Source organism: Bartonella sp. HY761, assembly GCF_026743145.1.
Lineage (GTDB): Bacteria > Pseudomonadota > Alphaproteobacteria > Rhizobiales > Rhizobiaceae > HY038.
Map to the genome: position 1 here is coordinate 115,343 of NZ_CP104888.1, position 85,264 is coordinate 200,606.

Sequence of the window (85,264 nt, forward strand, 5' to 3'; positions counted from 1 at the left end):
ATTGTTTATTTTGTCATGGAAGAGTTTCCCAAGATCAAAATCATCTGCCATGACCAATTTGATCTTGGAATTATCGCGACCTAAAATTTTAACGCAATAATTGCGCATAAAACAATATATTCTTTCAAAGTTAAAAGTTGTTTTTTAAAAAATAATAGCTGCTTTAATTCAAACCAAAATCATTGATATGTTCGCGTTTTACCCTAGCAAAAGCTAAACTATTCACCCAATTGCTTTAAGGCTCGATATGCATCCTCATCACCTTGTTGAGCCGCAAGCTTGAATAATTTAATCGCTTCTATTTTATCACTGGCGTACAAAATAACACCAAGATTATATTGCGCTGCAGCATAGCCTTGACTGGCGGCACGCTTGTACCATTTGATGGCTTCCGCTTTATCTTGTTCAACGCCTTGACCATTTTCATAGGCAACGCCAAGGATATATTGAGATGCAGCATAATTTTGTTCGGCTGAACGTGTAAACCACTTTATTGCTTCTGCATTATTTTGATTAACTCCATCTCCATCAAGATAAGCGCGAGCCAGATTATATTGAGCTCTTGCATGGCCTTGTTCGGCAGATAAACCCAACCATTTTACTGCTTCAAACGGATCACGCTCAACGCCAAAACCAGTTAAATAGGCAAGTCCTAAATTATTTTGGGCCGTTGCAGATCCTTGTTCTGCTGCAAGGCGCAACCATTTTATCCCCTCAGCCTTATCTTGTGCAACACCTTCGCCCTTAAGATACATCGTGCCCAAACTGTGTTGGGCATCAACATCACCTTGCTCGGCTTTTTTATGAAGATCTATAATAGTTTCATTGCTGTAACCAAAATTGACAAGCAACATACTTGCCATTGCTATTAATAAAATTTTGATTATGTGCGTTTTCAATGACAACTCCTATAGCGGTTTAATAACCATAATGGCTTTAGATTTATACCTTATTTACCCAATTGTTTTAACGTATCTTGGGCAAATCCATGGCCTTGAGCCGCCGCAAGCTGAAACCATTTAACAGCTTCATCCATATTTTTTTCAACCCCTTCGCCATGCATATAATTACAACCAAGGTTAAATTGCGCATCAGCATATCCTTGATCGGCAGACCGCCTATACCACTTTGCCGCCTCAACCTTATCCATGGTGACGCCCATTCCATTATAATAGATAATTCCTAGATTATATTGAGATTTAGCATCGCCTTGCTCGGCAGCAAGTTTAAATAGCTTAATCCCCTGCTCTCTATCCTTATCAATTCCTTCGCCAAAGAAATATATGTTTGCTAAAGCAAATTGCGCATCGACATAGCCCTGATCTACGGCAAGTTTAAACCACTTTATGGCTTCCAGCGTATTTTTAACTTCCCCCTCACCCGTTAAATAGGCGGTAGCAACATTATATTGAGATCGAACTTCGCCTTGTTCTGCTGCTCGTTTAAACCATTTTACAGCTTCCAGCTTATTCATTTCAACGCCATCACCAAGCAAATATTTAACCGCTAAATTAAATTGAGCTTTTGAAAACCCTTGATCGGCTGAAAGGCGATACCATTTAACAGCTTGCACCTTATCTTGTGCAATGGCTTTGCCGATATCATAGGCTGCCCCCATTTCAAATTGAGCAATTGCATCGCCCTGCTCGGCTTTTTGGCGAAAATCTGCAATAAGGTCGTTACTGTGAGCAAAATTGACGAAAAACATACTGGCTATTGCAATAAAAAAAAGTTTTATAATCGGCGTTTTCAATAACCGCTCCTATAGATGTTTAGGGGCAGCCCCCAAATAGATGATCTGTTTTTAGCTACTGCAATAGCACTAATTATTTAAATACTATGCCAGCTTATCGAGCAAATCGGCGTAAAGCAAGTTTTGCATCAGTATCGCCCTGTTCAGCCGCTAGCTTAAACCATTTGATAGCTTCGGCTCTGTTTCTTTTTACGCCCTCACCATTTATATAGCTAACACCAAGAGTATATTGAGCGTCAGCATCGCCTTGTTCAGCCGCAAGCATAAACCATTTAATCGCTTCCACCTTATCTTGTTTAACGCCCTCACCATCTCTTAGACAAATACCATAATTATATTGACCATCTGAATCGCCCTGCTCTGCAGCAAGCTTAAACCATTTTGCTGCTTCTACTTTATTCTTTTCAACGCCTTCGCCATTGTCATAAGCAATACCCAAATTATACTGTGCTTCGGCATCGCCTTGTTCTGCAGAAAGCCTAAACCACTTGACGGCCTCGGTTTTATCCTCTTCAACCCCCTCACCTTGGTAATAGGCAATACCTAAATTATATTGGGCTTCGGGTGAATCTTGCTCAGCTGCAAGTTTAAACCATTTTACCGCTTCTGCTTTATCCTCTTCAACACCCGTACCTTCATAAAATGCAACGCCAAGGTTGTATTGAGCGTCCATATCGCCTTGTTCTGCAGAAAGCCTATACCATTTTACCGCTTCTTCCTTATTTTCTTCAACACCTTGACCATTATCATAAGCAATACCTAAATTATATTGGGCTGCGGCATCACCTTGATCGGCAGCAAGCCGAAACCATTTTACTGCCTCGACCTTGTCTTCTGTCACGCCATCGCCATCATATAAAGCATTGCCTAGATCAAATTGCGCTTTAACATCGCCTTGCTCAGCTTTTTGACGAAGATCAGTAATTGAGTCACCGCTATAGCCAAAATTAACAAGAAAAATACTTGTCATTGCAATTAAAATAAATCGAATAATCGTCATTTTCAAATGATAGCTCCCGCTTTAGTGTTTAAGAGATAGGAATGTCTTATTTATATGTGATGTTTTTAACTATCGTAATAATTTAACTAATCGCTAAACTATTACCTTAAAAAATATACATATGGCAAGTTGATAAATTGATATGAAGCTGTGGTAAATCTATGAGTAAATCAAATATATATCGCTTTTTTGCTATATTATAATCATAAGGAGGTAATTGACTATTGCAGCTTTTGGGTAGGGGCTATTGCTGCTTGTAAATATAGCACGTGACCATAGATGCTGTTTTATTTATACTTGGCAATAAATTGAAAAAACCAGTATTGCCCCGTCATGCAACATACTTTTATAGGCGCATGGTTTGAATTAAACATTGTCTATAAAATGATTTTATATTTTGTTATTTAGAGTGGTAAGAAAAAAATAAACAAGGTTGATTGGGGGGGCGTTTTGATCTTTAGAGTTTTAGCACTTTTATTCGCTACTGGTTTTGTTCATTTGGCGACGATCTCCTTTGCACCTGCAAATCAACAAAACAAAATTGAACAGACGGATCATCATGAAGAGCCAGATGCTGCGGCTATGCAAAAACTTGCCGAGTTGGAGGAAGAAGCCAAGAAAGGCGATGTTGTGGCACAATTTGCCCTTGCCGATTTTTATGCAGATGGCATGGTCATTAAGCAAGATTTTGTAAAAGCTTTTTTTTGGTTTCAAAAGGCTGCCGAGCAAGGCAATGCTTATGCACAAAACCGTTTGGCGCTATTATATGTTTCAGGACAAGGCACTAACCAAGACGATCAAATGGCTTTGCGTTGGTTTTTAAAGTCGGCCAATAATGGTTTTCCCGCGAGTAAAAATAATCTTGGCCGCATGTATGAAGAAGGAATTGGTGTTGCACAAAATTTTAAACGCGCAGCAAAATGGTATGAAGAAGCCGCCAAAGCGGGTTCGCCGCTCGGACAAGCTAATCTTGCTTATATGTATCAACAAGGTTATGGCGTAGAAAAAAATTTACAATTGGCCTATATGTGGGCACGTATTGCTGGCCAAAATGACCAAAATTTTGTCGGGCGCGCGCAGGAAATAGAAAATTCTTTAAACGACTTGCAAAAGCAACAAGTTGAAAAGGCAATACAGCGTTGTTTACAATCCAATTATAAAAGTTGTGACCTTTAATCATTATTTTAAAAGACACTGTTTTTGGTGTTAAATTAGCCGTAATTCTATTCAATAAGCAAAAATCATCTAGCCTAATAAAATATTGGAAAATCCATGAAAACAATCCATGAAATGGGAAAATATCAACAAAAGCGCCGCTATGTTATTGGCATTATCATTGCGCTTTTAATCTTTGCCTTATTATTTATACGCTCTTCATGGTACGGCCATATGCATGAATATATTGAAGCTTTTGGTCTTAGCTTCATTGTTTTTGCAATTATTGGTCGTTTGTGGTGCACACTTTATATTGGAGGTCGCAAAAGTGCTGAAATTGTTGCCATTGGCCCTTACTCAATGAGCCGCAATCCGCTTTATGTCTTTAGTACTATTGGTGCTATCGGCATTGGTGCGCAAACCGGTAGCTTAATATTAGCTTTGGTCATGGGGCTATTATGTTATTTGGCTTTTTTACGGGTTATTCTAGTAGAAGAAAAATTTTTACAAGGTAATTTTGGTGCACCTTATCAACAATATTGCCAAAAAGTACCGCGTTTTTTTCCTAAGTTTTCGCTTTTTCAAGATGCAATAGAATTAACCGTCAAACCAGACCGACTTTATCGAACTTTTGGTGATGGTCTCGTTTTCTTCATTGCTTATCCTGTGTTTGAATTTATTGAATATTTGCAAGACAGCCAAATTTTACCAGTATTATTCTATATGTACTAAACACATAATTCTTATTTGCAAAATTTGGTATAAAGTTGCCTAACATGGCACTTAAGTAAAATAAGTAAAAATGTAGGGACTACGGTTCCTACTTATGCCTTTTGTTTATCTTGCTTAACCTCTTTGTCATAACAATAATGGATGCTTAGCATGAATTTCTTGGGTTTAATCCCTTTCCATCGCTTTACGAATTAATACTTTTTCTTGAAAATCAAGCCAATATGCTTTGTCATAATTATCAAGCAGGTTATAAAGTGCCATACTACCTTTTTAAAAACCACAATGGTTTCTAAATTTTCAAAAATGTCATCCTGTTGCTCAGTTTTATTTTGCATAATACCCTGCAATTTGAACGGTGTTTGGCTAACTATTTTCCGTGTTATCAGATAATAGAAAAAAATAAGAGCACGTTTGCAAGCTCGATGCAACGTGCTCTATTTTTATACAAGACTAGACTGTTTATAACCGACCATAGTCAAATTTGCTATTCAGCCGGCCATTTACGTTCGCCTTTAATGACCTCAGCACTCATTTCTAATGATGTTTTGCCTTCAAAATTAGGATAGCGCTTTTCCATAGCAGCAATAAGCTCCTTGCTATCTTTGGCTTTTGCCGCCTCCTCATCAAACGCTTTCAAATAATCACGGGTAAATTGTACAGATGCAATGGTAAATGGCTTGCTACCATCCTTATTGTCAACAAAATGCCCCGGAACTACCATTTGTGGTTTTAATGCTTCAATCTCATCAAGCATTTTAATCCAATTAGCTCTTGCTTCTTGGCTTTGAGTATCTGCCATCCAAACATGCTCATTTGCCATAACAATGACACCGCCAACAACCGCCTTATTATCAGCAATCCACAGTGCTGTACGCTCTGGTGCTGGGCCATCAAGTCCAATCACTTTAATCTCATGACCATCCAAGTTAAGTGTGTCGCCGTTCAAAGCTTCTGGCACTATAGTCGTTTTAGGTGCGTTTTGCGCTAAAATATCTTTCCAAAAAGCCAATTTTCCATCTTTACTAGCTTCAATCAATGCAACGGTTTGCGGTGTTGCAAGGATTTTTACATCAGGAAAAGCCGCTTTGATGGTTTCTAAACCAAAATAGTAATCTGGATCGCTATGGCTAATGAACACTGTTTTTAATGGCTTGCCGGTTGCTTTGATCTGCTCGACCAGATTTGCTGCATCAGCGGTTGAAAACTGGGCATCAATCAGCATAACTTCGCTTGGTCCAGTAAGTATTTCTGACGATACAGCAAAAACACCCTTATCGCCAGGATTATAAACGGAAATATCAAGTTTGCCCTTATCACTAGCATTTGCGGTAAAAACGCTAAAAATGGTAAAAAACATGGCAATTAAGCCACAAAAAATTCGGGTGATCATGCTCATGCAGTTTTCCTTTAAAAAAATAACTATCAGTTTAAAGGATTTTTAAAAAGCTGTGAAGCTATTACCGTTTTTAAAAGCCATAAAACAAAGATTTGCACATTTCAAAGCTTATGATCAATTGAAAGTTCGCAAGTAAATTAAGTTCTCTATTTATAATTAAGGGTAAAATCAGTCATTTAAATGTGAATAGAAAGCAAAAAAATAATAGCTTATTATCTTTCAAAATACATTTATAATGATAGAGTATTTTCATTGTTAATTTTATTAACTTTCAATCAGCGTTTTTTTATGACGCATTATTGACTTAAGCTTTGATGAAAAGGCAAATAAAATGGATAGAGCTCAGGTTTTTGCATATGTGCAAAAAAAATATCAAACGATTGAGGAATATCCCTGGCAAAAATACCCAGAATATGCAGTTTTACGGCATAAGGATAACAGCAAATGGTATGGCATTATATTGAATGTACCGCGCGAAAAAATCGGTCTTGAAGGCGCAGGAGATATAGATGTTCTCGATGTCAAATGTGATCCTGCATTGATAGAGCACTTGAGCCATGCGCCAGGCTTTATCCCAGCTTATCATATGAATAAAGATCATTGGATTGGCATTTTACTTAATGGTATTTTGTCGGCTGAAGATGTAAGCAATTATATTGATAAAAGCTTTGAGCTTACGCAATAGTTAGATCACTATATAATAAATATTGTTAGATCATCGGGCATTGTTCCTCCTAGTTCGGCTTGCTTCCATGTTTGTGCATAGTGCTTAAAAAAGCCAAGATTGACTAAGTTATTGCCCTGTATGAATTGAAGGCGTTGTTTTGCTTCAATTATATTTTGGGCAGCGGCTTTTTCATAATATTTAATCGCTTTTTTCATGTTAAGCGTAAAGAATGGACCATTTTCATGAAGTGGTCCTAATTGATACAACGCCTTAGCATGACCTTTTGCCGCCGCTTTGCGATAAAGTTCTACCCCTTCAATTAAAGGTAAATCACCTGCCGATACCCGATGAAAAGGAGAAATAGATGCGTCTAACTGTACTAAACCATATTGAATGACCAAGCCAAAATTAAATTCTACCAATGTCGATTGTTGGTTTAACGCCCTTCGATAATAGCGGGCAGCAAGTACGGTGTTTGCTTCCACCCCTTGGCCTGTATAATAAAGCCAACCAAGAACCGCCTCCCCCATTGGATCATCTTGTTTTGCAGTTTTTTGAACCATTTTGCAGCAATTTTTTTCATCTCGCTGAAATCGCCAAAGCCATGAAGATAATATAACCAATAATATTTTGATGATGAATATGGCCTTGATTGGCTAATTTTAAAAACCACGCAAAAGCTAGGTTCTTATTTTGCTTTACACCAATCCCATCGATATATGCACGGCTAAGCCAATTATAGGCTTTTAAATTTTGGTGGTTGGCGCCCCGTTGAAAAAGGTTCAGCGCCTTTTTAAGATCTTCTTTAACCACGATACCTTGATAATAAACCCACCAAGTTCAACCTGCGCAGCAATATTACCAAAAGCATCCCCCAATTTTGCTTTTAAAAAATGATAATAAGGCAATTTTCCAACATATTTAATGATATGAATGAAACAATAAAGCAATATAAATGCTATAATTGAATATTTTAAAGCAGGTATATAATAAAATGTCATTTCAAACTCTTAAATATTGCCTTTACTATTCTATGATTTATCGTTCCTCACAACTGGATTGCCGAGCTATTTTATCCAATTATGTAAAACATTTTCATCTTTTTGGCTTCCCACACGCTTAACATTCTAATCTTTACAAATTAATTGTTTTACGGCAAATTTGATTACTATATTTTTTTAATACTATATTTAAAGTGTGTGAGAAAAATATGAAATATTTTGCACAACCTATGGTTAAAAATAGCGCATATATTTCTAATCGACGTGATATGTTTTGAGGGGTTTTATGAAAAAAATTTGTATTACTATCGGACTTTTTTGGCTTGCATGCCTTCATTTGTCCACTGCTTTTGCGCAAGATAGTATATTGATCTTTGAGGATGATATAGTCAAATGGCAAGCACAGGATGGAGCAAAAATTTATCGCTTTAATGATATCACAATTAAAGTTACCCCCTCATCAAGTGATGATGATTTTAAAGTGCGTTTTGATATTAGTAAGCCCAATGCAAAAGCCCTTACCTTTGAGGATTATGGCCGCATCGGCAATATAAGTTTAGCGCGCTTTAGCGAAGGTGCTGATTATAATATTGTTCTATCAATCTTTAGTGGTGGCGCCCATTGTTGCAGTGAAGTTTATGTCGTAGATTATAGTAATGGTGCAAAGCTAATTAATGTTGGTTCGTTTGATGGGGACATTATGCTGCCAAAAGATATTGATGGTGATGGTTTAATGGAATTTATCACCTATGACAGCAGATTTTTTATGTTTTCAGCCTATGCAGGGGCTATGCCACCAATGCAAATATTAACCATTGATAATGGTGCTGTACGCAATGTTACCAAAGATGAGCGTTTTATTCCTGCCCATGAAAATTATTTCAAAATTCAATCTACTGCTTGCAACAGCATGGTAAAGGAAAATACCGGTGCATGCGCCGGCTTGCTTGGAACCGCGGCCTTGCTTGGTGTTTTTGATTCAACTCTGCAAATGTTAGACTTTGATAGCCCGGGGCAAGAACCTGTAAATTCGATGGCGCCCTATTCTGTTTGCAATGATGCGCAATGCAAGCAACCAAAGACATTTAATGATGAAAAATCAGCTTTTATTCATGCTATGAGTGTTTGGGGCTATCAACCTAGCCAATATAGCGAAAATAAGGATTTGACCGCCTTTGTCAAGCGCTTAAAGGGTAAACAATTTGGCGAGAATAGTGACGCCTGCATGGACGGCCCAGCATCACTTAAAACAATTACCACCAATAACCGCCATATTGTTTATGAGCTTTCGCGTTATGAAGCTGGTTGTGCCTTTGAAAATGGTGCCATTATTGGCAATAGCCTTATGGCAAAGGCTGTTTGTATGGGAGAAGGGGAACCTGCTTGGCTTGAAAACCATATTTATAATTATGATGGTAATATTTTGGCACTTTCGTCTTTCACCTCGACCCGATTTGAAGATATTTATGTGCAAAATATGAAGCCGTGCGGCAATTAAGCCGGTGAAAGAAAAATTGGGTTTTAATCCTAGATCGAACAATCTTGCTGGCTGGTGAATCAAAGCAAGCATATTTTCAATATTTACAAAAATAAAAAAGGTAAGATCAAAGTTGATCGCAAACTAGTGGTTTTACCGTTTAGGATTAAAAGAAGTAGGTAAAGTTTAGAAAATTTAAATTATTACATAACGACCAGAGGTTTTGGGAGGACCATATGGAAACAGATAAGCGGAACCGAAAAAATTTAATGCTGCTCACCATAGCGCAAGCTCTTGGTGCATCAAGTCCGCCAATTATCATTTCCCTTGGTGGTTTGGTGGGGCGTAATTTAAGCGAAAATCCTGCTATCGCCACCCTACCCGTTTCCATCTATCAAGCCGGCGTTGCTTTAAGTGTTGTACCGGCAGCACTGCTTATGCGGCAATTGGGCCGGCGCCATGCCTATTTTTTAGGGGCTTTATTTGGTGTATTATCAGGTGTTGTTGCTGCTTTTGGTATTATTCATGGTTCGTTTTTTACATTTTGCATAGGCACTTTATTGGCCGGCGTTTATGGCGCCCATGTGCAAAGCTATCGATTTGCAGCAACTGATGATGTAGCGATTAATATGCGTAACCGCGCCATTTCATGGATTATGGTTGGCGGCCTTATTGCCGCAATTATTGGCCCGCAATTAGTCATTTGGACAAGAAATAGTTATGAAGGCATTGAGTTTGCAGGTTCATTCTTTAGTCAAACCTTTCTGGCCTTGCTTGCCTTGCCCGTTTTATTCTTTTACCGCCCAAAAACTAAACGCGAAAGCACCACTCGCAGCGACGAGGTTACCTCGTCTAAAACTGCGCCTAAAATTATTGAAATCTTGCGCATTCGGGGCTTTTTATTGGCTGTCATAGCAGGTGCCATTTCTTATGCCTTGATGAGCTTTTTAATGACGGCTACCCCCATGGCCATGCATGACCATAACCATTCAATTAACCATGCCGCTCTTGGTATTCAATGGCATATTTTAGCCATGTTTCTTCCAAGTTTTATAACTGGCCGTTTGATTAATAAATTTGGCGCGGAGCGTATTTCTGCCATTGGTCTTAGCCTTATCATGCTATCGGCTTTGGCGGCGTTAACTGGCTATAGCTTACTTAGTTTTTTCAGCGCTTTGATTTTACTTGGCCTTGGCTGGAACTTTGGTTTTATTGGCGCAACATCAATGATAGCAGCTCTATCAACGCCGGAAAACAAGACAAAAATGCAAGGCATAAATGATTTTATTGTTTTTGGCAGCGTTGCACTATCATCGTTTTTATCTGGTACATTATTGCAAAGCGCCGGCTGGGTTTTCATCAATTTGATGGTTTTTCCCATTGTACTTGCTATTCTTATACCGCTTCTTTGGCGGCAAAAAACGATAAAAAAACATGATCGAAAATAATAAAATAGGGTGTAAATAGTCAAGCTATAAAAAGCAAAAAACTAACCTAGAGCGCATTTCGATCTGATTGGATCAGATCAGCGCTCTAATCCGTTGTTTACACCGCATTTCTTGTCCGAAAAACGCATCCCACTTTTCAAAAAACGCTCTAATAGGCTGCATGTCCTTCGCCATAAAAATCAATATAAAGCCATTTAAAAATCGCTCCAAATAATAAACCTAGCATAATCGACGAGGTAATAAATGAAAAACCTAATAGTCCAGCCTCGCTATCATGCAAGTAATCACCCCATATAAAAGTTAACAGAAACGATAGTGCAGTTATAACTTGCGTATAAATAAAAATAACCAATGTTTGTTGGTATTTTACTTTTTTAAAAAATTTATAAAGTGGCAAAGCAACGCAAATTAATATTATTAAATTTATAATTGGCAAGTAAACATCAACTATTAAAAAAAACGGATAAACCGCCTCTATAAATAGGTTTTTTGAATAATAATCATTTATGTCAATCAAATATATTAAGCTAGCAAGCGGCAAAACCATGATGCTAATAAAAAAGCTTAAACAATAGATTTTTATAAATTTTATCATAAGCCACCCACATAATGTCACAAGAATAATGTGGTATAGTATTTGATAAGATTTAAAAATGTAAAGACCTTTTATTATATTCTATCTTAAAAAATGTGAATGGAAATTTAGTAACCGATCTTCCGATAAAGCAAAAATCCTTTGATAATATTTAAGGTTACCCTCCCTTAACTAAGTAAGACCCAAATTAAAAATATCGATTAACCTCTTTTAATAATGCAAGTTACTTACAAGAATTACTCATCATTCCTTAGAATAGCGAATTATTTATGCAGAGCCCCTTAATCGAGCTAGATGAGTTTGACCGTAAAATATTGGATATTTTGCAAGCCAATAATAAAATGCCACAACGGGAAATTGCTAAGGCCGTGCATTTATCTGCACCAGCCATACAAAGACGTATCAAAAAAATGGAGGATTTTGGCATTATCCAATGCAATATTGCTCTATTGGACCCAACAAAATTTGATCAACGCATAACAATCATTACGCAGGTATCTATGGAAAGCGAAAGGCTTGACCTTTATGAAAGTGCAAAAACTTCGTTTCATGCCGCACCAGAAGTGCAACAATGCTATTATGTGACAGGGGATGCTGATTTTATCTTAATTATTACGGTTAAAACCATGCGCGATTATGAGCGATTAACCCGCGAATTATTTTTTGAAAATAATAATGTTAAAAGCTTTCGGACCTTTGTAGCTATGGAGCCGATTAAAACCGGACTTGCAATACCTACCAGCTAAGAGCAATATCTACAAACTTGAATAAAACAGTAACAGCGCATTGATGTTAAAACCAACGCGCTGTTATTATCTCTATTTAACCATTTAATGGAGCGAAACTATATGCTATTCGCCGCGGCGCTCCCGGCCAATGGCGTCAGCTGCACGAAGCGCATTAAATACCATTTGTGCGGTAATTGTGCCTAGCTCATTATGGATGGTTTCACCGGCCACCGTTGCAGCTTCGGCTGCTTTCATCAAATCGGCGTCGCTAACATCACCAAGACCAATATCGCCAAGGGTGGTTGGCAAATTGACCAATTCGCAGAAATCAAAAATATGATCAATCAGTTCTGCGTCCTTATCGGTTAGGATAAGGGATGCTAACACACCAATCGTTACTTTTTCACCATGCCAATAATGATGGGTTTCTGGCAATACCGTCAAGCCATTATGGATCGCATGGCAGGCAGCCAAACCGCCGCTTTCAAAACCAAGACCGGAAAGCAAAGTATTGGCTTCAATGATTTTTTCAAGGGCGGGAGTTGGTACACCAGCTTCGCATGATTGGTATGCAAGTGGGCCATATTCAAGCAAAGTATCAAAACAAAGCCGTGCTAAACCATAGGCAGTGGTTGAGCCGGGGCGGCCAGTCATATTATTGGCTTTTGACAAGCGGCAAGATTCAGCTTCAAACCAAGTGGCAAGCGCGTCACCAATGCCGGCAGCCAAAAAGCGTACTGGCGCTTTTGCAATAATGGCACTATCTACCAAAACAAGATCAGGATTTTTTGGCAAAAACAAATAACGAGCAAACTCGCCTTTTGGGGTGTAAATAACCGATAAGGCACTGCAAGGCGCATCGGTTGAAGCCAAGGTTGGCACAATAACGACAGGTACTTTTAACGCATAAGCAACTGCTTTTGCGGTGTCTAGGGTTTTGCCGCCGCCAATACCTGCAACCACATCAATTCCTGCAGTCTTTGCCAAACGGTCAATTTCTTCATCACAACATTCACCCGTAAAGACTTCAATCACCGATTGAACCTTATCGCCTAGTCCTTGATTAATTACATCATTATAGTCTTTAGCAACAAAAGGGTCTTCAAGCAGAAGAACTTTTTTTCCCAAACGCGCCAATTCTTCACCAAGCAGCGATAAAGCATTAGGGCCTTGAATATAGCGTGATGGGAAAATTGTGGTGGTGATCATTTTATGTCCTTTCATTTTGACTATAAAATTTATCGACTAAAACTGGTCGACAATACAAAAGGCTTGCTTTTATGAAATGGGGTAAAAGCACCCTCAATCACATATTGGCAGAGCAATATTGCACCACTGTGATGAACATCGTTTTACAATTGTCATCTTGATGTGTAACTTGTAGCTTAACTCTACGCCTAATTTAAAAAATTCATAGCTTTAAATTGGGTTATAGGAAATAAATTATGGGGAAAATGCGCTAATATTTAATCAAGTCACAACAAGCTGATTTTTGGAGGGAAATATGTCAAGAACCTTAGCATTCATATGTAAAAATTCTCGTGAGGAATTGATAAAAAAGGTTACACCTATCGCTTATAAATATAGTCTTTTGACGGATAGCGACGAGGACTATTTCGACTTTTTAGATGAACAAAATGAGTTAAGGCCAATTGCTATTAGCGAAGAAAAATTTCCCAACCTTGATGATGGGCAATTGGATATAACCCTTCATGGTGAATTTTATTTTGCCGAACAAGTTTATAAGAAAAAAATATTAAAAGATAACATAAAAAATTACTTTGGTTATATTATGCGTATTCATAGTGATTTAAGCAATGTTGATAAAATTTTATGCCAGCTGGATGATGTCTATACAATGGATAATCAACCGCGCATTATTGTATATGATGATATTAAGCAACAGGTTATTGACGGTAATTATCAATTAGAGTGGTTTTGGAATGATGACAAATTTTGCGTAAAATTACCTGACGATTGGGAAGAATATTACGATGATGTTTATGATGCCTATGATATTAGCGGATTTTTTAAGGAATGAAATTTATAGCATGATTTTTATTTATTTAAAAAAATAAGAGCGTTTTTTAGCAAATCGCTCTTATTAATGCAATCACTTCATATTTACGCAATTGCACGGCATTGTAAGATTAATAAATAAAATGCCTTAACTATCCATGCCAGTTCCGCCACTTGCACCAAACACTTGTCCGGAGCAATAACTTGCTTCAGCACTTGCTAGTAAAACATAAAGTGGCGCTATTTCAGCTGGTTGGCCAGCTCTTCCAAGCGGAGTTTGACCGCCAAATTGCGGGATTGAATCCATAGGTGTGCCGCCAGAAGGCTGTAACGGTGTCCAGAAAGGACCCGGTGCCACAGCATTGACGCGAATACCTTTGGGGCCAAGCTGTTTGGCCAATGATTTGGCAAAAGCAACATTAGCAGCTTTAGTTTGTGCATAATCAAACAAGCTCCCAGATGGATCAAAAGCTTGTACAGATGCAGTTATAATAATAGAACCACCTGCTGGAATATATTTTAATGCCGCTTTTGTAACACGATAGGGAGCATAGATATTTGTTTTCATAGTTGCATCAAATGCTTCATCGGTTAAATCAGCAAGAGAGGCAGTGGCTTGTTGGCGACCTGCATTGTTAACAAGAATATCTAAACCACCGAGTTCTTTGGCAGCGTGTTCAACTAACTCGTTACAAAAAGCAAGATCAGTTAAATCGCCTGGAATGGCAACGGCCTTACGTCCAGCTTTTTGAATTAATGCAACAACTTCTTTAGCGTCGCTTTCTTCTGCAGGAAGGTAATTAATTGCAACATCTGCACCCTCGCGTGCAAATGCTATTGCGACAGCACGACCAATTCCACTATCACCACCGGTAATTAAAGCTTTGCGGCCTAATAAACGTTCAGAACCTTTATAAGATTCTTCACCGTGGTCAGGTAACGGGTTCATTTTAGAAGCTAATCCCGGCGGATCCTGTTTTTCAGTAGGATAGCTTGGTTGCGGATAGGCATCTACTGGATTTTTTGGCATTGTCTGTTCAGTTAGGCTATTTTCACCATTAGCCTTTTTTTCGCTAGATGGTGTCTTGGTAATTTCCTCAGTCATAACAATTCCTTTTAAAAGCATTTTGCTGTCTTAGCTAAAAATTTCAATTTTTGATCAAACCTTATCCGGTCGATCCTTTATAAAAATTTTTACCTAAGTTAATCCAACCCGTGAAACGCTTAAAAGTTCCTTTTAATTTTCAAAAACTTATCTTACTATGTCAAAAAAGTTCGAAATCGTTGTTTAGTTCAACTGTCATAAAAATGGAAAACCCAAATGTTAACCGGCAATCTATTTATTATAAATGTTAAAAATCATACGGAGACATTGGCTATATTGGAACTTTTGACCAAGAAACTCAATATCGCTAATATTGATGAGCATGATAGCAGTTATTATCTAAACGACACTTATTGGAACTTGAATCAAGGTTTTTGGTCGGTCCAATTATTTTATACTGGCTGCTTTGATTGTGAAAACCCAGAAATTAATGGTAAAATCCATTTAGCTGTGGTGGTGACAAGTCATATATTAACCGATGCCGAATTATCGGCCATTAGCGATTATCTAATTAAAATACTTGAAAAAAAGCATAAAGTTATAATTGAAAATGAAATATTTCCCGGTCTTTGTGACGAAGAACACGCCTTACTTGCAAAATTTTACATGCAATAATATTAGCATTAGCCACTGCTTTTAAAAGCTAAGTAAAAACACGATGAATATAACGAGGCATAACAGCTAGAAAGACTGCATTATTAGCCCAATAGGACGTAAAATAGAGTTAGACACTTATTTTGAAAAAATAAATTATGGCTATGATGGCATCATTAGGGATATTAATTTTTGCGATAAGTTAGAAAATGTTAAAATTATCGCAACGGTGCAGAACGAAAAAAATGACTGGATTATATTAGAAATTTTCATCAAAAAATTACAAGAGGGAAGATTTAATATATTTAAAAATAGATGTTATAATGTCATATATGATGGTATAAAATATTATAAAATGAACGGGTTACATTATATCAATTTGGACAGTCCCAACACAATTGAAGAGCTTAAAAATATAGAAACATTTAAAGAAAGTGATTTGTATTTTATAAGTACCAATATAGATTTTTCTATTCAGCCATATGATCAAAATGTAAAAGCGGCAGATACAAGCAATTAAATTATGACTGACAAGCAGAACAGCCAAGCTTTGAATGAATTTTTGCAACTTATTGATAATATCTATAAGCGCCCCGGTATGTATTTACCCACCTACCCCACTTTAGATCATCTTTGTTGCTTTATTACAGGATATAACATTGGTAAGGATTTGTCGTTTTTTGATAATTATGATTTTATCACATGGCTTGCAACCAAGCATGGCCTATCCAATAGCCACCATTGGGTAGGGCTTATGAATTATATTTATTTCACCCAAGAAGAAGCTTTCTTACAATTTCCCAAAGTCCTTAAAGAATATTTGTACGAAAAAGACTTGATTGATGAAACTGTAATGGTTTGATTGGTAATATTTTACTTAGTGTTTGCTAAAATACTGCAAAAAAAGACCAAGCTGAAACTTGGCCTTTAAATATATCAATGCGCTTAAACTTGCTTACATCGTTATAGATAAGAAAAGACCGGCAATGGTTGCACTCATCAAATTGGAGAGCGTTGCGGCAAAAAGTGCTCTTAAACCTAACTGTGCAATGAGCGAGATACGTTCTGGTGCAACGGCAGAAAATGCACCAATAATAACACCAATTGAACCAAAATTAGCAAAGCCGCATAGGGCAAAAGATACAATGGCAATAGAACGTGGATCGGTTAAAACCGCTGTAGCCTGCATGGTTTGCAATTCCGTATAGGCGACAAATTCATTAATAACCAATTTTTGGCCAATTAAGCTGCCAACACTACTAGCATCTGGCCAGCTAACACCCATAATATAAGCAAGCGGTGAAAAAATATAGCCGAGCAGGCCTTGAATGGTGATATCTGTATAACCAACTAGGTTTGCAAGGCCGCCAACAATGCCATTTAATAAAGCAATCATCGCAACAAAAGTCATCACAACCGTTGCAACGCCTGCTGCAATTTTTAAACCAGTTAATGCACCATTTGCCAAAGCTTCAATAATGGTTTTGGCAGGCGTTTCAGAAAATTGAAGATTATCAAATGTGACAACAGATTCTTCTGTTGCAGGGCTTAAAAGTCGTGCAAATAAAATACCGCCGGGGATTGCCATTAAGGATGCTGCTAGCAAATAGTGAATTGGAACGCCAACACCTGCATAAGCAATGAGCATAGCACCAGCAATAGACGCCATACCGCTTACCATAGCGGTAAATAATTCATTGCGATTTAACTGTTTAACAAAAGGCTTAACTGCGGCTGGAATTTCGTTTTGACCTAAAAAAATGGTGGTCACCGCAATAAAAGATTCAATCTTTGAAATTTGAAGGGCTTTTTGGAATAATCCACCCAAAATTTTGATAAGCAATCCCATAATCCGCAGATAATAAAGAATCGAAATCAAGGATGTTACAAAAATGACCGCTGGTAAAACGCGAAATGCAAAAATATAACCATAATTGCCAAAAGCTGCTGTCATTGGCGCATCTTGAACAAGCCCACCAAACATGAAAACAGCACCAACATCGCTATAATCCATGACCGCTTTTACACCGCGTGATGCAAATTCAAGTATTCTTTGGCCGGCCGGTACATAAAGCATGATGCCGCCAAGTATCACTTGCAGAAGAAATGCAGCAATAACCGTTCGGTAGCTAAGTTTTGCTTTATTATTACAAAATAAAAAGCCGATAAACAGCAAGAAAAACATACCGATAAGACTGCGGATAATGTCCATATTATTTCCCTCTTTTCTTTAGCACGGGTGCACCACCATGCTCAAAGCCTGTTTTGCTCCCCCCTTTGAAAACCTTGTCATCAAAGGGGGAATAAAACCCAAAATGAATGACTAAGCGCTAATTATTTGGTATTCTTTAGCAATATTAGAGGCTAAAATTGCATTATTGAAAACCAGTTCAATATTGGATTTCAGGCTATCACCGCCAGTTAGTTCATTAACCCGGGCAAGCAAGAACGGCGTGCTATCTTTTCCAATAACGCCTTGTTCATCAGCTTCTTTTACTGCTTGATCAATAGCCGCAGCAATGCGTTCTTCTGGCATTGCAAATTGCTGCGGAATTGGATTGGCAATCACCGCGCCGCCTTCAAGACCAATTTGCCATTTGACAAAAAGTGCCTTAGCAATGTCTTTTGCGCTGTCTAACTGAACACTGGTTTCAAAGGGGCTCGTACGGGTGAAAAATGCAGGCAAGGATTTGGTTTTATAACCAATTAGCGGCACGCCGAAGGTTTCAAGATATTCAGTGGTTAATCCTAAATCGAGAATGGATTTTGCACCGGCACAGATAACCGCAACATTAGTTTTAGCTAGTTCTTGCAAATCGGCTGAAATATCAAAGCTTAGGCCTGCACCGCGATGAACACCACCAATGCCGCCGGTTGCAAAAACTTTAATGCCCGCCATAGCCGCAATAATCATGGTCGAAGCAACGGTTGTTGCACCGTTTAGACCACCGGCAACGATGAAAGGCAAATCACGGCGGCTGACTTTAGCAACCTTATGGCCTTCACGACCTAAAAGCTCGATTTCTTCGCGCGACAGACCAACTTTCATTTTGCCGGCAATAATTGCAATGGTCGCAGGTACTGCGCCATTGGCACGCACGGTTTCTTCCACCTTTAATGCAGTTTGTGCATTTTGCGGAAAAGGCATGCCGTGAGAAATAATCGTTGATTCTAAAGCAACAATCGGCGCATTGGCAACAAGCGCTGCCTTTACTTCGTCTGAAATGACAAGAAATTCGTCTGAAATAGCAGCCTTAGGCATCATAGACATGGGATAACTCCAAGAGGTTTAAAACATTTTTGAATGAGAGATCTGGATTATTGGTAAATGGGCTCATCAATGCCATAGACGCGCAGCCTTGAGCAAAATGGACAGCTTTTGACAAAGGCATATTTTGCAATTTACAAGCAACAAGCCCCGCCATCATTGCGTCGCCTGCGCCGGTAACATTGACAATATCCGTTTTGATAATCGGCAGCCAGCCATTAGCACCATTTTTTTCGCTGTAAAATACCCCCAATTGGCCTGCACTGAGCACAAGATTTTGTAAACCTTGTTCATGAAACCAATCGGCAATTTTTAATGCGTCATCTGGTTGATGAAACACAATATTGCTCAATGTTTGTGCTTCTAATAAATTGGGTTTTAGCGTGTTAATATTGGCTAAAAGAGTTTGAATTTTAGTGCATTTATGCGCTGAGACCGTATCAACAAAAATAGTTGGCAAATCTTTCTGGTTTAACAGCCAATCAAGGCTTGTTTGTTCCAAATTGCAATCAACCACCACGATATTGGCAGCCTTTATTGCATCCATATGGCTTGCAAGCATGGTTTCATCAATGCGGCGAACAATATCCATATCATTAATGGCAATCACCATTTCGCCATGCTCATCAAGCACCGAGAGATAAGTTGAGGTGTTTTCATCATCAAGACGCATGACGCGCGCCATATCAACGCCAATTTGTGCTGTGGTTTTTAAGATGTTGTCACCATAAACATCATTGCCAACCGCAGAAATAAGAGAAATATCAACCCCTAAAAGCGCTAAATTATGGGCAATATTGCGGCCAACACCGCCCGAGCTATAGCTAATTTTACCCGGATTTGAATCACTTGGCTTTGGCGGCTGATGAGAGCGACCAGCAATATCTATATTTACCGAACCAATAACAATCACATGGTTTTCTTTTTGCAAGGCTAAATGGTTATTACCATCATCCATAATTAACAACCAAATCTAAATTGTTTCATTTCTATCTAAATTATATAGCAAAACCTACTATATTTATTATTTGTCAAAATGCAATTAATCACAAACCCTATCATTTTACGGTGGTCTCAAAGCTTTGGTTCAAGCTATTTTAAGTTACACTTTTTTCAAGCGCAAATATTTCTGTTAGGGCAATAAATAATTAGCACGAAGTCAAATTAAGTCACTTCTAAAATAAAGATCAACCATTTGGCAAATTAAATGGTAGATTATTAAAAGATATCCACCTTTTATTAGAAATATGACGTAGAAAATTAGGTTTAACTCTACCAAATATATAAAATTTATTTATGCTCACCCTTACTAACTGTAGGTGTCATTTGGTTAGCTTTCAATGAAGGATTGAAAAATGGTAAAAGATAAACGGCAAAAACTGCCTGAAGATTTTAAAAACCTTATAGAAGCTAAAAATTGGCCCGCTATAAAAAACCTTTTGAAAATACTGATATCAATGCCCGTGACAATACTTATCAGGAAACAGCTCTGTTTTTTGATGGTTTAAGTGACGAAATAACCCTTTGGCTGATTGAACAGGGTATCAATATTAATGCTCGTGACCGTTATGGGCGGACGGTTTTACATCACCGCTCACAAAGATGGCACGAAAACCTTGTTATTTTGCTGGAAAATAACGCCGATGTAAATGCCCTAACCAATGATGGCAATACGCCGCTGCATGAAGCAGTAGCTTTGGGCAATTTAGAAGCGGCGAAAATCTTGGTGGAATTTGGTGCAGATATAAATCTGCGTAATAGCAAAAATTATACGGCGCTAGAATATGGCTTGCAACAATGCAGCAATATTAAAATTGCTGATATGGCTGAACTAGCAGAGTTTTTGCTAAAGCTACAAAATATCGATAAAACAAAGAAAAGCTTAAGCAACAAACTAAAGGGGTGGTTTTCTGGCAATAGCATTCATAGCGATGGGCAGCAAATAACAACACAGATGCAGGATTTTGTAAAAATAATTGGCCAAAACTTTGAATTTCACCGCGAAAATTTTAATAAAACTTTGCTTGAAGAAGCAAGCTTTGGTTTAGAAAAGCTCTACCAATTGTTTAATGTCGAACCTATTGGTGCGCGTATAAAATATGATGGTCATTCACCCATCATTGCTAAAGGTGAAAATTGGCAGCAATGTCATGAATATTTATGGCAGTTATTAGTACCATCTAGCGGACCATGCACCACCATGCAAGGCGAAGTTATCCGCATAGCTAGCCGCTTGAGCCATGAAATTGAAGGTAATGGCGGAGGCAATTACGACCAAGACTATCAAAAAATGGCGGTTGCTTTTTTAAATTATTTAAAAGAAGGGAAAGCCCTATCAAAAGCCCAACTTGATGAAGTCGCCCAAATTATTAACGCGATCAAGGATAGTTATACCCCAACAGACCGTTTGACGGAACTCGGAGTTAAATGGGTTGGTTTAAACTCAAACCCTATTCAATTGCCAAAGGTAAATTATAAACGATAATCTAATCAACAATCTGACATTGCAATAAAAGAGGAAACCAAGAACTGCTAGAAACGAGCCGCAGATCAAGGCAGTCATTTTGCACAAAAGGCAATGAATGGGTTGAACGAATAAAAAGCGGTAAAGGTGCATGCCTTTACCGCTTATTCATCTTAATTGCTTGAAAAAGATTCAAGCAATTCTAGATAGGTTTCTTTAGTAAGCTGTGGTTTAAAATCAGATTTTACTTTTTGTGCGCCTTCGCCATCACCATAAAGCAAGTCAATCACCGTCATCGCCATAGCTTGTGCACAGCGAATATAAGCGGTGTCCTCATCAAAGATTTTATAATCCTTGCCATGCAAAGTGCCTTCAATGCCGCCGGCATGGGGGTGGGCAAGGGGTATGATTTGTGATAAATCACCCGTATCGGTACTGCCTGCCATGTGCTTACCTTGGCGAACACGGTCTTTACCTACCAATTCCTCGGCATTTTTTTCAAAAAACGCATTAATATTGCCATCATTATTAAGCGGCAAATAACCTGGAAGATCTTCAATTTCTACTTCCGCACCAATTGCCATTGCACCAGCTTTTAACGCACGATCAATTTTTTTATTGGCATCGATCATTGCGTCAATATTGGCAGCACGCACATAGCTTTCCATGCGCACATCACTTGGCACAACATTAACCAAATCTCCGCCCTTAGTGATAATTGGGTGAAAGCGCACATTGTCTTGATCTTTAAATGTATCACGAATAGCATTAACCCCCATAATGCCCATCATAGCGGCATTAAGAGCATTAACACCTTCATAAGGTGCGGCGGCAGCATGGGCAGGTTGACCTTTATAGGTGATTAATTTACCGATAAAGCCATTACTGGTGGTTGATAATTGTAAATAACGCTCATGATTATTATCGGGCACAACATGCATTTGAATGGCCATATCAACATCATCAAAAGCACCAAGGCGGATAAGCTCAGCCTTGCCACCAAGATATTTAATCTTGCCTTGTTGGCGCAATTTATTGCGATAAGCAATTTCAACATATTCTTCGGCCGGAACAGCAAATAAAACCACATCGCCGCTTAAATGTTCCATGGCATCAGCATCTTGCAGACCCATGCCAACCGCAATCATTGTAGCAATCTGCACATTATGCCCGCAGCAATGGGCAGCGCCGGTAAGTTCATCTGCATTTGGGTGTTCATGGCAGATAATTGCATCTAATTCGCCAATGACAGCAACACTATGATCAGAATTTTTGCCCTTTAACCGAGCTTTTACACCCGTGATTGCCAATTCTTTTTCATAAGGCAATTGCATGCGCTTAAAGGTTTCTTCTACCTTTGCTGCGGTCTTAACTTCCTTATAGCCAAGTTCCGGCTCATGGTAAATGGCGCGGCCAAGAGCAAGAATGTCATCGCGGCGCGCTTCAATTGCTGCGCAAACTTTCTTTTTTAGTTCTTCTTTATTCACTATAACACCTCCAAAATTATCTTGTTGGCTTTATGATTTAAATTGCGCCTTCAAGATGTAATGCCCATTGGGCAAGCAATGTCGCACAAATGAATGTACCTGCAATCACTGCAAGTGCAACTGGAATAATGCGCCATGAAATTCTTTTGAACGCTTCTAAATCCTTACCGATGGAAAGCCCTGCATAAGCAAGCACTGGCGTACAAATCGCCAAGAAAGGAACTTGTTTTACATAGGAAGTTATAATTTCGTGATAAGGGAAAATTGGGCTTGATACGAGGATAGCAAACGCAGAGATCCATAAAATGGACGGCAACATGTTGAATAATGGCAATTTTGCAATGATATAGCCGCAAATGCCAACGCCAATAATAATTCCAACGCCAGTCAATGAAACGACTATATCAACATCGCTATAGCCAATATAATGGCCAATAACGATCAATAGCCCGCATAAAATAGTAAGGCAAATAACTTCAAATGTACTCATTTTACCGCACCTTCATTGTTATTATTGCGACCAAATAGGCGGTTTAAAAGTTGATAGAATTTTACAGCAAGGGGAAGTGAAATAAATAGTGCAAAATAAATGCCTAAAATACCGGTCATCAAATTGGCAGCTCCTGCATAAGCAAGAATTTGCTCTTTCATTTCTGGATAAAACTCAATGATTGAACCTGATGCAGCAGCAAGCATACTACCAGAGCCAACCCCAGCACCCATTGCCAAAGCATAGGGGTGAAAAATATCAAGGCTAGCAATTGCGCTTGCAAAAATGCCAATCCACACAGCGCCAAAAACGGTACCGCAAATATACATTGCCATAACGCCGCGCCCTTCAGGTGAATTAAGACCATATTTTTCAGCGATGATAGCAATATTGCCCTCGCGATCAAGCGAATAGGTGGCGCCTATGGCTTCACGGCCCATGCCAAGCGCTACCGCAATTGGCATACCGATTATGATGGTACCAAAAAAATGACCAAATTCTTGAATGAGTAAGGCAAATTTTGCATTAGCAAGCTCGGGAAGATTGGGGCCAATACCAAGACCAATAGCGGTAATTAATGGAATAAGTACCACGGTGAGCATTTTGCCCGCATTGTCACCTTCTTTAAAGCTAATAATTTTCCATTTTGGAAAACTGATAAAGCCAGAAATGATCATGGCAAAAAGCATTGGAAAAAGTACAATAGCAAATTTGCCAATGGAAAATTTCATGGTGCCAATGGTTTCACATAGCACAACAACCAACAGCGCTATGATATGAAGTTTGACGTTTTTCAAGACAGCCATAGACTTCCCCTATTTAAAAAGATTCTTAATACATTCTTTTGAATAAGCGCAGACCAATATTCAACACAAAAATGTCATATTTCTTTTTAAAAGGTTAATTTCTACAATCAATGTGGTTTTTTTGCCTCGTCATGCTCTAAAACAGTGGTTATTTTGGTAAGCTAAAGCTAAAATTTAGTAGTCAATGCTAAAAGTTGCGCTAGCACTTAGATTTTCATTACAGATTTTTATGCTCCTGTAACATTGTTCTAAAGTTTAGACTCTAATCAAGATTTGCGTCTTTCAATGGCATGCAATTTTTAAGCTCATACGTCTTATTGATATAATTAGCCACCAAGTGATTAATGATGATAGGGTCATTTACCAGTCCTTCGGCACAAGTTCACAATCATCTAATATGAGTTTTAGCCCAATCAATCATTGAAACGATAACGCCGGGCAATCGGCTTTCGCTTAAGAGCTAAAAAGGCTATTATAAAAATAGGAACTCGCAAAGGCACAATGAGGCTAAAATAATATTCATAGGTTTTAGAATGAATGACTTAATATTATTAAGTACTTATAAATTACTAAAAGACACATTTGGCGATGAACTACCAGAAAAATATTATGAAGCAGTCATAGTTTTAATGTCTGAGGGGTTATGCCATGAAAATCTTATTAAAGCGGTTGGATCTTTTAAAAATATAGGACAAGATCGGGTGGACTGCGATTATCCTAAATTTTTAGCAAAAGAAAACATGCAAAAAATTCAACAAACCGATGAATATCATGAAGCTTTTACCAAACTTCGGGATAATGGATTTTTTGAATGGCTAGAAGAGCCAGATTAAATTTTTTTGCCGATTGATAATGCGCGTAAACAGAAATTTTGAACTAGATTTCCATGTCAACGATCAATAAACATGTTTTAATTACAATCAATTTGGGTGCAAATAGACTTATTTACTTCAGCCTCAATTAGCTTTAGTCGCTGTTAAATCCATACTACACCCGTAAAGCATATATAGCTGATTATGCTATAGAGTTTTTAACGCCTCTTCAGCATCCTTATAGCCTTGTGCTGCCGATAAGCGATACCATTTTTCGGCTTCCGCCAAATTTTTACCAACAGCTTCGCCAATTTGATATAATTCACCTAGATTATATTGCGATGCGGGTTCGCCTTGCTCTGCGGCTAAACGGTACCATTTTTCTGCTTCAATAATGTTTTTAGCAATACCATCGCCAACGCCATATAAATAACCTAGATTTGCCTGAGCTCGAATATTGCCTTGCTCCGCAGAAAGGCGGTACCATTTGGCAGCTTCCACTTTATCTTCTGCAACACCTTCGCCATAATCATACATATAAGCAACATTATGTTGGGCTTCTTCATGTCCTTGTTCACCAGCTAATCGAAACCATTTAATCGCTTCCAATTTATCTTCATCAACGCCATTGCCTAAATCATAAAAACAACCAAGACTAAATTGTGCTTCCACATCGCCTTGATCTGCGGCAAGGCGACACCATTTCAGTGCTTCGTGTAAATTATAGTCAACACCAACGCCTGAAACATAAAGTTTAACCAAATAAGACTGGGCAGCAGCTTCCCCTTGTTCAGCGGCACGTAAAAACCAAAATGCTGCTTGCGCACTGTCTTGCCTTAAGCCAATACCCTCTTCATAAAGGCTACCAAGCACAAATTCAGCCTCGGCAAAGCCCTGCTCTGCAGCAAGGCGCACCAATTTTACCGCCTCTTTTTCATTATAGGCAACACCTTCACCTTTTAAATATAAACGCGCAAGATAGAGCTGTGCATTGGGAAAATTTTTTGCAGCCACCAATTTATAAAGCCTAGCCGCCTCTGCCTTATCCTCATCAACCCCTAAGCCCATTTCATAAAGCAAAGCCAAGTCAAATTGGGCATAGGCATAATCTTGATCGCTAGCAAGCTGATATAAGCGTGCGGCTTCGACATAATTTTGCGGCACAAGATCCCCATATTGGTATAATGAGGCCAAATTATATTGTGCAAGTACGTAGCCATTATTAGCGGCAAGATGCAACCACTTGACTGCCTCTTCAATATTAACCGCAACACCCTCACCGCTATAGAAAATATAACCAAGCTGATATTGTGCTTCTGCATCGCCCTTTTCCGCTAAGTTGCGTAAAGCAGTTATATTCGCGTCATTAGAAAGCGAACCCATTAAATCATCCCCTGCATTTTTTAACCTTGTACCTTTACATCAGCATCTATTCTGAATCTAATGTTACATATCCTTGTAAAAAAGATATCCTTACCCCCGCTCATAGCGTGGTCGTTAAAGGGCTTTTAATGCCTTTTCAGCCTCGCTGTCGCCGTGCTCTGCCGCTAAGCGGTACCAATGGGCGGCTTTTTTCTTATCTTGCTCTACGCCATCACCATTTTGATATAATTCAGCTAAATTAAATTGCGCGTCACCATCACCTTGCTCCGCCGCTAAGCTATACCATTTAGCTGCTTGCGCCTTGTCTTGAGGCAAACCTTCGCCCTCACTATACATGTAGCCTAAATTAAATTGCGCGACAGGATGTCCTTGCTGTGCCGCCAATAAATACCATTTAGCCGCTTGCGCCTTGTCTTCTTCAACGCCATCGCCATTATCATAAAGGCATGCAAGAACAAATTGCCCTTCTTCATCGCCTTGCTCTGCGGCAAGACGCGCCCATTTTGCCGCCTCCATCAAATCTTGCTCAACATTTTCGCCTTCAAGATACATTTTAGAAATAGCTAATTGAGCAGCTGAATTTCCGGTCTCTGCTGCCAAACGATACCATTTTTCAGCCTCATGCATATCCTCGTCAATGCCTAAGCCATGTTCATAAATATAGGCTAAATTATATTGGGCAAATTCATAACCTTGCTCGGCTGCAAGCTGGTATAATCTTAAAGCATCTTGATTGTCTTTGGTTGCTACCTCTCCACTATGATAAAGCGCTGCCAAATTAAATTGCGCAACAACATCGCCTTGCTCGGCAGCAAGACTATACCATTTTTCAGCTTCATTATTATCTTGAGTGACACCATCGCCATCAGCATACATCACACCCAAATCGCATTGAGCCTCTGCATAGCCTTGCTCTGCGGCAAGAGTAAGCCATTTTACCGCCTCTTGCTTATCTTGCTCAACCCCTTTACCGGTATCATAAAAACTACCAAGTATAAATTGCGCTTCGGCTAGACCTTGTTCGGCCGCAAGCTGCAACCATTTTACGGATTGCTGCAAATCATAGGCAACGCCTTCGCCTTCAAAATACATTTTGGCAAGGTTTAACTGTGCATTCATCTCGCCTTCCGCTGCGGCAAGTTTAAACCATTTGGCAGCTTCTACCTTATCTTGCGCAACGCCGTGGCCTTCGTCATAAATGACCGCCAAATTATTCTGCGCACTTGCATCGCCATTTTCGGCCTCACTGCGAAGAGCTGCGATATTTGCGTCATTTGAAGCTGAACCCATTAGATAAATCCTTGTATTTTTAAATTGTTTAAATCACAAATTCTAAATGGTTAATTATTAAAATCTAAATAAAAATATTAGATTAACGATTGCAACAAATATTAATTAAATATCAATCGTCAGGTATTATCTAAATAGCCGAATAATCGCGAGCCGCAATATTTATTGCAACATTTGGATGCAGATATTATTTATTATAAAAAAATATATTTCAATTCAAAATATAAATAAGGGCTATACCTCAACATAATCTAAATTTTCAATTATTTGGTCGGCTTCGCCAGTCATCCGCTATAATCCAATTATCATTGGCATCCTTTAAATACCAGTCAAACCAACCATTTCGGCTTGTATTTGTTACCGCTTTTGAAGCAGTTGAAAATGACTTAAATGAACCTAAAAATCCAGCTACTACAAGTTCTCCGTCTCTAATGACACCTTGATAGGTACTTCCGGAATATGCAAATTTGCACTCTGTACCTTCGGGCGGAAGAGGCATACCCTGTTCATATGTTTTTGTTATTGGCTTTTCTACCTCAAGGGGTTCCATCCAAATTGCTTTGGCTATATTAAAAAGCTTTTTTCCGCGCTCTGTTATCGATGTTTCATTCCAATCACCATATTCATTCAAGCTCCTATTAAGGGCAAGGCTAGATTGCGCTCTAATTGCTGGCATTTTTATGGAATACGAACCGTTGGACACCGACGAATTCAAAGAATGGGTTAATAGGGTTAAATTCCCCATAGTATTGATGGCATCATCGCGATATTTTCTTTTAATAGCATAATCAACATCCATGGCTTTTTCATCGTCACTTAAGTGAGAAAATTCGCTAAAAGGCCAGTTAGCTTCCCATTTTTGGGGCATAATATGTTCAACTGATAATGTAGATTTAATAGCGATTTTTTCATTCTGCTTAGTTTGCAACTCTAATTCAATAGCTTGAAATATGAAGCGTAATCTTGCTTGCCGTAAACCTTTATATTGTCCTTTCTCTAACCAGCTCCGCTGCCATTCTCTGTTATTGGGCCATCTATCGTTTTCAGAGGTTCTACTAGATAAGTATTCTAACAAAGTATCGACTTTATTGCCGTCAAATTTTCGCAGGCGATCTATAACACCAATAAAAAATCGGTTATAAGCCTTGGTTGGAAGTCTGCAGAGATCCCTACGTAAGATAAAGCTTTCAAGTGCTTTAAGTGCACGTATCAGGTCTTGGTTATCTTTTAACTCGGTAGCCAAATAAATAACAAGTGGCATTGCTGTTGAAACGTCAAATGCATCTGCAAAAATCCCGAAATTACCCAATACATCATCAGAATCTTGGTCAAAAAGACGTTTTTCAATCTCAGATGTAGCCGCAATTGACTTAAGTTCTTCTGTCACCGATGAAAAATGTTGGCTTTCTAAAATCCAATATCTGTAACGTTCGAAAAGATTTTCTATGGAAACTATATCCCCTGTGTGCATAGCCAGATGATCTGTCATCATCCAGTCCAACCTATTATGTTTTTGGCGTCCTCTAGACGCAGGTTCGCTCCAAAATGTGAAATCCAATGGCAACCAATATTTCTCATATAGCTTATCTATTACCAGAGAATGATTTTCTTGCCCCAACCCTTTGGCTCGTTGAAAAATAAAATTGCGCATTAAATCGCTAGGTGATAGATCAACTCCGCGACTATTTAATGTTTCAAATATAGTCTGAGGATCATCGCCACCCTCCAATTCTATTGAAACAATTGCCAAACCAGCTTTAAGAGCTTCAAAAAGAATTTCGATTCTATCTTCATTAAATTCACCATCTTCACTAACATAAGATTGAATTTTATCCTTTAAATATGAATAAGCAGCGATTGATCGTTTAGCCCTCTCATCTTCATCCGTTAGCGGCAGACCATATGCGTCCTCATCAATTTTAGGATCAATGATAGATACAAATGCCCTACGATCAGTAAGTGACGGCCATAATTTAAATTTTTCTTTTATAGGATCTTGCATGATACCATCATTTACAAGATATTTATTAATTTCAGTTGCATAATGAGAACTATTAATATTGGCTACATCTCTTAAGGCAGCTAAAAGAAGCTGAAATGTAGTTAAGCGTTGCTGCCCATCAATTATTTCAAAAGATTGTACCTCTTTTCCAAAAGTCTTTATCTGAGATATAACAATTGCTCCCATAAAATGGGGGATCATGTTAGATCTATCTTGCATCAATTGACGAACTGAACGGAGAATATCCTCCCATAAAAGCTCCAGCTGAGGCTTAGCTTGCCAAGCATACTTACGCTGATAAAGAGGAATAAGAAACCGCTTTTTTCCATCAAACAGTTCAATTATTGACCGCGTATATGGCTTCATCCTTACATTTACTCCAATAAGATAGTGCTTCCTCAGCTTAATTTAGCTTTTTGCGAATGTTGCAACAAATGCTTTATTATACTTATCAATATTGGAGAGGGACGCTACAAATAAGTAAAAACCCTCAAACAATTATCAAGCCATGTATTACATTAAATATTAACTATTTTATTTCAAAAATCAATTTTTATTTATTACTATAAGTAATAATATTTTCAAGCAACAATGTTGAATAGCAAAAATATATGAAGTCAACACCTATTAAAAAAAACTTAAATCCAGAAAGCTTATTTAGATTTTATCCAATCTGCTCCAACGTATAGGGTAAAACATCACGCAAATCATGATTAATGTTTAAGCGATGCTTTAAGGGTGGCACGGCGCGGTTGGCGCATTTTGTACGCGAACAAATGCGGCAAGAAATACCGATAGCTTCATAAGCTGCCCCATTGCCAAGATCCAAGTCATCGCAATAGACAAAGCTTTTAGCATTGGAAATTTCGCAACCAAAAGCCAAGGCATAATGGGGGTGTGTACTGCGATAACCACCATTACCCTTAACCACTTGCACTGCAAGGCAAAGATAGCGCACGCCGTCTGGCGTTTCAGCCAATTGGCGAATAATGCTGCCCGGCGTTTCAAAAGCTTGGTGGGCATTCCATACCGGACAGGCTGAGCCAAAGCGGGCAAATTGCAGTTTTGCCGCACTATGGCGTTTGGTAATATTGCCGGCGCGATCAACACGGGCAAAAAAGATTGGTACTCCTTTTGAGCCGGGGCGTTGTAAAGTCGATAAGCGGTGACAAACTTGCTCTAATGAAACACCAAAACGCGCGGCCAATAATTCAATATCGTGGCGTAATAATTCAGCCGTGCGCAAAAATGGCATATAAGGCAACACCAAAGCACCTGCAAAATAATTGTGCAGCCCAATGCGGCAAATTTCCTCAGCTTCATGCGATTTAAAATTGGCCTTATTGATAATTTCTTCACAAAGATCATCGGTTTCAAATTGTGCTAATTGTACAGCAAGTTGAAAAATACGGGTTTGCAAAGGTGCATAAGGGTTAAGGGTTAGGGTTTTGCTCATCGCGTCAAAACGCCGCACAGTAGTGTCGTCAAGGCTACCCCAACGAACCAATATTTGATATTTTTCTTCCAAAATGCGGATTAAAGCAGCGTGATTATCATTTTCACCAATGCCGATAGAAGCAGCCAAATGTTCAGCTGCCTTATCAAGGCTATCAATATAATTATCGACAAAATGGAAAAAATCGCGCACTTCTTCATAAGGCGAAACTTCGCTAAGCCCGCTAGTTTGCAAGCGATCATCACTGCTTGCCAATTGTTCCGATGCCAGCCGATAGGCTTGGTGACAAGAAATCAACGCACGGGCAAGACTGGGGGCATTTTGAGCAATAAGCCGCAATTCCTGGAGGCTCGCACGGTTATTTTCAAACAGTGGATCGCTTAATGTGTCACTTAATGCTGAAAGCAAACGGTCATCTTCACCAGAGGAAAGGCTTGCTATATCAATGTGAAATTTTTCAGCTAGCGATAATAATACAGCCGCAGAAACCGGTCTTTGATTATTCTCTATCTGGTTGAGATAAGAGGTTGATATGCCAATACGTTCAGCAAATTGCATCTGGGTGTTTTGATGCTCTTCACGCAATTTGCGCACTTTGCGCCCAATATATAATTTACCAATAGCCATGATTTTCACAATTTTGCAATTTACAATTTGCATTTTTATAACTTATGCATTTGCACACAATCAAGCTTTATTATTTATAAAAATCTGTTACCTTGATTCCTAAGCGAATATGGCTGAGAGTCTGATTGCAAACAAAGTCGTTGTCAGATTTGCCATTTTAAAAGGTTACGTTTGGCCGGGGAGGCACAGGGGTTGGTATGCTTATGGTGAGTTAACGAGTGCTATTGGTTTAGGGAGAAGAGGCCAAATGCGCATTGTTACACGAAGAAGCATCGTCATTAATTATATGCATACCACCCCTTTTGATTTTAACTTTACACTATAAACTACTGTATTCATTATTTAATTAAGCTAAATTACTCAATGTAATTTTAGCCATTGCACACTTAACTTTGTTAGTTGGGATATTTAAAGACGTTTAGGACGAAACCAGAGCCAACGTATAAGGCAATCATATTATTTAGCCGACTAATTATTTTTGACGTAAAAATATCAACGGGATTGGAGTTATAATGCGGGCAATCTTGCAACAATTGGAAGAGCGGCGTGAAAATGCGCGCCAAGGCGGCGGAGAGCGGCGCATAAGGTCACAACATGAAAAGGGTAAATTAACCGCTCGCGAGCGGCTTGACGTTTTGCTTGATGCCAATTCCTTTGAAGAATATGACATGTTTGTTAGCCATCGCTGCACAGATTTTGGTATGGAGCAGCAAAAATTTGCAGGTGACGGCGTTGTAACCGGTTGGGGCACCATTAATGGTCGGCAAGTTTATGTTTTTTCGCAGGATTTTACCGTTTTAGGCGGATCACTTTCTGAAACCCATGCACAAAAAATATGCAAAATTATGGATATGGCGGCACGCAATGGTGCACCTGTCATTGGTCTTAATGATTCAGGCGGGGCGCGTATTCAAGAAGGTGTCGCATCTCTTGCAGGTTATGCGGAAGTATTTCGCCGCAATGTTGAAGCCTCTGGCGTTGTGCCGCAAATCTCGGTGATTATGGGGCCATGTGCCGGCGGCGCAGTTTATTCACCGGCAATGACTGATTTCATCTTCATGGTGCGGGACTCGTCCTATATGTTTGTGACCGGCCCTGATGTGGTTAAAACCGTCACCAATGAAATTGTCAGCGCCGAAGAACTAGGCGGTGCCACCACCCATACGCAAAAATCATCGGTTGCCGATGGTGCTTTTGAAAATGATATTGAGGCCCTTGAAAATATCCGCCTGCTTTTTGATTATTTGCCACTAAATAGCCAAGAAAAGCCACCTGTGCGGCCATTTTTTGATGATCCGCAACGCCTTGATATAAAGCTTGATACGCTTATTCCAGATTCTTCGACCAAGCCATATGATATGAAAGAGCTTATCCAAACCATTGCTGATGAGGGTAGTTTTTTTGAAGTGAAAGCAGATTTTGCCAAAAACCTTATCACGGGCTTTATTCGCATTGAGGGGCGCAGCATTGGCGTTGTCGCCAATCAACCCTTGGTGCTTGCCGGCTGTCTTGATATTGATACGGCGAGAAAGGGTGCGCGTTTTGTGCGCTTTTGCGATGCTTTTAATATTCCTATTTTAACCCTTGTGGATGTACCGGGCTTTTTGCCAGGAACGGCGCAGGAATATAATGGCGTTATTATTCATGGTGCAAAATTGCTTTTTGCCTATTCGCAAGCAAGTGTGCCGATGGTGACAGTCATTACCCGTAAAGCCTATGGCGGTGCTTATGATGTGATGGCATCCAAACACATTGGCGCCGACGTTAATTATGCATGGCCAACGGCAGAAATTGCAGTGATGGGTGCCAAGGGCGCAACGGAAATTCTTTACCGCTCCGACCTTGGCAATGAGGAAAAAATTGCAGCCCATACCGCAGAATATGAAAGCCGTTTTGCCAACCCCTTTGTAGCGGCGGAACGCGGCTTTATTGATGAAGTGATTATGCCCCATTCAACCCGCAAGCGCGTTGCGCGTGCTTTTGCAGCGCTGCGCAATAAAAAGGTTGAGAGCCGCAAGCGCAAGCATGACACCATTCCGCTTTAGAGAACGTCTCTTCATTATTGAGATAATATCGTGTTTTTATTTTTTACTTTGTCGCATTGTCCGAGGCAAAAATGATACAAAAAATTCTGATCGCCAATCGTGGTGAAATTGCTTGCCGCGTTATTCGCACCGCACGAAAAATGGGTATTGCCACTGTTGCCGTTTATTCTGATGCCGATGCTAACGCCTTACATGTCCGCGAAGCGGATGAAGCTATTCATATTGGCCCCTCCCCGTCAGCGCAATCCTATTTGGTCATCGATAAAATCATTGAAGCCGCAAAAATTAGCGGCGCCGATGCTGTTCACCCCGGCTATGGTTTCTTGTCGGAAAACCCAATTTTTGCCGAGCGTTTACAAGAAAACGGCATTATTTTAATTGGCCCGCCCGCCAATGCCATGCGTGCCATGGGCGATAAAATTACCAGTAAAAAACTTGCAAGTGAGGCTGGTGTTTCCACTGTACCAGGTCACATGGGTTTAATTGAAAACAGTGATGAAGCGGTCAAAATTGCCAGTCAAATTGGCTATCCGGTGATGATTAAGGCGTCAGCTGGTGGCGGCGGCAAAGGCATGCGTATTGCATGGAATGATGAAGAAGCCCGTGAAGGTTTTCAAGCCTCTAAAAACGAAGCAAAAGCATCTTTTGGCGATGACCGCATTTTTATCGAGAAATTTGTCACCGAACCGCGCCATATTGAAATTCAGATTATTGGTGATAAGCATGGCAATATTATTGCCCTTGGTGAGCGTGAATGTTCCATTCAACGGCGCAATCAAAAGGTTATCGAGGAAGCGCCATCACCGTTTTTAGATAGTGCTACCCGTAAAGCCATGGGCGAAGAAGCCGTAGCACTTGCCCGCGCCGTTGGCTATTATTCAGCCGGTACGGTAGAATTTATTGTTGATGGCAATCGCAATTTTTATTTCCTTGAAATGAATACGCGCTTACAAGTCGAGCATCCGGTCACTGAATTTATCACTGGACTTGATCTTGTCGAATTAATGATCAAAATTGCTGATGGTCAACCCTTGCCGCTTACTCAAGACGACGTAAAATTGCATGGTTGGGCTATGGAATGTCGACTATATGCGGAAGACCCATTTCGCAATTTTTTACCCTCAACTGGACGTTTAAGCCGCTACCAATCCCCAACCCATATTGATGGTTTGGATGATATAAAATTGCGCAATGATACCGGCGTATATGAAGGTGGCGAAATATCCATCTATTATGACCCAATGATTTCAAAATTAGTGACATGGGGTAAAGATCGACAAAGTGCCATTTTAGCGATGAGTGAAGCGCTTGACCGTTTTGAAGTTGAAGGCATTGGCCATAACATTCCATTTTTGTCGGCCGTTATGGGGCAACAGCGCTTTCAAGAGGGCCGCTTAACCACCGCCTATATTGCTGAAGAATTTGCTGATGGTTTTCACGGTGTTGCCCCAAATGCTGGGCAGGTACGCGCCCTTGCTGCAATTGCAGGTTTTATCAATCTCATTTTACAAAAACGCGCCACCATGATTTCTGGCACTTTAGATAATCACCGCCGGATTATTGGCAAGGATTGGGTGGTTACTCTTAATGGTCTTGATGAAAACTCCTTTAACCTCAAAATAACAGAAGACGATAAAACCATATTGATGCACTTTGGCGATGGTGAAACCATGAGCGTTGAAAGTGATTGGCAACCGGGCATGAGCCTTGGTATTTTCAACCTTGATGGGCTAATCCTCGCAGTTAAAACCGAGATTAAAGGCACAGCAATAAGGCTGCGCTATGCTGGTATTGCTGTCTTAGCAAGAATACGCGAGCCCCATGTGGCGGCACTTGCCAGCATAATGCCCGTAAAATTACCACCTGACACCTCAAAAATGTTGCTTTGCCCCATGCCGGGGGTGATTACCGCAATTTTGGTCAATGAAGGCGATGAGGTTGAAGCAGGCCAGCCACTAGCAATTGTTGAAGCAATGAAAATGGAAAATATGTTGCGGGCAGAAAAGAAGAGCCAAGTTACAAAAATTGCCGCCACTATTGGCCAAAGCCTAGCCGTTGATCAAATTATTATGGAGTTTAATTAAATGCCCCATGAGCCAAATAACCTAAAGATCGATGAATGGACAAAACTTGCCGAAAAAGAAATTAAAGGCTCACCCGACCAACTTATCTGGCACACAGCAGAAGGCATCGACATTAAGCCAGTTTATACCGCTGATGATATTGCCGATATTGCCGAATTGGATAGTTTGCCGGGGCTTGATCCGTTTTTGCGCGGCCCAAGGGCAACTATGTATACGGGGCGACCATGGACTATTCGCCAATATGCAGGGTTTTCGACCGCCGAGGAATCCAATGCTTTTTATAAAAAAGCATTAAATGCAGGGCAAAAAGGCCTGTCTGTTGCCTTTGACCTTGCAACCCATCGCGGTTATGACTCCGACCATCCACGCGTCTTCGGCGATGTTGGCAAGGCAGGCGTTGCCATTGATAGTGTCGAGGATATGAAAATCCTGTTTGATGGTATACCGCTTCATGAAATGTCGGTATCTATGACCATGAATGGCGCAGTAATCCCTATTTTGGCAAGTTTTATTGTGGCAGGTGAAGAACAAGGCGTACCAAGATCGCAGCTTTCTGGCACTATCCAAAATGACATTCTAAAAGAATTCATGGTACGCAATACCTATATTTATCCCCCCGAAGCCTCGATGCGGATCATTGCCGATATTATTGAATATACCGCACAGGAAATGCCAAAATTCAATTCTATTTCAATTTCTGGCTATCATATGCAAGAAGCTGGTGCAACGTTAGTGCAAGAACTAGCTTTCACCTTAGCAGATGGCCGCGAATATGTACGCGCCGCCCTTGCCAAAGGGCTTGATATTGACCAATTTGCAGGGCGACTATCGTTTTTCTTTGCCATTGGCATGAATTTCTTTATGGAAGCGGCGAAATTGCGGGCAGCAAGGCTTTTATGGTCGCGGATTATGCATGAATTTGCGCCAAAAAAACCATCATCACTAATGCTGCGCACTCATTGCCAAACCTCAGGCGTGTCTTTGCAAGAACAAGACCCTTACAATAATATTGTGCGTACCGCCTATGAGGCGTTAGCGGCGGTGCTTGGTGGCACGCAATCCTTGCATACTAATTCTTTTGATGAGGCGATTGCACTACCAACCGAGTTTTCTGCCCGTATTGCCCGAAACACACAGCTTATTTTAAACCATGAAACGGGTGTCACCAAAGTGGTTGATCCTTTGGCTGGCTCTTATTACGTTGAAAGCCTTACCCATGAATTAGCGCAAAAAGCATGGGCATTGATAGAAGAAGTAGAAGCGCTTGGCGGCATGACCAAGGCAGTAAAAGACGGTTTGCCCAAACGCTTGATTGAGGAAGCGGCAACTGCGCGGCAAGCAGCGGTTGATAAGGGTGATGAGGTAATTGTTGGCGTTAATAAATATCGCCTTGAAAATGAAGACACGCTCGACATTTTGGAAATTGACAACAGCAAAGTGCGCTTATCGCAAATTGCCCGCCTTTCCAAAATACGCGAAAGCCGCGACCCTGCCAAAGTTGCAAAAACTCTTAGCGACTTGGAAAATATCGCTAAAAGCGGCAAAGGCAATTTATTGGCAGCAGCGGTTGAAGCGGCGCGGGCGCGGGCAAGTGTTGGCGAAATATCGGATGCTATGCGCAAAGTATTTGGCGATCATGTTGCAACGCCAAAAGTTGTGAAAAATATTTATGGTAAAGCCTATAAAAATGAGCCAGAATATCAGCATCTACAAAGGCGCATGGGCGAAATAGCCAGCAAAATTGGCCAAAAACCACGTATTATGGTGGCAAAGCTTGGCCAAGACGGCCATGATCGCGGTGCAAAAATCATTGCCTCCGCCTTTGGTGACATTGGTTTTGAAGTTATTGCTGGCCCACTTTTCCAAACACCGGATGAAGCCGCCGATATGGCAATTGCCAAAAAAGTGCAGCTTATTGGCGTGTCCTCCCTTGCTGCCGGTCATAAAACCTTGTTGCCGCAACTGGTAGAAGAACTCAAAAAACGGGGAAATAGTGATATTATTGTGGTGTGCGGCGGTGTCGTACCGCGCCAAGATTATGAATTTTTACAAGCCCATGGCGTTGCCGCAGTGTTTGGCCCGGGCACCAATGTGGTAGAGGCAGCGGCAAAAATTCTTGATCTTTTAGAAGGTAAATTGCGTAATGATTAGAATAAAAACGCAATTTGCCACAAAGCATAAGGGGAGTTTAGTATGAGCCAATTTGGCCGCCTTAATCATGTGGCAATTGCCGTTCCAAACCTCGAGCAAGCGGCAAAACCCTATCAAATGCTTGGCGCGGAAGTATCAAGTATTGAAGATTTGCCAGAGCATGGCGTTAGCGTTGTTTTCATCACCTTTGAAAATAGTAAGATTGAACTATTATATCCGCTTGGTGAACATTCTCCCATTGCTGGTTTTTTAGACAAAAATCCTAATGGCGGCGTGCATCATATTTGTTTTGAAGTTGATGATATATTGGCAATGCGTGATAAGTTAAGGGCAAATAATTTTCGTATTTTGGGCGATGGAACTCCAAAAATCGGCGCTCACGGTAAGCCGGTGCTTTTTATCCACCCCAAGGATTTTGACGGTACATTAATTGAAATTGAACAAGCTTAGCGAGTGATGGGGGGGCATTTCATTGTTTATAAGACTGCTCTATTTTTGATTTTCGCGCCGTCCCAAAATAAAAAATTGCTTAAAAATGTGGCTTTATTGATCAGATTATAAAACTATTAGCTATAAAGCCTTAGATCACCTTATTTTCCATTGTTGGGTAGTGTAATGCTGTTTTGATAAGCGGCACTTTACATCAGTCAATCTCAATTGATGAGTTATCATCCCAAAACACTAGCATGTAACCCAAAATAGGCCTAATTTAGCCTTAATGATAAGGCCATATTTTTAAAAATTTTCAATTGAATAAAAAGCAATCTGACGTGGCATTTGCTGTTATTTAATTTCGCACTTCTAACCCCCATGATCGAAATAAATTGCGCGATTTTTCATATTCTTCATAAGGAAAGTTTTTAATTAAAAGATAATTCTCTTTACCATCTTTAAGTTTGAGCATTAGAGCGCCGCCAACATAGGCAATACATTCAAAATTATAAAAATCGGAGGTTCCTTTTATTATTCCCCATTGAAACCGGATAAATCCTTTAGGGTTATCAATGCCTTCCGCATTTTCTGCCTCTAGCTGATTTATGAATGATATACTACCATATTGTTTTATTGGCTCAACAATATAGGAAGGTATAAAGATTATATTATCGCTATACTGCACTTCAACAAAATCTATAATTAACATTTTAGTTCCTCACTTATGCCTTTTAAGCGTGGGGGCATCTGAAACGAAAAAATTACATGCTGTAGTTGAACCTAATTCACCTTAAATACAGCTTTTAATCACCTGTTGGAAGTTTTGGCCATAGACCTTAACTAAATAAAGAAGGTTAACGCAATCACATAAGCATATTTATAGCCCATGATACAAATAATAGAAACTTATGTTTATAATGATCAAATGGTCCATATCATACAATTAAAAATGCGAAACATGTTACACAAATAAAAAAGTGGATAGCTACAATAATAATTCCGTTGATTTGAGTAATATTTTCATAACAAAAGAAATGAAAATATAAATACGTCAGCCAATAGCTAACGCCCAGATAGTTAAGCCTCAACTTTTTTTGCCTATTGGCATTGTTGCGTTTTTCAGCCAAAATCATTCGCTAAGATTGTTTTATAAATTGAATTATAAAAGAGCGTGCCACATGCAAAAATTGGACAAATTTGTTACTTTGGATCAAACTGAGATTTATGCCCTGATTATGTTAATTAGGCACGTAAAATTTTTGGATAAATCTGATGGGTCCATTCCATTTTGTAGTAGTGATATCATCAATAGCATATTGGCGAAATTGCTTGAAAATCATCATGCGTCAGATCAGTTGACGAAAATGTATGAAACCTTAGATGAAGCAACCGAGTTGAATCTCATCAATAAACTTAATGCCTATATCATAGATTTTCCAGAAATTGGTGATAATATCGAAACCGTTTATGAAAAGTTTTTATATCCTTATAAAAACATCAAAAAAATTAAAGAGAAAAATGTAACCTTAATAGATTATGTTTTTTAATATATTTAAGAGATATTAAATACCTACCAGACAATAAGCATATAATTAAATGTGGTCGCACTGCATCGCGACGGGCTGACCGTCGGAACTATGCTTTTCTTGGATTTTTTAAAAAAAACTGTGTGATAATGGTGTAACAATTATAAAAAGTTAAATACGCCCCTTATATGTAAATGAATTTTGGCAAAATTATAAATTATATAATGGGTATGCCAAAATTACTTTAACCATAATCGATTAAATAGTACTAAGTATTATGCATAAGATTGTCTTAAAGAGCATTAGCGGCTATCGGGGTGAATAGCCGCTAAAGGGGAGTTGTCAAAAAAGTTTTACGCTTCAAGCAACTTGGCGAATATTGCGCTCAATCAGTAATTGCTGCACTTCTTGCAAAGTTGATGGGTCTTCAATTGTGCTTGGCACTGTCCATTCTTCGCCATCGGCAATTTTGCGCATCATGCCACGCAATATTTTACCCGAGCGTGTTTTGGGCAATTTATGCACAGTAACCACAAGCTTGAATGCCGCAACGGGGCCAATGATATCGCGGATACGGTCAACACATTCTTTTTCTATAACATCATTGGTGCGGCTAACATCATGTTTTAGCACAATGAAGCCGCAAGGAACCTGTCCTTTTAACTTGTCGCTAATTCCGATAACTGCACATTCAGCAACATCTTGATGACCTGAAATAGCTTCTTCCATACCGCCGGTGGATAAACGGTGACCCGCAACATTGATAATATCATCGGTGCGGCTCATCACAAAAACATAGCCATCCTTATCAATATAGCCTGCATCTGCCGAGTTATAATAGCCGGGAAAACGCTCAAGATAGCTTTTTTTAAACTGCTCGTCAGCTTGCCAAAGGGTTGGCAAACAGCCAGGAGGCAATGGCAGACGGAAGGCAAGATTGCCAAAACTATCGGGCGGCAGTTTTTGACCATCATCATCAAGCACATCAATGGCATAACCCGGCATTGGCCGTGTTGGTGAACCAAGTTTAATCGGCATTAATTCAATGCCAATAGGATTTGCAGCAATTGGCCAGCCTGTCTCGGTCTGCCACCAATTATCAATGATGGGAATGTCAAAAAGCTCATGCGCCCAATTTAATGTATCTGGATCGGCGCGCTCACCGGCTAAAAACATCGCTTGCAAATTGGGTAATTGGTAGTTTTTGGTAAAATCGCCATGGGGATCTTCACGCTTAATCGAGCGAAGGGCGGTTGGCGAAGAAAAGAACGAGCGCACATTATATTCAGCGCAAATGCGCCAAAATGAACCGGGGTCTGGTGTACCAACGGGTTTACCTTCATAAAGCACCGTAGTTGCGCCAATTAATAGTGGTGCATAAATAATATAGGAATGGCCAACCACCCAACCAACATCAGACGCGGTAAACATCACCTCTTGCGGTTTAACATTAAAAATCGCTTCCATAGACCAAGCAAGCGCCACGAGATAGCCGCCAACATCGCGCATTACCCCTTTGGGCTTGCCAGTGGTGCCAGATGTGTAAAGAATATAAAGTGGATCAGTCGCGTCCACCTCAACACAAGGGACTTTGCGCCCCATATTTTCTTTTAGCACCACGGCAAAATCAAAATCGCGACCTTCTTTTAATTCAAATAAGCCTTCAGGCTTTTCTTGTATGATCGGGCGTTCGTGAACAATACAATGCTCCACCTGATGCTCGGCCATGCTGATTGCTTGATTAACCATGGATTGATAAGGCACAATGCGATTAGGTTCAATCCCACAAGATGCGGCAAGAATAAGTTTTGGCTTGCAATCATCAATACGGATAGCAAGTTCCTTGGCAGCAAAACCACCAAAAACAATTGAATGGATAGCGCCAATACGCGTACATGCCATAACAGAGGTGAAAACTTGTGGTATCATCGGCATATAAATCAGAACGCGATCGCCCTTTTTAATGCCAAGATCTTGCATGAAAGCAGCTAATGCCTGCACCTCGTCCAATAATTCGCGATAGGTAATGGCGCGCTTGCCATGGCTCACCGGACTATCATAATAAACAGCGACTTGTTCACCGCGGCCATTTTCAACATGGCGATCAACCGCATTATAGCAAGCATTGGTTTTACCACCCGTAAACCAACGGCCATAAACGCCTTGATCCTTGTCAAAAACTTTGTCAAATGGCTTCGACCAATCAATAAGTTTGGAAACCTCCCCCCAAAATTGCTCAGGCTGTTGCTGCCACTCATTATAAATTTTGTCAAATGCTGACGTCATGGAATCCTCCCAGATTACACTCACTCCAAATAAGAGTGTTGATGAATCTGCAGCACCTGTCAAGCGACATATTGTCCCAGATTAAACGCAATTATGCTAATAAAATCAAATATTAGGCAATTAAGATTTGGTGACAAAAAAGGTATTTTTTTTAAATCGTTTTAAATTGTTTTGAATTTTAAATGCATAAAGCAACAGCATTTTGGGCTAAAACGATAGTACAATAAATACTTGCCTATCTTCTATCATCACTTTTTATGCTTTAAATCGAATAGACCATCAAAGTTTTGCAATATGTTCGTTTTTTAAATTTAACAAAACGATAGATGACGAACTAAAAACAGCGTTTTTTAATCATCTTCTTCATCATCTTCTAAAAGACCAATAAAAGAAATTGTATCGCGGGCAAATTCAAGCCCTTCGTCGCTATCCTCTGACATCCATGCCAATGGTGTCATGGCGGTTAATCTTGTATCAATAATTTCTTTTGCCCGACTATAATCCTGTGCCCAATCTAATGTTGCTATTTGGCGGTTTACAATCATTTGTCCGCCAAAACGGTTATATAAATCATCAAAGCCTTGATTTAACAATTCTAAATCGCAAAAACTATCCTCAACCTCGTGGTCGGCTAGGCGAAATTGATAATGATAAATCAAGCTATAAACGCCATTGCCAAATCTATCCTTGGTTTTTTCAATTGCTTGTCGGGCAAAATTATCCATGTCACGCATAGAATTGCCATGCCAGCGGGGCAATAATTTAAAAGCATGCAGGCAATAGTGATTAAGATTATCAGGATCCAAGGCAATTAATTTTTTGAATAATTTATTTAATGTCTTAACATCACAAATGCCATCAGAATGATAATTATAATTGGCCAAATTCCAAATTAAACAATCATCTTTGCCTTCAACATCTCGGGTTAGAGCCGTTTCCATCTGAACAATATTGCGGAAATAGCCATCTATCTCTTCTTCGCTTGCTTCATCGGCATAATGATCGCCACCTTCAGTCCATGCAGCATGGTGAAGACAATAAGCATAAAGACCAAATCCAAAAGCACTTTGCTTTTCTTCAGCCCATTTTCCAATTGCTGCAAGTCCCTGTTGCAACTGCTCAAGCGGATAGCGCCCAAGTTCAATACCTAATCTTTGCCAAACCAAACCGCTTTTTAAAACACCGCCTTGTAATAATTGGTCATTTTTACGTAAAATTGTATAGCCTTGCTCAAAATCATCGAGCCTATTTTCAAAAATACAATCAAACAGCTTTTTTACATCTTGATAATGAGAGCCATATTCATCAGCAAGGCTATGATGCACAGCGAAATTTTTACTATTTAAATAGCGTTGATCCGACCTTTTACAAAATAGATTGTATAGAACCTCCCAAAAGCCTTGTAAAAACCTTTGTAACATCTTTTTCCCCACATGCGCTGAATAAACCCAAATATTCTGGCAATATTGCCTATTTTAAAACAAAAACCAATAGGAGCGTTCCGCATTGAACCTACTTCTTCCAATTTATCAAAATAATAGATTGACTTTATGAAGCAAAAGGATAAAACTTTTGAACAAAGTTCATGTTAATTAAGGGGGATTTATGTGGCGTTTTATTTCTGCCTATTGGCTAAGTTACCTTGCAACCAACCTACTGATCATAGCTTTTATAATTAGTATTACATTTAACCAGGAAATAGGAATTGATCTTAATGATGGCATGACGATGCTAGTTATAAAGATAGTTCTTGGTTTATTTCTGGCAATATTTATTATTAATATAGGTCTATTTATCGCAATAAGCATACCGCTCTTTTTAATATTACAAAAATACTTTAAATTAAATTTTTTATATATCCTTAGCTGGAGTACAGCAATTGGCTTAGCCAATGCAACCCTCTTATATTTTTACGTGGTAAAGAGTTTTGTGCCATTTTACATCATATCCATTTTTTTTACGGTGATTGGCGCTATAACCGGGCTAATTTTTTGGGCTATTTATAAATGGCTTACCAAACCAAGAATAGATAATGCTATCTTTATTCGATAGAATTTTAAGCTATAGGAAGAAAAATGCGCAATTTTCTAAAAGCCTATTGGCTGAGTATTATCATTGCAACGCTGATTATTCTTTGTGCGTTTTTCGGCTGTAGTGCCGGTGGTATTAAAAGTTATTTTGGTTCCTATACAATTGTATTTGGATTTATAATTTTTTTTGAAATATGCCTGCTTGCCATACATGCAGCTATTTTTTGCCTGCTTACATTGCCGCTTTATTGGTTTTTCAAACCTCATATTAACCTTATAGGAGCAATTATTTATAGTATATTTATATGCGAATTGAGCTTGTTGGGTCTTGATATTTTCGTTTTGAAAGATTTAATTTCTTTATTAGAATTACATTTGATCTTTTGCTTGATGGGGCTAATTACCGGGTTATTGTTCAATTTTTTATATAAATATTTTCAAAAAAGACAAAAGCTCACCCCATAGCCGCATTAATCCTCAACTATAAAAGTTGGTGCATAATATTGAGCAATAGATGGTTCAATATATTGCCAATTATCTCCATCTAAATCCAAAGCTTCGGCAAAGAAAAGGCTAATCATATATTCTGGCTCATCGGTGTTCAAAGCAATACAAGCTTTTAAACTATATAAAACATGTAGAACAAGTCTTCCCTCATTATAAAACCGACTTTGTGAATAATTCCCTATCTTTTTCCAAAGTTCAATTCTTTTTTCCTCAAGAAATTTTTCATCACCGACATGGCTACCAAAGTAAAATTCCTTTGAATATTCGATAAAGGGATGAAATTCTGGGTTTATTTTATCCTTGATCTTTTCTAAATATATTAAAAATACCTTATTTACATCATCATGATCCAATTCTTTATTTTGATTATAATAGTAAAAAACATAATCAGCGGATATTCTTTCTTCAAAATCTTTTTGGGTGAAATGCCGATTAATCATAAAACACCTTTCGCTGCACTCTATAAATTCAATCATTATTTTTGTTAATAAAACTATATGTTATATATTATTATCAAGATTTAATATTTATATAAAAAGGCCTTAACAATAAAATAAAAACAGAGAGCTCAATACATATTGACCCTTTATTATATTATATAAATTAAATTTTACTTGTGATGTTGTAATTTTAACAAAGTATTTTTTCGTATTAATATTAATTATAAATATAATAATTTAATATAACAATATATTTTACGTTTTTTTCCTTTTATCACAGATAATAGTTCAAATATTCAACTGAAACATCACGCATAATAGCCCAATAATTTTGATATTTTTAATGCCGTTGTGCTAATTTTACTGCCAATAAGTTCAATTGTTGTTGCTGTTGCTTCTTGCTCAGTTAAGCTTACTGCAATACCGGCTATCGCTTGCTTTGCATGGTTTTTAATTGCTGCACCGAGGCAAATCATGCCATCGCGTATCTCACCATTATCAATCGAATAACCGTTTTTGCGAATATTTTGCAGGTTCGTCTTGAATATTTGGAAATCCCGGGCACTTGATGGGGTGAGCGGTTGCGGCCAATCATGAGTTTTCACCAATGTGTTAATTTTGGCATCACTCCAGCTTGCCATCATTGCTTTACCGGTTGCGGTAAAATAAATTGGCAAACGCATACCAATTTTAAAAGTAAATCCCAAGGGCGCATTGCTATTACGGCAAGCAATATAAACAACCTCACTCCCTTCAGGAACTGATAATGTCAGTGTATACGGTGCTAAGTCGCAATGTTCACTGGCAATTTGATGAAAAGCATCAACCAAATCAACATTAGATAAAAACCTGCTTCCCCATTTTGATAATTTTGTACCAAGTTTAAATGTACCATCAATATTGCGTTGTATTAATTCCAATTCACACATTACATGCAGCAAACCATGACCGGTGCTTTTGGGGATTTTCAACCTTTTTACAATATCGGCGGCATTTAGCAATTCATCACTATCAACCAAAAGATCAAGGATTGCCGCAGCACGGCGCAAGGCTGGAATATTATGGGCAGTTTCTTTTTCCATTGGCTCAAATTCTCAATTGACAATTTATTCATTTTAAATAAATATACACTATACTGAATGAAGTTCAATATGATGAACTCGTAATTTGGGAAATTTACGGATAAGTTGGGAGGCAACTTAAATGTTTAGACATCACATAAAATTTTTAACAACCAAATGCTTTAAGGTTTTTTAATCATTAGGTCGCCGCCAATGGTTTAGAAATATTATTGCCATTAGCACTTAAAAACCTCTTATTGATTTCACCCTTAAATCACAAACTGCATGAATTGCTTAAGCTTTGCCATGGCATGATGCCTTTATTTACGCTTCATAATGAAATCACCCAGATACCCCATTAAACAATAGACCTGCCTCTTTGCCGTAAATAATTTTTCTAATAAAAATAACAACAGGAACAACCTATGAGAAAACCGCAACCGATACGCGCAGCACTGGCTGCATTTTTAGGTACTGCCATTGAATGGTATGATTTTTATATTTACGGTACTGCCGCAGCCCTTGTTTTTGGGCAATTATTCTTTCCAAGTGAAAGCTCTTATCTTGGCAATCTTGCGGCCCTTGGTACTTTTGCGGTTGGCTTTATTGCACGCCCCTTTGGCGCGGCGATCTTTGGTCATTTTGGCGATAAGCTTGGCCGCCGACTTAGCCTTGTAATAACTTTGCTCATTATGGGCGGCGTTACCACCCTTATCGGTGCTTTACCAACTTATGAATCTATTGGCATGTATGCCGCTATTTTGCTGGTATTTTTGCGACTTATCCAAGGTATTGCGGTTGGCGGTGAATGGGGCGGCGCTGTTTTAATTGCCGCCGAGCATGCGCCCGAAAAATGGCGAACATTTTTAGCATCCGCTCCGCAATATGGTAGTCCCGTTGGTCTTATACTGGCAACCCTTGCTTTTCGCTATGTCTCTGACTTGCCAACTGAAGATTTAATGTCATGGGGCTGGCGCATTCCATTTCTTGCAAGTGGTGTGCTTGTTCTTTTGGCTTTTATTATTCGCCTTGGCATTAATGAAAGCCCTGAAATGCAGGCGCAACTTGACAGCAAATCTAGCCATGAAATTATCCCTATTAAAGAATTATTAGCTAAAAAATCAACAGCTTTAATTCTTGGCATTGGTGCGTGTATCCTTGGCGTTGCTGGTTTTTATTTCATTACTACCTTTATGATTAACTATACCACCACCTATCTCAAAATAGAAAAATCCACTATTCTCAATATTATTTCATGGGTTGGTGTGGTTGAAATTATTTCATTTCCTATTGGCTCATTTTTGGCAACCCGTTATAGTGAGCGTGGTTTATTAATGACCATGACTGGGCTTGGTGTTATTTGGGCATTACCAATGATGCTGTTAGTCGTTTCAGGCAGCACTATAAATATTGCCATTGCTATTTTGGTGGCAACCTTCCTTGTTGGCGCCTATTACGCGGTGATCGCGCCTTTCTTACCGCGCGCCTTTCCAGTCAGAATGCGCTATAGCGGTATTTCGCTGAGCTATCAGCTTTGCGGGGCAATTTTTGGTGGCGCAACCCCAATGGTTGGTGTTTGGCTTGCTCATTATTTTGGTACCAATTGGGTTCCATTTGCCGGGCTTTTCGGCGGTCTTGCATTGATAACTTTTTTATGTGTTTGGGCATTGCCGATTGAAAATGAAAAATCCGTGCTGCACACATATAAAAATTAATTCAACAAACCATGTTTATTTTGGGCAGCAATGCCCAATCGATAGCGATTTAAAATTGGCCGGCAAAACTTAACTTATAGATTTGACCTAAGCTGCTATAAATTAAATCTAATTTTGAAGAACAGGAAAACCTCGAAATGGACAAAAACGCTTTAGAAGCCTTAAAGGCTCGCTTTGGAGGCGAAAACGAAAATAAGATCTATGACGAGCATTTCAATGCAGTTGCAGCGGGGGTTATCAATAAAAGCGGCACGCGTGCAGCACCTTTTGCTGGCGTTCCCACATTGCTAGACGCGCCGTATCGACAAATAGATTGGAGCGCCCCAGATTTAACTAATCTTGATGTTGCCTTGCTTGGGGTGCCGATGGATTTGGCGATTAGCAACCGCAATGGGTGCCGTTTTGGTCCACGCGCTTTAAGAACGATTGAACGCGTTGGACCTTATAATCATGCTCTAAAAATCGCCCCCAAAATGGCGATGAATTTTGCTGATATTGGCGATGTACCATTTCGTAGCCGCTATGATCTGAATGGTTGCCACCAAGATATTGAAGAGACTATAACCCAAATTATTGATGCTGGGGTTATGCCACTATCGGTTGGCGGCGACCATTCAATATCCTTGCCAATCTTGCGGGCAATTGGCAAAAGCCGTCCCGTTGCGATGATCCATATTGACGCCCATTGCGATACAGGTGGCCCTTTTGACAATTGCCGCTTCCATCATGGTGGCCCTTTTCGTCACGCGGTATTGGAAGGCGTGCTGGATCCAACATTGACAATCCAGATTGGCATTCGCGGCTCATCTGAATATTTATGGGAATTTTCTTATGCATCAGGCATGAGCGTTATCCATGCCGAAGAAATCCAAAAACGCGGCATTGCCGCAATTATCGAAACAACCCGCAAATTAATTGGCGATCATCCAGTTTATTTATCCTTTGATATTGATAGTCTTGATCCAGCCTTTGCTCCGGGCACTGGAACGCCAGAAGTTGGTGGATTGACAACCCGTGAAGCACAAGAATTATTGCGGGGGCTTGCTGGTATTAACATTATTGGCGGCGATGTGGTGGAAGTATCCCCTGCTTATGATGCAACCACAAATACTGCTCATGCGGGTGCACAAATATTATTTGAAATTTTAAGCCTGATGGCCCTGCGAAAGGCAAAGGGGTAGGTTTGCGAAAAGCAAAAAGTTCTTGATGCACCAAGTTAGCTATTAATAAAATATCAATCAATCATATCACAGCATAAAGGTTAGCCCTCATGTCATCAGTCCCCTACCCCAGCAACGAAGATATCAAATTGGCTGTTGATCGCCTTTTTGATCAACAGGTGGAATTTCTTGAAAAACTGGTTAAGTTTCCCTCACTAAGAGGACAAGAAGCAGCTATTCAAGATTTTATGGCTGAGGCAATGATCGATCTTGGTCTAAATGTTGATAAATGGTTGATTGATATTGAAGCAATTAAATCCCACCGTGGCTTTTCTCCCGTTAGTGTATCTTATGATGATGCATGGTCAGTGGTTGGCCAATATCTGCCCAAGGGCAAAACTCTTGGCCAATCGCTTATCTTAAATGGGCATGTTGATGTGGTACCAACCGGCCCTCTGGAAGCTTGGTCATCGCCGCCTTTTGAACCACGCATTGAAAATGGCTGGATGTATGGGCGCGGTGCAGGCGACATGAAGGCAGGCGTATCGGCCAATATTTTTGCATTGAAAGCCTTGCAATCCCTAGGCTTTATGCCAGCTTCACCTTGTTATGTTGAATCAGTCATTGAAGAGGAATGTACGGGTAATGGTGCTTTATCCTGCCTTGTGCGTGGATATAGTGCCGATGCAGCTTTCATTCCTGAGCCGTTAGAACCCAAATTAATGCGGGCGCAAACTGGACCTATCTGGATAGAGGTCGAAGTATCAGGCGCCCCCGGTCACGCATCTGGGGATTTTGGCAAAGGCGCAAGCGCTATCCATATTGCAATGCAATTAATCCAAGCTTTGGACGAGTTAGAAAGCAAATGGAACGCGCAAAAGTCCAACCATCCGCCTTTTGATAAGCATCCCCACCCAATTAATTTTAATATTGGTAAAATAAATGGCGGCGAATGGCCGTCAAGCATGCCAGCCTCTTGCACGTTTGAAGTGCGCATTGCCGTTTATCCTAAACAATCAATAAACGAAATCTGTAAAGAATTTGAAGCCTTTATTATGGATAAAGCAGCTCAAATTAAGGGCTGCCAAAATATGCCGAAAATTCGCTATACGGGCTTTTTGGCAGAAGGCTATGTGCTTGAAAATGCTGAAGCGCAAGAAGCTGCCTTACAACGATCGCATAGGCAAGTATGGAATGAAGAACTTGGCGAGCATGTGTTTGCTGCCACCACGGATGCGCGCTTTACTGGACTTTATGGCGATTGCCCAACTCTCGTCTATGGACCATATTGTAAAAATCCGCATGGTTTTGATGAATGTGTGGATTTACAATCCTTGCGCAAAGTAACGCAAACCATGGCATTATTTATTGCTGATTGGTGCAAATTAGAAAAAATTATAGATTAAAAAAGGTGGGCCCCTATTCCTTAAAAGCGGGGGGAGGAATAGAATAGGAGCCCAAGAACACTTTTTACGATCGAAAAAAGTGCTCTATGCAATATTTTTATTTTTTGAAAAATACCCAATGGGTCAAGAAATGGAGGGTTCTTATCCGTGAAAGGGGGAGGATGGATAAGAACCCTTGAGCAATTTTTTTGCAAGTGATGATCCATAACTTACAAAAAATGCTCGTCATATTGCAGTTTTTTACATGACGGGAGGAATAGAAAAAACTGCAAATCTAAGTTAAATCTATTTTTCACGACCCAAGCGCACCGCAGTGGTGCCAATGCGTGCATGACGCAAAGTGGGCTGCAACAAATAGCAATTATCATATGGCGTGACAATTTCCTCATCGCCATCATAACCAATGACTGTGCCTTTTTTAGCAATAACTTGCATACCAACATAATCTTCAGCAAAGCGGAAATTGTCAGTTTTAATCGTCACAGCTTCGGTAATATCAATGACTTTTTGTGTAACTGGTGCTTGATTAAGCAAATAATCTGAAACGTCACTTGCATCAGCAACACCAGCAACGATTAAGAAACGCGCAGCAACATCTAGAGCTAGCGGATAGGCTTGCTTTTCAAAATGATGCCCTGATTCATATAAAACCGCTGCCTTATCATTATTTGGATTACCAAACTGACCATAATCACGCAAGCGTTTGCCAGCCTTATGCCCTTGGTCCATAATAATAAATTCTGGCACGCCAATGGCTCGTGCAAGCGCTTCACCTTTTGGTAATACGCCGCCCATCATAATTGGCGGATCAGCTTCATGCATAGAATGAAGATCAAGCAGTAGATCTACATCAGCAAGCACTGGTTCAATTTCACGGGCGCGACGAATTTCGATGGTATCACGCGTGCCGTAAAGCGATTCATTATCCCATGCGCGGTTCATATCTTCTTCGATAAACCGTGTTGCATCTGGGTTTTCAGCTGAAAAAGCTTCATAAGCAGCAATATTTGCAAAGCCAAGGGTAAGCTTGCCTTGTTTTGGTTTGAAACCATCACGTAATAGGCGGTCAACAGTCAACGCACCGCTGACTTCATTGCCATGCACCAATGACATAATCATTGCATGCTTACCTGGCTTACCTGAATCAAAATGGTGAATATATTGAACGCCGCAATTGCCTTCTTTCCAAACGGAAATATCTGGAAAAGGCAATTCAATTGGATAATGTTTGAATTTTGAAGTCATAATTTATTTTCTCCCTCCATTTTAGCAAAATAGTAAAACGGACTTTCAGTCAAAAATGCGTCAAATCAAAAATAAAGAGCAGCTTGGTTTAATTTAATCAAAGCTGCTCTAGCCTTATATTAGCGGCGTTTTGGTGTGCGTTGATAAAGCGCAGTAATGGCAATTAAGCTTAGCACAACGGTTGCTATAACGTAAAAGCTCGGAGCAAGATTATTGTGTGTCTTATCAATCAACCATGTTGCGATAAGCGGCGCGAAACCACCAAAAATAGTTACAGAAATATTGTAACTAACTGCAAGCCCGGTACTGCGCACATTGGTTGGGAAAATATCAGCAATAAGTGCTGGCATAGCTGCCAAACTTAAAGCAAGAAGGAAACCAACAAAAGCTTGCACAGAGAATAGCGTGGTTGCACTTGGCCATTTGTTCAAAATATAGATCAACGGAAACGAAGTTAAGCCAAGCAATAGCAATGAGAAGCCAACAAGCTTAATGCGGTTAAAGCGATCTGATAATGCACCAACCATGGGAGACACAAACAACAACATCAAACCGGTGATTAATGCACCAATATAAGAAACAGTTGCAGGCAAATGCAATTGCTTGATGGAATAGGTTGGCATATAAATTTTATGAACATAATTATAAGCGGTTGCCGCAGCAACAATGCCAATGCAAAGCAACATGCTATTTAGATTATTGGTCAAAAGTTCCTTAAATGGCTTATGATCAACCTTTTCATGCTTAACTTGTTCAAATTCTTCGGTTTCAGCCACATTGCGGCGAATATACCAACCAACAGGGCCGATGAGCAAACCAAAGGCAAAGGCAATGCGCCATGCACCATTTTCAATTTGGGTTGCATCAAAATACCAAAAAATCAATGCTGCCATACCTGCCGCCATGACCGTTGCTAGGCCTTGGGTTGCCATTTGCCAACTGGCAAAAAAGCCACGGCGTTTGGTTCCTGCATGTTCAACAAGGAAAGCAACAGACGCGCCAAACTCGCCGCCGGTTGAAAAGCCTTGGATCATACGCGCAATGATAATGACCAAAGGAGCAATGAAACCAATCGTCTCATAACTTGGTACAAAGGTAATCATTGCCGTGCCAAGCACCATAAGCCCGATAGACAAGGACATTGAGGCTTTTCGGCCAGCCTTATCAGCATAGCTACCTAAAATGATCGAACCAAGCGGACGGGTAACAAACGAAATACCAAAAGTACCAACCGCAATAAGCAGTGATACTGTTTCGTCAGAATTTGGAAAAAATAGCTTACCAATGGTTATGGAAAAATATCCATAAATCAAAATATCATAAAATTCGAGCGCGTTACCGGCGCTCGCTGCAACAAATTCGCGCCAATTTTTGCGCATAATTTGCCCCACTGTCATTGTGCCCTGTGGATTAGACATATGGCCTCCCTATTTAAATTGCAGTTGCATGTGCAGGATGCAAACAAAATCGAGCGAAAGATTTAAACTTGAATGGGGCTTAAAGCCTTAGTCAATAATTTGCCCAACTATCTTTGCAATTCATCCAAGACATCAATCTTTGCGTCTTGAATGACGGACTTACAACGGCATCTAAAAAATCTCCAAATTTTCAAGATGCGTTACATTTTATGATTTTGGTCACAATATTGGCAAATTATTCCACTTAATAGCATAATGGATTGCTATGTCTGGAATCACACAATTGATGACGTTTTTAAAATCGATTTAAAAACTAGCAAATATTATTGGAAAATCTCGTGCTTTTTTGGCACATCTATGTGCAATAATGGCACAAAAGCGAAAAAAGACAGAACTGATATGATCAGTGCTACAATGCATATATCTGCAATATTATAATACAAACAAATACTTATAATAAGTCATACGCATAGAAAATAATAAATAAAAACCAAAAGAAAATCCAACCTTATTTTTATGAAAAATATGGTGCTCTCTTTGCAGAATTAAGTTTATTTTGTTTATATAACATTTTTTAATCGCGATGTATAATAGTTTTTTATAATAATCGGCTTTTTTTAAATCATTAAAAGCGAGCAAAAAACGCTGTTAATTATGCATAATGAGTGATGATTAGAGCCTGCCTCTAACCGATACCTGCAGTTTTAAATATCAATTAATCAATTTTATGAAGAGAATAATTTTCCCAAAGCTGATTGACTATTTTATGAGAAAATAATTTACGCCGATAAAGAGCAATATCCAGTTTTGCCTGCCATGAGGGTTGATCAATCAGCATGATGCGCTTTGCATCAAGGCTTGGACGCACCAAACGCAAAGGCAGCCATGCCATGCCTATACCAGCCGCAACAAGTTCCAATACCGATGAATAAGAATCTGTCTCATGCACCATTTTAACATTAGGTTTGTTTTTAAGGCTTGATAAATGGCGGGTAATAATCGGGTGAAGAGCAGTTGTAGTGGTAAAACCAATATAAGGGGTAGAACTTGACTCACTGCCGGTAAAAAGTGGCTTGCCGTTTTCACCAATCGCACTTATTGGCACTAATTCTTCCGTCGCAATAATGATCCAATCATATTGGGCAGGGTTTAATTTCAACCTTGTATGATAGCTTGAATAGGCAATTAAAATATCGGCATCAAGATTTGCCAAAGCGCCAATGGCTTTTTCGTGATTGCCAGCAATGATACGAGTGCTAAAATTGCCAATAATTGCGCTCACTTCTTTTAACCATTGGGGAAAAAAGGTTGATGAAATCGTCACACCTGTAGCAATTTTTAAATCTGGTTCACCGGTCTTATCACTGCTATCCAAACGCTCGCGCAAAAGCCGCAAGGTTTCAATAATTTCAGTTGCTGTTTCAAGAACAATAATGCCTTCAGCGGTAAAATCAATCGGCACAGTGCGGTGAATAAGCGGCACGCCCGCCCATTCTTCCAATGCTTTTATGCGCCGCCCAAAAGCTGGGTGGGTGACATTTCTATTTTCTGCCGCCCGAGTAAAACTACGGGTGCGCGCAAGTTCCATGAAATCGGCAAGCCAAGTTGCAAGCATTGAGAGGCACTTTATCGACGTTAATATTTAAAATCCTATTCATTATAAATAGGATATTTTCTTAGCAATGACCAGATCTTATCATAATTGACATTTTAAAAGCGCGGTGGATGCCAATTTTTACCTGGAATTGAAGCCAATAATTGTTTGGTATAATCAGATTTTGGATTGCTATAAAGAGTGGCAGTTTCTCCTTGCTCGGTAATTTGCCCCTTTTGCATAACAATAACCCGGTCGCATAATTGTGCAGCAACCCGCAAATCATGGGTCACAAACACAATTGATAGCGACAATTCTTGACGCAAATGGATTAACAACTTTAAAACCTGTTCTTGTACCGACACATCAAGGGCGGAAACTGGCTCATCAGCCACAATGATTTTTGGCTTTAATGCTAAAGCGCGCGCAATGCCAATGCGTTGGCGTTGGCCGCCTGAAAATTCATGCGGGAAACGCTCAAGGCTGCTTTGCGGCAATTCTACCAATTCAACGAGGCGGCGTGCTTCCTCATGGGCTTTTTGCTTTGCTACACCATGAATAATTGGCCCTTGGGCAATAAGGTCAATCACCCTTTTGCGCGGATTAAGCGATGCCATTGGGTCTTGAAAGACCATCTGTATATCTTTGCGCAAACGCTGTAATTGGCTGGCACTGGCGGTTAAAATATCTTGGCCATCAAAATGTACTTCGCCGCTATCGCTTGCTAATAGCCGCGTTATCAAGCGCGATACGGTGGATTTACCTGAACCACTTTCGCCCACAATGCCGAGGGTTTCACCATGATGCAATTGAAATGATAGATCCTTTACCGCATGGACGGCTTTGCGCCCCTTTGAAAAAAAGCCGGCCTTTGCCTTATAGATTTTATTAAGCCCTATGGCATTTAACAAAACTGGCCTATCCATTGAGTTTTGACGCTCAACCGGTGGCACAAGTGATGGCACGGCACTGATAAGCTGTTTAACATAAGGATGTTGGGGGCGGTTTAGCACCTCGTCAGCGCTGCCATGCTCGACCAATTCACCCAGTTTTAAAACCGCAACATTGTCGGCAATTTCCGCCACCACTCCAAAATCATGGGTAATGAACAAAATGCCGGTTTTATGCTTGGTTTGCAGTTCCTTGATAAGATGCAAAATTTGCGCTTGTGTCGTGACATCAAGGGCGGTTGTCGGTTCATCGGCAATGATAAATTCTGGCTCTAAAATGAGCGCCATGGCAATCATCACTCTTTGCCTTTGCCCACCTGAAATTTGATGGGGATAGGCATGGTACACCGATTTTGGATCGGGGATATGCACCTCTGTCAAAATATCTATGACCTTTAGAAAGCGGTCTTTTTTGTTTAATTTGGTGTGCAAACGCAACACTTCATCAATTTGCCAACCAACGCTTTTTTGCGGATTAAGCGCCGTCATCGGTTCTTGAAAAATCATCGCCATTTTATTACCGCGCAAGGCTTGCAGCGATTTTTCTGGCATTTTCAATAAATCTTCACCGTGATAAAGGATTTCGCCATTGCTTACTTTTACCGTGCGTGAAGGGAATAGCCCCATAATGGCGCTTGCTGTCAAGGATTTGCCTGAGCCGCTTTCCCCAACAAGGCAAGTGATTTCACCGGCATGGATTTTAAGCGATAAATCCGCCAAAGCAAAGACTCGCTCCTGCCCCTTTGGCAAGGTAATTTGCAAATGGTTAATTTCAATAATCGGTTGCTTGGTCATTTTTTCTGCCTAGGATTTAGAGCGTCATTAAGGCCTTCACCCAAAAGGGAAAATGAAAGAACCGTCATAAAAATTGCAATGCCGGGAATTACCGCGCAATACCATTGGCTTTGCAGCACCGCCCTGCCCTGCCCGATCATATTGCCCCAGCTCGCATAATTTGCGTCACTTAAACCAAGAAAGGCAAGCGCCGCCTCCATCAAGACCGAGCTTGCCATGATAACCGACGCAAAGACGATAACGGGTGGCAAAGCACTTGGCAGGATTTCTTTAAAAATAATGGATAAATTGCTGCAACCAAGATTGCGCGCGGCTTCAACAAATTCGCGCTGCCTTAGCGACATATATTCAGCCCGCACCATGCGTGCAGGGGCAGTCCAAGAAACAATGCCAATGCAAAAAATAATATTTTCAATTGTCGAGCCAAAAATGGCCACCAAAGCCAACAGCAAAATAAAGCTTGGAATGGTTTGGAAGGCTTCGGTAATGCGCATTAAAACATCATCAATTAGGCCGCCAAAATAGCCAGCAATGGCACCAATAATAACGCCAATAATAATTGAAATTAAAGTGGCAACCACACCAATTAACAGCGATATACGTGCGCCATGAACAATGCCGGCCAAAATATCGCGGCCAAGCTGATCGGTGCCAAGCGGGTTTGCGCTATTCATAAATGGAAAAACAAGTGCGTCACCTGCTCGGCGCAATGGATCACCGGGTGCAATAAAGCCAGCAAATAGCGCCATGCCAACAAGGATTATGAATAAGATTAGCCCAAGCACTGCCGCGCGGTTGCGGGCAAAGCGGCGCCAAAAGGCGTTAAGGCGTGATGGTTGTTTGATGTGCGGCAAAATGGTTTCAGCACTCATGATAGTTCAATCCTTGCGTCAAGGCGGGCATAAATAAGATCGGTGATAAAATTAACAATCACCACCAAAATCGAGCATAGCATTATAATGCCCATCAAAGAATTCATATCGCGTTTGATAACCGATGTATAAGCAAGCTGCCCAAGCCCTGGAATGGAAAACATTTGCTCAATCACCACTGAGCCACCCAAAATAGTGGAAAATTGTAGGCCTAGCAAAGTGATAACCGGTAATAAAGCATTGCGCATAATGTGGTGAAACATTAATCTTGCGCCGCTTGCGCCCTTAGCTTTTGCCGTGCGGATATAATCAAGATCCATAACTTCTAGCATTGAGGTACGCATTAAGCGCATATAAAAAGCAAGGTAAATTAAGGCAAGCGATGTTGCCGGCAAGATAAGATGAATAGCAATATCAAGCGCATTGCGCCAACCCGTATGAAAAGCAATAATATCCTTATAGCCACCCGATGGAAGCCAGCCAAGTTTTAACGAAAAGACAATAATCATCAAAATCGCAAGGAAAAAGCTTGGCAATGCGTAAAAAACCAATCCAAGCGTTGAGATAACCGTATCGGTTGCCGAATAGGCTTTACGCGCAGCCAATGCACCAAGAGCAATGCCAAAAATAAAAGCGGCAAAAAGCGATGACACCATTAATAATAAGGTTGGCACCAAGCGATCCAGCAATACTTGTAAAACGGGCTGCTCATAAACATAAGACCAACCAAAATCAAATTGCGCTAATTTAACCAAATAAAGCCATAGCTGCACATAGACGGGTTGGTCTAACCCGTATTCAATACGCAAATTTTCAACAAATTTTGGATCTGCACCGCCCATATCACCGACAAGCGCATCAACCATATCGCCGGGAGCTAGATGCATAAGCAAGAAACTACCCACCATGATGAGAAGTATAACGGGAACCGCTTGCACAAGACGGCGCAGCGCAAAGGTTAAAATGGCAGGCATGAAAACACCAAAATATTGTACATTGAACGAAAAGGCAGGGCAAAAGCCACTGCCTTTTATGCTGATAAGGATAGTCGTTTAAAAAGAGTAGAAAACCGATCTATTGATCTAACCGTAAATCATAATTGCTAGATGAATCCCAACGCGGTGTATTATGGTGGTTTTTCATTACCTTGCTGGTGGTTGCCACAAATGGATGCTCTATCGCGAAAATCACCGGCAAATCTTCCATCTCTAATTTTTGCATTTGATGATAAAGATCAGCGCGTTTTTTTGGGTCTATCTCAACTGCCGCTTGTTCAATAAGACTGTCCATTTTTTCCGATTTATAGCCATATTGATTGCTCCAAGGCGTGCCAGCTGGAATACCCGATTGCAGCCAAACAGTGGTGGAAACCGCTGGATCATTGCGGAATAAATGCCAGCCGCTCGCCGTGTCAAAATCATGGTCACGATAAACGCCATTTAAAAAGCCGGGTGCATCATTGGCAACAAGTTCCACCTCAATGCCCACCTCTTTTAACGCTTGGGCATAATATTCTGCCCAAAGCTGTGTATATTCGCCCCAAGGTGCTGGGCGGTGGCGCAATTTAAAGCGAATGCCATTGGCATCGGCTTTGTAGCCAGCCTCGTCAAGCAATTGCTTGGCTTTTTCAACATCATAGGCATAGCTTGGTACATCATCGGTATAATTTGCGCCGCCCGTGCTTGGAATTGGCCCATGCCCGGGCTTACCATAGCCACGCATGATATTTTTAATCGCAAAATCAATATCTAAAGCGTGATAAATTGCTTGGCGCACTTTTAAATTGGCAAGGATAGGATTGCGCAAATTAAACTCAACCGTGGTATGGGCGATGTTATTTTCAAAACCTTTGGGACCTATGTCAAATTTGCCGCTCGCGCCAAGGCGTTCCATATCCGACATAGAAATGCTGTTAAAGCCGCTTTCCATCAACTCACCTGATTGAAGTGCGGCAGCTGCCGCAGCCTTATCGGTGATAAAACGCCAAACCACGCGGTCAAGATAGGGATAATTTTTGCCGCGCCAATAATCATCATTGCGTTCAGCTATAATATATTGACCGCGCTCATATTTAGAAAATTTAAATGGACCGGTACCAATTGGCGCGGCATTATATTTATTTCTTAAAATATCAATGCCTTCATAAAGATGCTTGGGCACAGGGTGACCAAGATCAGGCATAGCAGCAACCAATAGCTCAAGCGGCATTGGCTTTGCATAATTAAAAACTGCTTTATGCGGGGTTGGGCAATCAACCGACACCAAATTTTCTTGTAAGGTTGAGGAATAATTGAGCAAAGGCTTCCAAAGATTCATGGCACTATAGGCAACATCATCACAGGTAAAATCAACCCCATCATGCCAGCGAACATTTTCGCGCAAATCAAAGGTAATGGTTTTACCATCTTCTGATGAAGACCATTTGGTGGCTAAAACGGGCACATAACCTTCATAAGAACGATCAATCAATGGTTCCATGATCTTGCCAGAAATCATATAAACACCGGTAGACGCCCGCAAGGCTGGATTTAAAACCCCTTGCTCTTGGTTAAGGTGGAAAATAGCAGTGCCGCCTGTTGTAATAATATTTTCGGGTTTCACATATTCGGCGGCTGTAGCAAAGCTACCGCTACCCAAAGCCAACACAACACCGAGTCCCACTTTAAATAAATTCATAAAAATTTTCCCGTTTCATGCGACAATTGATATATTGGTTGATATATTGAGTGTCTATTGCAACCAAAAGCAATTGCATCATCTAAATTGGCTATAAAATAGAATTTTTTTCTAAAACTATGAAGCGTTAAAATTTTCAAAAATAAATAAAAATTAGAAAAATTATGCTAAATTACCCATATTTTTCAGTATAAAATTCTTGCAATTAAGAATGTGATGATAAAGCCAAAGGCATCACAAATTTCGATCAAAAACGCACTCACTTTTAAGCTTAATTATATTGCCACTTTGCTTTTAAACATATCTCAAAAGGTGCCTGCCAAATATTTTTATCACCTTCATAAATATTGGTGATTGTTGGATTTGGAGCCATCTTTTTTATATCGTGTAATCTTCCTAAGGCGCCAAATGTTATATTAAAGCCATTTTTTTCAAATATTTCGGCAAAATTAATAAAACTTATAGAATGAACTTTCGACATATTCATGCCTTTTTTTAAAACATCAACTTTTATTAAGCTTTCTGATACATTTGGCCGAGTAGATTGTATAAGAAGACCTTTTGGGTCATTGCCATTCATATACCAAATATCGATACCAAAACTATATAAATATTCCTGCCATTGAATATCTTTATCAATAGCTGTAAAACTTAATCGTATTCCAGGAGGTAATCTTTCTTGCCTCTCATCATTAAAGTCATTTTCAACTAATTTATTGGTATTTTTGTCAACAATAATTGGCGCCGTCAGCGATAATTCGACTTTCATGCCATCAATAAGAACTGAGCTTTGACACCTATCCTTGCTAAGTACTTCTGCCCCAAAAGACGAGCTTGCAAATGAAATAGCTGCTATGAATAAAATAATCGAAAAAGCTTTGCTGAATTTAACCATTCATTCGCCTCACGAATTGCCGCCTCTTTACTTATCATTGAGCTAATATTTTATACAATATATATTATAGGAGGCGTGTCCTTTTTAACGTTAAATATCTACGTCTTATCAAGCTGATAAGAAAATAAAATATTGCTATGATTGTAATGCATAAAAATAGAACAAAATTGCGGCCAGCCACAGAAAAGTTATTTGGTAAAATTAAAAACCTCTTTATAGTGACTTCTTGATTATATTGGGAGGTATTATCATGGCGGAGGCTTTTAATTATATTATTATTGGTGCAGGTACTGCTGGTTGCTTATTGGCCAATCGCTTATCAGAAAATCCAAATAATCGGGTTTTACTGTTGGAAGCAGGCAAGCGCGATAATTATATCTGGATTCATATTCCCGTCGGCTATCTTTATTGCATTAACAATCCGCGCACCGATTGGTGTTTTACAACCGAACCGCAAAAAGGCTTGAATGGCCGCGCCCTTGCCTATCCTCGCGGTAAGGTGCTTGGTGGCTGCTCGTCCATCAATGGTATGATTTATATGCGCGGCCAAGCGCAAGATTACGATCATTGGCGCCAATTAGGTGGCATTGGTTGGGCGTGGGATGATGTTTTACCATTTTTTAAAAAATCTGAAGATTATTTTGGCAATGATAGCGAATTTCACGGCAAAGGCGGCGAGTGGCGGGTTGAAGAACAGCGTTTGCATTGGGATATTCTTGATGCGTTTCGTGATGCTGCTTATGCCTATGGTATTCCTATTATCAATGATTTCAACCGTGGAGATAATGAAGGCATTTCTTATTTTAATGTCAACCAAAACCATGGTGTACGACTTAATACCGCCAAAGCCTTTTTAAAGCCAGCTGCCCATCGCCCCAATTTGGTCGTGCGCACAAAGGCGCAAGTTAAGCGGCTAGAATTTTCAAAAACCAGTGAAGATGCAGGCTTGCGTGCAAGTGGCGTGGTGATTAGCGGCGCGCAAGGTGATGAGACAATTTTTGCAGACCGCGAAATTATTCTTTGTGCGGGTGCCGTTGGGTCGCCGCAAATATTAGAGCTTTCCGGTATTGGTTGCGGTGATGTTTTACAAGCCGCCAATATTGATCTTATCCTAGAGCGCAAAGAGGTTGGCGAAAACTTGCAAGACCATTTACAATTGCGCTGCGCTTTCAAAGTGGAAAATATTGCCACTTTAAATGAAAAGGCCTCAAGCCTTTGGGGTAAGATGATGATAGGCCTTGAATATTTGCTTAAACGCTCTGGCCCAATGGCGATGGCCCCAAGCCAGCTTGGTATTTTTACTCGCTCTCATGACAGTTTTACCACGCCCAATTTGCAATATCATGTACAGCCTTTAAGCCTTGGCAAATTTGGTGAACCAGTGCATAAATTTCCAGCCTTTACCGCAAGTGTTTGTAATTTACGTCCCGATAGCCGTGGCACTATTCATATTAAAAACAATGATTATAAAGAAGCGCCTGCTATTTCGCCTAATTATTTAAGCGCCGCCAGCGATCAAGCCGTTGCGGCCGATTCAATACGTATTACCCGCAAAATTGTCGAACAAGCACCTTTGCAAAAATATAATCCGGTGGAGTTTATGCCGGGCGGCAATTTTTTTAGTGAAGATGATTTAATTAAAGCTGCTGGCGACATTGGCACAACAATTTTTCACCCTGTTGGCACGTGCCGCATGGGCAGCGATGAAAACAGCATTGTTGATCCTGAGCTAAGGGTGCGCGGCATACATGGTTTACGCATAGCCGATGCTTCTATCATGCCAAGAATAACGTCAGGCAATACCAATTCACCAACCTTGATGATTGCTGAAAAGGCCGCGGCTTTTATTTTAAAAAATGATTGAATCCATTATATTTAACTAAAAAAGCCTTATCCCCTGCCCTATTATGCGCTCAAAAAATACGCAAAATAAAAATTTAAAGCACGCGAAAAACTAATTTGGCGTGCTTTAAAAAAGGCTTTAAAAAACGTTGATCAATTAAGCGGTCAACAATTTATCAATCATGGTGCGAAGGGCGGTTAAATCCTTGGCAAAACCGCGAATACCTTCTGACAATTTTTCAGCTGCCATCACATCTTCATTCATCATCCAACGGAAGGTTTTTTCATCCATGTGGATCGGTGCTTCAGCCGTAACTGTTTCAGGTGATAATTGACGTGGCAATGCACCATTGTCATTGGCCAATTCATCTAAAAGCGCAGGGCTAATGGTTAGGCGGTCGCAACCAGCAAGAGCTTCAATTTCGCCGGCATTGCGGAAAGACGCACCCATAACAATGGTTTTAATGTCATTAGCCTTGTAATAATTATAAATCGAGCGAACCGATAAGACACCGGGATCAGTTTCAGCGGTGTAATCAAGACCAGTTGATTTTTTGTACCAATCAAGGATACGGCCAACGAATGGCGAAATAAGGAAAGCGCCAGCATCGGCGCAGGCAATGGCTTGCGCTTTGCTAAAGAGCAAGGTCAAATTGCAATCAATGCCTTCTTTTTGCAAAATCTCTGCGGCACGAATACCTTCCCAAGTAGAAGCAAGCTTGATTAAAATGCGCTCGCGATCAATGCCACGTTCTTTATAGGCAGCAATGATATTATGGGCTTTTTTAACCGAAGCTTCGGTATCAAAAGAAAGATCTGCATCAACTTCCGTTGAAACACGCCCCGGAACGATATTGACCAAAGCTGCCCCAACCGAAATTGCAAGGCGATCCGCAATAGCGCTGATAATTGCTTCACGGCTGCCATTTTGTCCCTTGCCCCAGCTAACGGCTTCACTCACCGCAGAGCTAAACATTGGCGTGCCCAATGCTTTTAAAACAATGGTAGGATTGGTGGTGCAATCGGTTGGCTTGAGGCGAATAACTGCATCAATATCGCCAGTATCGGCAACCACAGTCGTCATGGCGCGCAATTGTTCCAACTTGCTGGTCATAGAAAACTCCAAACTCAAATAAATGATCCTATTGATTTGTTAAAATGCGCTAAAAAGAATAATTTATCAATGGTGATTTGTGGCTATTTTTAAAAAGAAATAATGCTCATAAAAATCATTATTGATAAATTATTTTTTCATATAATCTAGCCAAGCTTTTCTATCTTTAAATATGGTAAGTAGATCACCGGTTTGATCATTTTCAATCATCTCATTGCACTTAATAATTGTTGGCCCAGTCACTGCAGCCATTTTATGATATATATTTTCAAGGGCTTGATAAAATAAGTTCACATTTTTAAATGTAATTAGACTACTTTCAAAAATTTTTGTTGTTTTTTGCCTATCGCAACAAAATAAATAATAATAATAAGTATGTTTTATGTTTTTTGAATATAAATAATCTTCACCAAAATAAAATATTAAAGCAGCGTCCATTTCTTTTTCAATAAAATCTATCAATCCTATATCATTTTTTTGTCTTTCAAATTCTTCGACCTTGTCAGATAATTCATCATTATCCGCAAGCCCACCAAAAGGTGCTAATAAATTAACAAATACATATTCATATATAATCATCTCAATTTACCTAATTACCAATGGATCAATATTGATATAGGTTAGGATCATGCCTGCCAATGAATTAGCAGCCATGACCTCAAATTTTATCTCAATTTATAAACAATATATCAATTTTGCTTAACACTTAGCGAAAGTGGTAGTGTAAACAAAATCTTATTTTTGAAGCGCATTAATAATCTGATTTGTATTATAATTCATTAGTTTTATATAGGTTGCTGCAGGTCCATCAGCCGCCGATAATGCTTCTGGATAAAGTGCGCCGCCTGCTTGTACGCCTGTTGCTTTTGCAATTTGTTCCACCATGCGCGGATCATTTGAGTTTTCAAAGAAATACATTTTGACATGTTCTTTTTTAACTTGATCAATCAGCTGTGCAATATCAGCAGCTGATGCTTCTGTTTCCGTTGACAATCCTAATGGTGACAAAAATTTTACCCCATATTCATGACCATAATAACCAAAGGCATCATGGCTAGTAAGAACTTGCCGTTCATTTTGAGCAATTTTTGCAAATTGCGCACGAATAGATGCATCAAGCTCTTGCAATTGCTTGCGATACACATTTGCATTGGCTTTAAAGCTTGCTGCATCTTCAGGATCTGCTTCAATAAGGGCTTTTTCTATATTATCAACCCAGATAAGCACATTTGGCACACTGTTCCAAACATGGGGATCGGTGACTTTTTTTCCGTCTTCTTCAAAATCATGAGTTTTAATGCCGGTCGAAACAATGATCGGCTTTTTGGCGCTGCCAGAGGCTTTGGCAAGCCGCTCAAACCAAGTTTCTAATCCCTCACCGCTAATAAAGGTGACTGCAGCAGCTTGCAGCAATTTGGCGTCATTAGGGGATGGCTCAAACTCATGAGGGTCGCCATTGGCAGGTACAAGATTATGCACATTAACATGATCACCACCGACATTTTTTACAACATCACCAAGGATTGTAAAACTGCTAACCACATCGATGGTTTTTGCATGAGATAATGTTGGCGTAAATGCGAACACCAATAAGCTTGCCAATAGTCCAAACTTAAATTTTTGTTTCATGATCGTTTTTCCTGTTGATTTACTAGGTTAATTTACGACTATGCCATTGGCGTTTTAAGGCGCCGGCAGGACTTATAATAAGGGAAACGGCATAGATAATGCTTGCGGTTATAATAATGGTTGGTCCGGAAGCTAATTTTAAATGATAGGATGCAAGCAAGCCAAAATATCCAGATAACATGGCACATGCCACCGCAATGGCAAACATGATTGGTAAACGACGAGCCCATAATTGCGCAATTGCAGCCGGCAACATCATTAAACCCACAGCCATTAATGTGCCTAAGGCTTGAAAACCAGCAACAAGATTAAGCACCACCAAAAATAAAAAGACGAAATGGTAAAACGGCCCCCATCCACCAACAGAACGCAAGAAACCGGGATCAAAACATTCCGCAACCAGTGGCCGATAAACAAGTGCAAGCACAATAAGAGTTATAGAAACAATACCACTCACAATAAAAAGTGCTTCGGCATCTATTGCGAGAATTGTGCCAAACAGCACATGCAAAAGATCTATATTAGAGCCACGCAAAGAAACAATCAAAACACCAAGTGCGAGTGATGTAAGGTAAAAGCTAGCAAAGCTTGCATCTTCTTTCAGTATTGTTGTGCGGCTTACCAAGCCAGAAAGTAAAGCAACACTAAGACCGGCAATTAAACCGCCCAATCCCATAATCGGCAATGACAAGCCACCAGCAATTAAAAAGCCAATTGCAACACCTGGTAAAACAGCATGGCTCATAGCATCCCCCATAAGGCTCATGCGGCGCAACATAAGTAAAACCCCAATCGGCCCTGCCCCCATGCCAAGCGCGAAGGATGCAATTAATGCACGGCGCATAAAACCATAATCGACAAAAGGCGCAATTAAAAAGCCGTAAACGCTCATAATGCACCTTGCGTGTTTTTGGCGAAACCACTTTGATCAACCAAGGTGGCTTCGTCCCAACCTTGCGCTAAATCTTTAGCTTTGGCTAAATTGGTGGGAGTTAATGTGGTTTTAGTCGGCCCCCAAGCTATAAGATGGCGCGCTAATAATAAAGTTGATGGAAAATTATTTCTAACTTGCTCAATATCATGCAAAACGGCAAGTATTGTGCGCCCTTCTTGGTGCCAACGACCGATCAAGGCTAACAAATCATGCATGGTACGCTCATCAATTGCATTAAATGGTTCATCAAGAATAATTATTTTAGCGTCTTGTAATAGCAAGCGGGCAAAAAGAACCCGTTGAAACTGCCCTGCTGATAAGGCGCCAATATAGCGCCGTTCAAACCCTTCAAGGCCAACTATTGCTAAGGCTTGTTGAGCTTTATCGGCAATTTGTTTAGAGACGCCACCAAAAGCACCAATTTTATGCCATGCGCCTAATAAAACTGTATCGGCAACACTCAAAGGAAAATGACGCTCAATGTCAGAAGCTTGCGGTAAATAGCCAAAGTCTTTAAGTTTAAGGCTTCCTTTATTAATTTCACCCTTATACTGTTTTAAGTCGCCCATAATGGTTTTAACCAATGTTGATTTACCGGCACCATTGGGCCCAACAATAGCGGTTAAACTGCCGGCATCAAAACAACCTGAAATATCTTGAAGAGCCGGCTGTCTTTCATAAGCAACAGTTACATGGCTTAAGGAAATGAGAGGCGTATTTCGAAAGGCGATCATAGTAAATTAACTGCCCAAATAACCCCAAGCCATAGGATAGCTAAAAGGATTAAGACGTATAAGAACCGCCGCCATGATGTTTGGGCAAAAATACTTGATAAGAAGGGATTGTTTTTATTCATTAAATTTTGCCTCCAACATTATTCACTTTATGTTATATTATAACGTTTCATTTGTGAATAGTTGATTGAGACATTGGCAGTAAACTTTTAATGATTAACAATGAGGGTTCACTCATGAAAATATTTCTAGAGCCTTTTTTCTTTATGCTTTAAAGATATGTTTTAAAAGTTCATTTAATTCATTAGCAATCCTTTGGTTTAATCAGCGGTTTTTTATAAATATAATATAGTTTGATATTCTGTCTGTTGATCGGACTCAGGGTTTTGGTATTAAAAATTTAAGCTTGGTTTTGAGTTTTCAAAAACATTTGCGAGCTTTAGAAGCTGTTGGGCAAGTTTGGGATTATCGTTAAAATCAAGGGCGATTTTTTCTTCATATGAAAGAGTATTGAACATGGCTTGTTGTTGGTTTTTGTGGTGTTGTTGTTGATCGCTCAAATGTTGGCAAATTGGTGCTTCTTGTTTAACCAAATGGGCACATTTTTCTGGCAGGCTCAAGCAATAGGCATTGCTTGCTTGTTTAAATGCTGGTCCTTCGGCTTTATCATTGTGGCTATAACGGCGTACCCAATTTAAAAAGCCATGATTTTGCAAGGCCTTTAATGCGCGCACTACACTGTCACGAGAGCGGCGAATTTTGCCCATAATTGTAGAAATTGCCGGTTCAAGGCGCCCGGTTTTATAATCAATAATATTGATAAAATATTCTAATATTTCTAGCGCAATAGTGCCAAGTGGGCCGCAACGTTGCCCCTTTTGCCGGTTTTGTAAATCAAAACGCTTTGCGGCAAGCAAAAGCTTTTTTAAAGATTGGCGATCGGTTTTTTTAAATATTTTCTTTTCGATAAATCCTAAAAGATAGGATTTACGCCGATAGGGTTTTGGCTTTGATATTACATCAACTATGTTTAATTGTTGAGTTGATTTAATTGAAGCTGCGCTTTGATGTTTTAAAAAAGCTTTTTTAAGCAGCGCATTTTGCAAAAGGCTTTGGCCTAGTGTTTCCATGTTTTTTAACAATGCAAAAGACAATAAATCATTATTCGCAAATTTGTTAATTAAATTTGCGTTACAAACAGATAGGAATTTTGTGCCTATAATGGCTTAAATATCTGATTATATTAATCTATTATCTAGCATCATTCCTTTCATCTTTTAAAGCGTTGAGCGGGCATGCCGTCTTGTTGAAACGGCGGTTTAAAACGGCTTATAGTTTTGGGAGAGAAAAAGGCGGGTTTTAAAAATGCCACTGCCAAATATTTATCAGATTATTTTGCTTAAAATTTAAAGTAATAAACATCGTTCGCAAAAGCTAAAAAACTTGAGCGGCAAATAGTCTTATGACTTTAAATCATGCAAAATGATCGAATAAAGGGATAATTTGGAATGACTGGCCAACAAGATTTGATAAAATTCTAACCAATCATCGCACATTTTTAACGCAAGTTGACAACGAGGATTAACCGTAACCAACCAATAATCAGTGGCTAACATTTAAGTAAACACCACCTTACTTAATAATGCTGATAATTTTGGCTTTAAGCTATTATGCTAAAAAAAGGCAAAACAATATCATGCACTAAAAAGCGCGTAAAAATACTTGACAGTTTTGTGCGGAAATGCGATTCTCAAACTGCTACATATTGAGAAGAGGCTTCCACAGCGTTGAATTGGGGTAAAACCTTAATTTAAATCTGGCGAGGCCTTTTTTTGCCTATTCGTCTCCTTTTTTTGTGGTTTTTGCAGCGCGTTGATAGGCGCTATACAGCGCATCAAAATTGCTGCTTAAAAAATCTGCAAAGTCATCAAAATTTGTAAATGCTTCAACTGTTGTCGCGCTTTCCAGTGTTGGATTATTTGGCGCGCCATGATCAGCCGTGTTTTGATGATTTATGCTTTTTTCTATGGGATGAATGGTAAAAACCGCATTACCGCTACTTTTTATCATTGTAATTTCAAGATTTTGGTCAGGGCTTTGCCATTTATTTTGATGTTGGCTTTTGGTATTTTTTACCCGATTGCTTGACGATTTTTTATGAGGCTTAGGCACCGATTTTTCACGGTTCAAGGCGTTGTTTGTAACAAAGCCATCATAAATACGGGCAAATTTATCGTCTGATGATAAAGCATTAAACTGCTGCTTGTCGCCGCCATCTTTGCCGATAATCAATTGAAGCTCGGTTGTAAGATCATTGTTTGGCAGGGCGGCTAAAACATTGGTTAATTCCTCCCATCTGCCACGGCCAATGCTTGGTGCTTTGCCAATAATGTCCAAGAGTGGTGGTGGTAAAAGCCGCGCTAGTTTGATCATTTCCGAAATATGCGATTTACCTGTGCTTAAAGATGCGCAAATTACTTCGCGTTTAAAGCCTGCATCTTCTTGTGCTTTGGCAAAAAGACATTTTTCAATGAAGGATAAATCATTGCGGGCGGTATTTTCCTCACCTTGGAAGATTATTGCTTCCTCATCGCTTAAAGCGCGAATAGCTGCCTTAAAAGTAATGCCAAGGCGCTTGGCAACAGCAAGACGGCGGCGGCCATAAACAATTTCAAATTCATCATTTGTGCCGGCAATTGGCCGCACGAGACCTGGCACAATTTGGCCGCGCTCACGCATGGATGCTTCAAGTTCTGCGATCGTTGCATCATCGAGATTGCTGTCTAAGCGATCTTTAATTGCGGATTGTTTGATTTTATCAGGATTAATCTCAACAATTTGACTGCCTGTCCGCAGCAATTCGTCGGCAAGCTTTGAGCGTTCCTGCATTTCCTTAACGCCAGCGGCAACTTTCATCAAATGCGGACTTGTTGAACGCGCTTGCTGTTGAACATCGCTCACGTCGTCCTTTTCTTCATCTAATTTTGACAATACCGCGGCAAACAGCCCTTTTGAGGTTTTAGCTTTCATTATTCACGCCCCCATGCTTGCACAATCAAGCCTTCAATCTCACCATTGGCGGCATTTAATGACTCCATGGCGCGATCATAAGTCTTAGGTGCTGAAAAACGCGACCTTTGTACTTCATAAAGGCTTTGTTTCCATGTTAAAGCATCAGCAATCGCCGTGGATTTGGCAACGCTGTTTAACAAAAGATCTTCACCAAATACTTGCCGCATTAATGCCTGCATATTGGCTTGCGGCATGTCATTGGCTTCAAATTTGGTTATGAGGAATTTAGCAAAATCCCATTGGCTGCTAGCCCCAGCATCGTCAAGAATTTGCATATAAGAAGCAGCAAGTTCTAAAAATTTTCCGGTGGAATCTACATCAAGCATATGGGCAGGAACGGGAATTAACACGCCTGTAGCAGCAGTAAGCGATGATAGGGTTAAAAAGTTTAAGGATGGTGCACAATCAAGCAAAATAATATCATAATCACTGCTTACCTGCTCAAGGGCTTGCGAAACGCGCAACAAAAATCCGGTGCCGCCCTTTTGGCGCATCTCAAGAGCAACAGCAGTTTCAAATTCGGTAAGTTCAAGACCTGCGCAAATAACATCAAAGCCGCTAATATGGGTTTTGTGAACGATGTTTTTTGTTGGCACCGGTGCCTCAAAACGAATGGCAGAATAAAGTGTGTCGCCGCTACGATAATCAAAATCGGGGAGTGAACCATGCAAGCTGGTTAACGAGGCTTGCGGATCCATATCAACAGCTAAAACGCGATAACCACGCAGCGCTAAAAAATGACCAAGATGAATGGTGGTTGAGGTTTTTGATGAGCCGCCCTTAAAATTGCTAACTGCAATAATTTGGCATTCCTCGCCATTAATCCGTCGCGGATTGATCCATTTTTTGCGACCATTTTCAGCCAAATAAAAGCGCAATTCCAAAACTTGTTCCAAAGTATAAAGCCGCTTGCCATTATTGGTGGTTTCTGGCATTGGCCCCTGCTCTTTTAAAGATAATTGGCGAATATAGGCTTCAGAAACGCCGAGCAGATTAGCAACCTCGGTAGAGGAAAATTTGCGCATGGCACGGCGAGCATCTGGAGGGAATTGCATCATCGTCAAATTATTAAGGGCTTTTTCCAATTTGGTGGAAAAGCTGTTCATAAAATGCAAACTGCTTAAATGGCGCGACAAAGGTTTTCTCCGAAATATTGGCTCATCTAATTTTGGCTTACCTAAATTTAGTTGAAATTGCATCTTGTGAATAAACTGGTTGGATAATCTGATATAGAATATAGCGCAGTTTAAAAGATAGATGCTGTTGGTTAATAAGCGGTTTACATTTTCAAAATACGGCAAATAAACGAAATACGAAAATTTAGCGTTACAAAAATATGTCAGATTCGGATTGTCTTTGCAAAACCTAATTGCCTTAGTGATGAAAAAAAATTAACCATAGTTTTTTTGTTATTGTTCGCTATTTGTTCTTTTAAATAATCAAAGTGCATATTGCTCTAATCTTGCCATTTAAAACCCATTTTACCATTTTGGGAGTAGATGACATTTATTCTATTTTTTTAAATTTTGCAATAAAATTGACAAAAATTAAGTAAGATATTGATTTTAAAACGTAAAAATCTATTTATTTTTGACGTTGTCATACATCTATTAAACGGCGAATTGATCTTTGCCTTGGGTTATTCTAAGTTCCCAGCTGGGAACTTTATGTAAAATGATGGAATTGGTGGGCAGGTGCATGCTTGCTTAGTTCCCAGCTGGGAACTATTGAAACATAAAAAAGTGTTATTGTTAAAGGCCTATTTTACCGATATGTAAAATTTCCATACAGGGTCAGCGAGATTATAAAGCCAATATTGACACTTATATTATATATGTCCAATATCGCCATGGTTGGAATATCAACAATTTGGCTTAATTAATTACCATTATCGTGTTTGATTCTAACCAACTAAGAAAGGGAGATTGATCATGACACAGCATCGCCGCCCTTTCCGCACTCTTTGTTTAAGTGTTTTTATCGTATCCGCTATTATCGGTTTTTTTGTTGATGATGCCGAGACACCAGCCAAATTATTTGTCTCATCAAATGATTTATTGCAGGATCCAAAACCTATTCCCTCTCATCCCCGCTATGTTGATATTAATGAGCTTGAAAATCATGCCTTGGTGACCAAAGATGCTTGGGCGCGATATAATATTGGTGAGCGCTATTTGGTGGGGTGGGATGTTCAGCAAGATAGTGCCAAGGGGATAAAATGGCTATTGCTAGCAGCGCAACAAGGCTATGCACCGGCACAATATCGTTTAGGCATTATAAATTTTTATGGTGATGGTGCCCCTCAAAATTATCGTCAAGCGTTAAAATGGCTTACTCTTGCTGGCGAGCAAAATTATGCGCAAGCACAATATCAGCTTGGGCTTTTATATTATTATGGCATTTACCATTATGATAATCATTATTATGGTAAAATCTATGAAAGAGATGAAGAAGCCGCATTTAAGTGGTTTAGTCGTGCTGCCGAGCAAGAATTGACTCCCGCTTTATTTTATGTGGGGCTTATGTATTATAATGGTGAAGGGGTTAAACGAAACTTGTTACAAGCCTATCAATACATCAAGCTTGCTGCTGATCGCGGCGATGATAAGGCTCAATACCATTTAGCTAATATGTATATGAGTGGGGTTGGTGCTAAATATGACGATGCTTTGGCACTGCAATGGTTTAAAAAATCCGCACAAAATAACAATAGCTACGCCATGCTAGAGGTCGCACAGTTTTACCTAAATGGATGGGGTGTCGCAAAAGACGAAAAACTAGCAAAACTTTGGGCACAAAAATCAGCAGAGCGTAGCAATGAACAAGCCAAAAATTTATTACAAAAATTGAACTCCCAATGAGAAATTGTTGGCTCACTACCCTGCCCTATTGTGTGTTTACGCTAAGGTAAAGATATTTTCCCATTAAAAGCACTTGGCTTTTTAAAAAAATATCTTGTGCTTTTTATGACCTTAAGCAATGATGCTAGCGTAAAATGGTTTAAGGACAGCGCACAAATATTATGACTGATGATTTTACAAAAGCAAATATTGAAACGCTCGAAAAACCGGCTGAACTTGGCGACGTGGAAGCCCAATATAAGTTGGGCATGATTTATCTGCGCGGTGAGGGCACTCGTCGCTATGATGAAAACGCATTTAAGTGGCTGCGATTAGCGGCGCTTAATGGCAATAAAGCTGCCATTCATCCTTTGACAATGATTTATTTGCGTGATTTGCGCGGCTTTCAAAGTGAGGAGGAATATGAGCTTTTCAAAAGGCTTGCTGAAAAAGGTGATGCGCAAGCGCAGTATCATTTTGCAACCTATTGTATTACGGATGCAGATGGTGAGAATTATTTAAACCAAGCTATTTATTGGTACGAAAAAGCTGCGGCACAAAATTTTGCTAAGGCACAATATGCCCTTGGTCGGATGTATAGTTTAGATCGCGGAATTCCAAGAGATTATCATAAAGCCTTTGTTTTTTTTAATCAGGCAGCAGAAAACAATCATCGTTTGGCGCAATTTGAATTGGGCGAACTATATTATAATGGCTTGGGCATTGCGCAAGATGTTGAAAAGGCGATTTTTTGGTTTAAAAAGTCTGCGGCACAAAATACCATTGAAGCCAAACTTGCTCTTGCTCGGGCTTATCATCAAGACTAAATATTTTACCGTCGTTAAATATAAGATGCTTATCAAAAAGAATTTAAGCGTAATTTTATAGCTATTGCCGCTTTAAATGCCAATAATAGCGGTTTAGCTTATTGCAGATAAATGCAATTACACATTAAGGGGTATTTATGGGGATTTTCAAAAAATAACCGCCTTGATTGGTGCCGTGCTTATTGCCCTTTGCGCCTCGCCCGCTTTTACATATTTTTCTTATCCTGATAATTACCTCCTATGCCTTAAAGCCGATATCGGCGAAAAGGATGGGCAATATCAATTGGGTAAAGCTTGTAAATTTGGCGATGAAATCAACCAAGATTATGTTTTAGCCGCTCATTGGTATGAACTGGCAAGCTTCTTGGCAGCATCTCCATTGCCTATCAAAATATCAATGCCGCGAAGCAATGAAATGGTTGACGCTTAGCACTAATAAAGGCAATGATAAAGCAATGGCGCATCTTGGTCTGATAACTTTAAATAAGTTTGAGGGAAAGCTAAATCCACAAGAAAATGCCTATTCCCTGTTTAAACGTGGGGCAGAGCAGGGCTCTGGACAGGCCGAGCCAGTTTAGGCTTCATATATGAAAGCGGTTTCATTGTCGAAACAAATATAATTGAAGCGATAAAATGGTATCAGCGTGCCAGTGATGCTGTCCGTTCAAAAGCTAAGAGAAAGCTGTGAGACTTGCAGAAAACAAATTAAATAGGCGTGCCATTATTTTTGTCAGCCGTATAAAATGCATAAATATTATTTAATTACAATTATTTATAGTTTTTGATAATGGTTTTGAAACAGCAGTAATTCTTGCCTTATAGTTGAGTTGCTTCACTCTGCTGCTTTATCGCTTTGAGCATTCTTTTTCTAATCAACCCACTTACAGGGCGGATAAGGTTCCAATAGGGGGCAAAGCGTCTTTTACTTTCACCATCAGGGCAAAAAACGCGTGTTTTTGTTTGTAATGTAAAACGGTTTTGACAAAGCGGTGTTTTATCTGCGTCTTGATCGTTTATTTTAAACTGCAGTACTAATTTTGCACTACTGGGCTTGTCAAAGGCACAAAACGTCCCACCATCGTCAATCATTTCCAAGCCATAATGAGCTTGCCAAAACTTGCCCACCAAGCCAAAGGCAATTTGGTTATTTTCTAAGGTTTCAAGCAGGGTGAATTTATCAAGGCTAAACGGAGTAGGGGAGACGTCTTTTAATAATTTACAAGCATGTAAAACCCGCAATGGAATTTCACGTAAAGCAATAAAACTGGCAATGAGCCAATCATCTTGTGCATTATAATGCTGGAGAGCGGAAAATATCTTTTGGCGGGGTGCATGAATTTCAATTGCATGCACTTCTTCAAATTGGAAATCGGGTAAATATTTATCGATCAAGTCGTTCATGATGCAGTATGATAGTGGTTTTAAAAAAAAGGCAAGTTAAAATCGCCATTTACTTTAAAAACAAGATTTTTATAAATTTGGCTGGTCATCATTTTTGATTGCAGCATTGCCATAGTTTTGTAAAATTTGTAATATTGTTGAGTTACATGATAAAATATTTAAAAATATCATGGCGTTTGGTTTTATTGGCTTAACATGGCTTTTTTGCACTTAAACTTCAATGGGGTAAAATATGTTTAAAGTTTTGCAAAACAAATCATTGCGCCTAACCTTAAAAATTATTTTGTCGGCTTTATTGGTTTTGGGAGGCGCAATGCCAGTATTGGCTCAACAACAAATCGTAACGAAAATACAAGATTTTGAGTTTAAAGACAATAAATTCATCATACAGACAGATGATGGAGAATTTTACGCGACCTTATTTCAACAAGATGAAGACGGCATTACTAGATTTTTAATGCAACTCTCGTCGTTGAAAGAACACCACAAAAAAGTTTATATTGAGAAAGAGGATGCTAAAATTTTAGCTATTCAGGGTTTGTCTTGTCAACCGCTAGAATTTTTAAAAGAAGATGATGACTTTATATATATGATTTACGGTATAGCACCCGGTATTATGCAAATAAATAAGCACAATGATGTTTTATATAATAAATATTTGCAACATGCCGCTGTTATTAAAAGAAATTCGCATGACAAAAACAAGCGATTTTTGGAATTTGCCTCAACGAACGAAGGCATTGTTGAATATATGGGTGGGCTTTGCCCAAGTTCAGACATTTAACAATAAATAGCAAGCAATAGATAGTCAAACGGTCATTGGCAATGGTTGCTGCAAACTGGATAAGCTAAGCGCAAACCCATCATTTCGCTTACCATCGTACATAATCAACGCTTTTAATAATTCGAGCTGTCACATCAAATACATGCTTATAATCAATATTACTATTGTTAACAATAAAGCATAATTCATTATTTTCATAAAAGACGTAAGTGTAATTATCACGATGATAAAGATCGTCTTTTCTTTTTATCTCGAAAACAATGTCTCCCTTTATATTTAATAAAAATGCTTTGCCTGTTTGGGTCTTATCTGTATCAACAATAGCAAAGCCCTCACCAGATATTAAAGGGCAACAAAACCCTGTTGATTTGAACATATATTTATATATTTGATTGTCATGTTGCCATTGAAAACCAATAGGGGAGAGTTCAAAAACATTTTTTTGTTCTGGATTGGTCACTTCATTATATTTTGGATTTCTTTTTATATATTCAAACATTAAAGTTCCCAATTTTTGCTCCTCTTTTTGTCTAAAGGTGGGAAAGTCTATGAAATGAAAATACAGTATTAGCGATTTTTAACAGCACTACCAAAAAAATTTAAAAACCATTTTGTTTTTTTAGATATTATAGGTTTAATAAATGTAGCTAAAAATAGCCTTAGTTAAAGGCGCTTTTTTACCTAAGGCTATTATATGATTTATCTCTTGATAAAAATATAGCGCGCTCGTTTGCACAGGCGTTTAGACCTCGCAGGCTATCACATAGTCAGCGCCATAGCGTAAGCCATTTTCTTCGCGGCAAAGGGCAAGGCCATTGTGGCGCAAGGCTTCAATAGTGGTCGCAAATGATTTGGCAAGTGCTTTGTCTTTAAATAGCGGTAGGCGGCGCACGCACATATCTAATTGGGAATTAACCCATTTTTCACGGTAACGGTTGGGAAAACGCCGCGCTTCGGTGATTTTAAAGCCGGCGGCATTTAAACTATTTAACGTCCATTCGGCAGGAAATTCGCGGTAAGGACTTTGGTCGGCGAGCAAAAGGCAAACATCGCGCATACGGCCAATTTCACGCACTATGCGTCCAGCTTCAGTGGCGACAGGTGCGTTAATATAGGGATCTAAGCCAATGACATAAAGTGTTTTTTTGACATGAGGATAAAGGCGGGCGAATAATTTACCTTGAAAATAAGGAGCAAAGCCTTCAATTGCGCCCAAAAGATAATCGGCAAGTACGGTATCAAAGCTTTGGTTTTGTAAAAAATTCTTGTCTCCCCAATTGCCAACCAAAAGTTCATCTTGTGGCCGTAAGCTGTCGCCTAAACTTTGTTCAATTTGCTTAGCATAATCTTTTGCACCAGTAACTCCGACCCATTTGGTTGTTTGCAAACTTGAACACCATTGGGCAGAATTTACCCCAGTACCCGCGTCCAAAAAACTGCCCCATTCATTGGGAGCTTGCAGACTTTCAATAAATTGGAACAAAGCCGAGGTACTGGATTTGGCGTTTACAGCGGCAATTGGTTTATTCACATTGTCTAATGAATTGTTCGTCTTTTTAATTTCAGTCAATGAACCAATCCTATCCTTGGGTTTAGAGAATAAAAAGTAGCTATCTTGAATTTTATATTTTTGCACTATATTTAACAACCTGATGATATTGTTTTAGTGACTTGTAAATGTAGTTGAATTTTGCCTGATTTTGTTCTGTTATATTATAACTTCGCGGGCTGTCAATCCTTTTGGCAAATTGTTAAAGGCTTCAATGCAATGATGCCTTGAGGTGGCATCACATGTTACACGTGAATCATTGTTGCATTTGTTTAAAGAGATAGGATAGTTTCGAATTCATAAATAAGCAAAATAGCGTTTCCATATTTTGCGGTTCAATTTACGCCAAACAGGCCTAAATATAGGTTAAATGCCGATGCTTTCTATAATTGGCATTTGCCATTTTATGAAGCAAAGTACTGGCAAGAGTTGAAGGTTTTGATGTTTAAATTTGAAGGTAAGCATTTTCTTGAGCCACCCAGATGCTCTGCTTTTCTTATAACTATCTATGGTGACGTGGTTGAGCCGCGTGGTGGTGTCTTATGGATGGGCAATCTTATTGATTTATGCGCGGTGCTTGGGTTTAATGGTACACTTGTGCGTACATCCATGTCACGCTTAGTTGCGGCAGGCCAATTACAGGGCGAGCGTATTGGCCGCAAAAGCTATTATCGTTTGCAGGAGCATACGCGTGAGTATTTCCACCGTGTTGGGGAAAGTTTGTTTAACCCTCAGCCACCAAGCAATGAATGGTTTATTGTTGCGCGACGCGATATTGAAAACGACCAGAGTTACTTAGAAAATGGCTTTGCAGTACTTAATCGTCATATGGTGATTGGATCAAAACACGCAAAGCAACCCAGCGATGGGTTAGTTTTTGAGGCGAATATCGTGCGAACCGAGCGATGCTTGAAGGAATTTGTTGCAAATTTTTGGGACTTAACAAGTTTACAAAGGCGTTATGAGACTTTTTTTGACCATTATAGCAATCTATTGAAGCAAGAGGCCATTGCTGAGTTAACGCCTTTTGATTGTTTGATCGCTCGTTTGGCCCTTGTGCATGATTTTCGTCTGATTTTGCAAGGCGATCCGCATTTGCCAAAAGAGGCGCTACCGCAGCCATGGGCAGGCGATATTGCTCATGTACTTTTTGCCAAATTATATCTAGCCCTTACGCCAAAAGTTGAACAGATGATTGCGCGTGATCTTAGAGGGGATAAGGGTAGTCTTGTGCAAACTAGTGTGGATACTGATCAGCGTATAATCAATTTGCAAGGATTTATCGCGCGTAAAGATAACTTATCGGCAAAAGACCAATAGTCGCTAGCACTCTAAAAAGCAACGTTTCTCTAAACATCCAATAATTTACATAAACAAGTAAGTTCAGCAATAAAACATAAAGGGGGAAGCGAAAAATGGGCGATATAGGCATTTTAATTTTAGGGTGCTATTGATTGATAGCTGTTTACGCCATTGATGAAATGGTAAATTATTTCCAATAATCCTTGGCTGACGCTTTAATATTTACTAATCCGCTTAATTTAAATTTAAGGTTTTTACTAAAAGTTTAGCATAATATGTGGTTCAATTGAGTTAGCTGGCATTCTAAGGTTAGTCTAAAAAACTATATCTTAGGAAAGGTCACTGTTAAATACTTGAAAATTATAGAGTTAATCGATCTTATCTTGATATGTTAATTGCTAGACCTACATATTATGGTTCGCCATAAGTGGTACTATATTAGGCAGTATTGGTGCAAAAGCGCTGTTAAGCGATGGTAACATTGAAAGCAAAGAGGAAAAATCATGATTAATGGATTTGACAATATTATAGCCCTTGAGGCGCATATTAAAAATGGCGGCGTGATTTCCTCTCCGCGCAATGTTACTTCGCGCTATCGTGCGGATTTGTTACGCTTGATGGCGTCTTTTGTGGATAGCGAATTTGCCGCTTCTGCGGGTTTTGCTAGCATATTGAATGAGGCACCTGGCATTGTCCAGCGGATTAATGTTGCACGTATCATTTTAGAAAAGGCTGAGAGTGGTGAGGCGGTGTTGAATATTATGGCTGATTTTGGCATTGATATTCAACAATATGGCAATAATCACCCCGATAGAAGCAATTTTGATTGGTCCGATCGTTTAGAACGTGATGGTGATATGGGCGCTTTACCGTATAACTTGCGTGATATGCGCTTGTCGGTATTTTATTATCCGTTCAAAAACTGGTGTGATGCTATGATGATGGGCGTGTTAATGGGTAAGGCAAAGCAAATTCAGCTGCAAGAATTAAGTCAAATATCTTACGCGCCACTTGCTGAAGCTTTTCGAACCATTAGCACTATTGAGCAACGCCATACCAATCTTGCCCGTGATGAATTATTACGGCTTGCTAAAGGCGCTTCTAAAAATGGCACGAGCGATGAACTAAAATCGCTATTTCACTACTGGCTGCCAAAAGTAAGAGCAATTTTTGGATCGGTCAATTCTTCGGGTTTTGAGCGTCTTAAAAAATATGGGCTGCGTTATCGTAGTAATAAGGAAATGCTAGATGAATTTAATCTGCGTGCGGAGGAATTACGCCAGTCCCTGCGGATTATCGCCGGCTTATAGGTGTCGCTACAGTATAGACAATTCAAAGCACCAACTAATTCTGTGGCTTGATGATATTTGAAAGAAATGTGTGGTTTAAAATATAATTTTGCTTTTGACTTTTTTCTGCGTGTAAGACGGTAATCTACTTTGAATATTTTTGTAACCAAAGCATTTATTGAAATACTCAGTTAATCTGCGTATATTTATTTTTCAAATCGAATGATAATTTTGAATGTGCTAATATTGAATGTGCCTAACATTTTTTTAAAAGATTTTAAAATATCGTAATCATTACTTAAAAGCATGCATTATATCCTTTTTGATACCGTTTTTTGCATAAATTTTGAAGCTATGGCTTGAATTATGTTTTAATATTTTTGTATAAGAAAATTATAAACTATACTATGGTGGGAGAGATTTAATGGCGGGGCAAAAGATTAGGGAGCGAGATCTTGGTGAATTTCTTAAAAATGGTGGTCTATTGTTATCACCAGAAGAAGTGCTAGAGCCCTATCGTAGTGAATTAATTCAAATTATGGCTGCATTTTTTGATAGCGAGCTTGCGGTATCGGCGGGCTTTGTTGATCTTTTGAACATGGCTCCTAATATTAATTTGCGCATTAATGTCGCACGATTAGTGGTTGAAAAAGCAGAACATGCTAAGGCTATCCTTGATATGATGCGTGATTTTGGTGAAGAGGGGCAAGAATATCAAAATCGCGTTAATAATGAAAAAGGTTTTAATTGGGCGGCTCGTCTTGATCGTGGCGATAATGGTGCAATGCCTAACGTGATTAACTTAGATAAGCGCGTTAACGTGTTATATTACCCTTATGAAAATTGGCCAGATGCGGTTATGATGTATGTTGTGATGGAAAAAGCTGCTCATATTTTAATTAGTGAATTATCTAAAATCTTTTATAAGCCTTTGGCAATGGCTTGTCAGTTAGTCATGACATCTGAACGCCAGCACTCTTATCTTAGTCGTAAGGAACTGTTACGCCTCGCTAAGGGGAGTATGAAAACAGGTGATCTTGGTAAAATTGAAGCTTCGTTGGATTATTGGCTTTTTCGCGCACGGGCCAATTTTGATTCAGTTAATTTACCTTATTTTGAACGCTTACGCGCATTGGGATTACCCCATAGGAGCAATCAGGAAATGCTTGCTAAATTTAATATAAAAGCTGATGAGTTGCGCCAATCGTTGAATCTTGTTTCGCGTCTTTAGCTTATCTTCAATAAATATAAAATATCCTTTATTACAGCTATTTGCTATCAATAAACAATTCAAATTATTATTGAAATAAACTGCGGTAAAAAAGCTTAAATTTTTAAAATATTAGTTAATTGCAAATAATCTATTGCAATTTAGCGCTTTAATATTTTATCCTTGTGTCGACAAAATGGCGTTTTCGCAAATGGGGATATAATGAAGCATTTTTTTAAATCATTTTTACTAACAATTATTATTCATAATATTTTGTTAGGTTTTTTTATTTGGCTGTTTGTATTCAACTATTTGGGGGACGATACTGCATCAGACATGATGGCTGGTAGCTTACTCACACCTCTATTGATCGTTCTTAGTATTTTTACCGTAATGGATCTGCTTTTAATGTTGTTTATTGCCTTACCATTCTTTGCAATTGTCAGAAGAAACACCAATTTTGCATGGTATTATGGCATTCTTATGGGGCTTGTAATGGGGGGCGCTACAGGTTTGTTTCTTCGGTTAACATCAAAGAGTTATAATTCTGCGCAATTTGTTGGTTCGCTGCTTTTGTGGTTTATTTTTGGGCTTATTTTTGCAGCTGTTTATTCTTGGTCGACTAGGCGTGAAAAACGCCCCTTGGCAAAAGTGGACCAAGTTTTTAAATAATTGATGATCTTTGAGCCTTAACATATTTCATATCTTGAGGCCTATTTTTACAAATGTCAGTATTGGCTTTAAATATTGAATGATTGAGCAATATTTTACTCGTATCAAGGTAATACTCTTTAAGCAAAATACAGTTTTTAACAAAGAAGAAAAAATGGGCAGTTTTTTTAAATCATTTCTATTAACAATTGTGATTCATAATGTTTTGCTAGTATTGCTATTATATTTCACATTGTTAAGCACTCCCAACCCAATTGGTGACGTAGTTTCATTCTTTTTATTTAGAGTTATGGTCATCATTGGTATTTTTACCCTATTTGATCTTGTTTTTATGTTTTTGATTGGCGTGCCTTTTTTTGCAATTACGCGCAAATTTGCCAATTTTTCTTGGTTTTTTGGTATTCTCATGGGCTTTTTAATGGGTTGCGCTATCATTCTATTTATTTTCGCAACCAATGAAAATGTTTCTAGTGTACAAGTTATTGGTTCTTTTGTTTTGGGTATTACTTTTGGCTTGATTTTTGCGCCCATCCATTATTTTTTTAAAAAACGTCAAAAGCCAGCTTTGGTTAAGGTAGATGAAGTTTTCAGTTAATGTTTTAAATAATCAAGCAAATGGCTAAGTTGTATTGATTGAAATTGAGTTTTGTTTATTTCCAAAAGATTGAAGAATTTTTATAGATATTCATAAAAATATCGGCTTAGTAGTTTGATATTTTAAGTAAATAGCAGTTATAGTGAAATGTTATAGTGATTAGCGGGGTTGAAATGAAAAGTTTTTTTAAATCTTATATTATTATGCTTATAATACTAGCTTTCTTAGCAGTTGGAATAAGATTATATTTGCTTAATGATGTGCTAGGCAATACCATCAGTGTTTTAGATGTGATAACACATACGATAGTCTATGACGTGACGATGCTCGTTGCTTTAATGTTTGTTGTCGCTTTACCATTTTTTATATTAGTTACAAAATTTACCCAGTTTTCTGCAATCTATTCAATCGCTATGTGGTTTTTGGTATTTCTTTGCAACGATTTTGCTTCTCAATTTCTATTTGACGACTTCCTACCAACTAAAACAAAATCTTTGTGGCTAGCAAGTGTCTTTGTCGGGGTGATTTATCAGCTTATTTACAATGCATTTAAGAAACGTGAAAAAGTCACAGCGGTTAAAGTTGACGGTGTGTTTGAATAAGCTTCTGGCGATAAACTACTCCCTCAATATAGTCTTATAATGAATTGAAAATTTCATGATAGGTGTTTTGCATTATCAAGCACCTATTTTAAGTGTCAGTATTTGTAAAATAGTTTTTAAAGCATATGGCTTTGGCTTAAACGGTCTTAAGCGTGGAGTTTCTATTGTATTTTATAAAACGTGGGATAATGAAAAGCTTTTTTAAATCCTATATAATCGTCTCTTTAGCTTTAACAATGTTGAGCCTTGTATTGGAATTAAACCTTAAAACCAATGGACTAGACGGTGCTCTACTTTATTTAAATATAATGAAGAATTATATTGCCTTGGATTTGGTCGTGGACTTCGTTTTAATGATGGTTGTGGCTCTACCCTTCTTCATACTGGTTCAAAAATTTAGCAATTTTTCATGGGTTCATGGCTGCGTGATGTGGTTTTTAGTGTTGTTTTGCGGAAGATTTACGGTCGAGTTTTCTTTTGCCGATTTAACATATAATTTAATTAAAAATATGTGGCTAGCAGCCGCGATTATTGGCTTTATTTTTACGGCGGTTTATAATTTTTTCAAAAATAGAGAACAGCGACATCAGGCTAAGCTTGACGAGGTTTTTGAATAGGTTTTTCTATTTTTCAGCTGCAACAATTGATTATATTGATTTCAAAACACTGGCAGATTTTAGTTTATGTGGTCAAGCATGGCATTATTAAATCATAGTTCATTTGATTTTTGTTGCTATAGCTCCTTACAGTTAAGGAAAATAAATGCGGACGATTAATAAAGAAGGCATCATCATATCAATGAAATTGCGAGATGATCTTTATACTATTGGTATGACGTTAAAAACTGCTGGCTTTTTGGTGTTTGATATAAAAAGCAAAGATGGTCAATGGCACAAAGATAGTCTTAAAAATGTAAAACCCTTGCTTCGGGTTTTTGCTGCAACAAAACTTATTTTTAATCATTTGGGTGTTGAAAGACTTAATTTGGATTATGACCAAGCCGCGGTTGAAGCCTTCGAGGATTATAGGTGGATTGATCCATATATTTATTACTATAATCCAGACTATGACGGCACATTTTATGATAAGTTTTGGCTTGGTGGTAAATTGCTACAAATGGATAGCAATTTTGATAAGCGCGAAGTTATTCATTGGAATTTAAAACTGCCAGAAGATCGTGAGGTTATTGAAAAAACTGAAATGATTAATATGTGGGCGCATGAAGATTTACAAGATCGACTTGTTCGTTATTTTGACACCGGCATTAACCGAGATGACCTGAAGTTTTTTGTTTTCCCTGACCTTTGGGATGATATTGATAAATTGCGTCCATTAACCCGCCGAGTAGCGATACCTTGGAGATAAATTTAGCACAAAATAATTACTGGGGGAGGGATTATGGAAAATTTCATGAAAGCTTATTGGCTAAGTTTTGTTATTACATTAGGCAGCATGATTATTTTGTATTTTTGTTGGGTGGTATTTCCTAATGGTGATGTTTTAGCAACTATTATTGTATTTTTGTTTCTTTTTTCGGTTTTTGTTCCCGTTATTACCGCCATAAATACTGCTATATTTGTTATTATTGCTTTACCACTGTTTGCGATAGCCCATAAATTGCGCATATTTGGTTTTTTTGCGTCAATAACGCTCGGTATAATTATCGTATTAATGCAAAAATTATATCTTAATAGCGAAATTTATAATATATATACATTGGTTTTTACAGGGTTTGGTGCGTTTTTCGGGCTTCTTATTTTTTACTACTTTCGCAAATTCAATAAAAATGAAAGTCGGGGATAAAATCTTAAACGCGCTTGGCTTA

The 85,264-nt window shown here is 39.3% G+C and carries 78 protein-coding genes; 34 read left to right on the forward strand and 44 right to left on the reverse strand.

The annotated features are described in order from the left end of the window. Positions 1–218: 218 nt before the first annotated feature. The 3 genes from N6A79_RS15045 to N6A79_RS15055 all read right to left on the reverse strand — a co-directional run bounded on the left by N6A79_RS15045 (position 219) and on the right by N6A79_RS15055 (position 2,753). Complete coding sequence (locus N6A79_RS15045; RefSeq protein WP_268547634.1) at positions 219–899, reverse strand: tetratricopeptide repeat protein; 681 nt, start codon at positions 897–899, stop codon at positions 219–221. Positions 900–949: 50 nt separating this feature from the next. Further along, complete coding sequence (locus N6A79_RS15050) at positions 950–1,753, reverse strand: tetratricopeptide repeat protein (RefSeq protein ID WP_263499802.1); 804 nt, start codon at positions 1,751–1,753, stop codon at positions 950–952. Between the two features lie 94 nt (positions 1,754–1,847). Next, positions 1,848–2,753 carry a tetratricopeptide repeat protein gene (locus N6A79_RS15055; RefSeq protein ID WP_263499803.1) on the reverse strand — a complete coding sequence of 302 codons (906 nt, stop codon included), beginning with the start codon at positions 2,751–2,753 and terminating at the stop codon, positions 1,848–1,850. A gap of 450 nt (positions 2,754–3,203) precedes the next feature. Here N6A79_RS15055 and N6A79_RS15060 point away from each other — a divergent pair, with 450 nt between their 5' ends. Both N6A79_RS15060 and N6A79_RS15065 read left to right on the forward strand, forming a co-directional pair. After that, positions 3,204–3,929 (forward strand): tetratricopeptide repeat protein, encoded by a 726-nt coding sequence (locus N6A79_RS15060; RefSeq protein WP_263499804.1) that lies wholly within the window; start codon positions 3,204–3,206, stop codon positions 3,927–3,929. Positions 3,930–4,025: 96 nt separating this feature from the next. Next, on the forward strand, positions 4,026–4,640 hold the full coding sequence (locus N6A79_RS15065) for a methyltransferase family protein (RefSeq protein ID WP_263499805.1): 615 nt from the start codon (positions 4,026–4,028) through the stop codon (positions 4,638–4,640). Positions 4,641–5,124: 484 nt separating this feature from the next. Here N6A79_RS15065 and N6A79_RS15070 read toward each other — a convergent pair whose 3' ends face one another. Then, on the reverse strand, positions 5,125–6,036 hold the full coding sequence (locus N6A79_RS15070) for an MBL fold metallo-hydrolase (protein ID WP_442784292.1): 912 nt from the start codon (positions 6,034–6,036) through the stop codon (positions 5,125–5,127). A gap of 331 nt (positions 6,037–6,367) precedes the next feature. On the opposite strand from N6A79_RS15070, the gene N6A79_RS15075 reads away from it, so the two are divergent. Beyond that, a complete protein-coding gene (locus tag N6A79_RS15075) occupies positions 6,368–6,721 on the forward strand; it encodes an MmcQ/YjbR family DNA-binding protein (protein WP_263499807.1) in 354 nt (117 codons plus the stop codon). Between the two features lie 8 nt (positions 6,722–6,729). Here N6A79_RS15075 and N6A79_RS15080 read toward each other — a convergent pair whose 3' ends face one another. Continuing rightward, positions 6,730–7,266, reverse strand: coding sequence for a tetratricopeptide repeat protein (locus N6A79_RS15080; protein WP_263499808.1), 537 nt, complete (start codon positions 7,264–7,266; stop codon positions 6,730–6,732). A 16-nt stretch (positions 7,267–7,282) separates the two neighbouring features. After that, positions 7,283–7,516 (reverse strand): tetratricopeptide repeat protein, encoded by a 234-nt coding sequence (locus N6A79_RS15085; protein ID WP_263499809.1) that lies wholly within the window; start codon positions 7,514–7,516, stop codon positions 7,283–7,285. A 474-nt stretch (positions 7,517–7,990) separates the two neighbouring features. Here N6A79_RS15085 and N6A79_RS15090 point away from each other — a divergent pair, with 474 nt between their 5' ends. Both N6A79_RS15090 and N6A79_RS15095 read left to right on the forward strand, forming a co-directional pair. Continuing rightward, positions 7,991–9,202 carry a hypothetical protein gene (locus tag N6A79_RS15090; protein WP_263499810.1) on the forward strand — a complete coding sequence of 404 codons (1,212 nt, stop codon included), beginning with the start codon at positions 7,991–7,993 and terminating at the stop codon, positions 9,200–9,202. A gap of 215 nt (positions 9,203–9,417) precedes the next feature. Then, entirely contained in the window at positions 9,418–10,629 is a 1,212-nt protein-coding gene (locus N6A79_RS15095; protein WP_263499811.1) for an MFS transporter, read from the forward strand. A gap of 148 nt (positions 10,630–10,777) precedes the next feature. Here N6A79_RS15095 and N6A79_RS15100 read toward each other — a convergent pair whose 3' ends face one another. Then, positions 10,778–11,224: a hypothetical protein gene (locus N6A79_RS15100; protein ID WP_268547637.1), complete on the reverse strand. Its 447-nt coding sequence runs from the start codon at positions 11,222–11,224 to the stop codon at positions 10,778–10,780. A 269-nt stretch (positions 11,225–11,493) separates the two neighbouring features. Here N6A79_RS15100 and N6A79_RS15105 point away from each other — a divergent pair, with 269 nt between their 5' ends. Beyond that, a complete protein-coding gene (locus N6A79_RS15105) occupies positions 11,494–11,970 on the forward strand; it encodes an Lrp/AsnC family transcriptional regulator (protein ID WP_263499813.1) in 477 nt (158 codons plus the stop codon). A gap of 105 nt (positions 11,971–12,075) precedes the next feature. Here N6A79_RS15105 and N6A79_RS15110 read toward each other — a convergent pair whose 3' ends face one another. Beyond that, positions 12,076–13,161, reverse strand: a complete 1,086-nt coding sequence (locus tag N6A79_RS15110) for a glycerol dehydrogenase (protein ID WP_263499947.1) — start codon at positions 13,159–13,161, stop codon at positions 12,076–12,078. A 295-nt stretch (positions 13,162–13,456) separates the two neighbouring features. Here N6A79_RS15110 and N6A79_RS15115 point away from each other — a divergent pair, with 295 nt between their 5' ends. Next, a complete protein-coding gene (locus N6A79_RS15115; protein WP_263499814.1) occupies positions 13,457–13,993 on the forward strand; it encodes a hypothetical protein in 537 nt (178 codons plus the stop codon). A 126-nt stretch (positions 13,994–14,119) separates the two neighbouring features. Here N6A79_RS15115 and N6A79_RS15120 read toward each other — a convergent pair whose 3' ends face one another. Further along, positions 14,120–15,001 carry an SDR family oxidoreductase gene (locus N6A79_RS15120; RefSeq protein WP_263499948.1) on the reverse strand — a complete coding sequence of 294 codons (882 nt, stop codon included), beginning with the start codon at positions 14,999–15,001 and terminating at the stop codon, positions 14,120–14,122. Between the two features lie 291 nt (positions 15,002–15,292). Between N6A79_RS15120 and N6A79_RS15125 the strand changes: the two genes are divergently transcribed. Then, positions 15,293–15,691, forward strand: a complete 399-nt coding sequence (locus N6A79_RS15125) for a hypothetical protein (RefSeq protein ID WP_263499815.1) — start codon at positions 15,293–15,295, stop codon at positions 15,689–15,691. A gap of 502 nt (positions 15,692–16,193) precedes the next feature. Further along, positions 16,194–16,532 (forward strand): hypothetical protein, encoded by a 339-nt coding sequence (locus N6A79_RS15130; RefSeq protein WP_263499817.1) that lies wholly within the window; start codon positions 16,194–16,196, stop codon positions 16,530–16,532. A gap of 93 nt (positions 16,533–16,625) precedes the next feature. Here the strand turns inward: N6A79_RS15130 and N6A79_RS15135 are convergent, their stop codons facing one another. The 3 genes from N6A79_RS15135 to N6A79_RS15145 form a co-directional block, all read right to left on the reverse strand. Continuing rightward, positions 16,626–17,882, reverse strand: a complete 1,257-nt coding sequence (locus tag N6A79_RS15135) for a NupC/NupG family nucleoside CNT transporter (RefSeq protein ID WP_263499818.1) — start codon at positions 17,880–17,882, stop codon at positions 16,626–16,628. Positions 17,883–17,993: 111 nt separating this feature from the next. Next, complete coding sequence (locus tag N6A79_RS15140) at positions 17,994–18,932, reverse strand: pseudouridine-5'-phosphate glycosidase (RefSeq protein ID WP_263499949.1); 939 nt, start codon at positions 18,930–18,932, stop codon at positions 17,994–17,996. After that, positions 18,925–19,869 carry a PfkB family carbohydrate kinase gene (locus N6A79_RS15145; RefSeq protein ID WP_263499950.1) on the reverse strand — a complete coding sequence of 315 codons (945 nt, stop codon included), beginning with the start codon at positions 19,867–19,869 and terminating at the stop codon, positions 18,925–18,927. Before N6A79_RS15145 ends, N6A79_RS15140 begins: the two co-directional genes overlap by 8 nt. 486 nt (positions 19,870–20,355) lie before the next feature. Between N6A79_RS15145 and N6A79_RS15150 the strand changes: the two genes are divergently transcribed. Continuing rightward, complete coding sequence (locus N6A79_RS15150) at positions 20,356–21,423, forward strand: ankyrin repeat domain-containing protein (RefSeq protein WP_263499819.1); 1,068 nt, start codon at positions 20,356–20,358, stop codon at positions 21,421–21,423. A gap of 152 nt (positions 21,424–21,575) precedes the next feature. Here N6A79_RS15150 and N6A79_RS15155 read toward each other — a convergent pair whose 3' ends face one another. Genes N6A79_RS15155 through N6A79_RS15165 form a run of 3 tightly spaced genes read right to left on the reverse strand, consistent with a single transcriptional unit; the run spans position 21,576 to position 24,185 of the window. After that, entirely contained in the window at positions 21,576–22,889 is a 1,314-nt protein-coding gene (locus N6A79_RS15155; protein WP_263499820.1) for an amidohydrolase, read from the reverse strand. A gap of 37 nt (positions 22,890–22,926) precedes the next feature. Continuing rightward, the gene (locus N6A79_RS15160) at positions 22,927–23,379 is read right to left on the reverse strand and encodes a hypothetical protein (protein WP_182419819.1); all 453 of its coding nucleotides are present in this window, start codon (positions 23,377–23,379) and stop codon (positions 22,927–22,929) included. Beyond that, positions 23,376–24,185, reverse strand: a complete 810-nt coding sequence (locus N6A79_RS15165) for a DUF3100 domain-containing protein (RefSeq protein WP_182419820.1) — start codon at positions 24,183–24,185, stop codon at positions 23,376–23,378. The genes N6A79_RS15160 and N6A79_RS15165 overlap by 4 nt, the downstream gene beginning before the upstream one ends. 533 nt (positions 24,186–24,718) lie before the next feature. Between N6A79_RS15165 and N6A79_RS15170 the strand changes: the two genes are divergently transcribed. Beyond that, positions 24,719–25,018 carry a hypothetical protein gene (locus tag N6A79_RS15170; RefSeq protein WP_262080744.1) on the forward strand — a complete coding sequence of 100 codons (300 nt, stop codon included), beginning with the start codon at positions 24,719–24,721 and terminating at the stop codon, positions 25,016–25,018. A gap of 186 nt (positions 25,019–25,204) precedes the next feature. On the opposite strand, the gene N6A79_RS15175 is transcribed toward N6A79_RS15170, so the two are convergent. The 4 genes from N6A79_RS15175 to N6A79_RS15190 form a co-directional block, all read right to left on the reverse strand. Continuing rightward, positions 25,205–26,380: a tetratricopeptide repeat protein gene (locus N6A79_RS15175; protein ID WP_263499821.1), complete on the reverse strand. Its 1,176-nt coding sequence runs from the start codon at positions 26,378–26,380 to the stop codon at positions 25,205–25,207. A 114-nt stretch (positions 26,381–26,494) separates the two neighbouring features. Further along, positions 26,495–27,670: a tetratricopeptide repeat protein gene (locus N6A79_RS15180; protein ID WP_263499822.1), complete on the reverse strand. Its 1,176-nt coding sequence runs from the start codon at positions 27,668–27,670 to the stop codon at positions 26,495–26,497. Positions 27,671–27,929: 259 nt separating this feature from the next. Continuing rightward, a complete protein-coding gene (locus tag N6A79_RS15185) occupies positions 27,930–30,038 on the reverse strand; it encodes a DUF262 domain-containing protein (protein ID WP_263499823.1) in 2,109 nt (702 codons plus the stop codon). 298 nt (positions 30,039–30,336) lie between these two features. Beyond that, positions 30,337–31,755, reverse strand: coding sequence for a helix-turn-helix domain-containing protein (locus N6A79_RS15190; protein WP_262080751.1), 1,419 nt, complete (start codon positions 31,753–31,755; stop codon positions 30,337–30,339). A gap of 512 nt (positions 31,756–32,267) precedes the next feature. Between N6A79_RS15190 and N6A79_RS15195 the strand changes: the two genes are divergently transcribed. The 4 genes from N6A79_RS15195 to mce all read left to right on the forward strand — a co-directional run bounded on the left by N6A79_RS15195 (position 32,268) and on the right by mce (position 38,485). After that, positions 32,268–33,800 (forward strand): acyl-CoA carboxylase subunit beta, encoded by a 1,533-nt coding sequence (locus tag N6A79_RS15195; protein WP_263499824.1) that lies wholly within the window; start codon positions 32,268–32,270, stop codon positions 33,798–33,800. 71 nt (positions 33,801–33,871) lie between these two features. After that, entirely contained in the window at positions 33,872–35,884 is a 2,013-nt protein-coding gene (locus tag N6A79_RS15200) for an acetyl-CoA carboxylase biotin carboxylase subunit (protein WP_263499825.1), read from the forward strand. Next, complete coding sequence (gene scpA / locus N6A79_RS15205; protein ID WP_263499826.1) at positions 35,885–38,035, forward strand: methylmalonyl-CoA mutase; 2,151 nt, start codon at positions 35,885–35,887, stop codon at positions 38,033–38,035. A 42-nt stretch (positions 38,036–38,077) separates the two neighbouring features. Beyond that, entirely contained in the window at positions 38,078–38,485 is a 408-nt protein-coding gene (mce, locus tag N6A79_RS15210; RefSeq protein ID WP_263499827.1) for a methylmalonyl-CoA epimerase, read from the forward strand. Positions 38,486–38,822: 337 nt separating this feature from the next. On the opposite strand, the gene N6A79_RS15215 is transcribed toward mce, so the two are convergent. After that, a complete protein-coding gene (locus tag N6A79_RS15215; protein ID WP_263499828.1) occupies positions 38,823–39,176 on the reverse strand; it encodes a hypothetical protein in 354 nt (117 codons plus the stop codon). A gap of 469 nt (positions 39,177–39,645) precedes the next feature. Between N6A79_RS15215 and N6A79_RS15220 the strand changes: the two genes are divergently transcribed. Then, a complete protein-coding gene (locus N6A79_RS15220) occupies positions 39,646–40,014 on the forward strand; it encodes a hypothetical protein (protein ID WP_268547645.1) in 369 nt (122 codons plus the stop codon). Positions 40,015–40,353: 339 nt separating this feature from the next. Here N6A79_RS15220 and N6A79_RS15225 read toward each other — a convergent pair whose 3' ends face one another. Beyond that, positions 40,354–42,279 (reverse strand): AMP-binding protein, encoded by a 1,926-nt coding sequence (locus N6A79_RS15225; protein ID WP_263499830.1) that lies wholly within the window; start codon positions 42,277–42,279, stop codon positions 40,354–40,356. A gap of 350 nt (positions 42,280–42,629) precedes the next feature. Next, positions 42,630–43,700 carry a hypothetical protein gene (locus N6A79_RS15230; RefSeq protein ID WP_263499831.1) on the reverse strand — a complete coding sequence of 357 codons (1,071 nt, stop codon included), beginning with the start codon at positions 43,698–43,700 and terminating at the stop codon, positions 42,630–42,632. A 184-nt stretch (positions 43,701–43,884) separates the two neighbouring features. Here N6A79_RS15230 and N6A79_RS15235 point away from each other — a divergent pair, with 184 nt between their 5' ends. Then, a complete protein-coding gene (locus N6A79_RS15235) occupies positions 43,885–44,331 on the forward strand; it encodes a hypothetical protein (protein ID WP_263499832.1) in 447 nt (148 codons plus the stop codon). 448 nt (positions 44,332–44,779) lie between these two features. Here the strand turns inward: N6A79_RS15235 and N6A79_RS15240 are convergent, their stop codons facing one another. After that, positions 44,780–45,256 carry a hypothetical protein gene (locus N6A79_RS15240; RefSeq protein WP_263499834.1) on the reverse strand — a complete coding sequence of 159 codons (477 nt, stop codon included), beginning with the start codon at positions 45,254–45,256 and terminating at the stop codon, positions 44,780–44,782. A gap of 308 nt (positions 45,257–45,564) precedes the next feature. Continuing rightward, positions 45,565–46,338, reverse strand: a complete 774-nt coding sequence (locus N6A79_RS15245; RefSeq protein ID WP_263499835.1) for an IclR family transcriptional regulator — start codon at positions 46,336–46,338, stop codon at positions 45,565–45,567. 404 nt (positions 46,339–46,742) lie between these two features. Here N6A79_RS15245 and N6A79_RS15250 point away from each other — a divergent pair, with 404 nt between their 5' ends. The 3 genes from N6A79_RS15250 to N6A79_RS15260 all read left to right on the forward strand — a co-directional run bounded on the left by N6A79_RS15250 (position 46,743) and on the right by N6A79_RS15260 (position 50,598). Then, positions 46,743–48,032, forward strand: coding sequence for an MFS transporter (locus N6A79_RS15250; protein ID WP_263499836.1), 1,290 nt, complete (start codon positions 46,743–46,745; stop codon positions 48,030–48,032). Between the two features lie 137 nt (positions 48,033–48,169). Next, entirely contained in the window at positions 48,170–49,213 is a 1,044-nt protein-coding gene (gene speB, locus N6A79_RS15255; RefSeq protein ID WP_263499837.1) for an agmatinase, read from the forward strand. Between the two features lie 89 nt (positions 49,214–49,302). Beyond that, entirely contained in the window at positions 49,303–50,598 is a 1,296-nt protein-coding gene (locus N6A79_RS15260) for an ArgE/DapE family deacylase (protein WP_263499838.1), read from the forward strand. 285 nt (positions 50,599–50,883) lie between these two features. Here N6A79_RS15260 and N6A79_RS15265 read toward each other — a convergent pair whose 3' ends face one another. The 8 genes from N6A79_RS15265 to N6A79_RS15300 form a co-directional block, all read right to left on the reverse strand. Beyond that, the gene (locus tag N6A79_RS15265) at positions 50,884–51,843 is read right to left on the reverse strand and encodes a succinylglutamate desuccinylase/aspartoacylase domain-containing protein (protein WP_182419842.1); all 960 of its coding nucleotides are present in this window, start codon (positions 51,841–51,843) and stop codon (positions 50,884–50,886) included. 119 nt (positions 51,844–51,962) lie between these two features. After that, a complete protein-coding gene (locus tag N6A79_RS15270) occupies positions 51,963–53,261 on the reverse strand; it encodes an MFS transporter (protein WP_262080764.1) in 1,299 nt (432 codons plus the stop codon). A 715-nt stretch (positions 53,262–53,976) separates the two neighbouring features. After that, positions 53,977–54,876, reverse strand: coding sequence for a LysR family transcriptional regulator (locus N6A79_RS15275; RefSeq protein ID WP_182419843.1), 900 nt, complete (start codon positions 54,874–54,876; stop codon positions 53,977–53,979). Between the two features lie 95 nt (positions 54,877–54,971). After that, the gene (locus N6A79_RS15280; RefSeq protein ID WP_263499839.1) at positions 54,972–56,600 is read right to left on the reverse strand and encodes an ABC transporter ATP-binding protein; all 1,629 of its coding nucleotides are present in this window, start codon (positions 56,598–56,600) and stop codon (positions 54,972–54,974) included. Continuing rightward, entirely contained in the window at positions 56,597–57,472 is an 876-nt protein-coding gene (locus N6A79_RS15285; protein WP_262099995.1) for an ABC transporter permease, read from the reverse strand. The genes N6A79_RS15280 and N6A79_RS15285 overlap by 4 nt, the downstream gene beginning before the upstream one ends. Beyond that, positions 57,469–58,446, reverse strand: a complete 978-nt coding sequence (locus N6A79_RS15290; protein ID WP_263499840.1) for an ABC transporter permease — start codon at positions 58,444–58,446, stop codon at positions 57,469–57,471. The genes N6A79_RS15285 and N6A79_RS15290 overlap by 4 nt, the downstream gene beginning before the upstream one ends. 100 nt (positions 58,447–58,546) lie before the next feature. Next, positions 58,547–60,148 carry an ABC transporter substrate-binding protein gene (locus N6A79_RS15295; protein ID WP_263499841.1) on the reverse strand — a complete coding sequence of 534 codons (1,602 nt, stop codon included), beginning with the start codon at positions 60,146–60,148 and terminating at the stop codon, positions 58,547–58,549. A gap of 271 nt (positions 60,149–60,419) precedes the next feature. Next, positions 60,420–61,043 carry a hypothetical protein gene (locus tag N6A79_RS15300; protein WP_263499842.1) on the reverse strand — a complete coding sequence of 208 codons (624 nt, stop codon included), beginning with the start codon at positions 61,041–61,043 and terminating at the stop codon, positions 60,420–60,422. Between the two features lie 250 nt (positions 61,044–61,293). On the opposite strand from N6A79_RS15300, the gene N6A79_RS15305 reads away from it, so the two are divergent. Next, on the forward strand, positions 61,294–62,907 hold the full coding sequence (locus N6A79_RS15305) for a GMC family oxidoreductase (RefSeq protein ID WP_263499843.1): 1,614 nt from the start codon (positions 61,294–61,296) through the stop codon (positions 62,905–62,907). 135 nt (positions 62,908–63,042) lie between these two features. Here the strand turns inward: N6A79_RS15305 and tal are convergent, their stop codons facing one another. From tal to repA, 8 genes are all read right to left on the reverse strand, one after another. Continuing rightward, positions 63,043–63,999, reverse strand: a complete 957-nt coding sequence (gene tal / locus N6A79_RS15310) for a transaldolase (RefSeq protein WP_263499844.1) — start codon at positions 63,997–63,999, stop codon at positions 63,043–63,045. A gap of 129 nt (positions 64,000–64,128) precedes the next feature. Beyond that, positions 64,129–64,578, reverse strand: coding sequence for a hypothetical protein (locus N6A79_RS15315; protein WP_263499845.1), 450 nt, complete (start codon positions 64,576–64,578; stop codon positions 64,129–64,131). A gap of 156 nt (positions 64,579–64,734) precedes the next feature. Further along, a complete protein-coding gene (locus N6A79_RS15320; RefSeq protein ID WP_263499846.1) occupies positions 64,735–65,628 on the reverse strand; it encodes a metal ABC transporter solute-binding protein, Zn/Mn family in 894 nt (297 codons plus the stop codon). Positions 65,629–65,650: 22 nt separating this feature from the next. Beyond that, positions 65,651–66,520: a metal ABC transporter permease gene (locus N6A79_RS15325; protein WP_263499847.1), complete on the reverse strand. Its 870-nt coding sequence runs from the start codon at positions 66,518–66,520 to the stop codon at positions 65,651–65,653. Beyond that, entirely contained in the window at positions 66,517–67,296 is a 780-nt protein-coding gene (locus tag N6A79_RS15330; protein WP_263499848.1) for a metal ABC transporter ATP-binding protein, read from the reverse strand. Before N6A79_RS15330 ends, N6A79_RS15325 begins: the two co-directional genes overlap by 4 nt. Positions 67,297–67,688: 392 nt before the next feature. Beyond that, positions 67,689–68,426, reverse strand: a complete 738-nt coding sequence (locus tag N6A79_RS15335; protein ID WP_263499849.1) for a helix-turn-helix domain-containing protein — start codon at positions 68,424–68,426, stop codon at positions 67,689–67,691. Between the two features lie 706 nt (positions 68,427–69,132). Continuing rightward, entirely contained in the window at positions 69,133–70,326 is a 1,194-nt protein-coding gene (repB, locus tag N6A79_RS15340; RefSeq protein WP_263499850.1) for a plasmid partitioning protein RepB, read from the reverse strand. Next, positions 70,326–71,504 carry a plasmid partitioning protein RepA gene (repA, locus tag N6A79_RS15345; protein WP_262080780.1) on the reverse strand — a complete coding sequence of 393 codons (1,179 nt, stop codon included), beginning with the start codon at positions 71,502–71,504 and terminating at the stop codon, positions 70,326–70,328. The genes repB and repA overlap by 1 nt, the downstream gene beginning before the upstream one ends. A 795-nt stretch (positions 71,505–72,299) precedes the next feature. On the opposite strand from repA, the gene N6A79_RS15350 reads away from it, so the two are divergent. The 4 genes from N6A79_RS15350 to N6A79_RS15365 all read left to right on the forward strand — a co-directional run bounded on the left by N6A79_RS15350 (position 72,300) and on the right by N6A79_RS15365 (position 74,613). Further along, positions 72,300–73,229: a tetratricopeptide repeat protein gene (locus tag N6A79_RS15350; RefSeq protein ID WP_263499851.1), complete on the forward strand. Its 930-nt coding sequence runs from the start codon at positions 72,300–72,302 to the stop codon at positions 73,227–73,229. Positions 73,230–73,390: 161 nt separating this feature from the next. After that, positions 73,391–74,035, forward strand: coding sequence for a tetratricopeptide repeat protein (locus N6A79_RS15355; RefSeq protein ID WP_263499852.1), 645 nt, complete (start codon positions 73,391–73,393; stop codon positions 74,033–74,035). Positions 74,036–74,198: 163 nt separating this feature from the next. After that, a complete protein-coding gene (locus tag N6A79_RS15360) occupies positions 74,199–74,465 on the forward strand; it encodes an SEL1-like repeat protein (protein WP_263499853.1) in 267 nt (88 codons plus the stop codon). Then, entirely contained in the window at positions 74,446–74,613 is a 168-nt protein-coding gene (locus N6A79_RS15365) for a hypothetical protein (RefSeq protein WP_263499854.1), read from the forward strand. The genes N6A79_RS15360 and N6A79_RS15365 overlap by 20 nt, the downstream gene beginning before the upstream one ends. 238 nt (positions 74,614–74,851) lie before the next feature. Here N6A79_RS15365 and N6A79_RS15370 read toward each other — a convergent pair whose 3' ends face one another. Beyond that, the gene (locus N6A79_RS15370) at positions 74,852–75,436 is read right to left on the reverse strand and encodes a hypothetical protein (RefSeq protein WP_263499855.1); all 585 of its coding nucleotides are present in this window, start codon (positions 75,434–75,436) and stop codon (positions 74,852–74,854) included. A 232-nt stretch (positions 75,437–75,668) separates the two neighbouring features. Here N6A79_RS15370 and N6A79_RS15375 point away from each other — a divergent pair, with 232 nt between their 5' ends. After that, positions 75,669–76,220, forward strand: coding sequence for a hypothetical protein (locus N6A79_RS15375; protein WP_263499856.1), 552 nt, complete (start codon positions 75,669–75,671; stop codon positions 76,218–76,220). An 88-nt stretch (positions 76,221–76,308) separates the two neighbouring features. Here the strand turns inward: N6A79_RS15375 and N6A79_RS15380 are convergent, their stop codons facing one another. Further along, positions 76,309–76,731 carry a hypothetical protein gene (locus N6A79_RS15380; RefSeq protein WP_268547650.1) on the reverse strand — a complete coding sequence of 141 codons (423 nt, stop codon included), beginning with the start codon at positions 76,729–76,731 and terminating at the stop codon, positions 76,309–76,311. 231 nt (positions 76,732–76,962) lie between these two features. Further along, positions 76,963–77,790: a hypothetical protein gene (locus N6A79_RS15385; RefSeq protein WP_268547652.1), complete on the reverse strand. Its 828-nt coding sequence runs from the start codon at positions 77,788–77,790 to the stop codon at positions 76,963–76,965. Positions 77,791–78,210: 420 nt separating this feature from the next. Here N6A79_RS15385 and N6A79_RS15390 point away from each other — a divergent pair, with 420 nt between their 5' ends. The 8 genes from N6A79_RS15390 (at position 78,211) to N6A79_RS15425 (ending at position 84,804) form a co-directional block, all read left to right on the forward strand. Beyond that, positions 78,211–79,089, forward strand: coding sequence for a PaaX family transcriptional regulator C-terminal domain-containing protein (locus tag N6A79_RS15390; RefSeq protein ID WP_268547653.1), 879 nt, complete (start codon positions 78,211–78,213; stop codon positions 79,087–79,089). Positions 79,090–79,574: 485 nt separating this feature from the next. Then, positions 79,575–80,381: a Phenylacetic acid catabolic protein gene (locus N6A79_RS15395; RefSeq protein ID WP_263499860.1), complete on the forward strand. Its 807-nt coding sequence runs from the start codon at positions 79,575–79,577 to the stop codon at positions 80,379–80,381. A gap of 403 nt (positions 80,382–80,784) precedes the next feature. Next, entirely contained in the window at positions 80,785–81,591 is an 807-nt protein-coding gene (locus tag N6A79_RS15400; protein ID WP_263499861.1) for a Phenylacetic acid catabolic protein, read from the forward strand. A gap of 201 nt (positions 81,592–81,792) precedes the next feature. Further along, complete coding sequence (locus N6A79_RS15405) at positions 81,793–82,242, forward strand: hypothetical protein (protein ID WP_263499862.1); 450 nt, start codon at positions 81,793–81,795, stop codon at positions 82,240–82,242. A 154-nt stretch (positions 82,243–82,396) separates the two neighbouring features. Further along, positions 82,397–82,837 (forward strand): hypothetical protein, encoded by a 441-nt coding sequence (locus N6A79_RS15410; RefSeq protein ID WP_268547654.1) that lies wholly within the window; start codon positions 82,397–82,399, stop codon positions 82,835–82,837. A 173-nt stretch (positions 82,838–83,010) separates the two neighbouring features. Continuing rightward, positions 83,011–83,439, forward strand: a complete 429-nt coding sequence (locus N6A79_RS15415) for a hypothetical protein (protein ID WP_268547655.1) — start codon at positions 83,011–83,013, stop codon at positions 83,437–83,439. Between the two features lie 164 nt (positions 83,440–83,603). Continuing rightward, a complete protein-coding gene (locus tag N6A79_RS15420; RefSeq protein WP_268547657.1) occupies positions 83,604–84,056 on the forward strand; it encodes a hypothetical protein in 453 nt (150 codons plus the stop codon). A gap of 145 nt (positions 84,057–84,201) precedes the next feature. Beyond that, entirely contained in the window at positions 84,202–84,804 is a 603-nt protein-coding gene (locus tag N6A79_RS15425) for a hypothetical protein (RefSeq protein ID WP_263499866.1), read from the forward strand. Between the two features lie 53 nt (positions 84,805–84,857). On the opposite strand, the gene N6A79_RS15430 is transcribed toward N6A79_RS15425, so the two are convergent. Continuing rightward, on the reverse strand, positions 84,858–85,064 hold the full coding sequence (locus N6A79_RS15430) for a hypothetical protein (protein WP_263499867.1): 207 nt from the start codon (positions 85,062–85,064) through the stop codon (positions 84,858–84,860). Between the last annotated feature and the right edge of the window lie 200 nt (positions 85,065–85,264).

Bases quoted from the DNA above. Each gene is read 5' to 3' on its own strand.
- N6A79_RS15055 (WP_263499803.1), bottom strand. From the start codon at position 2,753: ATGACGATTATTCGATTTATTTTAATTGCAATGACAAGTATTTTTCTT.
- N6A79_RS15065 (WP_263499805.1), top strand. From the start codon at position 4,026: ATGAAAACAATCCATGAAATGGGAAAATATCAACAAAAGCGCCGCTAT.
- N6A79_RS15070 (WP_442784292.1), bottom strand. From the start codon at position 6,036: ATGAGCATGATCACCCGAATTTTTTGTGGCTTAATTGCCATGTTTTTT.
- N6A79_RS15075 (WP_263499807.1), top strand. From the start codon at position 6,368: ATGGATAGAGCTCAGGTTTTTGCATATGTGCAAAAAAAATATCAAACG.
- N6A79_RS15080 (WP_263499808.1), bottom strand. From the start codon at position 7,266: ATGGTTCAAAAAACTGCAAAACAAGATGATCCAATGGGGGAGGCGGTT.
- N6A79_RS15090 (WP_263499810.1), top strand. From the start codon at position 7,991: ATGAAAAAAATTTGTATTACTATCGGACTTTTTTGGCTTGCATGCCTT.
- N6A79_RS15095 (WP_263499811.1), top strand. From the start codon at position 9,418: ATGGAAACAGATAAGCGGAACCGAAAAAATTTAATGCTGCTCACCATA.
- N6A79_RS15100 (WP_268547637.1), bottom strand. From the start codon at position 11,224: ATGATAAAATTTATAAAAATCTATTGTTTAAGCTTTTTTATTAGCATC.
- N6A79_RS15105 (WP_263499813.1), top strand. From the start codon at position 11,494: ATGCAGAGCCCCTTAATCGAGCTAGATGAGTTTGACCGTAAAATATTG.
- N6A79_RS15110 (WP_263499947.1), bottom strand. From the start codon at position 13,161: ATGATCACCACCACAATTTTCCCATCACGCTATATTCAAGGCCCTAAT.
- N6A79_RS15115 (WP_263499814.1), top strand. From the start codon at position 13,457: ATGTCAAGAACCTTAGCATTCATATGTAAAAATTCTCGTGAGGAATTG.
- N6A79_RS15120 (WP_263499948.1), bottom strand. From the start codon at position 15,001: ATGCCAAAAAATCCAGTAGATGCCTATCCGCAACCAAGCTATCCTACT.
- N6A79_RS15125 (WP_263499815.1), top strand. From the start codon at position 15,293: ATGTTAACCGGCAATCTATTTATTATAAATGTTAAAAATCATACGGAG.
- N6A79_RS15130 (WP_263499817.1), top strand. From the start codon at position 16,194: ATGACTGACAAGCAGAACAGCCAAGCTTTGAATGAATTTTTGCAACTT.
- N6A79_RS15135 (WP_263499818.1), bottom strand. From the start codon at position 17,882: ATGGACATTATCCGCAGTCTTATCGGTATGTTTTTCTTGCTGTTTATC.
- N6A79_RS15140 (WP_263499949.1), bottom strand. From the start codon at position 18,932: ATGCCTAAGGCTGCTATTTCAGACGAATTTCTTGTCATTTCAGACGAA.
- N6A79_RS15160 (WP_182419819.1), bottom strand. From the start codon at position 23,379: ATGAGTACATTTGAAGTTATTTGCCTTACTATTTTATGCGGGCTATTG.
- N6A79_RS15165 (WP_182419820.1), bottom strand. From the start codon at position 24,185: ATGGCTGTCTTGAAAAACGTCAAACTTCATATCATAGCGCTGTTGGTT.
- N6A79_RS15170 (WP_262080744.1), top strand. From the start codon at position 24,719: ATGAATGACTTAATATTATTAAGTACTTATAAATTACTAAAAGACACA.
- N6A79_RS15175 (WP_263499821.1), bottom strand. From the start codon at position 26,380: ATGGGTTCGCTTTCTAATGACGCGAATATAACTGCTTTACGCAACTTA.
- N6A79_RS15180 (WP_263499822.1), bottom strand. From the start codon at position 27,670: ATGGGTTCAGCTTCAAATGACGCAAATATCGCAGCTCTTCGCAGTGAG.
- N6A79_RS15185 (WP_263499823.1), bottom strand. From the start codon at position 30,038: ATGAAGCCATATACGCGGTCAATAATTGAACTGTTTGATGGAAAAAAG.
- N6A79_RS15190 (WP_262080751.1), bottom strand. From the start codon at position 31,755: ATGGCTATTGGTAAATTATATATTGGGCGCAAAGTGCGCAAATTGCGT.
- N6A79_RS15195 (WP_263499824.1), top strand. From the start codon at position 32,268: ATGCGGGCAATCTTGCAACAATTGGAAGAGCGGCGTGAAAATGCGCGC.
- N6A79_RS15200 (WP_263499825.1), top strand. From the start codon at position 33,872: ATGATACAAAAAATTCTGATCGCCAATCGTGGTGAAATTGCTTGCCGC.
- scpA (WP_263499826.1), top strand. From the start codon at position 35,885: ATGCCCCATGAGCCAAATAACCTAAAGATCGATGAATGGACAAAACTT.
- mce (WP_263499827.1), top strand. From the start codon at position 38,078: ATGAGCCAATTTGGCCGCCTTAATCATGTGGCAATTGCCGTTCCAAAC.
- N6A79_RS15215 (WP_263499828.1), bottom strand. From the start codon at position 39,176: ATGTTAATTATAGATTTTGTTGAAGTGCAGTATAGCGATAATATAATC.
- N6A79_RS15220 (WP_268547645.1), top strand. From the start codon at position 39,646: ATGCAAAAATTGGACAAATTTGTTACTTTGGATCAAACTGAGATTTAT.
- N6A79_RS15225 (WP_263499830.1), bottom strand. From the start codon at position 42,279: ATGACGTCAGCATTTGACAAAATTTATAATGAGTGGCAGCAACAGCCT.
- N6A79_RS15230 (WP_263499831.1), bottom strand. From the start codon at position 43,700: ATGTTACAAAGGTTTTTACAAGGCTTTTGGGAGGTTCTATACAATCTA.
- N6A79_RS15235 (WP_263499832.1), top strand. From the start codon at position 43,885: ATGTGGCGTTTTATTTCTGCCTATTGGCTAAGTTACCTTGCAACCAAC.
- N6A79_RS15240 (WP_263499834.1), bottom strand. From the start codon at position 45,256: ATGATTAATCGGCATTTCACCCAAAAAGATTTTGAAGAAAGAATATCC.
- N6A79_RS15245 (WP_263499835.1), bottom strand. From the start codon at position 46,338: ATGGAAAAAGAAACTGCCCATAATATTCCAGCCTTGCGCCGTGCTGCG.
- N6A79_RS15250 (WP_263499836.1), top strand. From the start codon at position 46,743: ATGAGAAAACCGCAACCGATACGCGCAGCACTGGCTGCATTTTTAGGT.
- speB (WP_263499837.1), top strand. From the start codon at position 48,170: ATGGACAAAAACGCTTTAGAAGCCTTAAAGGCTCGCTTTGGAGGCGAA.
- N6A79_RS15260 (WP_263499838.1), top strand. From the start codon at position 49,303: ATGTCATCAGTCCCCTACCCCAGCAACGAAGATATCAAATTGGCTGTT.
- N6A79_RS15265 (WP_182419842.1), bottom strand. From the start codon at position 51,843: ATGACTTCAAAATTCAAACATTATCCAATTGAATTGCCTTTTCCAGAT.
- N6A79_RS15270 (WP_262080764.1), bottom strand. From the start codon at position 53,261: ATGTCTAATCCACAGGGCACAATGACAGTGGGGCAAATTATGCGCAAA.
- N6A79_RS15275 (WP_182419843.1), bottom strand. From the start codon at position 54,876: ATGCTTGCAACTTGGCTTGCCGATTTCATGGAACTTGCGCGCACCCGT.
- N6A79_RS15280 (WP_263499839.1), bottom strand. From the start codon at position 56,600: ATGACCAAGCAACCGATTATTGAAATTAACCATTTGCAAATTACCTTG.
- N6A79_RS15285 (WP_262099995.1), bottom strand. From the start codon at position 57,472: ATGAGTGCTGAAACCATTTTGCCGCACATCAAACAACCATCACGCCTT.
- N6A79_RS15290 (WP_263499840.1), bottom strand. From the start codon at position 58,446: ATGCCTGCCATTTTAACCTTTGCGCTGCGCCGTCTTGTGCAAGCGGTT.
- N6A79_RS15295 (WP_263499841.1), bottom strand. From the start codon at position 60,148: ATGAATTTATTTAAAGTGGGACTCGGTGTTGTGTTGGCTTTGGGTAGC.
- N6A79_RS15300 (WP_263499842.1), bottom strand. From the start codon at position 61,043: ATGGTTAAATTCAGCAAAGCTTTTTCGATTATTTTATTCATAGCAGCT.
- N6A79_RS15305 (WP_263499843.1), top strand. From the start codon at position 61,294: ATGGCGGAGGCTTTTAATTATATTATTATTGGTGCAGGTACTGCTGGT.
- tal (WP_263499844.1), bottom strand. From the start codon at position 63,999: ATGACCAGCAAGTTGGAACAATTGCGCGCCATGACGACTGTGGTTGCC.
- N6A79_RS15315 (WP_263499845.1), bottom strand. From the start codon at position 64,578: ATGATTATATATGAATATGTATTTGTTAATTTATTAGCACCTTTTGGT.
- N6A79_RS15320 (WP_263499846.1), bottom strand. From the start codon at position 65,628: ATGAAACAAAAATTTAAGTTTGGACTATTGGCAAGCTTATTGGTGTTC.
- N6A79_RS15325 (WP_263499847.1), bottom strand. From the start codon at position 66,520: ATGAGCGTTTACGGCTTTTTAATTGCGCCTTTTGTCGATTATGGTTTT.
- N6A79_RS15330 (WP_263499848.1), bottom strand. From the start codon at position 67,296: ATGATCGCCTTTCGAAATACGCCTCTCATTTCCTTAAGCCATGTAACT.
- N6A79_RS15335 (WP_263499849.1), bottom strand. From the start codon at position 68,426: ATGGAAACACTAGGCCAAAGCCTTTTGCAAAATGCGCTGCTTAAAAAA.
- repB (WP_263499850.1), bottom strand. From the start codon at position 70,326: ATGAAAGCTAAAACCTCAAAAGGGCTGTTTGCCGCGGTATTGTCAAAA.
- N6A79_RS15350 (WP_263499851.1), top strand. From the start codon at position 72,300: ATGACACAGCATCGCCGCCCTTTCCGCACTCTTTGTTTAAGTGTTTTT.
- N6A79_RS15355 (WP_263499852.1), top strand. From the start codon at position 73,391: ATGACTGATGATTTTACAAAAGCAAATATTGAAACGCTCGAAAAACCG.
- N6A79_RS15365 (WP_263499854.1), top strand. From the start codon at position 74,446: ATGAAATGGTTGACGCTTAGCACTAATAAAGGCAATGATAAAGCAATG.
- N6A79_RS15370 (WP_263499855.1), bottom strand. From the start codon at position 75,436: ATGAACGACTTGATCGATAAATATTTACCCGATTTCCAATTTGAAGAA.
- N6A79_RS15375 (WP_263499856.1), top strand. From the start codon at position 75,669: ATGTTTAAAGTTTTGCAAAACAAATCATTGCGCCTAACCTTAAAAATT.
- N6A79_RS15390 (WP_268547653.1), top strand. From the start codon at position 78,211: ATGTTTAAATTTGAAGGTAAGCATTTTCTTGAGCCACCCAGATGCTCT.
- N6A79_RS15395 (WP_263499860.1), top strand. From the start codon at position 79,575: ATGATTAATGGATTTGACAATATTATAGCCCTTGAGGCGCATATTAAA.
- N6A79_RS15400 (WP_263499861.1), top strand. From the start codon at position 80,785: ATGGCGGGGCAAAAGATTAGGGAGCGAGATCTTGGTGAATTTCTTAAA.
- N6A79_RS15405 (WP_263499862.1), top strand. From the start codon at position 81,793: ATGAAGCATTTTTTTAAATCATTTTTACTAACAATTATTATTCATAAT.
- N6A79_RS15410 (WP_268547654.1), top strand. From the start codon at position 82,397: ATGGGCAGTTTTTTTAAATCATTTCTATTAACAATTGTGATTCATAAT.
- N6A79_RS15415 (WP_268547655.1), top strand. From the start codon at position 83,011: ATGAAAAGTTTTTTTAAATCTTATATTATTATGCTTATAATACTAGCT.
- N6A79_RS15425 (WP_263499866.1), top strand. From the start codon at position 84,202: ATGCGGACGATTAATAAAGAAGGCATCATCATATCAATGAAATTGCGA.
- N6A79_RS15430 (WP_263499867.1), bottom strand. From the start codon at position 85,064: ATGCGCAATTTATGGGCTATCGCAAACAGTGGTAAAGCAATAATAACA.